This is a genomic window from Vibrio sp. 1731 (assembly GCF_033339955.1).
GTDB classification, from domain to species: domain Bacteria; phylum Pseudomonadota; class Gammaproteobacteria; order Enterobacterales; family Vibrionaceae; genus Vibrio; species Vibrio alginolyticus.
Genome location: NZ_JAWOVO010000004.1, coordinates 55,099 through 170,441, shown reverse-complemented (window position 1 = coordinate 170,441; position 115,343 = coordinate 55,099). Strand labels below are relative to the sequence as shown.

The 115,343-nt window shown below is 44.8% G+C and carries 89 protein-coding genes and 1 tRNA gene (2 of these 90 only partly in view); 39 read left to right on the top strand and 51 right to left on the bottom strand.

The genetic code is table 11. The features are described from left to right. On the top strand, positions 1-492 hold the final stretch of the coding sequence (gene degS, locus R7035_RS06800; protein ID WP_017633606.1) for an outer membrane-stress sensor serine endopeptidase DegS. The gene continues 573 nt to the left of window position 1, outside the view; the window shows 492 of its 1,065 coding nt (coding positions 574-1,065); the start codon falls outside the window, past its left edge; the stop codon is at positions 490-492. A 37-nt stretch (positions 493-529) separates the two neighbouring features. Here degS and parC read toward each other — a convergent pair whose 3' ends face one another. The 6 genes from parC to nudF form a co-directional block, all read right to left on the bottom strand. Beyond that, positions 530-2,815, bottom strand: coding sequence for a DNA topoisomerase IV subunit A (parC, locus tag R7035_RS06795; RefSeq protein WP_017633605.1), 2,286 nt, complete (start codon positions 2,813-2,815; stop codon positions 530-532). Positions 2,816-2,818: 3 nt separating this feature from the next. Then, positions 2,819-4,699, bottom strand: a complete 1,881-nt coding sequence (parE, locus tag R7035_RS06790; RefSeq protein ID WP_005387417.1) for a DNA topoisomerase IV subunit B — start codon at positions 4,697-4,699, stop codon at positions 2,819-2,821. Between the two features lie 249 nt (positions 4,700-4,948). After that, entirely contained in the window at positions 4,949-5,533 is a 585-nt protein-coding gene (gene yqiA, locus R7035_RS06785; protein WP_213917032.1) for an esterase YqiA, read from the bottom strand. A gap of 47 nt (positions 5,534-5,580) precedes the next feature. After that, positions 5,581-6,387, bottom strand: coding sequence for a 3',5'-cyclic-AMP phosphodiesterase (gene cpdA, locus R7035_RS06780; protein WP_005387419.1), 807 nt, complete (start codon positions 6,385-6,387; stop codon positions 5,581-5,583). 61 nt (positions 6,388-6,448) lie between these two features. Next, positions 6,449-6,892: a DUF1249 family protein gene (locus tag R7035_RS06775; RefSeq protein WP_017633603.1), complete on the bottom strand. Its 444-nt coding sequence runs from the start codon at positions 6,890-6,892 to the stop codon at positions 6,449-6,451. Continuing rightward, positions 6,892-7,542: an ADP-ribose diphosphatase gene (gene nudF, locus R7035_RS06770; RefSeq protein WP_213971584.1), complete on the bottom strand. Its 651-nt coding sequence runs from the start codon at positions 7,540-7,542 to the stop codon at positions 6,892-6,894. The genes R7035_RS06775 and nudF overlap by 1 nt, the downstream gene beginning before the upstream one ends. 229 nt (positions 7,543-7,771) lie before the next feature. Between nudF and tolC the strand changes: the two genes are divergently transcribed. Continuing rightward, entirely contained in the window at positions 7,772-9,100 is a 1,329-nt protein-coding gene (gene tolC / locus R7035_RS06765; protein WP_005379884.1) for an outer membrane channel protein TolC, read from the top strand. 178 nt (positions 9,101-9,278) lie between these two features. Here the strand turns inward: tolC and hldE are convergent, their stop codons facing one another. From hldE to R7035_RS06750, 3 genes are all read right to left on the bottom strand, one after another. Further along, positions 9,279-10,709, bottom strand: a complete 1,431-nt coding sequence (hldE, locus tag R7035_RS06760) for a bifunctional D-glycero-beta-D-manno-heptose-7-phosphate kinase/D-glycero-beta-D-manno-heptose 1-phosphate adenylyltransferase HldE (RefSeq protein WP_017633601.1) — start codon at positions 10,707-10,709, stop codon at positions 9,279-9,281. 67 nt (positions 10,710-10,776) lie between these two features. After that, positions 10,777-13,620, bottom strand: coding sequence for a bifunctional [glutamate--ammonia ligase]-adenylyl-L-tyrosine phosphorylase/[glutamate--ammonia-ligase] adenylyltransferase (gene glnE, locus R7035_RS06755; protein WP_213971583.1), 2,844 nt, complete (start codon positions 13,618-13,620; stop codon positions 10,777-10,779). A 113-nt stretch (positions 13,621-13,733) separates the two neighbouring features. Beyond that, positions 13,734-14,990 carry a methyl-accepting chemotaxis protein gene (locus tag R7035_RS06750; protein ID WP_318100775.1) on the bottom strand — a complete coding sequence of 419 codons (1,257 nt, stop codon included), beginning with the start codon at positions 14,988-14,990 and terminating at the stop codon, positions 13,734-13,736. 105 nt (positions 14,991-15,095) lie between these two features. Here R7035_RS06750 and R7035_RS06745 point away from each other — a divergent pair, with 105 nt between their 5' ends. Beyond that, positions 15,096-15,869, top strand: a complete 774-nt coding sequence (locus tag R7035_RS06745; protein ID WP_025768395.1) for a potassium channel family protein — start codon at positions 15,096-15,098, stop codon at positions 15,867-15,869. A gap of 41 nt (positions 15,870-15,910) precedes the next feature. Here R7035_RS06745 and R7035_RS06740 read toward each other — a convergent pair whose 3' ends face one another. After that, positions 15,911-17,443 (bottom strand): inorganic triphosphatase, encoded by a 1,533-nt coding sequence (locus R7035_RS06740; RefSeq protein ID WP_005379894.1) that lies wholly within the window; start codon positions 17,441-17,443, stop codon positions 15,911-15,913. 212 nt (positions 17,444-17,655) lie between these two features. Between R7035_RS06740 and R7035_RS06735 the strand changes: the two genes are divergently transcribed. From R7035_RS06735 to R7035_RS06725, 3 genes are all read left to right on the top strand, one after another. Further along, positions 17,656-18,336 carry a TIGR00153 family protein gene (locus R7035_RS06735; RefSeq protein WP_005379896.1) on the top strand — a complete coding sequence of 227 codons (681 nt, stop codon included), beginning with the start codon at positions 17,656-17,658 and terminating at the stop codon, positions 18,334-18,336. 131 nt (positions 18,337-18,467) lie between these two features. Then, positions 18,468-19,727 carry an inorganic phosphate transporter gene (locus tag R7035_RS06730; protein WP_017820251.1) on the top strand — a complete coding sequence of 420 codons (1,260 nt, stop codon included), beginning with the start codon at positions 18,468-18,470 and terminating at the stop codon, positions 19,725-19,727. A gap of 178 nt (positions 19,728-19,905) precedes the next feature. Then, positions 19,906-20,517: a TIGR04211 family SH3 domain-containing protein gene (locus tag R7035_RS06725; protein WP_005379900.1), complete on the top strand. Its 612-nt coding sequence runs from the start codon at positions 19,906-19,908 to the stop codon at positions 20,515-20,517. Between the two features lie 88 nt (positions 20,518-20,605). On the opposite strand, the gene ggt is transcribed toward R7035_RS06725, so the two are convergent. The 3 genes from ggt to R7035_RS06710 all read right to left on the bottom strand — a co-directional run bounded on the left by ggt (position 20,606) and on the right by R7035_RS06710 (position 24,912). Then, a complete protein-coding gene (gene ggt, locus R7035_RS06720) occupies positions 20,606-22,336 on the bottom strand; it encodes a gamma-glutamyltransferase (RefSeq protein ID WP_318100778.1) in 1,731 nt (576 codons plus the stop codon). A gap of 273 nt (positions 22,337-22,609) precedes the next feature. Next, positions 22,610-23,296 (bottom strand): general secretion pathway protein GspB, encoded by a 687-nt coding sequence (locus tag R7035_RS06715; protein ID WP_318100782.1) that lies wholly within the window; start codon positions 23,294-23,296, stop codon positions 22,610-22,612. After that, the gene (locus R7035_RS06710) at positions 23,296-24,912 is read right to left on the bottom strand and encodes an ExeA family protein (protein WP_193837544.1); all 1,617 of its coding nucleotides are present in this window, start codon (positions 24,910-24,912) and stop codon (positions 23,296-23,298) included. The genes R7035_RS06715 and R7035_RS06710 overlap by 1 nt, the downstream gene beginning before the upstream one ends. Positions 24,913-25,049: 137 nt before the next feature. Here R7035_RS06710 and R7035_RS06705 point away from each other — a divergent pair, with 137 nt between their 5' ends. Beyond that, positions 25,050-26,270 (top strand): multifunctional CCA addition/repair protein, encoded by a 1,221-nt coding sequence (locus R7035_RS06705; protein ID WP_318100786.1) that lies wholly within the window; start codon positions 25,050-25,052, stop codon positions 26,268-26,270. Between the two features lie 52 nt (positions 26,271-26,322). On the opposite strand, the gene R7035_RS06700 is transcribed toward R7035_RS06705, so the two are convergent. From R7035_RS06700 to folB, 3 genes are read right to left on the bottom strand one after another with little or no spacing between them, the layout of a single operon-like run. Further along, entirely contained in the window at positions 26,323-27,126 is an 804-nt protein-coding gene (locus tag R7035_RS06700; RefSeq protein ID WP_017820255.1) for an undecaprenyl-diphosphate phosphatase, read from the bottom strand. A 14-nt stretch (positions 27,127-27,140) separates the two neighbouring features. After that, a complete protein-coding gene (gene folK, locus R7035_RS06695; protein ID WP_005387457.1) occupies positions 27,141-27,623 on the bottom strand; it encodes a 2-amino-4-hydroxy-6-hydroxymethyldihydropteridine diphosphokinase in 483 nt (160 codons plus the stop codon). Continuing rightward, the gene (gene folB, locus R7035_RS06690) at positions 27,620-27,979 is read right to left on the bottom strand and encodes a bifunctional dihydroneopterin aldolase/7,8-dihydroneopterin epimerase (RefSeq protein ID WP_005379859.1); all 360 of its coding nucleotides are present in this window, start codon (positions 27,977-27,979) and stop codon (positions 27,620-27,622) included. Before folB ends, folK begins: the two co-directional genes overlap by 4 nt. 250 nt (positions 27,980-28,229) lie before the next feature. Between folB and plsY the strand changes: the two genes are divergently transcribed. Further along, positions 28,230-28,841, top strand: a complete 612-nt coding sequence (gene plsY / locus R7035_RS06685; RefSeq protein ID WP_005379857.1) for a glycerol-3-phosphate 1-O-acyltransferase PlsY — start codon at positions 28,230-28,232, stop codon at positions 28,839-28,841. A 34-nt stretch (positions 28,842-28,875) separates the two neighbouring features. On the opposite strand, the gene R7035_RS06680 is transcribed toward plsY, so the two are convergent. Next, positions 28,876-29,691 (bottom strand): alpha/beta fold hydrolase, encoded by an 816-nt coding sequence (locus tag R7035_RS06680; RefSeq protein ID WP_005379855.1) that lies wholly within the window; start codon positions 29,689-29,691, stop codon positions 28,876-28,878. A gap of 176 nt (positions 29,692-29,867) precedes the next feature. Then, on the bottom strand, positions 29,868-30,884 hold the full coding sequence (gene tsaD, locus R7035_RS06675; RefSeq protein ID WP_206971394.1) for a tRNA (adenosine(37)-N6)-threonylcarbamoyltransferase complex transferase subunit TsaD: 1,017 nt from the start codon (positions 30,882-30,884) through the stop codon (positions 29,868-29,870). Between the two features lie 230 nt (positions 30,885-31,114). Between tsaD and rpsU the strand changes: the two genes are divergently transcribed. From rpsU to R7035_RS06645, 6 genes are all read left to right on the top strand, one after another. Continuing rightward, positions 31,115-31,330, top strand: a complete 216-nt coding sequence (gene rpsU / locus R7035_RS06670; protein WP_001145625.1) for a 30S ribosomal protein S21 — start codon at positions 31,115-31,117, stop codon at positions 31,328-31,330. 27 nt (positions 31,331-31,357) lie between these two features. Beyond that, positions 31,358-31,801: a GatB/YqeY domain-containing protein gene (locus tag R7035_RS06665; protein WP_005379720.1), complete on the top strand. Its 444-nt coding sequence runs from the start codon at positions 31,358-31,360 to the stop codon at positions 31,799-31,801. Between the two features lie 149 nt (positions 31,802-31,950). Then, positions 31,951-33,717, top strand: coding sequence for a DNA primase (gene dnaG, locus R7035_RS06660; RefSeq protein WP_005379719.1), 1,767 nt, complete (start codon positions 31,951-31,953; stop codon positions 33,715-33,717). Between the two features lie 99 nt (positions 33,718-33,816). Continuing rightward, positions 33,817-35,679, top strand: coding sequence for an RNA polymerase sigma factor RpoD (gene rpoD / locus R7035_RS06655; protein WP_005395986.1), 1,863 nt, complete (start codon positions 33,817-33,819; stop codon positions 35,677-35,679). Between the two features lie 155 nt (positions 35,680-35,834). Further along, a tRNA-Ile gene (locus tag R7035_RS06650) sits at positions 35,835-35,910 on the top strand. 261 nt (positions 35,911-36,171) lie between these two features. Next, positions 36,172-36,975 carry a MetQ/NlpA family ABC transporter substrate-binding protein gene (locus tag R7035_RS06645; RefSeq protein WP_017633488.1) on the top strand — a complete coding sequence of 268 codons (804 nt, stop codon included), beginning with the start codon at positions 36,172-36,174 and terminating at the stop codon, positions 36,973-36,975. A 95-nt stretch (positions 36,976-37,070) separates the two neighbouring features. On the opposite strand, the gene R7035_RS06640 is transcribed toward R7035_RS06645, so the two are convergent. Further along, the gene (locus tag R7035_RS06640; RefSeq protein ID WP_005379716.1) at positions 37,071-37,346 is read right to left on the bottom strand and encodes a hypothetical protein; all 276 of its coding nucleotides are present in this window, start codon (positions 37,344-37,346) and stop codon (positions 37,071-37,073) included. 223 nt (positions 37,347-37,569) lie between these two features. Next, positions 37,570-38,289: an SIMPL domain-containing protein gene (locus R7035_RS06635; protein WP_005379714.1), complete on the bottom strand. Its 720-nt coding sequence runs from the start codon at positions 38,287-38,289 to the stop codon at positions 37,570-37,572. 233 nt (positions 38,290-38,522) lie between these two features. Here R7035_RS06635 and R7035_RS06630 point away from each other — a divergent pair, with 233 nt between their 5' ends. The 5 genes from R7035_RS06630 (at position 38,523) to dhaR (ending at position 46,782) form a co-directional block, all read left to right on the top strand. Beyond that, complete coding sequence (locus R7035_RS06630; protein ID WP_318100793.1) at positions 38,523-40,286, top strand: lysophospholipid acyltransferase family protein; 1,764 nt, start codon at positions 38,523-38,525, stop codon at positions 40,284-40,286. A gap of 595 nt (positions 40,287-40,881) precedes the next feature. Next, complete coding sequence (locus R7035_RS06625) at positions 40,882-42,834, top strand: PTS mannitol transporter subunit IICBA (RefSeq protein WP_318100796.1); 1,953 nt, start codon at positions 40,882-40,884, stop codon at positions 42,832-42,834. A 111-nt stretch (positions 42,835-42,945) separates the two neighbouring features. Continuing rightward, positions 42,946-44,094, top strand: a complete 1,149-nt coding sequence (locus tag R7035_RS06620; RefSeq protein WP_318100800.1) for a mannitol-1-phosphate 5-dehydrogenase — start codon at positions 42,946-42,948, stop codon at positions 44,092-44,094. Between the two features lie 86 nt (positions 44,095-44,180). Beyond that, complete coding sequence (locus R7035_RS06615) at positions 44,181-44,711, top strand: MltR family transcriptional regulator (RefSeq protein ID WP_005379708.1); 531 nt, start codon at positions 44,181-44,183, stop codon at positions 44,709-44,711. Positions 44,712-44,856: 145 nt separating this feature from the next. Further along, positions 44,857-46,782 (top strand): dihydroxyacetone kinase operon transcriptional regulator DhaR, encoded by a 1,926-nt coding sequence (dhaR, locus tag R7035_RS06610; RefSeq protein ID WP_318100802.1) that lies wholly within the window; start codon positions 44,857-44,859, stop codon positions 46,780-46,782. An 80-nt stretch (positions 46,783-46,862) separates the two neighbouring features. On the opposite strand, the gene ptsP is transcribed toward dhaR, so the two are convergent. Genes ptsP through dhaK form a run of 3 tightly spaced genes read right to left on the bottom strand, consistent with a single transcriptional unit; the run spans position 46,863 to position 50,973 of the window. Next, positions 46,863-49,262 carry a phosphoenolpyruvate--protein phosphotransferase gene (gene ptsP, locus R7035_RS06605; RefSeq protein WP_318100805.1) on the bottom strand — a complete coding sequence of 800 codons (2,400 nt, stop codon included), beginning with the start codon at positions 49,260-49,262 and terminating at the stop codon, positions 46,863-46,865. Between the two features lies 1 nt (position 49,263). Then, positions 49,264-49,899 carry a dihydroxyacetone kinase subunit DhaL gene (gene dhaL / locus R7035_RS06600; RefSeq protein WP_053304323.1) on the bottom strand — a complete coding sequence of 212 codons (636 nt, stop codon included), beginning with the start codon at positions 49,897-49,899 and terminating at the stop codon, positions 49,264-49,266. Positions 49,900-49,914: 15 nt separating this feature from the next. Continuing rightward, positions 49,915-50,973, bottom strand: a complete 1,059-nt coding sequence (gene dhaK, locus R7035_RS06595; RefSeq protein WP_005379704.1) for a dihydroxyacetone kinase subunit DhaK — start codon at positions 50,971-50,973, stop codon at positions 49,915-49,917. Positions 50,974-51,326: 353 nt separating this feature from the next. On the opposite strand from dhaK, the gene R7035_RS06590 reads away from it, so the two are divergent. Then, the gene (locus tag R7035_RS06590; protein WP_005379703.1) at positions 51,327-52,409 is read left to right on the top strand and encodes a glycerol dehydrogenase; all 1,083 of its coding nucleotides are present in this window, start codon (positions 51,327-51,329) and stop codon (positions 52,407-52,409) included. Between the two features lie 499 nt (positions 52,410-52,908). Here the strand turns inward: R7035_RS06590 and R7035_RS06585 are convergent, their stop codons facing one another. The 10 genes from R7035_RS06585 to R7035_RS06540 all read right to left on the bottom strand — a co-directional run bounded on the left by R7035_RS06585 (position 52,909) and on the right by R7035_RS06540 (position 72,907). Further along, complete coding sequence (locus tag R7035_RS06585) at positions 52,909-54,330, bottom strand: hypothetical protein (protein ID WP_318146035.1); 1,422 nt, start codon at positions 54,328-54,330, stop codon at positions 52,909-52,911. Further along, entirely contained in the window at positions 54,327-59,255 is a 4,929-nt protein-coding gene (locus R7035_RS06580; RefSeq protein WP_318146034.1) for an AAA domain-containing protein, read from the bottom strand. Before R7035_RS06580 ends, R7035_RS06585 begins: the two co-directional genes overlap by 4 nt. Before the next feature lie 180 nt (positions 59,256-59,435). Then, on the bottom strand, positions 59,436-62,150 hold the full coding sequence (locus R7035_RS06575) for a TrlF family AAA-like ATPase (RefSeq protein ID WP_318146033.1): 2,715 nt from the start codon (positions 62,148-62,150) through the stop codon (positions 59,436-59,438). Between the two features lie 195 nt (positions 62,151-62,345). Further along, positions 62,346-63,704 (bottom strand): Tn7-like element transposition protein TnsE, encoded by a 1,359-nt coding sequence (locus R7035_RS06570; RefSeq protein ID WP_318146032.1) that lies wholly within the window; start codon positions 63,702-63,704, stop codon positions 62,346-62,348. A 279-nt stretch (positions 63,705-63,983) separates the two neighbouring features. Further along, positions 63,984-65,501, bottom strand: a complete 1,518-nt coding sequence (locus tag R7035_RS06565) for a TnsD family Tn7-like transposition protein (protein ID WP_318146031.1) — start codon at positions 65,499-65,501, stop codon at positions 63,984-63,986. A 2-nt stretch (positions 65,502-65,503) separates the two neighbouring features. Continuing rightward, positions 65,504-67,162, bottom strand: coding sequence for an AAA family ATPase (locus R7035_RS06560; protein WP_318146030.1), 1,659 nt, complete (start codon positions 67,160-67,162; stop codon positions 65,504-65,506). Beyond that, positions 67,162-69,246, bottom strand: coding sequence for a transposase (locus R7035_RS06555; protein WP_318146029.1), 2,085 nt, complete (start codon positions 69,244-69,246; stop codon positions 67,162-67,164). The genes R7035_RS06560 and R7035_RS06555 overlap by 1 nt, the downstream gene beginning before the upstream one ends. Continuing rightward, complete coding sequence (locus R7035_RS06550) at positions 69,233-70,063, bottom strand: TnsA endonuclease N-terminal domain-containing protein (RefSeq protein WP_318146028.1); 831 nt, start codon at positions 70,061-70,063, stop codon at positions 69,233-69,235. Before R7035_RS06550 ends, R7035_RS06555 begins: the two co-directional genes overlap by 14 nt. Positions 70,064-70,202: 139 nt before the next feature. After that, the gene (glmS, locus tag R7035_RS06545; RefSeq protein ID WP_033906046.1) at positions 70,203-72,035 is read right to left on the bottom strand and encodes a glutamine--fructose-6-phosphate transaminase (isomerizing); all 1,833 of its coding nucleotides are present in this window, start codon (positions 72,033-72,035) and stop codon (positions 70,203-70,205) included. A 110-nt stretch (positions 72,036-72,145) separates the two neighbouring features. Beyond that, the gene (locus R7035_RS06540) at positions 72,146-72,907 is read right to left on the bottom strand and encodes a DeoR/GlpR family DNA-binding transcription regulator (RefSeq protein WP_005379701.1); all 762 of its coding nucleotides are present in this window, start codon (positions 72,905-72,907) and stop codon (positions 72,146-72,148) included. A 433-nt stretch (positions 72,908-73,340) separates the two neighbouring features. Between R7035_RS06540 and pykF the strand changes: the two genes are divergently transcribed. Together pykF and R7035_RS06530 are read left to right on the top strand one after the other, a co-directional pair. Then, positions 73,341-74,753, top strand: coding sequence for a pyruvate kinase PykF (pykF, locus tag R7035_RS06535; protein WP_005379700.1), 1,413 nt, complete (start codon positions 73,341-73,343; stop codon positions 74,751-74,753). 157 nt (positions 74,754-74,910) lie between these two features. After that, entirely contained in the window at positions 74,911-75,597 is a 687-nt protein-coding gene (locus tag R7035_RS06530) for a GntR family transcriptional regulator (RefSeq protein ID WP_081886409.1), read from the top strand. Between the two features lie 54 nt (positions 75,598-75,651). On the opposite strand, the gene R7035_RS06525 is transcribed toward R7035_RS06530, so the two are convergent. From R7035_RS06525 to R7035_RS06490, 8 genes are all read right to left on the bottom strand, one after another. Continuing rightward, complete coding sequence (locus R7035_RS06525; RefSeq protein ID WP_005379698.1) at positions 75,652-77,532, bottom strand: GGDEF domain-containing protein; 1,881 nt, start codon at positions 77,530-77,532, stop codon at positions 75,652-75,654. A gap of 110 nt (positions 77,533-77,642) precedes the next feature. After that, positions 77,643-78,137 carry an acetolactate synthase small subunit gene (gene ilvN, locus R7035_RS06520; RefSeq protein ID WP_005379697.1) on the bottom strand — a complete coding sequence of 165 codons (495 nt, stop codon included), beginning with the start codon at positions 78,135-78,137 and terminating at the stop codon, positions 77,643-77,645. A 1-nt stretch (position 78,138) separates the two neighbouring features. Then, on the bottom strand, positions 78,139-79,863 hold the full coding sequence (locus R7035_RS06515) for an acetolactate synthase 3 large subunit (protein ID WP_033906043.1): 1,725 nt from the start codon (positions 79,861-79,863) through the stop codon (positions 78,139-78,141). 449 nt (positions 79,864-80,312) lie between these two features. Continuing rightward, positions 80,313-82,121: a long-chain fatty acid--CoA ligase gene (locus R7035_RS06510; RefSeq protein ID WP_318146027.1), complete on the bottom strand. Its 1,809-nt coding sequence runs from the start codon at positions 82,119-82,121 to the stop codon at positions 80,313-80,315. Between the two features lie 293 nt (positions 82,122-82,414). Further along, positions 82,415-83,374 (bottom strand): LysR family transcriptional regulator CalR, encoded by a 960-nt coding sequence (calR, locus tag R7035_RS06505; RefSeq protein WP_005379693.1) that lies wholly within the window; start codon positions 83,372-83,374, stop codon positions 82,415-82,417. A 553-nt stretch (positions 83,375-83,927) separates the two neighbouring features. Further along, complete coding sequence (locus tag R7035_RS06500) at positions 83,928-84,974, bottom strand: MJ1255/VC2487 family glycosyltransferase (protein WP_005379691.1); 1,047 nt, start codon at positions 84,972-84,974, stop codon at positions 83,928-83,930. A gap of 3 nt (positions 84,975-84,977) precedes the next feature. After that, entirely contained in the window at positions 84,978-85,526 is a 549-nt protein-coding gene (locus R7035_RS06495) for a phosphatase PAP2 family protein (protein ID WP_005379690.1), read from the bottom strand. Positions 85,527-85,678: 152 nt separating this feature from the next. After that, entirely contained in the window at positions 85,679-86,476 is a 798-nt protein-coding gene (locus R7035_RS06490) for an SH3 domain-containing protein (protein WP_238970177.1), read from the bottom strand. Between the two features lie 519 nt (positions 86,477-86,995). Between R7035_RS06490 and leuA the strand changes: the two genes are divergently transcribed. The 5 genes from leuA (at position 86,996) to R7035_RS06465 (ending at position 93,044) form a co-directional block, all read left to right on the top strand. Further along, on the top strand, positions 86,996-88,543 hold the full coding sequence (gene leuA / locus R7035_RS06485) for a 2-isopropylmalate synthase (RefSeq protein WP_005379685.1): 1,548 nt from the start codon (positions 86,996-86,998) through the stop codon (positions 88,541-88,543). Between the two features lie 82 nt (positions 88,544-88,625). Continuing rightward, the gene (leuB, locus tag R7035_RS06480; RefSeq protein WP_318146026.1) at positions 88,626-89,717 is read left to right on the top strand and encodes a 3-isopropylmalate dehydrogenase; all 1,092 of its coding nucleotides are present in this window, start codon (positions 88,626-88,628) and stop codon (positions 89,715-89,717) included. Positions 89,718-89,911: 194 nt separating this feature from the next. Beyond that, positions 89,912-91,312, top strand: coding sequence for a 3-isopropylmalate dehydratase large subunit (gene leuC, locus R7035_RS06475; RefSeq protein WP_318146025.1), 1,401 nt, complete (start codon positions 89,912-89,914; stop codon positions 91,310-91,312). 11 nt (positions 91,313-91,323) lie between these two features. Further along, positions 91,324-91,926 carry a 3-isopropylmalate dehydratase small subunit gene (leuD, locus tag R7035_RS06470; RefSeq protein WP_005383071.1) on the top strand — a complete coding sequence of 201 codons (603 nt, stop codon included), beginning with the start codon at positions 91,324-91,326 and terminating at the stop codon, positions 91,924-91,926. 335 nt (positions 91,927-92,261) lie between these two features. Beyond that, positions 92,262-93,044, top strand: a complete 783-nt coding sequence (locus R7035_RS06465; protein ID WP_017820269.1) for a DUF547 domain-containing protein — start codon at positions 92,262-92,264, stop codon at positions 93,042-93,044. Positions 93,045-93,186: 142 nt separating this feature from the next. Here R7035_RS06465 and djlA read toward each other — a convergent pair whose 3' ends face one another. Next, a complete protein-coding gene (gene djlA, locus R7035_RS06460) occupies positions 93,187-94,041 on the bottom strand; it encodes a co-chaperone DjlA (RefSeq protein WP_017820270.1) in 855 nt (284 codons plus the stop codon). A gap of 266 nt (positions 94,042-94,307) precedes the next feature. Between djlA and lptD the strand changes: the two genes are divergently transcribed. The 6 genes from lptD to apaH all read left to right on the top strand — a co-directional run bounded on the left by lptD (position 94,308) and on the right by apaH (position 101,068). After that, entirely contained in the window at positions 94,308-96,653 is a 2,346-nt protein-coding gene (gene lptD, locus R7035_RS06455) for an LPS assembly protein LptD (protein ID WP_318146024.1), read from the top strand. 59 nt (positions 96,654-96,712) lie between these two features. Next, entirely contained in the window at positions 96,713-97,996 is a 1,284-nt protein-coding gene (gene surA / locus R7035_RS06450) for a peptidylprolyl isomerase SurA (RefSeq protein WP_005379672.1), read from the top strand. Next, complete coding sequence (gene pdxA, locus R7035_RS06445; RefSeq protein ID WP_005383085.1) at positions 97,986-98,984, top strand: 4-hydroxythreonine-4-phosphate dehydrogenase PdxA; 999 nt, start codon at positions 97,986-97,988, stop codon at positions 98,982-98,984. The genes surA and pdxA overlap by 11 nt, the downstream gene beginning before the upstream one ends. Then, positions 98,981-99,790 (top strand): 16S rRNA (adenine(1518)-N(6)/adenine(1519)-N(6))-dimethyltransferase RsmA, encoded by an 810-nt coding sequence (gene rsmA / locus R7035_RS06440; RefSeq protein WP_005379669.1) that lies wholly within the window; start codon positions 98,981-98,983, stop codon positions 99,788-99,790. The genes pdxA and rsmA overlap by 4 nt, the downstream gene beginning before the upstream one ends. A 75-nt stretch (positions 99,791-99,865) precedes the next feature. Continuing rightward, positions 99,866-100,246 carry a Co2+/Mg2+ efflux protein ApaG gene (gene apaG / locus R7035_RS06435; protein ID WP_005379668.1) on the top strand — a complete coding sequence of 127 codons (381 nt, stop codon included), beginning with the start codon at positions 99,866-99,868 and terminating at the stop codon, positions 100,244-100,246. A gap of 15 nt (positions 100,247-100,261) precedes the next feature. Beyond that, a complete protein-coding gene (apaH, locus tag R7035_RS06430) occupies positions 100,262-101,068 on the top strand; it encodes a bis(5'-nucleosyl)-tetraphosphatase (symmetrical) ApaH (RefSeq protein ID WP_047101938.1) in 807 nt (268 codons plus the stop codon). Positions 101,069-101,337: 269 nt separating this feature from the next. Here apaH and folA read toward each other — a convergent pair whose 3' ends face one another. From folA to rplU, 6 genes are all read right to left on the bottom strand, one after another. Then, positions 101,338-101,817 carry a type 3 dihydrofolate reductase gene (gene folA / locus R7035_RS06425; RefSeq protein ID WP_005379666.1) on the bottom strand — a complete coding sequence of 160 codons (480 nt, stop codon included), beginning with the start codon at positions 101,815-101,817 and terminating at the stop codon, positions 101,338-101,340. 9 nt (positions 101,818-101,826) lie between these two features. Next, the gene (locus tag R7035_RS06420; RefSeq protein ID WP_005379665.1) at positions 101,827-102,300 is read right to left on the bottom strand and encodes a threonine/serine exporter family protein; all 474 of its coding nucleotides are present in this window, start codon (positions 102,298-102,300) and stop codon (positions 101,827-101,829) included. Further along, on the bottom strand, positions 102,300-103,100 hold the full coding sequence (locus tag R7035_RS06415) for a threonine/serine exporter family protein (RefSeq protein ID WP_318146023.1): 801 nt from the start codon (positions 103,098-103,100) through the stop codon (positions 102,300-102,302). The genes R7035_RS06420 and R7035_RS06415 overlap by 1 nt, the downstream gene beginning before the upstream one ends. 196 nt (positions 103,101-103,296) lie before the next feature. Continuing rightward, entirely contained in the window at positions 103,297-104,472 is a 1,176-nt protein-coding gene (gene cgtA / locus R7035_RS06410; RefSeq protein ID WP_005383091.1) for an Obg family GTPase CgtA, read from the bottom strand. A 212-nt stretch (positions 104,473-104,684) separates the two neighbouring features. Next, complete coding sequence (rpmA, locus tag R7035_RS06405) at positions 104,685-104,942, bottom strand: 50S ribosomal protein L27 (RefSeq protein ID WP_005383095.1); 258 nt, start codon at positions 104,940-104,942, stop codon at positions 104,685-104,687. A 20-nt stretch (positions 104,943-104,962) separates the two neighbouring features. Beyond that, a complete protein-coding gene (rplU, locus tag R7035_RS06400) occupies positions 104,963-105,274 on the bottom strand; it encodes a 50S ribosomal protein L21 (protein ID WP_005383096.1) in 312 nt (103 codons plus the stop codon). Between the two features lie 256 nt (positions 105,275-105,530). Between rplU and ispB the strand changes: the two genes are divergently transcribed. Then, positions 105,531-106,502: an octaprenyl diphosphate synthase gene (gene ispB, locus R7035_RS06395; RefSeq protein WP_064353590.1), complete on the top strand. Its 972-nt coding sequence runs from the start codon at positions 105,531-105,533 to the stop codon at positions 106,500-106,502. Between the two features lie 93 nt (positions 106,503-106,595). On the opposite strand, the gene R7035_RS06390 is transcribed toward ispB, so the two are convergent. Beyond that, on the bottom strand, positions 106,596-106,787 hold the full coding sequence (locus tag R7035_RS06390; RefSeq protein WP_005379661.1) for a hypothetical protein: 192 nt from the start codon (positions 106,785-106,787) through the stop codon (positions 106,596-106,598). A 113-nt stretch (positions 106,788-106,900) separates the two neighbouring features. Continuing rightward, positions 106,901-107,836, bottom strand: a complete 936-nt coding sequence (mdh, locus tag R7035_RS06385) for a malate dehydrogenase (protein WP_005379660.1) — start codon at positions 107,834-107,836, stop codon at positions 106,901-106,903. A 359-nt stretch (positions 107,837-108,195) separates the two neighbouring features. Here mdh and argR point away from each other — a divergent pair, with 359 nt between their 5' ends. The 4 genes from argR (at position 108,196) to R7035_RS06365 (ending at position 113,394) form a co-directional block, all read left to right on the top strand. Further along, positions 108,196-108,666 (top strand): transcriptional regulator ArgR, encoded by a 471-nt coding sequence (argR, locus tag R7035_RS06380; protein WP_005379659.1) that lies wholly within the window; start codon positions 108,196-108,198, stop codon positions 108,664-108,666. 405 nt (positions 108,667-109,071) lie between these two features. Continuing rightward, complete coding sequence (locus R7035_RS06375) at positions 109,072-110,040, top strand: TAXI family TRAP transporter solute-binding subunit (RefSeq protein ID WP_005379657.1); 969 nt, start codon at positions 109,072-109,074, stop codon at positions 110,038-110,040. Positions 110,041-110,331: 291 nt separating this feature from the next. Then, positions 110,332-112,911: a TRAP transporter permease gene (locus R7035_RS06370; protein WP_171345715.1), complete on the top strand. Its 2,580-nt coding sequence runs from the start codon at positions 110,332-110,334 to the stop codon at positions 112,909-112,911. Positions 112,912-112,956: 45 nt separating this feature from the next. Then, complete coding sequence (locus R7035_RS06365; RefSeq protein ID WP_005379654.1) at positions 112,957-113,394, top strand: universal stress protein; 438 nt, start codon at positions 112,957-112,959, stop codon at positions 113,392-113,394. A 63-nt stretch (positions 113,395-113,457) separates the two neighbouring features. On the opposite strand, the gene R7035_RS06360 is transcribed toward R7035_RS06365, so the two are convergent. Further along, positions 113,458-114,534, bottom strand: a complete 1,077-nt coding sequence (locus R7035_RS06360) for an alkene reductase (RefSeq protein WP_005379652.1) — start codon at positions 114,532-114,534, stop codon at positions 113,458-113,460. A gap of 92 nt (positions 114,535-114,626) precedes the next feature. On the opposite strand from R7035_RS06360, the gene R7035_RS06355 reads away from it, so the two are divergent. After that, positions 114,627-115,343 carry the 5' portion of a LysR family transcriptional regulator gene (locus tag R7035_RS06355; protein ID WP_005379650.1) on the top strand. 231 nt of this gene lie beyond the right edge of the window, so the window shows 717 of its 948 coding nt (coding positions 1-717); its start codon is at positions 114,627-114,629; the stop codon falls past the right edge of the window.

Sequence of the window (115,343 nt, the reverse complement as noted above, 5' to 3'; positions counted from 1 at the left end):
ACCGATGCCGCCATCAATGAAGGTAACTCTGGTGGAGCCCTAGTGAACACACAAGGCGAGCTCGTCGGCATTAACACCGCCTCTTTTCAGCAAGCGACAGACTTAGAAACTTACGGTATTTCTTTTGCGATCCCTGCGCCGCTAGCGAGTAAGATCATGCAGAAAATCATCGCTGATGGCCGCGTGATTCGTGGTTATATTGGAATCGACGGCCAAGACATTAATGCGGTCACTGCTCGCCTACTTGGAAATGAACACATAGGTGGTATTGTCGTACTTGGTATTGATCCAAATGGTCCAGCCAATGCGGCAGGCTTCCAAAAGCAGGACATCATTATCAGTATTGATGGCAATAAAGTGCAAGGGCGTCAGAGTGTTATGGATATCGTCACCGATTTACGTCCTGGCACCACCGTGGACGTCGGTATCATTCGCAAAGGAAAAGAGATGACCTTGAAAGTCACCATTGCCGAAGACAAGCAAGAAGCATAAAAAATCCCAGCCATTGGCTGGGATTTTTATTTGTGCGTTACTCGCTATCGCTCGGTGTTTCCGTCGTATCGGAATCATCTAGCTCAACTTCAATGCGAGTGACTCGCTGCAAACCTCTCGGTAGTAGCCCGCCTCGGCGACCACGTTCGCCACGGAAGTTATCAAGGTCAGACGGTTTAAGACCCAACTTTCGCTTACCCGCGTACAGCGTTAACGATGCACCTTTTGGTAAAGACATTAAGTGAGATAGTACTTCTTCTCGCTCTTTTGCTTTAGCAGCAGGAATGTTGATGATCTTATTCCCTTTACCTTTCGCCAGTTGTGGCAAGTCTTTGATTGGGAACAGCAGCATGCGACCTTGGTTAGTGATTGCTAAGATTTCATCAGAGTCTAAATCTTCAATCTCTTTTGGCGTCATGATCTCAGAGTTGGCAGGTAAAGTGACGAGCGCTTTACCACTGCGGTTTTTAGACAGCAAGTCCGCGCCTTTACATACAAAGCCGTAACCTGCATCTGAGCCCACCAGCCACAGCTGATCTTCTTCACTCATGATGACTTGGCGAATACTGCTACCAGCCGTAATATTCAAGCGACCGGTAATCGGCTCACCTTGACTACGAGCAGAAGGCAGTGAGTGCGATTCCAGAGAGTAACTTCGACCGTCACTACCTAGGAATACCGCAGGCTGATTACTCTTACCTCGAGCATGCGCTAAATACTTATCACCCGACTTATAGTTTAAGCCTTCGGCATCCACGTCATGGCCTTTCGCGTGACGAATCCAACCTTTCTCAGAAAGCACAACCGTGATTGGCTCACTTGGTACGAGGTCACGTTCAGTCAGCGCTTTTGCTTCTGCACGCTCAACCATTGGAGAGCGACGGTCATCACCGTATTTCTCTGCGTCTGCTTTGATTTCTTTTTTCAGTAGCGTGTTCAGACGACGCTCAGAACCGAGTAGCTGTTCTAGCTTCTCACGCTCTTTCTCTAGCTCGTCTTGCTCACCACGGATCTTCATCTCTTCTAGTTTTGCTAGATGACGAAGTTTGGTATCTAAAATTGCATCCGCTTGGATATCGGTAATACCAAAGCGTTCCATCAGCACCGCTTTTGGATCGTCTTCAGTACGGATGATCTCAATCACTTCATCTAGGTTGAGGTAAGCAACCAACAAACCTTCCAAGATGTGTAGACGAGCCATTACTTTGTCTAGGCGGTGTTGTAGACGACGACGCACAGTCGTACGACGAAACTCGATCCACTCAGACAGAATTTGCACCAGACCTTTAACTTGAGGACGGTTATCCAAACCAATCATGTTCAAGTTAACACGGTAACTGCGCTCAAGATCCGTTGATGCGAACAAGTGGTTCATCAACAAATCACAATCGACGCGGTTTGACTTAGGCACCACAACGATACGCGTTGGGTTCTCGTGATCCGATTCGTCACGAAGATCGTCAACCATTGGCAGCTTCTTCGCACGCATCTGGTTAGCGATTTGCTCAAGCAGTTTGGCACCCGATACTTGGTGTGGCAAAGAAGTGATAACAATGTCAGAACCTTCTTTGTGCCAAACCGCACGCATTTTGATGCTGCCACGACCGTTGCGGTAAATCTTCTCGATATCCGCTTGCGGCGAGATGATTTCTGCTTCTGTTGGGTAATCCGGACCTTTGACATACTGCATCACGTCCGGCAGTTCTGCTTTCGGGTTGTCGATCAAATGAATAGTCGCATCTGCGATTTCACGAACGTTGTGCGGTGGGATGTCTGTTGCCATACCAACGGCAATGCCGGTTACACCGTTAAGCAGGATGTGAGGCAGACGTGCTGGCAACATTTGTGGCTCTTTCATTGTGCCATCAAAGTTAGGTTGCCATTCAACCGTGCCCTGGCCAAGTTCGCCAAGCAATACTTCAGCAAACTTAGACAGTTTTGCTTCGGTATAACGCATTGCCGCAAATGATTTCGGATCATCTGGCGCACCCCAGTTACCTTGACCATCCACTAATGGATAGCGGTAAGAGAATGGCTGAGCCATCAATACCATCGCTTCGTAGCACGCTGAATCACCGTGCGGATGGTATTTACCTAGCACGTCACCAACGGTACGTGCAGATTTTTTGTATTTTGCTGATGCAGAGAGACCAAGCTCTGACATCGCATAAATGATGCGTCGTTGAACCGGCTTTAAGCCATCACCAATGTATGGCAAGGCGCGGTCCATGATTACGTACATCGAGTAGTTCAGATAAGCGTCTTCAGTGAACTTGCGCATTGGCAATTGTTCGACGCCATCGTAGGTAATTTCTGTAGACATCCGTTACACCTCTGCCAAGTCGCCGTTGTTTTGTAGCCAAGAACGACGGTCATCTGCACGCTTTTTACCTAGCAGCATGTCCATCATTTCCATGGTCGCCGTAGAGTCGTCAATGGTTAACTGCACTAAGCGACGCGTGTTCGGATCCATGGTGGTTTCACGCAACTGAAGTGGGTTCATCTCACCCAGACCTTTGAATCGTTGCACATTGATTTTGGCTTTCTTCTTCGACAAGCGCTCTAAAATGCCATCTTTTTCATCATCATCGAGGGCGTAGAACACTTCTTTCCCGCAGTCGATTCGATACAGAGGCGGCATCGCCACATAGATATGACCCGCTTCCACTAGTGCGCGGAAGTGACGAGTAAATAGAGCACAAAGCAGCGTTGCGATGTGAAGACCATCCGAGTCCGCATCGGCAAGGATACAGATCTTACCGTAACGAAGACTCTCGAGGTTGTCGCTATCTGGGTCAATACCCAAAGCAACGGAGATATCGTGTACTTCTTGAGACGCAAGAACTTGATCGGCAGAGACTTCCCACGTGTTCAAGATCTTACCACGTAGTGGCATCACGGCTTGGAATTCACGGTCACGTGCCTGTTTTGCCGAGCCACCCGCAGAGTCACCCTCCACAAAGAAGATTTCAGTGCGACTTAAGTCCTGTGCTGAACAGTCGGTCAACTTACCTGGCAGTGCTGGGCCGGACGCCACTTTCTTACGTACGACTTTTTTCGCTGCACGCATACGACGGTGTGCGTTAGCGATACAGACTTCTGCCAATTGCTCTGCAAGCTGAGGCTTTTCGTTCAACCAAAGACTGAACGCATCTTTTACAACGCCAGAGACAAATGCCGCGGTTTGACGAGAAGACAGACGTTCTTTGGTCTGGCCTGCAAATTGCGGGTCTTGAATCTTAACCGACAGCACGTAAGAACAGCGGTCGAAAACGTCATCACCCGTTAGCTTCACACCACGAGGTAATAGATTACGGAACTCACAGAATTCGCGCATCGCTTCCAACAAGCCTTGGCGTAAACCATTAACGTGCGTACCACCTTGAGCGGTTGGGATTAGGTTAACGTAGCTTTCGGTGATCATCTCACCGCCTTCTGGCTGCCAAATTACCGCCCAGTTTGCCGCTTCAGTATCCGCCAAGAACTCACCAGTAAATGGTTCTTCAGGAATAACTGGATAGCCTTTTACACCTTCCGCAAGATAGTCTTTCAAACCATCTTCGTAGTACCACTTATAGTCTTTGCCATTAACTTTGTCGGTTAATGTGATTTCTAAACCCGGACACAAAACCGCTTTTGCGCGCAGGTTGTTGACTAGGCGCGTCACAGAGAAGTTAGCCGAATCGAAGTACTTCGCATCAGGCCAGAAATGTACGCTGGTACCGCGATTGCGACGACCACATGTGCCAGTTACGGTCAGATCAGACACTTTCTCGCCGTGTTCAAATGCAATTTCATACACTTGACCATCACGACGAACTGTTACTTCAACGCGTTTTGACAACGCGTTTACTACAGATATACCTACCCCGTGCAAACCACCAGAGAATTGGTAGTTTTTGTTAGAGAACTTACCACCCGCATGTAGCTTACATAGAATTAGCTCTACGCCTGATACTTTCTCTTCTGGGTGGATATCAACAGGCATGCCTCGACCATCATCGATCACTTCGAGTGATTGGTCAGCATGTAGGATGACTTGTACTTTTGAGGCATGTCCGGCTAGCGCTTCATCGACACTGTTGTCGATAACTTCTTGGCCCAAATGGTTTGGGCGCGCTGTATCCGTATACATCCCTGGTCGGCGACGTACTGGCTCTAAGCCATTCAGTACTTCAATGGCACCAGCATTATATTGTTCAGTCATAATACGGAATTATTCTCAAAGTTTACTTGTTGCCTGAGTATCACCAATGGGCGTACCCATACTCAGGAAACGAAAAAGCCACCCTGTTCACATCACTAAGAGTTTGTAAACATGATGCATAACAAAGTAGCCAGGGTCCTCGACCCTTAAGATCTTTTGGCAAAACATAGTCGGAAAGCATACCGCCCATGTCAAGAAACGGTTGGATATATCAATAAAAACTATGAGCCTTTTCCAATCGCTTTCGAATTACAGTTCTAGAAATTCGATAATCTGTGCAGGATAACGCTCAAAGCCTACAAAACTGTGATCACCGCCTTGTTCTACTGTTTGCTTAGCGTCTGCAAACTTATCTACCGCTTGTCGATAGTCTAAAACCTCATCTTCTGTTTGTTGCAATAACCAAAAAGAATGTGGCGACGCGATGCTTTGTACATCAAGAGCTTTTAACTCGTCAATATGACAAGCTTCAAGTGTATAGGTTTCATGCGTATATGGGTTAGTTTGCTTACCCAAATAATCTACTAGCAACTCATAAGGCTTGACTGCGGGGTTGACCACTACCGCTTTAAACCCAAACTTGTCATTTAGCCACGTTGACATAAAACCGCCTAATGAACTGCCCACTAGACCAATTTTATAGTCGTCTTTATATTGCTCGATAATATACAACAACATTTTCGCCGCTTGCTGAGGATAACAAGGTAACTGGGGAACAATCACCTTAATATCAGGCCTATGTTGCTCGCAGTAGGCTCTCATCACATTCGCTTTCATGGAGAGTGGAGAGCTATTAAAGCCATGGATATAGAGAAGAAGTGAAGGTTTACTCATATATATCTCGCACAAAAAAGCGAGCCCGAACAGAGAGCTCGGGCGCGTTAGTAGCCGTTAGAAGAGAAGTCTGGTTGGAACTGGCCATCAGGAAGCCGACCTACTTGGGTCGTAATATCGCCACAAGCGTGTAGTTGCAGCTCCCGCCAACCAGGCGAAGTGGTATCAAGGGCAAAATCATCCGAGTTAGGCTTAAACTGAACACAAGTTGAGGGTGTTGCCATCACTCGAATACCCTTGTGAAGCACATTCATATCTTGATGAACATGGCCACAGAGAATGCCTTTCACGTTATCAAAACGCTCGACAACCTGCCAAAACGCTTCGGCATCTTTTAAAGTATGTTGATCAAGCCACGCGCTTCCCACCAGTAACGGGTGATGATGCAACAAAACAAGTGTGTGTCTTTCTGGGTGTTCGGCTAGCTTTTCTTCGAGTAGCGTTAATTGCTGATCACTCAAGCGCCCATGAGGAACGCCAACCACTTGCGAGTCTAAAAGAATTAACTGCCAATGCTCGCCAAGCAATACATGCTCTGCGGCTTTGATTTGTGGCGAAGGCAAAACACTGCCCATATTAGGCTTGTAATCATGATTACCAGGTAGCCAAAAACAGTCTTTCTCTAGCGGTTCAATGCCGTTGGCAAAGCGCTGATAAGATTCTGCACTATGGTCTTGGGAAATATCCCCCGTCGCCAAGATGTAATCAAACGCCACGTTGCGGCGTAAAACATCAGCAACAACAGCATTGAAGCTATCGACTGTTTTTACGCTTAGCAAACTTCCCTCATCGGCAGCAAACAGATGAGTATCCGTAATTTGTAAAAGTTTGATGCTGTCACTAGATGATTGCAAAATGAAAACCTGATTCGTCCACTATATCGTTATTTGTTATTTTCCTTTAGTGACGTGACGATCAATTGAAGGCAAGTGGTGTTCTACTGATACCACTTCGTAAACAAAACGTCAGCCATTCACCGAGGAATGTGTTTAATTGATGCTTTTCATCTTTCTGCATCAGTTGGTCATTGGGATAATCATACTTAGCTTTTATGCGAGAGAACTCTCCGCTTGAGCATACTTCGGCTACTCTCGCATCATGATAAAGCCTGACAGACATCGTCGGTAAAGGAAACACTGGCGTTTCATCACTCTGACATATCTCAACAACTGTGGTGTATTTTGTGATTTCATTCACGGTCAATTGGTAAACCATGTTCGCCGCTTGGTAGCAACGTACATCCCCAACTTCAGCAGAAGCAGGCAATAAGGCATTCAATTTAGCGTAGTTGGTCTCATAGGTTCTCATAAGACCAGCTAAATCAACATGATATTGTTGTTTTTCAGCCAATTGTGCCATTACTCACTCTCCACCGTTTGGGATTGTCCCCATTCTGACTTTAACTCTTGATGGTGTAATTGCAGCCATTGCAACGCAATAATCGACGCACCATTTTCAAATTTCCCGTCCTTCACCCATTGATACGCCGTTTCACGACTCATGACATGAACCCGGATATCTTCATTCTCATAGTCTAAACCATGAATGCCGTGCGCTTTAGACGCATCCACTTCACCAACAAAGACGTCTAGCTTTTCCGAGCAACCACCAGCCGAAGGATAATAGGACGTAACAGGTACAACGCGCCCCACCTGAATCCCCGCTTCTTCGACAGCCTCTCGACGAATTACGGCTTCAGCAGATTCATCGCGGTCAATCATACCGGCGACAATTTCTAGCTGCCAAGGGTGTTCATGTTCCAACGCGCCAATACGAATCTGTTCAATGATTACGACCTGGTCCGCCTTTGGATCATAAGGAAGCATCGCTGCTGCGTGACCACGCTCGAACATTTCTCGTTCGACAACTCCACTCCAACCACCAGCAAATAGCCTATGCTGAAAGCGGTATTTCACCATTTTGAAAAAACCTTCAAATAAGGTTTCTTTCGAGATGACTTTTACATCTCGCGAAGTAAAATCTTGTTGTTGTTTGTCACGCTGTTGCATTCAACACCTCTCTGAGTGAATCCTGTAGTTTACTCATTGTTATTCGCTTGCTCAAAGGACTTGGCTCAACTTTTTGTATAATAGTTACAAATTAATTTAAGTCTTTGCTAAAAATTTATTGCACAAGTGGATAATTACGTGTAAAAAAGTGCAAACTTTAGAGTAAATATCGTGCAAATTGAGTTAAACTACTGAGAATTAACCAATCTATGGACCGCGGGAATAGAAAATGAAAAAATTGCTTCCACTATTTATCAGTGCAGCGCTAGGTAGCATGAGTACGTCTGCGTTCGCAGACTCTTTGGCTGAAATCTACGACTTGGCAAAACAAAATGATCCACAATTGCTCAGTGTAGCAGCACAACGTGACCAAGCTTTCGAAGCAATCACCTCAAGCCGTAGTGCTCTATTACCACAGATCAACCTTACTGCGGGTTACAATTTAACTCGTGGTGATACTGAATACGATTCAAATCTAATTAGTGACGTATCAAACGATGGCAACGCGCTAACCGCTGGCGTTAGCTTTTCACAAGCACTTTACAACCGCGCATCTTGGATCTCTCTAGATACTGCTGAGAAAAGTGCTCGCCAAGCAGACGCAACTTACGCAGCGACGCAACAGGCACTGATTCTTCGCGTGTCACAAGCGTATTTTGAAGTTCTACGCGCACAAGATAATCTTGTTTTCGTACGTGCAGAAAAAGCCGCGGTTGGCCGTCAACTTGAGCAAACTAAACAGCGTTTTGAAGTAGGTTTGTCTGCAATCACTGACGTGCATGACGCACAAGCTCAGTACGACCAAGTGCTAGCGGACGAAGTGTTGGCAGAAAACGCGCTAACTAATAGCTACGAGTCACTGCGTGAAATTACAGGCCAAGAGCACAAAGATCTCAACATTTTGGACACTGGCCGCTTCACTGCTAGCCCATCGACCGTACCAGCTGAATCGCTCATTGATGAAGCAAAAACCAAAAACCTGACCTTGCTATCATCACGTATTCTTCAAGACATTGCGCGTGACAATATTTCACTAGCAAGCTCTGGCCACCTACCAACGCTCTCTCTAGACGGTGGTTACAACTACGGTGATACTTCTCATAGCTCTCGTGACAACACGACAGACAACTTCAATATTGGTGTGAACCTTGCTGTACCGCTATACACAGGTGGTAACGTAACCTCTCAAACCAAACAAGCTGAATACGCGTACGTGGCAGCAAGCGAAGATCTTGAAGCACAGTACCGTAGCGTAGTAAAAGATGTTCGCGCACAAAACAACAACATTAACGCCTCTATCGGCGCATTACGTGCGTATGAGCAAGCGGTTATTTCTGCACGCTCTGCACTAGAAGCAACAGAAGCTGGCTTTGATGTAGGTACTCGTACTATCGTTGATGTACTGGACGCGACTCGTCGTCTATACGATGCGAACAAAAACCTATCGAACGCTCGTTACGACTACATTTTAAGTGTTCTTCAGCTACGCCAAGCAGTTGGTACGCTAAGCGAACAAGACATCTTAGACGTTGATGCAGGTTTGAAAGCGGCAAAATAACCGCGAATTGAATACTTCAGGTCTTAATAAATAAAAAACGCCAGTTGAGTTATCAGCTGGCGTTTTTTATTACTTGTAGTTCAGAGCCTAAAAGTGCCTCTGAACTAAAAGTATCAAAAAGGCCTCACTTAGCGACCTTTATGAGCAAATAGCATTTCAATTCTAACAAACAGCAGGCTTAGCCCTTACCGCCTTTGATTGCATTAATGATTTCACTGGTCGAGCAGCCATCTTCAAAGTTCAATACACGAACTTCACCACCCGCCGCAATGACTTCTTTACCACCAGCAATCTCTTCTGGTTTGTAGTCACCGCCTTTTACTAGCAAGCTTGGTAGAACTTCTGAGATCAAACGCTGCGGCGTATCTTCACTAAATGGTACAACCCAATCCACAGCGCCCAAACCTGCCAACACCGCCATGCGGCGATCGGTTGGGTTTACCGGACGACCAGGGCCTTTAAGGCGTTTTACTGACTCATCGGTATTTACCGCAACGATTAGGCGATCGCCCAGTTCAGCAGCATGGTTTAAGTAAGACACATGCCCAGCGTGCAGAATATCAAAGCAGCCATTTGTCATAACGACTTTCTCGCCACGAGCACGTGCTTTTTTCACCGCTTCGATCAATGCTTTTTCTGAAATCACACCGTAATCCGTGTCTTGGCTGCCATGTACCGCTTCTGCTAATTCAATCTCAGAAAGCGTTGACGTGCCTAGTTTACCAACCACAACACCTGCCGCTGCGTTCGCTAAAGCGCACGCTTCTTCAAATGATTTGCCTGCGGCAACAGACGCTGCCAATACAGAGATAACCGTGTCGCCCGCACCTGTCACGTCGTACACTTCTTTCGCTTGAGTTGGAAGGTGGAACGGTTCCTGGCCACGACGAATCAAGGTCATTCCGTTTTCGCTGCGTGTCACCAAAAGCGCTTCAAATTCAAACTCTTCAACCAAAGCCAGTGCTTTCTCTACTAGCTCTTGGTCAGATTTCACTTTACCTACAACGTCTTCGAACTCTTTCATGTTTGGCGTAAGAAGTGTTGCGCCACGGTAGCGTTCAAAATCCGCACCTTTCGGGTCAATGAAAACCGGAATATTTGCTGCGCGCGCTTTTTGGATGTATGCCTGAACATGCTCTAACGAGCCTTTTGCGTAGTCAGACATAATCACGGCTTTAACGTTTGGTAGTGCGGCATCCATTCGAGATAACACTGGCGCAGAATCTGTGTTTTCAAACTTGTCTTCGAAGTCGAGACGAATAAGCTGTTGTCCACGGCTCATTACGCGAAGCTTCGTAATCGTTGGGTAATCAGGCAGTGCAACGAAATCGCACTTCACATTGAGTGAGCTCAGCGTCTCCGTCAGCACTTTTGCAGGCTCATCTTCCCCAGTTAGACCAACAATGTGAGCATGGCCACCTAGTGATGCGATGTTCATCGCAACGTTCGCAGCACCACCAGGACGCTCTTCATTGTTTTCTACTTTTACAACAGGAACCGGCGCTTCAGGAGAAATGCGTCCGGTTGGGCCATACCAGTAACGATCTAGCATGACATCACCGATGATGAGCACACCAGCGCTGTTGTAATCAGGTAGAATTGGTTTCATTGTTGGTCTCCAAAAATTAAATCGAAGTGAGTTTATCACAGCCCTTATCGAGGCTAAATATATGGTCTTAACTGAACCACTGATTCCAAGCCTGTTTTACCCACTCCCTTTCGGCAACAAACTTATCTTCCACCACATCAGCGTCTAAATTAAGTAGATTTCGGCGGTGTATTTCGTTTCGCATTGTCGTGTAAGCACGTATCAACTGCATTGCTTGGTCTTCGTCCATAACATCTTGCGCAATGAGCGTTTCAAAGATGCGCACATTATCACACCAACGCGTCAATTTCGGCTTATCGTGACTATAGTTGAGCACTAGGTACTGAGCGAGAAATTCGATATCGGTAATCCCACCTACATCTTGCTTGAGCATAAAGCGGCCTGGCTTTTTCCCCCCAAGATGACCGCGCATTTTTTCTCTCATTTCGACAACGTCTTTTTTCAGTTCAGCTTGATCGCGTGCTTTGCACAACACATCATGCCGCGTATTGTGAAATGCAATTGCCAGTGGTTCATCACCATAAATCATGCGCGCGCGGACAAGTGCTTGATGTTCCCATGTCCACGCGTCTTGATGTTGGTAGTCGTCGAACGCGTCTGTTGGGCTAACCAACAAACCCGATGCACCGGACGGACGCAATCGGGTATCGACCTCGTATAAAATACCGGAAGCGGTGCGAGTGGAGAAAATATGAATGATACGCTGTGCTAAACGAAGGTAGAACTGACGACCATCAATCTCTTTCTTGCCGTCAGTGTAGACATTGACGGGGCAGTCATGCATGAAGACAATATCCAAATCGGAGTTATAGCCGAGCTCCCACCCTCCGACTTTACCATAACCAATTACAGCAAAGCCTTTACCTTCACGATCTTTCACATGCGTTGGCTCGCCGTACTTTTCAGACACTTGCAACCAAGCCTGACTGATCACCGCATCAACGATAGCTTCCGCTAAATAAGTTAAATGGTCACTCACTTTCATCACTGGCAATGCGCCAGCAATATCTGCCGCTGCAATACGCAAAATACAAATTTGCTTAAACTGACGCAACGCTTCCATTTGCTGTTCCATATCATCTTCAGGAATACGCGCCAAATAATCACGCAGCTCTGTACGGTAACTGTCTAATGGAATGGGATTGTATAGCTGCGCAGGGTCGATCAACTCATCAAGCAAGATAGGATAACGAGACAGCTGCTCTGAAATCATTGGGCTTGCGGTACACAAACGTACGAGCTGCACCAGAGCCGCTGGATGCTCATCCAATAATTCCAAGTAAGTTGTGCGAGTGCAGATGTTGTGTAGCAAGTGAAGTACACGAGATAAACCAAACTGTGCATCAGGATGGGCAAAGACCGCATCAAACACTTTCGGCATCAAACGATTGAGCACTTCGCGTCCACGTGGGCCTAACGTTTTTTTGGCCAGATCGGTTTTAAAGTTGATGATGGTTTTCGCGCATGAAGCAAAGTCTTCAATCTGAATATCCTGCTGCAAGATATGCTCAAGAACGTCTTGTTTGTCGGCCATATCCCATAGCTCATGAAAATGACGAGCAACGGTAGTCCCCTCGTCTTCTTCATCATCACCAATTAGTGATTCAAAAACTTGGTGAACATTTGCCATATGCTGCTGGGTTTGCTCAATTAATTGCTCCCAACAGCTCATTTTCATCGCAGTGGCGAGCTTTAAGCGTTCGGTTTCGCAATCAGGCATTGTCTGGGTTTGCTTATCCGCCATTGCTTGCAACAAGTTTTCTAATTGACGCAAGTACTTGTATGCAGCTTCTAGATCGCTGACTTCTTTTGGAGTAAGCAATGCCAGTTCTTCAATGCCTTGCAGCGTTTCCAACAGCCCTCGATTACGCAAAGAAGGCTCTCGACCACCTCGAATCAATTGAAAAACTTGAGCGATAAATTCAATTTCTCGGATGCCACCCGCACCTAGCTTAATGTTGTTATTCAACCCTCGGCGGCGAACCTCGCTACTGATCATCGACTTCATTCGACGCAAAGATTGAATCGCACTGAAATCAATATAACGACGAAAAACAAAAGGGCGCAGCATTTGGCGTAGCTCTTGATACTGCGGGTACATCTCACATCCCATCACCCGAGCTTTGATCATCGCGTAACGTTCCCAATCTCGTCCCTGTTCTTGGTAATAATCTTCAAGTGCGGCATAGCTCATAACCAAGGGGCCACTTTCTCCAAATGGGCGAAGCCGCATGTCGACGCGGTAGCAAAAACCATCGAAGGTTTGTTGGTCGAGCGCTTTGATGATGCGTTGACCAAGACGAGTAAAGAACTGGGCATTGGCAATGCTTCGGCGTGCGCCTTGGGTTTCACCATTCTCTGGGTACGTGAAAATTAGATCAATATCGGAAGAAAAGTTTAGCTCGCCACCACCCAGTTTCCCCATGCCGATAATTAACATCGGCTGCACTTCACCGTCCTCACTTGTTGGCGTGCCCCACTCCTGACAACACACTTGATATTGCCATTGATAGGTTTCAAAAATCATCGCTTCTGCCAACTCAGATAAGTGGCTTAAAGACGTCTCTAGAGACCATGCATGCGTGAAATCCTTCCACGCAATGTACACCATTTCTCGGTTGCGAAACTGACGCAACACGCGATGACCAGACATCTCATCAGGACATTGTTCCAACAGTTCAGCAAGACGTGAGCGGTAAGACTCCTGACGACTTGGCTGCGCTAACATACTTGGCAACTCACGGCCTAGGACTTCATCGCGATGAATGGCTTCGGTTATAAATTGGCTTAAGCCCGCCACATAACGAAATTGCTGCGCAACCTCATCGGGCCAAAGGGGAAAATAACCTGCGTCTTGGGCGTTTTGTACGGCAGATTCAGCGATAGAAATCAGTGGCGAAGGCAGCTGCATTTTTCTTCCTTGTTTGAAAAGCACGGTAACTCATTCTTTATACCAGACTGAAAGCAAATAAAAACGCCCACAAAAGGTTTGTGGGCGTTTTATCAAAAGTTCGGGATCGAATATTAAACTTGGAAAGATTTGATCTTCTTGTCTAGCTCACCTGCATTATTTTGCATCATTTCAGAGGTTTCTAGCAGCTCGGTAACGACAACAACTGAGGCTTCCACCAACTCACGTACATTGGTGAGGTTTTGGCTCATCTCTTCTGCAACACTGCTTTGCTGACCAGACGCCGTCGCGATCTGGAAGTTCATGTCATTGATTTGCGTCACTTGCCCAACAATACCATCGAGCTCAGATCCAGCATTAGAAACCAGCTCGTTTCCATCTGCCGCTTCTACAACGCTTTTTTCCATGAGTTCTACCGCAGATTCAGCACTGGTTTGCAGCTGTGCGATCATCTCTTGAATTTCTACCGTCGCTTGTTGTGTACGTTGGGCAAGGTTACGAACTTCATCTGCAACCACAGCAAAACCCCGCCCAGCCTCGCCAGCTCGCGCCGCTTCAATCGCCGCATTCAGTGCAAGCAGGTTGGTTTGTTCAGAAATGCCTTGAATCGTCCCCACAACGCTACCAATAGCTTCAACACGTTCTTCAACTTGGTTAACCGCTTGTGCCGATAAAGCGATATCCGACGAAAGTTCACTCATTTTCGCCATTGTACTTTGCAAGAACTGCTGACCAGAAATTGCTTGCGCGGAAGCTTGCTCTGTTAGAGAAGATGCCGTCTGGGCATGTTCCGCAACCGTTTGGACCGTCGACGACATTTCACTCATCGCCGTAGCAAGTTGATCAATTTCGTTAAACTCTTCTTGCGCCGATTCCTTCGTTTCCGACATGCTCAGTGTCATGACTTCGGTGAGCGTTGATAATTCATCAGACGCATTAATTTGCATTTGAATCACATCGTGCAATTGTCGACGTGTCTTTTCTAATTCACGTGCCACGTCTCCGTATTCATCTTTACAATCCATACCAAATGGAACAGAGAGGTTCTTGCTCGCCATCAGTTTGATCGCGTCGCTCAAATACTGTGTTTGACGCAACATCACTCTAGCCGCCGCTAATAAGAGCACGACAAAAACCACTATCAATAAGGCGGTTTGCCAAGCAACTTGCGTTAAGTATGCTTCATAATGCTGTTGGGCAACTTGCGCGTTTTGTGTCGCCGCTAAAAGTGAGTCGTAAAAAGTGTTTGCGTCCCACAGTTGTTTTGCCACGATCAGGACAGTACTGAAGACCATCAACATGACCATTTTAGGCACCAGTCGAATGTCGGATATGACCCTTTCCCATGGCTTAAATGCCAGCTTTTCCATTGTCAGTTCTCCACCGAGTCTTATATAGTCTTTATCTATAATCTTTATATTACTTATAGTTATGTTCGCGCTTTGCGTGGTTACGCGATTTATTTTGAGCTTCGTATGAAAAACAATGATATCAAAGACAGCACACGACCGATGGGCCTGTTGTCACTAATATTGTCTTTTATGGCACTATTTGTGATCTCTGGCTTGTTGTTTTTCCCGATCGATCACGAAACCCGTCAAGTTCTTATCGGTCTGGATTTCATAATCTGTAGTATTTTTCTACTACAGCTCACCATTGATTTGATCCGGTCCACAGATCGCTGGTTATTCCTTAAACGTCATTGGATAGATTTCGTGGCGAGCATCCCATTGATAGAGCCCCTGCGCTTTGCTCGTATTTTTCATATTATGCGAGTGGTATTAGTACTGCGTTCGTCAAAGTTCATTTTGCATCAGCTCAAAGAAAACCGCCGCGAAACCACGGTCGCCTCTATACTGCTATTGATGGTTATCCTCATAACACTCGGTTCTAGTGCAATGCTGTTTATCGAAGCGAAAAACCCAGAAGCGAATATTCGTACTGGCGCCGATGCTTTGTGGTGGGTATTTGTAACAATCTCAACGGTTGGTTACGGCGATCATTATCCAGTGACCTCCATAGGAAAGTTTTTGGCTGTCATCATCATTGTTTGCGGGGTGGGTATCTTTGGTATGATCTCGGGTCTTATCACCTCTATCCTTACTGCCCCAACGAAACAACAGACGCACAGTTCAATCAATAAAGAACGTATGCTCGAGCAGCTCCTAACCCAACAAGCTCAAATACTAGAACGACTCGATTTCATGGAAAAAGAGCTACAACAACGTAAAACAGAGACAAAAAAATAGGACCATGCGGTCCTATTTTTTTGTTCTTATCACCAGAACGATCATTCACGCCAATAAGGCTGAACTTCCACACTGATCGCTCGGGTTTGATCCATTGCATGCAAAATTGAGCGCTCTTGACGGTGCAACCAGCGTTCTAACTGCTCTTTTTCTGCGTCTTCCAGCATATCAACCAACGGGAGCAAGTGGTTCAGCATTAGCAGATCATCGATACCATGCACTAGATCCGCCCATGGTAAACGGAAGCTGTTACGCTCATCCGAGTTATACAAACTCGCGAAACCAATACCAGTATAGAGGTTACGCAATAAGCGATAACGCTGATCAACGTACTCTTGCGCCGTCAAATCGCGCTCTGCTGGGAAAGCTTCCATTAGCTCAGCCCAAGTGCGATCGAGCTGAGTAACTGAAAACGGCATGATGTTACTTGCCATTTTTTCACGTGCTTTTTCATCAAGAAATGGCTGCCAACCGCGCGCTAAGATCCAGCGGCTTAGATCCAGCAGTAACCCTGTGTAACGCGCGGAATTGAGCAACCCTAGCACTTCTTCACGGCTTGGCAACTCTTGTAACTGCTGAGTCAACTCAGATACTAAGAACTTACGTGCATCCAACTTGCGCAGCACATTGCCTTTGTCATCTAAAAGCTCTTCAAGGTGTGCATGCTCATCCAACCAACTCAGTTCTTCTTCCAACCATTTAAGCTCTTGGCGCAGAATCGCGCTCGCGCGACGAGGGACAATCCCGCCAAAAATAGTCAATGTTTGACGAATGAAACGAATGGCATTACTGATTTCACGCAGTGCTTCCACGCTGTCACGCTCAGCATAAATTTGCTCGTGATAATGCCAATGAGACAAAGCGTGCTCTAAAGAGTTGATCAAGCAAAATTCAACGGTATCCGTCGGACTACTGTCCACAAGTGCCAATGATTTTACTTCATCACCCGCATAACCGCTTGCAAGTCGATAACCTTTCGCCGCTTTGCTCAAGTTACCCAAACGCATACCGCCTTGCTCGCAAAAGCTGCGTGCCAGCGTGAATAAAGCTTCGGTTTGGCCTGACTTAAGTTCCAGTTCAACTTCGCAAATCGGCTCTTGCTTCTCTTCTTCGTCTTCACCTTTGGCTACAACTAAGCCTTGGTCAAAGGCAACTTCAATCTGACTGCCATCGGGCATGCCAATCAGCCATTGTTCACGTGTGAAGTTGGTCGAGAATAATGGCATAAGCTCGGATTGCAGCGTTTCTGCATCTTTACCTGGAGGCCAAATATCTAGAGGATGAAGCGACAGATTAGGCTCGTCGCTAGTGTGCTCAGCATTGTATTCTGGTCTTTGATGTAAGCCTGCGACGACGCGTCCTGCTGTCTTTACGGTTTGGACGAATACATCATCAAAACGGCGAATTCTTAAACCAATGTCGTGCTTTCGAAGCCATTTATCGGCAGTATCAAAATAGGTGTTACCCAAGTCACGACAACTATGCTGAAGTACTTTTGTCTCAGAAATTTTTTCTTTTAAAGTTTCTGAAAATTCAGGAGAAACAAAAAACTTCAGTTCTATTTCGGTTTCCATAGCTATACCTTTCAAAGCAGATAGAAACAGGATATTGCGTAATTTCTCACACGGCAAGAGAGAAATATCGCCGGATTGATGATCTAAAACAGTTTTAATGAGCGATTTAATGCGTTACCATGCGCGCCTTTATAGCCATCGTTCAACATTTCGCCAAGCACTCAGAAATGGTGTATGTTTTTTTAAGGTTATAGTTATTAGGTTGAATGACCATGCCAGTAAATACAATTATGGGGTTATTTGCAAAGTCCCCAATTAAGCCTTTGCAACGCCACGTTGTGTGTGTCAACGAATGTTGTTCACACTTGGTGAAATTCTTTGAAGTATCTTCAAAGGGTGATTGGGAAAAAGCAGCAGAAATCCGTGCACAAATTTCTCACCTAGAGAAAGAAGCGGATGTGCTGAAACGTGAAATCCGTCTAAAACTGCCTCGCGGTTTGTTCATGCCAGTCGACCGTACTGACATGCTTGAGCTTTTGACTCAACAGGACAAACTTGCAAACCTGGCAAAAGACATTGCTGGCCGTGTATATGGTCGTCAACTTGTCATCCCTGAGGCTCTCCAACCAAACTTCCTCGCTTACGTTCAACGTTGTCTTGATGCTGCCGATCAGGCGCAAAAGGTAATCAATGAACTTGATGAATTGCTAGAAACCGGCTTCAAAGGCCGTGAAGTGACGCTCGTCGCTGAAATGATTCATCAATTAGACGTTATCGAAGATGATACCGATGCCATGCAGATTGAACTTCGCCAACAGTTGATGGTGATTGAAGCTGACATGAACCCTATCGATGTCATGTTCCTGTACAAGATTCTTGAATGGGTAGGTGGTATTGCCGACCAAGCGCAGCGCGTAGGTGCTCGTTTGGAAGTCATGCTATCTCGATCTTAAAACATAAAGTTAACGACATAACGAAGAGCATAATTAACACGTGTCATAGGGACGATGACTATTTTCATCGTCTTATGGTTTGGCGCGCGTAAAATTTTGTTCCGCTTGTTATAAAACAACTAGGTATTACGATGGATATCCTTGCGAACTACGGCACTGTCCTGATTATTGTTGCAGCGATTTTTGGTTTCATGATGGCGATTGGTATTGGCGCGAACGACGTTGCTAATGCGATGGGTACATCTGTAGGTTCAAAAGCGCTAACTGTAAAACAAGCTATCATCATTGCGATGATCTTCGAATTTGCAGGTGCTTACCTTGCAGGCGGTGAAGTAACCGACACTATCCGTAAAGGTGTAATCGAAACTTCTTTATTTGCTAGTCAACCAGATGTTCTTGTCTACGGCATGATGTCTGCGCTTTTAGCAGCAGGTACATGGCTGCTTCTTGCTTCTTACATGGGCTGGCCAGTATCAACGACTCACTCAATCATCGGTGCAATCATTGGTTTTGCATGCGTATCAGTAGGTACTGAAGCGGTTGACTGGGGCAGCGTTCAAGGCATTGTTGGTAGCTGGATTATTACGCCAGTGATTTCAGGTTTCTTTGCTTACGTTATCTTTGTCAGCGCACAGCGCCTGATTTTTGATACTGAGAACCCTCTGTTTAACGCGAAACGTTTTGTACCTGTTTACATGTTCATCACAACAATGGTGATTGCACTTGTAACCATCAAAAAAGGTCTAAAACACGTTGGTCTTCACCTGACCAATGGTGAAGCCTGGATGTGGGCAGCAGCAGTTTCAGCACTTGTGATGATTGGCGGCTACGTATACATCCAGAAAAAATTCGCTAATCGCGAAGAGGACCGCAGCTTTTCTGGCGTGGAAGGTATCTTCAGCGTTCTGATGGTTATCACCGCTTGTGCGATGGCATTTGCACACGGTTCAAACGACGTTGCAAACGCCATTGGTCCACTGTCTGCTGTCGTATCGACTGTTGAACACATGGGCGAAATCAGCACGAAAAGCGCCATCGCTTGGTGGATTCTACCTCTTGGTGGTATTGGTATCGTGGTCGGTCTTGCAACACTGGGTCACAAAGTAATGGCAACCGTTGGTACAGGCATCACTGAGCTAACGCCTAGCCGCGGTTTTGCAGCACAGCTAGCAACAGCATGTACGGTAGTTCTAGCGTCTGGTACAGGCCTGCCAATTTCAACCACTCAAACATTGGTTGGTGCGGTTCTCGGTGTTGGCTTTGCTCGTGGTATCGCAGCACTGAACCTAGGCGTAGTTCGTAACATCGTGGCATCATGGATCGTTACACTACCAGCGGGTGCGTTATTGGCCGTAGTATTCTTCTACGGACTTCAAGCGATGTTCGCTTAAGACACTCGTCAATAGAATGTAAGCGCTTTGTCATTATTGACTCAAACGCACAGAAAGGGAGGCTTTGCCTCCCTTCTTTGTTGCACCGAGGTTTGAAACTGCATACTATTCGTCTATTTCCGGCTCCAATCATTCGGTGCCAACGCTGTCTCCAAGAAAAATCGTTAAGGGATTTACTGTGAAAAAACTAATCATCACGGTTTTGTTTACTTTGCTAGCAGCGCCAGCGGCCCTAGCAGCAGACCGTTATATTTCTGATGACCTCTTCACTTTTATGCACTCAGGTCCAAATAACACCTACCGTATTATCGGTAGTGTTAACGCCGGTTCTAAAGTACAACTGATTAAAACCAACCGAGATACTGGCTATACGCAAGTTCGTGATGACCGTGGTCGCACTGGTTGGGTACAAAGCAAGTTTGTGACAAACCAAGAGAGCATGGCAATTCGCCTTCCTCGCATTGAGAAAGAGCTAGCCGAAGTAAAAGAGCAGCTTGCTAATGCTCGTCAAACTTCTGATGCAGAGAAAGCCGGTCTTGTTACCTCTCTCGAAACACGTAACCAACAAATTTCAGATCTAGAAAATAAATACTCTGAGATCAGTGATCAGCTTACTTCTGTTGAAACAGAAAACCGCGAGCTACGCGCAAAACTGGATACACAAAAAGATGACATGCTGCTTAAGTACTTCACTTATGGCGGCGGTGTCGCAGGTTTAGGTTTACTATTTGGTTTGATTCTTCCGCATGTCATGCCTCGTAGAAAGCGCTCTCCTGCGGGTTGGGCATAAACCCTTACGCTTTTATCTTTAAAAAGAACGCAAAAGCCAGTCGATATTGACTGGCTTTTTAGTTTGCTTCGTTTGATAGAAGTGAGTACTACTCCCCCATTGAACTAGAGGCTCGACGACGATCCGTTGCGCCATAAAGCTTGCCATCTTTTAGCTCAATTGCATTCAAACCGCTTACCACTGGAATAACGTGCACTGGGTAGCCAAGCTCCATAAACTCAGGCACCAACATTTCTGCGAACGTTTTCTTTTCCACCAGCAAACCAGTCGGGTCATAAGACTTGGTGCGGTCTATCTTAGTGCCATACTGGATGTTTGGTAAGTCAATAGCCTCTTGCGCTGATAAGTTCCAATCCAGCACCCCAACCACGGTTTTGAGTACATACCCCGGGATTTGTGAACTACCTGGTGACCCAACCACCAAACGCAAATTATCATCACTGTCCATCACCATTAATGGCGTAATAGCCGAACGTGGACGCTTGCCCGCTTCAATTGAGTTTTGCGTAGGTTTGCCGTTAACCGTTGGCAGAGGTGAGAAGTTAGCCATCTGCGCGTTCAAGATAACGCCATCGACCATGACACCCGAGCCCATACCCGTTCCTACCGTACTAGTCATCGCTATTGCATTTCCGTCTCTATCGACGATAGAAATATGCCCTGTATCTTTGCTCTCGAAGCCTTGATATTGCGCATACTGAGTTTGCGTCATCTGTCCTGCTTTTGGATCCTCTTTTGAAGTGCCATTGTCAGGGATTAAATCACGTCTCTGATCTAGATAGGCTTTAGACAACAACTGTTCAACTGGCGCTTCCACATAATCCGGATCTCCGGCATACGCAATACGATCGGCTTTTGCAATTCGCATCGCTTCAGTCATGAGACGCCAAGGTTCCACATCCGTTTTCGCCATATGGGCAATGTCATAGGGTGCAAGCAGTTCAAGACTCTGAGCGACCATCACACCGCCCGAAGCTGGGTAACCAAAAGAGACGATTTTATTCCCACGGTAGTCGCTCTCAATGATGTCACGCTGCTTCACTTGGTAATGTTTAAAATCTTCTAAAGACAACTTCTCGTGTTGGTCGTCAATACGACTATTAACCGTCTCTACGATGTGCTGACCAAGCTCACCACCATAAAGGTAACGATCGCCTTGTTGCGCGATCTTCCTCAGCGTCTCAGCCATCTTAGGGTTCTTCATCAAGGTTCCCGTCGGCTTAATATCGTCCCCTTGCCAATACAAGGCTTTCACTTCCGGATCTTGCTCAAGTCGGCTTTGCTCTCTTACTACGATGTCGTAGGTGTAGCTGTTCATCGCGTACCCATTGCTCGCCAATGTAATTGCCGGCTTAATCAGCTCTGCCCATGGCAACTTGCCGTATTGTTCATGAGTGGTGTAAAGCAACCGCAACGTGCCCGGAACCGCAACAGAACGAGGGCCTAATATTTCGTTGCGACTGAGTACTTCCCCATTCTCAACAAACATTTCAGGGTTCGCGCTAGAGGGCGCTTCATCTCGACCATCAAGGGCCAGAAATTTTTTCTCGTCATGTTGATAAAACAGCGCGAAAGTCCCGCCGCCAATTCCGGTCATATCTGGCTCAACGACAGACATCACCATCTGCATCGCGACCATAGCATCAACAGCGTTACCGCCTTCTTTCAATATTGAGTAACCGGTACTGCTCACGTAAGGATTCGTCGCACTGACCATGAAATCTTGCCCGCGACTATCTGGTGTAACTGGGAATGGGTCTGGCTTTGCTGCATAGCTTGTCGATGCAACAATGCTTAAAGAAAAAATCAGAATACGCATGTGTCTCTGTTTAGACTCCTATTATGTGATGGGGTCTAACGTGGACCAAGTCATTACTCCGAAGTTCGTGAAGATGGTGTCTTTTTACACAACGCTGACTGGAATCGCGCTATCAATAGATGAATGATATTGGTGCTATTTAAACGACTGAGAAAAGCTATATTTTGCTTGTTTGAGTATCTAAAAATCATCACCAGAATAGATGCAAAAGATGCTCTGAAAAATAAAAAGCCAGCGATATGATTTCGCTGGCTTGATGTGTTTCTACAAGAGTTACCCTTTCCACTCATACAACGCTGGTATACGAATTTGCTCACCTTGGAACTCAACAATCACAGCTTGCGGTTGTATTTCTCTTAGAGTGACCTGATCATCAACGACATCCCCTTGATGATACTCAACATTGTTAATTTTCACCCAACGGCGTTTTTCATCACTAGCGTACATATGGGTTTGCAAATTAAGCGCAGGTAGACGCCCTTGCCACTGGTGAGCGTTGCGCTCTAAATCGTTCACGCGTGCCGTTTGTGATGAAGAGTTGTCATCATCTCGGGATAAGGCATTTTCGACCTTCCTAGCTAAATCAGGAGATAATGAGGATAAATCCAGATCATCCAAAGACAACCCGAGGTCCTCTTCAGCAGCAGAAGTCGCTTGGGTTGATGCTGAGTTGCGTGTTTCATCTCTGCTTGGTGTATGGCTCGTGTATTCATCGGGGGTGGTAAATGTACCAAAATCACGCGATAGCTCTGCACTTGGCCACTCTCTTGGCAATTGGGCCAACTGGGTGTTCTCTGGATAGTCTAATACTTTGAAAGGTGATACCACTTCGACCTTTTCTATCGGGGACGTTGTATCTACTTCAGCACTCGGTGCAAAGAGATCTAAGTACCAAGCGACTCCGATAGCAGAAGCAGTGATTGGCAGCAAGAACAGACCTATATGTTTCACAGCTGACATTATGCGTCCTCCTTCTCGATTCTCGCCAGTTGAGGCGCATCTGGCTGAACATTTTGCTGAAGTCGGTCTAGCGTTCGCTTACCTGCAATACCATCGACACCAATTCCTTGCCAACGTTGAAATAACTCGACTCGCTCTTTCATCGCACCATCAAAAATAGACGTTTCAAGCAGTGGCTCACTCACCGCTTCTGCTAATAATCGGTCTAATACTTCAATCGCAGGGCCTTCCATGTCTAAACGTAATGTTTCATTCAGCGGAGCATGCCACAGTTCGATAATATTGCCCTGCCACAACGGCTTTAGCCACGAAACTGGCAGACGGAGACGCTGCTTACCATTGAGCACTTCAGCTTGATCATTACCGACGGCATATAGAATGACATACCCAACATCACCTTGATAATTCAACTCCAAGATCACAGGGCGATTTTGTTGCATCAACAGCGGCCAAGTCGCCATTTTACGCTCACAACGCATAGTCGACTGCGGTTCTGACAAACAAAGATTATCGCGAACCGATGCTTGATACCCCCACAAACGATACAAATCATTTACAGCGAGGTTCGACTGTTTTTGTGTTAACAATAAATCACGCTGCTCATCCGTTAACTGTTGGCTGACGACGGTTGGTGTTGGCTCTACTCTTGGCTCCGTCACTTGTGTCAACACTGACGTCGCTTGAGCTGGCATATAATTCACGACCGCCCACCCCGTACTTAATGCAGCAATAAGGCCTACCGTGACAGAGCCCCAAGCAGGCCAACGGAAAGTCCGGCGCTCTTTTTTATCTTGCTGATAAATATCTGCCTGAAACTGCATCACCTCTTCACAGGCCTGCTGAACGGTTTGCTTATCCACAACCACATTACCCTGGTGATAACTAATGTTGAGGGATTTGTCACAGATAAGGTTGATGAGCCGCGGTATACCGTGACTGTATTTGGCTATAAGTTTACAAGAAGCACGATTAAACAGTTGCTGGTTGCCACCTGCTGTATGTAGTCGAAATGCGATGTAATCTTCTGTCTCTTTTTCATCCAACGGCAACAGGTGATAACGCCCAGTAATACGCTGGGCAAGTTGGCGTAGTTGTGTTGTTTGTAATAACCGCTGCAATTCAGGCTGCCCGACCAACAACACTTTGAGCAGTTTTCTGGTATCGGTTTCCAAGTTGGTCAACAAGCGCAACTGCTCTAGAACGTCGGCAGCAAGGTGTTGAGCCTCATCAATGACCAGCAATGTCTGCCAGCCTGAACGATAATTACGCAGCAAATATTGATGGATAACCTGGTTTAGCTGTTTGAGGTTTGCGTCTGGCGGATAGGTGATTTTGAACTCATCACAAATGGCTTCGAGCAAATCTCTACTCGAAAACGTGGGATTGAGGATAAGACCCGCTTTGGTGTTATCACCCAAATTCGCCAGCATCGCTTTTGCGACAGTCGTTTTGCCTGTACCTACTTCGCCAGTAAGCATAGCAAAGCCACCGCCATCGCCTAGCCCAGCTTGGAGATGTGTGATTGCCTCTTTGTGACGTTGGCTCAAATACAAATAACGTGAGTTTGGAACAATCGAAAATGGTTGTTCGACAAACCCAAAAAAGTCCTTATACATTAGGCTCTCCAGCTAAAAAACCACCTGGGAATAGTCAGACATGGTATAAACGCTCTTCTTCTATTCTTAGGAGTAAAGAAAAGTACCATTGCTTGCTACAATGTCCAACGGCATATCCATAAATTAAGAGGTAATTCGTGCAAGTTTATTTAGTAGGTGGCGCAGTTCGAGATAAATTGCTCGGAATTGATAGTTATGACAACGACTGGGTGGTCGTAGGCGCGACGCCCGAGATGATGCTGTCCCAAGGATACACCGCCGTTGGTAAAGACTTTCCTGTATTTCTGCATCCCAAAAGTAAAGAAGAATATGCCCTTGCACGAACAGAGAGAAAGTCAGGTTCTGGTTACACTGGTTTTGAATGTTTCTTCGATCAAAACGTCACCTTAGAAGAAGATTTGATACGTCGTGATTTAACCATTAACGCGATGGCAATGGAGAGTGATGGCACGATCCATGACCCATATGGTGGCCAGCAAGATCTCAACGATAAACTGCTACGCCATGTATCAGACGCCTTTATTGAAGACCCTCTACGCGTTTTACGTGTCGCTCGCTTCGCAGCGAAGCTTGCTGATCTAAACTTTACGGTTGCCGACGAAACCATGCGGTTAATGCGTCACATGGCAGAGTCCGGAGAGCTGAGCACACTGACTCCCGAGCGTGTTTGGCAAGAATGGCATAAATCTCTCTCTACTCCTCGCCCTGATATTTTCTTATCGGTTCTACGAGACTGTGGTGCATTAACCGTGGTGTTACCTGAAATTGATGCACTATTTGGCGTACCTCAACCTGAGAAGTGGCATCCAGAAATCGATACTGGCATCCATACTTTGATGGTGGCAGAGCAAGCCGCAAAATTGAGTAAATCACTCCCCGTCAGGTTTGCCGCCCAAGTGCATGACTTGGGTAAGGGCGTGACGCCAGAGAGCGAATGGCCAAGCCACAAAATGCATTGCCATACAGGATTAAAACTGATCAAAAAGCTGTGCGAACGTGTCCGGGTACCAAATGAGTTTCGTGATTTAGCCTTGATGGTGTGCGAACAGCACTCCAATATTCATCGCGCGGCTGAACTTAAACCACAAACCATAATTAAAATACTCAATAAACTTGATGTGTGGCGTAAGTCCGAACGTCTGCAAGATATCTTGCTTTGCTGCCAAGCGGATCACGCTGGTCGTAAAGGACTGGAAACGCAACCATATCCACAGGCGGATATTTTTAGGCAAGCCTACCAAGCAGCAGCGGCAGTTGACGTTCAAGCCATTATCAAAGAGGGCTTTAAAGGCCCTGCGATTCGTGACGAGCAAGAAAAACGACGTATTGAAGCAGTGAAAGCAGCACTTAAGAAGTAACGAACAAACAAAAACGCCCGCGGATTTCGCGGGCGTTTTTCGTTAACATCAATTATGCACTTAATAGAAAAGCGAACAAACCGACGCCCAAAATGAGACGGTAAATCACAAACGGTGTCATGCCCATTCGTGAAATCATCTTCAAGAAGAAGTGGATACAGATGTACGCACTGATAAACGATGTGATAATGCCAGTCATTAAGAAACCAACATGGACAGGTTCACCACTGGTCACTAACTTCATGCCTAAGTAGCTACCAGCTAATGTAATGATTGGGATCGACATTAAAAACGAAAATCGGGCAGCCGCTTCTCGAGTAAAGCCAAGGTAAAGCGCTGCTGTGATGGTCGCCCCTGAACGTGAAGTTCCAGGAATCATCGCTAAGGCTTGAGCAATACCGATAAATACAGCTTTCTTCCAACCCGTTTGGTATTCATCGGCAACGAGTTTAGCGTTTTTGTCTACCCACCATAGCAACAGGCCAAATACGATCGTAGTAGTCGCGATGACGTAAGCGCTACGTAGATACACTTCAATGATGTCTTTCATCAATAAGCCGAACACACAAGCTGGAATCGTCGCAATCACGATCATCCAAGCCAATTTAGCTTCTTTACTGCGATCTCCTTTAAAGATCGAAGCAAATAACGCTTGAAACAAAGTGATTACTTCATGACGAAAATAGATCACGACAGCCATTAATGTACCGACGTGAACAGCAACATCAAAGGCTAGACCTTGGTCTTCCCATCCTAAAATAGCGGAAGGCAGGATCAAATGGGCAGAGCTTGAAATAGGCAAAAACTCTGTCAGCCCCTGAATCAGAGCCAAAATAAAGGCTTCAAAATAACTCATGTAAACAACTCAAATTAAAAATGAAAGGAAACGGGTTTGAGCGAATCGACTGGCTGCATAGCATGCCAAATGTCTGCGACTGTGCGTCCATCGCCTGGGATCACTAATTGCGGTTCGAGATCATACAGCGGCTTTGTGACAAAAGGATATTTGTAGATATCACTGCGAGGTAGCTCAGGTTTTTTCTTGGAGACGCGCTCACCGAACAACACTATATCGAGATCCAGTGTTCGATCCTGATACTTTTGCGCGTTTTCTTCGCGTCCCCACTTAAATTCAATCTCGCGTAGTTGATGGCTCAACTCTTCTAATGACAACTCGGTACGCATTGCAACGACAAAGTTGTAGAAATTCTTGCTGCTAAAACCAATAGGTTCGCATTCATATATCGGTGATACGAGGAGATTTTCTCCAAGCCGTTGCAGCTCCTGATACGCAGCAAGCACATGTTGCTCTCTTTCTACGTTCGTCCCAACACCGATATAGGTGGTGATCATGCTCGGCCTCGCTCAATCACCACACCAACAGCACGTGCTTGCGGCACGGCGCCAGGCTTCGCTAGGCGGATTTTCACCCAAGGCACTGAGAAACGCAGCATGATAAGCTCTGCTACTTCTTCAGCCACGCGCTCGACCAGTAAGAAACGACCATTTTCAATGTGGTTAAGTACCGCCTCACTCACCTGCGAATAATCCAGTGCATCTTGCACATCATCACTTTTGCCCGCAGGTTTATTATCGTGTGCCATTTCAATATCTAGAACCAACTTTTGTTTGATTTGTTGCTCCCAGTCGTACACGCCAATTGTGGTGATTACTTCTAACTGTTCAATAAAAACTTTATCCAGAGCCATCTTATGTCCTTCTATTACAGAGGTCGGATACCCGTGAGGGGTAATTTGATCGTAGTATTCTATACCTAAGTAACATTTACTTTGGTCATCACAATGTTACTTAGGTATAAACTGCGAAAGCATCTTTATATACAAGAAATCACATAATGCAAGCTCTATCACAGTGAGGATTTCTGCATTATGTAAATTCGGGGTATGATAGCAACTACGCGGGAACCGAGCATTAAATTCCAATCCATCAAGGACTTCTATGGACGCACTGGCACTGATAATGACAATGGCCGCCTATTTATTAGGTTCGGTTTCCAGTGCGGTTTTGATCTGTCGACTCTTAAAACTGCCAGACCCACGCAGTGTGGGATCTAACAATCCTGGAGCAACGAACGTATTGCGTATTGGCGGACGAGGAGCCGCTGTTTCAGTCTTGTTGTGCGATATGCTCAAAGGCACTATCCCCGTGTGGGGCGGATACTTTCTTGGTATCGACCCTATCATTCTTGGCGTCATCGCCATTGCTGCCTGTCTTGGCCACATGTACCCCATCTTTTTCCACTTTAAAGGCGGAAAAGGTGTCGCAACCGCGCTTGGCGCTATCGCTCCGATTGGTTTGGACTTAACAGGATTGGTGATGTTAACTTGGCTGTCAGTAGCCGCGCTATTCCGCTATTCATCCTTAGCGGCTCTCGTCACGGTTTTGGTCACTCCGTTTTATACTTGGATGTTTAAACCGCAATACACGTTACCTGTTGCTATGCTGTGTTGCTTAATCGTATTTAAGCATCATCAAAATATTCGTCGGCTTTTGTCTGGCGACGAGCCAAAAATCGGCGAGAAGAAACTGACACAAAAAAACTCGGCTTAATGCCGAGTTTTTCGTTTAAAGAGGGATGCATTGGTTACGCATGAACTCGATTCAGGAAGTTCAACAACATTTGGTTGACGAACTCCGGCTGTTCTAAACAACTGATGTGTCCCGCTTGCGGAATTTCTACCAACTCACTGCCCGTGATACAGTCTTTCATTAAATACGATTCGAAAACCGGGCGAGGCTTATCTTCACAGCCCACCGCAATTAACGTCGGCAGAGCGAATTTTTCCGAATCTTCAATCACATCACGGCGACCAAACACCATGCGCCCCATGCGAGCTACTTCCACCGCACGCTCACCGTTCAGCTCTTCTAAACTGCGTTTGAATGAAGCGACAAGTTTAGGGTTATCCTGATTGACGTTGTTGGCAAAGAACAGCGGCACAACGGCTTCAATAATTGGCGCAGGCACTGCTTGGACTTGGCTGATGGTATCAAGCATTGCAAAATACTTTTTATACGTAACTTCTGGCTCCCAGCCAATGAAGGTATCCATCAATACCAGTGACTTAACACGTTGCGGCGCTTGAGCCGTTAGCTCAGCTCCCCACATGCCGCCAACAGATAAGCCCACTATCGAGAATTCTTCGATATCTAAATGATCCATCAATGCCAACATATGTTGTGCATAGTCGGCCAATGACTGTGTCGATGCAGGTGCAGCGTCCGATTCACCATGTGCCCAAAGATCTGGCACAATACAACGGAATGACTGGCTTAAAACCTCAACTTGCGGCGCCCACATTTGGCTATCCCAAAGGTAACTATGACCAAATAGAAGCACAGGGCCCTCACCTTTATCTAGATAAGCAAGTTGCTGACCTTCAATTTCAAACTTATTCATTGTTATATCCATTTCTTATTCTTCCACGTCATCCTAGCACTGAAACAATAGCGAACTGCTCGCATCAGTCAGAATGTAAAACGAGGCGGTTCATTGAATAATTAAAAATAAAGGCCTCTGAGGAGCAGAGACCTTTATTACACAGAACCGGTTTCAAACCTACCGCATAAATTTGACTAAGCGACAGGTGTTAGTTGATCAATTGGCCAACGTGGACGAGCCTCTACTGACATATCAGCCACTTCGCCATTCTTCAAGCGCTGCATGCCTGCGTAAGCGATCATCGCACCGTTATCTGTACAGAACTCAGTACGTGGGTAGTAAACTTCGCCGCCAACTTTCTTCGCTAACTTCTCTAACTCAGCTCGCAAACGACGGTTAGCACTCACACCACCAGCAATAACAATGCGTTTCATGCCTGTTTGCTCAAGCGCGCGCTTACATTTAATAGCCAACGTAGCACACACAGCCTCTTCAAATGCCAATGCGATGTCCGCGCGAGTTTGCTCGTCATCACCGTTTGCAGCAATCGTGTTAGCCGTAAAGGTTTTTAGACCAGAGAAACTCATGTCCAAACCTGGCACATTCGTCATTGGGCGCGGGAACTTAAAGCGGCCCGGTGTACCTTTTTCCGCCAGTTTAGATAATAGTGGACCGCCTGGGTAATCCAAACCCATTAGCTTCGCTGTTTTATCAAACGCTTCGCCCGCCGCATCATCAATCGACTCACCTAGAATTTTGTACTCACCGATGCCTCTCACCTCCACCATCATAGAGTGACCGCCCGATACTAATACCGCCACAAACGGGAACGGTGGAGGGTTATCTTCCAACATTGGGGCCAATAGGTGACCTTCCATATGATGAACAGGTACCGCTGGCACTCCCCAAGCATAAGCAATACTGCGACCGATAGTCGCACCCACTAATAGCGCCCCAACAAGACCAGGCCCCGCGGTATACGCGACACCATCGATGTCTTTTGAAGTTAAGTTCGCTTCTCTTAGTGCCTCTTTAATAAGAGGAATGGTTTTCTTTACGTGGTCACGTGAAGCCAACTCAGGCACCACACCGCCGTAATCTGCGTGCAGTTTTACTTGGCTGTATAGCTTGTGTGACAAGAGACCGTTTTCATCGTCATAAATTGCGATGCCAGTCTCGTCACAAGAGGTTTCAATACCAATAATGCGCATGGTTTTCTCAGTATGCTTTCTGTATAGAGGAAATTTGGGCGTCATATTACCTCGCCTTGGTGCTGCAAACAAATTTTGTACAGACAATAATCGACAAAAGGCTTTACAAAGTAGTTGTGATCGGATTAAAATTCCGCACCATTTTTGATCAAGCTGGTAAGAGACCTAACAATTGTGATTTGGTCTGTTGAATACCAGCGTTAACGAATAACCCCTGAGGTGAAAGGCATATGCCAGTAGTTAAAGTACGTGAAAACGAACCGTTCGACGTTGCTCTACGTCGTTTTAAGCGCTCTTGCGAAAAAGCAGGTATCCTTTCTGAAGTGCGTCGTCGTGAGCACTACGAAAAACCAACTACAGTTCGCAAACGCGCTAAAGCAGCAGCTCAAAAGCGTCACGCTAAGAAGCTAGCTCGCGAAAACGCTCGTCGCGTTCGCCTGTACTAATAACTGAGCTCCAAAAGGAATTTAGTTATGGCTCTGATTGATCAACTCAAAGAAGAGCAAAAATTAGCGATGAAAGCCAAGGACAAATTGCGCCTTGGTACTATTCGTTTAGCCCTATCAGCAATCAAGCAACGTGAAGTTGACGAACAGATTACTCTGAACGATGACGACATTCTTGCAGTATTGACCAAGATGGTTAAACAACGTCGCGACTCTGTAGCGCAGTTTGAAGCAGCGGGTCGTCAAGATCTTGCTGATGCGGAACAAGCAGAAATTACCGTTCTTGAGGACTTTATGCCTCAACCACTGACAGACGAAGAAGTAGCGGCTCTCATCGAGAACGCGATTGCTGAATCTGGCGCAGCTGGCATGCAAGACATGGGCAAAGTAATGGGCGTTCTGAAACCGCAAATTCAAGGGCGTGCAGATATGGGTAAAGTAAGCGGTTTAGTTCGCGCTAAATTGGCTTAAGGTACCCCACCCAATTGCAGCAAGCCGTGCTATCCTTTGGAGCGCACGGCTTGTTTGTATCTGGATGGATGGAATGAAATCAATGGGCAATACGCTCATTCTTTTAAGGCATTCACTCCACTCATCATCTTCTTTTTTTGTTAGGTTTTATGGCTGGACACATCCCTCGCAGTTTTATCGATGACCTTCTAGCTCGACTTGATATTGTCGATATCATCGACGCACGTGTGAAACTTAAGAAAAAAGGCAAAAACTACGGCGCATGCTGCCCGTTCCACAACGAAAAGACACCCTCATTCAGTGTCAGTCAAGAAAAGCAGTTCTACCATTGTTTTGGTTGTGGCGCGCATGGAAATGCCATCGATTTTTTGATGGAATTCGACCGACTAGAATTCGTCGAAGCCATTGAAGAACTCGCTTCATACTTGGGTTTAGATGTTCCTCGCGAACAACGTAGCGGCGGTAATGGTTCGTTTCAGTCAGGCCCACAAGCAAGCAGCAGTGAAAAACGTAACCTATACGACTTAATGGGCAGCATTGCTCAATTTTATCGTAACCAACTCAAACAGCCAGCAAGTAAGGTGGCGATTGAGTATCTAAAAGATCGCGGCCTGTCTGGTGAAATCGTCCAGAAGTTTGGCATCGGCTATGTGGCTGATGAATGGGATTTAGTTCGTAAGAACTTTGGCCAGAATAAAGAAAACCAAGACATGCTCGTCACTGGCGGCATGTTGATTGAAAACGATAAAGGCAACCGCTACGACCGATTCCGTGGTCGAGTGATGTTTCCTATTCGAGACAGACGCGGTCGAGTAATAGGCTTTGGTGGTCGAGTATTAGGTGATGGGACACCAAAATATCTCAACTCACCCGAAACCCCGATATTTCATAAAGGTAAAGAGTTGTATGGCCTTTATGAAGTACTACAAGCGTACCGTGAGCCACCACAAATTTTAGTGGTTGAAGGCTATATGGATGTTGTCGCGCTTGCTCAATATGGCGTAGATTATTCCGTTGCCTCATTGGGAACCTCGACAACGGGCGATCACTTGCAAGTGTTATTCAGGCAAACAAGCACCGTCGTGTGTTGTTATGACGGTGACCGCGCAGGCCGTGAAGCCGCGTGGCGTGCCATGGAAAATGCATTGCCTTACCTAACGGATGGTCGCCAGTTAAAATTCATGTTTTTGCCGGATGGAGAAGATCCCGACTCTTATATCCGACAAAACGGAAAACAAGCATTTGAGCAGCAAGTGTCTAATGCGATGCCCTTGTCTGAATTCATGTTCAGCTCATTGACTCAGCAGGTCGATATGAGCACGAAAGAAGGCATGGCAAAACTGAGTACTCTTGCGGTTCCTCTCATTGATAAAGTCCCTGGCGGCACTTTAAGACTATACTTGAGAGAATTGCTTGGCCGCCGTTTGGGTTTGGTTGATGAACGCCAACTACAGCAGCTAATTTCAAAACAAGGTAAAGAGGATAAAAGGCCTCAACCTCATAAAGAAATCAAGCGAACGCCGATGCGAGAAGTGATCGCGTTACTGATTCAAAACCCACAATACGTAAGTATGGTGCCAGATCTAACTAGCGTTAGAGATTTGCCCATTCCTGGTCTAAGTTTATTTGTTGATGTACTTGATAAATGCCAAGCGCATCCCCATATCAACACAGGCCAATTATTAGAGCATTGGCGAAACAGCCAAAATGAGACCCTTCTGTCTCGTCTCGCGAGTTGGGACATTCCACTCGATGAGGACAACCAAGAAGAAATCTTTTTAGACTCACTGGATAAAATTATTGCCCAGTGCGTAGAAAAACAAATTGAAAACCTGCAGGCCAAAGCAAGAAGTGTCGGTTTATCAGCCGAAGAGAAAAGGGAGCTGCTAGCACTTATGCTAGATTTAAAAGCGTAACCCTGTTTAATTAGTCAGCAACGATTTAATTTGTTATAGTAAGTGGTTTGCATTTCGCATACTGATTCCTTCACCAGATTACGAAGTTGGATACCGTCTATGGATCACAATCCGCAGTCACAGCTAAAGTCACTTGTTATTAAAGGCAAGGAACAAGGCTATCTGACCTACGCCGAAGTAAATGACCACCTACCTGCTGAAATCGTAGATTCAGAACAGGTAGAAGACATCATTCAGATGATCAACGACATGGGCATTAAGGTAGTAGAAACTGCTCCTGATGCTGATGATTTAGCACTGAACGATGACACAAATATTACCGATGAAGATGCAGCCGAAGCTGCAGCCGCTGCACTTTCTAGCGTAGAGAGTGAGATTGGTCGTACAACAGACCCAGTACGTATGTACATGCGTGAGATGGGTACTGTCGAACTTCTAACTCGCGAAGGCGAAATCGACATCGCAAAACGTATTGAAGAAGGTATTAACCAAGTTCAATCGTCTGTTGCTGAATACCCAGGCACAATTCCGTACATTCTTGAGCAATTTGACAAAGTTCAAGCTGAAGAACTACGTCTTACAGACCTAATTTCAGGTTTTGTAGATCCAGATGCTGACGACACCGCTGCACCAACGGCAACACACATCGGTTCTGAACTGACTGAATCTCAGTTAGAAGAAGAAGACGATGAAGACGTTGATGACGACGAAGATAGCGATGACGATTCAGATGATTCTGAAGAAGATGTAGGTATCGATCCTGAATTAGCGCTAGAGAAATTCAACCAACTACGCAGCACCTATCAAAATCTTCAATTAGCAATCAACGAGTACGGCTATAACAGCCCGAAAGCAACCGTTGCTAATGAAATGATGCTAGACGTATTCCGCGAGTTTCGTCTAACGCCTAAACAGTTTGATCACCTAGTGAATGAACTGCGTACTGCTATGGATCGCGTTCGTACTCAAGAGCGTCTGATCATGAAGTCTGTGGTTGAATACGGCAAAATGCCGAAGAAATCATTCATCGCGCTGTTCACTGGTAATGAATCAAGTGAAGCTTGGCTGGATGAAGTTCTTGCTTCAGACAAGCCATACGCTGAAAAGATCAAACGTAACGAAGAAGAAATCCGTCGTTCAATCGCTAAACTAAAAATGATTGAAGAAGAGACTTCTCTAAACGTACAGAACATTAAAGACATCAGCCGTCGTATGTCTATCGGTGAAGCAAAAGCTCGCCGTGCGAAGAAAGAGATGGTTGAAGCGAACTTGCGTCTTGTAATTTCTATCGCGAAGAAATACACCAACCGTGGCCTACAGTTCTTGGATCTGATCCAAGAAGGTAACATCGGTCTGATGAAAGCGGTAGATAAGTTCGAATATCGTCGTGGTTACAAGTTCTCGACTTACGCAACGTGGTGGATCCGTCAGGCAATCACTCGTTCAATCGCGGACCAAGCACGTACGATTCGTATCCCGGTACACATGATCGAAACGATCAACAAGCTAAACCGTATTTCTCGTCAAATGTTGCAAGAGATGGGTCGCGAGCCACTACCGGAAGAACTGGCAGAGCGCATGCAAATGCCAGAAGACAAGATTCGTAAAGTTCTAAAAATCGCTAAAGAGCCTATCTCAATGGAGACACCAATCGGTGACGACGAAGATTCGCATCTAGGTGATTTTATCGAAGATACAACGCTAGAACTTCCGCTAGATTCTGCAACTGCAACTAGCCTTAAGGTGGCAACAAAAGACGTGCTTGCAGGTCTAACGCCACGTGAAGCGAAAGTACTTCGTATGCGTTTTGGTATTGACATGAACACTGACCATACTCTAGAAGAAGTTGGTAAGCAGTTCGACGTTACTCGTGAGCGTATCCGTCAGATCGAAGCAAAAGCACTACGTAAACTTCGCCACCCAAGCCGCTCAGAGACTCTGCGCAGCTTCCTAGACGAATAATCGCAGCGCATACAAGCTTTTAGAAATCAAAAAAGGTGACTTTAGGTCACCTTTTTTATTATCTACTGTTCTAAGTGGATAAAAACTAAGCGCAATTGCCCTAGTTGGTATCTAGACACCTTGCAACGCTTCCCCTATAATCGTTGTCCTATTAAGGCCCCTTAGCTCAGTGGTTAGAGCAGTCGACTCATAATCGATTGGTCCGCAGTTCAAGTCTGCGAGGGGCCACCATATTTCGAAAGGCGTAGCAGGTTAATACCTACTACGCCTTTTTTGTATCTTATATCTTTGGGTACAGTTTCGGTTGCGGTAACTCGTCACTAACCTCGTAATAGCTTTTCTTCTTCCCCTCTTCTTTAACTATTATCTGGCTTTCTATACGAGCAATAGAAACAAAATGTCTGCTCGTGATTTAAACCATTGACCCTCAGACAACTTCTGATAGTATGGACATATAAACGTATGGACGTCTAAAGCAAAAATGGAGCTACAATGAAAAGTATTGGTCACTTAAAGAAACTAGCTTTGATTCTCACGGCAGTAGTCGGCTTAAGCGCTTGTGGAGAAAAAGATGACTCTGTCATTAAAGTGGGCGCGACAGTTGGACCACATGCACAAGTAGTCGAGGCGGTAGCGAAGGAGGCAGCGAAGCAAGGTTTGAATGTCGAAGTCATTGAGTTTTCTGACTACGTGACACCTAATGCCGCTCTTAGCGATGGTAGCATCGATATTAATAGCTATCAGCACCAGCCATTTTTAGACAACTTCAACAGTAGCCATAACGCCCAATTAGTATCAATTGGTCAGTCCATTCTTATGCGTATGGGGCTTTATTCCAATAAGTATCGCTCACTGCAAGAGCTTCCAAACAATGCACGTATAGCGCTTCCAAATGACCCTACCAACGGTGGTCGTGGTCTGTTGCTACTCGCCGATGCAGGTTTAATTGAGCTGAAACAGGGTGTTGGCCATAAAGCCGCCCTAACTGATATCACAAAAAACGCAAAATCATTTGAATTTGTCGAGGTAGATGCCGCTCAGCTACCAAGAACATTAGATGATGTGGACGCGGCTGCGATTACAATGAACTACGTAATGTCTTCTGGTTTAGATCCGAAGAAACAAAGTATCTATCTTGAAGCAAAAGACGCCCCATTAGCAGTCATGGTCATCGCCACTCGTGACGCAGACAAAAATAATGAAGCGTATAAAAAGTTCGTTTCTATTTATCAATCTCAAGCGATTCGTGATTATCTCGATCGCACTTTCAAAGGCACAATCGAAGCAGCTTTTTAATCAATAAAGCAGCGACTACTTTGCCCCACGAATCAGATAGAAAAGAGGCTAATGTTTTCTCATAGCCTCTTCTTTTCATTACTCACTAAATCGACTCATTGTCGACTTTCAGCCTCTAACTTCATTGCCAAATAAGCTTGATCAGCAGAAACCAATTCAGGGCGGTTAATCAACTTCCAGAGGAAGTATGGTGGGATTAAAAATACGATGAAGTAGAGAGATTCATGGAAAAAAACATCGGCTATCGTTTGCTGATGCTCCCAAAGTGCCGTCAGTGCGAAGAGCTCTAACATCACGCCTAATACGCCAAAGACGACAGAGACAACAATCGCTAAACCCAGTAGTTCTCTAACAAAGTGCTTGTATGCCATGATACTAATTCCTTCTAGCAATAAGTCATACTAACTTACGCTCATAAGAAACAAGTGAGCTTGATTATTATCAAACTCACCTCATCACTGTTAAGAACTTAGTTTTATAAAAAAGTACTTGTATATAGCGTCAGCGAAGACTGATTTCCCTATCACAGAGCATAGATACCTCTACAAATAGAAGGTGATGGAACGACCAACTATTGACTATATGAGCGCAACTTTAATCAGATAAGTAATATTGAACCGTCGATACCACTCGTACTTTCTTAATGTAAGGCGTGTTGCTGTCTCGGTCATAAATCGAGAACTGCCCTTGAGTTGCACGTTTGATCTTACCCAGTGAACTCTGTGAGTCTTTCGCAAATTTCTCAGCCACTTCACGCGCATTCTTAGTCGCTTCTTCGATCATGTCTGGCTTCACATCATTCAGCTTAGTAAAGCTGTACTCAACACGATTTGCATAAGGATCTTGGTTAAGCAAAACGCCTTGCTTTCCTAGCTCACCTATTTCATTGATTGCCGCTCGAACAACATCAACACTCTGGCTATAAACCGTAACGGTTCGCGAGGCCAAATAACGATACTCAATGTCTTGCTCGCTCCCATATTGCTGTGCTTTTCTGTCAATGACCGCTGGGGAAGAAAGGGAAACGCTGGTTTCAGGAAGCCCTTTGGCACTTAGAAAGTCCAAAATCAAACGGGTTTGCTGGTCAATTTCATCAAACATGGCTCCCATATCATTACTCGCTAGAGTAAATTGAATCGGCCAAATCACCGTATCAGCAGGATACTCACGCTCCGACAAACCTTTTACTGTCACGACTCTTTCATAGGCTCGGTATTTCACCGCCGTCTGCTGCATAAAATAGCCAAGGATGCCAAGACCAAGTATCAAACTTAGTCCAATCCAAAGTGCTGCTTTATTGGAAACTCGTTCCATTATTTCCCCCTGATAAATATCAACTTAGCTTAATCTTTGTTCTAGATAAGATAGCCTATCTATTGTTTTAAGAGGGAGACATAACGCGAGTTTTGATTCATAGCACAGTGATATACCGTTTTCTTTAGTCAATAAAGCTTCATTGGTTTGTCACCAAAGGCTCATGCTTTTGCCTCTTAACTGTCATCTGTAATTTCTACTATCCAATCAGCAACTTGTACGCTGAGGTAAATATGGATAGTTCAACCCCTTTTCGTCTCCCTCGTAAAACGCCGTTTGGCATTGGTGAAAACGTTGCTGAATGGGCAACCGGTTTAAACCAACTTGATAAGTTCTACGCCCAACGCCCCGTTAATGCCGATACCAAAACTTTTCTCCGCTTCACGCTGGATATCTTAGGTATCGATTATCGCATTGCTCATGGTTCACTCGACTCAGTACCTAAGCAAGGTGCTACCGTCATTGTGGCGAACCATCCGCTTGGTTGTGTGGAAGGCGTCATCTTGGCCGAACTCTTGTTGATGGTACGAGACGATATCCAAATTCTAGCCAATCAATACCTGAAAACCGTACCAGAGTTAGATCAGCTCTTCATTGGTGTCGATGTGTTTGAAGGCAAAGACGCCGTCAAATCGAATATGAAGGCCCTGAGAGCGGCCAATAAACACCTAGCAAGTGGCGGCTTATTGCTTGTCTTTCCTGCCGGTGAGGTTTCCCAGTTAGTCGATGCCAAACAGCAACGCTTGGAAGATAAAGCGTGGAGTCGAAGCGTAAGTAGCCTAATCCGCAAAAACAAAGCAACGACAGTTCCAGTATTCATCAGTGGTCAGAACTCGAAACGCTTCTATATGGCAGGGAAAATCCATCCACTTTTGCGCACCCTACTGCTTGGGCGAGAACTGCTGAACAAACAGGCGCAAACCATCAACTTATCCTTTGGCCAAGCGATAAAATTTAAAGAGCTGAACACACTTAGCGATGATCAAGTGGTGAACTATTTGCGGCTCAACACTTACTTACTCAATCGTGAAATCCAATCGGTGAAGCCCTCTTCCTCATCAGAACGGCTCTCACCAATAGCGGCAGGGTTACCCGTAGGCGAATTGCTTGAAGAACTGAACAACTTACCAAAAGAGTCCAAGCTGCTAACAAGTGGTGAGTTCGATGTCTACTGCACGGAGTCGCAGAATATCCCTTCCCTACTGCATGAAATTGGTCGCCTACGTGAGCTCAATTTCCGACAAGTTGGCGAAGGGACGGGACTAGCAATAGACATTGACCATTTCGATCATGATTACCTGCATCTGTTTGTGTGGGACAGAGAGAACCAATGCTTGGTGGGCGCGTATCGTTTAGGTCTGGTTGATCAACTGATTGAAAAGCGCGGCGTAGCAGGTCTGTATTCACGAACGTTGTTTAACTATGACCAACGCTTTATCGACCAAATGGGTAAATCCATTGAGATGGGGCGCTCTGTGATTGCACAGCAATATCAAAAGAGCATGAGCGCGCTACTGCTGCTGTGGAAAGGCATCGCAACGTTCGTTCATCAAAACCCAGATTACACTCACCTATTTGGTCCGGTAAGCATTAGCAACGATTATAGCGATACTGCACGTCAATTACTGGCTCAATCAATGACACTGCACCACTACGACAACAACTGTGCAGAATACGTCACGCCTTCTAACCCACTTCCTGAGCACCACCGTGACTGGAATACCAGCATGCTCACCGCTCTGGGTGATTTACAGCTATTGTCACGTGTCATTGCCAGAATCGATGAAGGGAAAGGAGTGCCCGTTTTGCTGCGTCAGTACTTAAGCCTCAATGGCAAGCTGGTATGCTTCAACATCGACCCTGCATTCAATAACGCTCTAGATGGATTGATTATGGTGGATTTGCGCGATGTTCAAGAAAAGACGTTGGCAAGGTATATGGGACGCGAGCAAGCTCATGACTACCTCGTCTATCATACTAATAGCAACGATGATTAAGAACAGTGATTAAGTAGAGAGTTGGGAATCACAAGAAGAACCGTGTGGCGACTCTCTTTATTTACCCTTTCATCAACTAATTAGGCGTGCTCCGTGAAGTGCGCCGAAAAGACTCTCATAGATACAATCTATCGAAAGATCTAGATAGCATTTATCTCACCAATTCCGTCACAAACTTTCACAAAAAACAAAAACAAATCCAGGTCACACTTTAAATCCACCACAACTCAACACAAAACGTGACATTGATCATTACAAGTATTTAATTCGAATTTCAAAAAAAATCAAAAGTGATCAAAGTCACAAAGTATTTTAATTTTAAATTTGTCAGAAGATCGGATTGATCACTAAGATTTTTATTGACAGATTTGAAAGTGGCTTTTTGTTATTAAGTTACAAGTTAATAAGTTGAACTTGGTCACTTAAAAACCGTTTCTCAGCCTAAGAAATGCGGGCGTAGATCACGAAAAACCCGTTGTCAGTTCCAATTGGAAAATGTGTGGTAAATTGATTGGGTACTAAGCAATCAAACAAACGGTTTTGGCGAACCGTTTACTACAACAAGATTCATCAGAACATCGAACGGGGAATTGTTATGATATCACCAGATGCCAAGATCAAGATACAAAATTTTGGTCGTTTTCTGTCAAACATGGTAATGCCAAACATCGGCGCGTTTATCGCGTGGGGCTTTATCACTGCTCTATTTATCCCAACTGGATGGCTACCAAACGAAACGTTAGCCTCTATGGTTGGCCCAATGATTACCTACTTGCTGCCACTACTTATCGGTTACACCGGTGGTAAATTAGTTGGCGGCGATCGTGGTGCGGTAGTCGGTGCAATCACAACAATGGGTGTGATTGTCGGCACAGACATCCCAATGTTTATGGGGGCAATGATGGTCGGCCCAATGGGCGGCTGGGCTATCAAGAAATTCGATAACTACATCGATGGTAAAGTAAAAAGTGGCTTCGAGATGTTGGTTAACAACTTCTCTGCGGGCATCATCGGCATGCTATGTGCGATCCTTGCCTTCATCTTTATCGGTCCATTCGTAAAAATTCTTTCTGGTGGCTTGGCGGCTGGCGTTAACTTCCTAGTTTCTGCTCACCTACTACCACTGACTTCAATCTTCGTTGAACCTGCGAAGATCCTGTTCCTAAATAACGCGATCAACCACGGTATCTTCTCTCCACTGGGTATCCAACAAGCGTCTGAGACAGGTCAATCGATCTTCTTCCTAATCGAAGCAAACCCTGGTCCTGGTCTAGGTATCCTGCTAGCTTACATGGTGTTTGGTAAAGGTACGGCTCGTCAAACTGCAGGTGGTGCATCAATCATCCACTTCTTCGGCGGTATCCACGAGATTTACTTCCCATACATCCTAATGAACCCTCGCCTAATCCTTGCGGCTATCGCAGGTGGTATGACTGGCGTATTCGTTCTAACTATCTTTAACGCAGGTATCGTTTCTCCAGCATCACCAGGTTCAATCTTTGCAATCTTGTTGATGACTCAGAAAGGCTCAATCGTTGGTGTTCTAGCGTCTATCGCAGCAGCAACAGGCGTGTCATTCGCCGTAGCAGCACTGCTAATGAAGACACAAACGTCAACAGAAGAAGACGGTGATGAAGCAGCCTTAGAAAAAGCGACATCACAAATGAAAGACATGAAATCTGCATCTAAAAACGATGCGGTGGTAAACAGCCAAAGCAAAGGTGACGTAGACCTAGCGACAGTACAAAGCATCATTGTCGCTTGTGATGCGGGCATGGGATCGAGTGCAATGGGCGCGAGCATGCTACGAAAAAAGGTTCAAGACGCAGGTCTGAACATCCACGTAACCAACCTTGCCATTAACAGCTTACCAGAGAGTGCAGATATCGTGATTACTCATAAAGACTTAACGGATCGTGCACGTAAGCATGCTCCAAACGCACACCACATTTCATTGACTAACTTCCTAGATAGCGAGATGTACAACCAGCTAGTCACCAAACTACTAGCAGCGCAAAACCAATCCGCAGCCAATGACGACCAAATGGTAAAAGTGTCAGTCATGGCAGCAAACGACGACAACTTCGAGCCACAGCAAACGTCGGTGTTCCAAATCCAGCGTGAAAACATTCACCTAGGTTTGAAAGCTGCCAACAAAGAAGAAGCGATTCGCTTCGCGGGCAACAAGTTGGTCGAACTTGGCTACGCAGAACCAGAATACGTAGACGCGATGTTTGAGCGTGAAGCATTGGTTCCAACTTACCTAGGCGAATCTATCGCAGTGCCTCACGGCACGGTAGAAGCGAAAGACCGCGTGAAGAAAACCGGCATTGTAATCTGCCAATACCCATCGGGTATCCAATTTACTGAAGACGACGATGATGTAGCGAAACTGGTTATCGGCATTGCCGCTAAGAACGATGAGCACATCCAGGTGATTACCACCATTACGAACGCGCTCGATGAGCCGGAGGCAATTGAGAAGCTAACCAGCACCAACGATGTGGAAGAGATTCTAAACATCCTTGGCGGTCAACAAGCGGCTTAATTACCCCTTTAATTTGCTCCTGAGGCAAATGAGGTCAGCTGTCACCCCCTATGCGGTTGGCCTCCCCCTAGTTTCGTAAGTCAACATTTTAGACATTGGTAGGTAAGAATTATGAAAAACGCAGTTCATTTTGGCGCAGGTAACATTGGTCGTGGCTTCATCGGTAAACTATTAGCAGACGCAGAAGTCGAGGTGACATTCGCAGACGTTGACGCTCCACTCGTCGACCAACTGAGTCACAAGCAAGAATACAAAGTAAAAGTGGTCGGTACTGAGTGCCAAATCGATACAGTAACTCACGTCACCGCGGTTAACTCAGCCAGTGAAGATGTCATCGACCGCATTGTAAAAACCGACTTGGTAACAACAGCGGTTGGCCCTAACGTACTGGACATCATTGCAAAAACCATCGCTACCGGCATTGCTAAACGCTTTGCAGCAGGTAACGATAAACCATTGAACATCATCGCGTGTGAAAACATGGTTCGTGGTACCACACACCTAAAAGGTGAAGTGTACAAACATTTGGATGAATCATTACACGCGAAAGCAGACGAGCTAGTTGGCTTCGTCGACTCCGCAGTGGACCGCATCGTACCACCAGCAGAAGCAGCGAACGATGACCCACTAGAAGTGACGGTAGAAAGCTTTAGCGAATGGATTGTGGATGAGCAGCAATTCAAGGGCGAAATCCCTGACATCGCAGGCATGGAAAGAACCAACAACCTAATGGCATTTGTAGAACGCAAGCTGTTCACTCTCAATACAGGCCATTGCATTACCGCTTACCTAGGTTGCTTGAAAGGCCATCGTACCATTCGTGAAGCAATTGAAGACCCAAGCATTCACGCTGAAGTAAAACAGGCGATGCAAGAGAGTGGTGAAGTGCTGATCAAACGTTACGGCTTCGACCGTGACATGCACAACGCCTACATCGAGAAGATTTTAGGACGCTTTGCCAACCCATACTTAGTGGATGAGGTGGATCGCGTAGGTCGTCAACCAATTCGAAAATTGGGTGCAAACGATAGATTAGTGAAGCCTTTACTCGGTACAATTGAGTATGGCACTGAAAATCAAACACTTTTGAAAGGCATTGCCGCTGCGTTGAAGTACACTAACGACACCGACCCACAAGCAGTAGAACTGCAAACCTCATTAAAAGAAGTGGGTGTGAAGAAGACGCTAGCGACATACACAGGTCTTGCAGAAGACAGTGATGAAGTGGCTCAAATCGAGACACTTTACAACCAACTTTGATTTACCTAGGGGAGCTTGGCTCCCCTTCTATGTCCCTCTCTGCTTGAAGAGTTGGGATAGCTAATAATTAGAAATGTATTCAGTATATGGCAGATAACATCAACGAAACCGAGATCATTGAGCGATTAAACAGCGCACCATCGGTACGAGGCTTTTTCATTGCAGCAGTCGACGTTTTTAACGATTCGATCGACGGGTTGGTGCAAAGAATCTTTCGTAAAGATAACTTCGCTGTTCAATCGGTTGTCGGTCCGCTGCTACAAGACTCTGGACCGCTGGGCGATCTATCTGTTCGTTTGAAGTTATTGTTTGGCTTGGGAGTGCTCCCCGATGACATTTACCACGACATCGAAGACATCATCAAACTCAAAAACCAACTCAATAGTGACGCTTCAGATTACGAATTCACTGACCCGAATATTCTAGAACCAATTAAGAAACTGCACTTGGTGAAGAAAATGGGCATGGTGCAACTGGAAGTCAGCGAACCAGATGACGACATCGACCTTGAGTTTTATCAGCTACAGCTGCAACGTCAACAACAAATCATTAAGTCAGGGCTCTCACTTGCCATTGTCGAGATTTGCAATGAGCTCGGCAAAGACAGCCCTTTTTAATCGAAAAACTGGCAAGGAAGCCTCCTCAACTCGCCCCTCTTTTTGCACATTCTTCTATACAACGTGCGTGAAAGCCATCACAGTCCATATTCCGATGTCTCTGTAACATCAGACCAATCTATCGCTAGTATTGAAACGGGATCGCATGCTTTCAATCGAAGACACTAAAACTAAGTGGGAGTTTTTCCAGAAACACCACTGGGTATCTCCAGAATTTTCCCGCACTCCCGTCCTCGAGTCGTGGGAGCGTTGCATAAAGCAATGCAGCCCTTACACCTGGTCAAAACCACATATTGCCTCTGGATTTACCTTCTCATCTCTAATGAAGCGCAACGAACATCTCATCGAATGCGCCACGACCGTACTTGAAGATACATACGATATGCTTGGTGACGAAGACCTGGTATTGATGGTAACCGATGGCAACGGCTGTATTCTCTCTACCGTCGGGCACGACTCTATGCGACAAGAGATGCAAGCGCTCGGCATAAAACAAGGCTGTTTTCTCTCCGAAGGAAAGATAGGCACAAATGCAGTCAATCTCTGTATCAACACTCATATCCCGTGTGACGTTTTTGCTGCCGAACATTTCAATCGCCACTTGCACTCTTATGCCTCTGTAGCGGCGCCTGTTTTCGACCAATTTGGCAAATTACGCGGTACAACATGCCTTTTCAGAAAAGCGGAAAGCTATAAGAAAGAAGACTTAGTCATCATCGCGTCGAGCGCGAAAGAAGTCAGCTTGCAAATCCATATTCAGTCGGAACAAGAAAATATGAACCGCCTCACTTGTGCGCACAACGCAACGTTAGAGTGCATGGATGACGGCCTTCTGGCCTGGGATGAAGAAAGCCGTATAACCATGGTAAATCACCAGTCCGAGCGCTTGTTAAACATTGAAGCCAGTCAGGTCTTGGATAAAGAAGTCTTTTCTGTTTTGCGCTTCCCACCGAATGTCCTTACTAGCATTGAGTCAGGTGCGAGCATAAACCGTAAACTCACAACGGTAGAGGTTCGTGGCGAGTTTGTTGAAGCGATCATCACCTTGCGTCCACTCAACGACGGCACACACTTATTGTTCTTGCACCCTATCGATAAAATTCGCGAACTTGCTCAACAACAAATAGGTGGCAGTGCGCGCTATACGTTCAGCACTTTGCCCGTCATTTCACGAAAAATGAAGCATGTCATAACCGTGGCAAAACGGGCCATAAAGTCCAAATCACCGATTCTAATTACGGGTGAAGAAGGTGTAGGAAAAGCCACTCTCGCCATGGCGATTCATAACGAAAGCACCTACAAAGAAGGGCCGTTCATTACGCTCAACTGCCGCTCCATCAATACAGAGCAACTGGTCAAAGAAACCCTGGGGTATGACGAAGGGCAAGGCATGCCTTCAAAGTTTGAGCTCGCCCATGGCGGTACGCTCTTTTTAGAAAAGGTGGAATATCTGTCGCCCGATTTACAAGCCGTGCTACTTAAGTTGTTAAAAACTGGGCTCGTCAGCCGCAGCGACAGTTTGCGATTGATCCCCGTAGATTTTCAACTTATTACCAGCACCGCTTCAGAGATCAGCGAGTATGTCACTCAGCGCTCATTTGGTCGGCAACTTTATTATGAAATCTCCTCGAACGAGCTGCATATTCCACCACTACGAAAGCGTAAAGAAGACATTGAATTTCTCGTCCAGCAGCTTATCAGCCATTACGAACGCCGCCACAATGTGACGATCTCGATAGAGCCAGTCGCACTGGAAGCGTTGATGAATTTTCGTTGGTCAGGCAATAACTCCGAATTAAGAAATCGAACTGAGCGAATTTTGCTTAACCGCAGTTCCAACTTAATCAAGCTGAACGATATTCCTGAAGACATTAAACTGAATTCTCGCCATACCGCAGAAAATACGCCAGTAATCACGTTAGAAGAAGCCGAGAGAAGAGCGATTGTTCAGGCTTGGAATCAGTGTGATGGCAAAATGCATGATATGGCGAAAGCATTGCAAATTGGCCGCACGACCTTATGGAGAAAAATTAATAAGTTTGGGCTGCTGGAGCAAATGAAGCTGTATTAAGTCGTGAATTGGCGTTCCTATAACAAAAGTAAAACCGGCGTAAGCACGCCGGTACAGGTGTACTAACGATAAGGTATCGATTAAACATCGACAGACAACTGACGAATCTGCGCTTTTAGTCCCGGTAGCATGCTCGAACTGGCGCTGAATTTTCGCAACCCCACGCGAAGCAATGTTTCTGTGGCATTTGGATCGCCAGCCATCTCACCACACATACTAACCGGTATGCCCGCGCGATCGCCTGCTGCACACGTGAGCTCAATGGCTTTTAGTACCGATGGTTCAAAGTAGTTCACCAATTCAGCAACGGCGGCGTTACCTCGATCGGCGGCCATAACATATTGAGTCAAATCATTGGTGCCGATAGAGAAAAAGTCGACTTCTTGGGCTAACGCATCAGCACTTAATACCGCGGCTGGCACCTCAATCATAATACCAACGGGCAAATGAGTCGCATCCAAGCCGAGTTGGTTTGCTTGATGCGCCAACAGCGCTTTTACTTTTCTCACTTCTTCAACCTGAGCCACCATCGGTATCATCAATTGAATATTCGGTTGCTCGTGAAAGGCTCTCAGAATGGCTCGAAGTTGAGCGGTAAACAATGACTCATGTTGAAGGCACAACCGCACCCCTCTCAAACCTAAAAATGGATTATCTTCTGCTGGCATAGGATAAGCGGCTAAAGGCTTGTCACCGCCAACATCTAGACTACGAATCGTAAGTGGCTTATCACCAAGTGCGGCAGCAATATCACGATACACTTGGTATTGCACTTCCTCAGTCGGCAACTCATCACTGTTTTGAAATAGAAACTCAGTCCGGAATAGACCAACGCCCTCAGCTCCTGATGTTAGTGCATCATCAATATCTTTCGGTCCACCAATATTGGCGAATACTGGAATATGGACACCATCACAGGTGACTGCGGCTTGCTGAGCACTCGCTAGTGCACTTTGTCGGGTGCTTTGCCACTCAATTTGTTGCGCTTCTAATTCCTGCTGTACGGCATCTGAAGGAGAGAACCATAAATACCCTCGGAAGCCATCAATAGTCACCACTTGACCAGCACGCACAGCATCAAGGCAGCCCTGAGCTTTAACGATGGCAGGAATACCCATCGCACGGGCAAGAATCGCACTGTGAGAGGTTTTTCCTCCTTCACTCAAACAGATACCAAGCACTTTCGATTTATCAAGCCCGGCCACATCAGAAGGCATCAGGTCGCGGGCCAACAAAATACTCGGTTCCTGAATGTCGATGGCATTAGGCGTTACGCCTGTCATTTCAACCATAACTTGGCGTGCGATATCATGCACATCAGCTTCGCGTTCCCGCATGTACTGACTTTCTGCCTGGCGAAACTCTTCGGCCAACCTTTGCAGTGATTCTACCCAAGCTTGCTCGGCTATCATGCCCGTTTGAATTCGCGACTCGACCGATGCCCATAATTCTGGGTCACTGAGCATCATGCTATGAGCAGCAAATATTTCCCCTTTCGGCTGCTTCGCTTGCTCCTGCAAATGTTGAACAACCACGCCTATCGCACGCTTAACCCGTTCAATTTCATCTTGTTCACTTTGGAAATCACGTTCAGGCACAGCTGGCATTTCATGAGTAAAAAGGACAGCAGGAGCAGTAGCGATACCGTCATTAACTCGAATACCAACAACAGCACCTTCAATCTGACTTGAGGCCATGCCATCGAGCAGAGTATCCGAGCTTTCTTCAGGTTCGACAATGCCTTGCTCAACCGCCTCTTTTTCTCCGAAGTGCTCACTAGCTAAGGCTTCAAATGCCTTGATTGCTTCACTGGATTGAGGTCCAAGTGCGCATAAGGTGATCGTCTCTTGACTACGAACGCCAAGTTTCGCAATGCTGTTTAAGCTTTTCGCGTTCACACGGCGCTCGCCTTTTTTCAACCATAATTGGCAGTCGAAAGGCGCGAGTGCACCAACAATGGCCGCAGTGGGGCGAGCATGTAATCCATGCGGATTTTGCACTACCCAATCAAATGTCCGTTCTTGCTCAAAGTTCTCTGATACTAGCGCTATCTCAGCGGATGTTAGTGGCTGATCACCAAGATGCTCTTGTTTTACGCTTAACGCATTCTGTGCCTCTTCGACTACCGTCGATAAAGGTAGTCCGGCAGCAGCAGCCACCGACGCCGCCATGGTTCCTTCAACAATAGGTGCCGAGATAAGGGTGACATTTTCCCTCACATGATCATCAATCAGGTCCAGAGCCATTTCCGTGCTAAGCAACGCGCTGCCAAGATCCATCAACACAACAACCCCTTGTTGATCTTGTACCTGCTCAATCGCTTCCATCACGGCAATGGCATCGGTTCCGATCGGGTTCTCTGGATCATCAATCCCAGCAGCAATCGCAAGCTTGGCTTTGCCTTGCGTCATTTGGGTGGCAAGTTCTGCCACCCCTTCGGCAAGTCGACGACTATGAGATACAACTACAATTCCCACCATCTTAATTACCTGCTATTGCCTGCTGTAGTGCTTTAATCATTAACAAAGAAGAGGTTGCACCGGGATCTTGGTGACCAATACTGCGTTCACCTAAATAGCTTGCTCGCCCTTTTTTCGCCAACATTTCAATCGTGGCAACCGCGCTCGTTTCTGCTAGCTCAACCATTTCATTCAGTAAGTGATCGGCGCTCATGCCATTTTCTAACGACGCCTTCACGCTAACTAAAACGGGTAACCAAACATCACACATGGTTTTATCACCCAGCTCTGCTTTACCACGAGACACCACGCCATCCACACCGCTTTTTAGTGCATCCACTAACTCTTCAAACGTTAATTGCTCTCGAGTTCCGACAGCGGCAGCCGTACGAATAAACAGCGTGCCATACAGCGGGCCACTTGCCCCACCGACACTAGAAAGCAAGGTCATACCCGTATTCTTGAGAATGCTGCCGATATTTTGGTCCGCAAATTGCGGCAGTTTTTCAGCAACTTTTTTAAAGCCACGGTTCATATTGAGACCGTGGTCGGCGTCACCAATATCACGATCAAGGTCGGTCAGAAAATCTTGATTCTCTTGATACGTTTTTGCACATAACTCTAGCCAGTGAACGATATGTTGTTTTTCAATTTGCATGTTTGCTCTCCCCTGTTACCACTTGATCGCGGCCGTATCGACAGGAGCATCAAACAGCTCCAACATCTCTTTGTCTGCCTTTAGCAACGTAATCGAAACGCCTTCCATATCGAGTGACGTACAGAAGTTACCAACCATATTACGCACGATACGGAACCCTGCTTGCTCGCAGTTATGAGCCAGACGACGGTACACTCCGTAAAGCTCTGAAGTTGGCGTACCACCCATACCATTCACCATCACGATGTAGTCGTGTTCAGCGGCGAAAGGCTCAATGCTGGATTCCACTTCATCCCATTCACCTTCGTCACGATTCCAAATACGCAATGTGCGCTGATAAGGTGTGTTTTCAGCAACTTCAGCAAACATTTCATCCACTAACGTATCGACATCGGTGTATTTCACTCGCTTGATACCTGGTTCACCATGGATACCAACACCAAACTCCACTTCATCATCTTCCAGAACAAAAGATGGTTTACCTGCTGCGGGTACAACACAAGCATTAAGCGCCACGCCAAATGAACGACAGTGATTATTAACGCGACGAGCCAGTGCTTCACATTGCTCCAACGAATAACCTTTGCTCGCGGCAGCCCCAACTAACTTTTCAACCAATACCGTTCCAGCTACGCCACGGCGACCAGCGGTATACAGGCTGTCTTTGACTGCAACATCGTCATCCACCAACACCGACCCAACTTTGATGCCATCGGTATGAAGCAGCTCCACAGCCGTTTCAAAGTTCAACACGTCTCCGGTGTAGTTTTTAATGATAAATAGCACGCCTTCACCAGTATTCACTTGGTTGCCACATTCGTACATTTGATCAGGCGTAGGTGAAGTAAATACCTCTCCAGGGCAGGCGCCTGTCAGCATGCCTTTACCAATAAAACCTGCGTGCAAAGGTTCATGACCACAGCCACCACCAGAAACCAGTGCCACTTGCCCCGGTGTTTCCTCGTGCCACATGTAACGAGGCTCGTAGTTCGCTTTTAGCTCAGGGCGGGACAATGCCAGGCCTTCCATTTGCTGCAATACAACATCATCGACTTGGTTAATTAACTTTTTCATCGTTCTATCTCATTCCATTTATATTTTTATGTAGGGTATGAATTCATCTTAAACAGAGAAAAAGCGTGCTCAAAAAAAATCAATCTGTTTCATATTGAAACATAAACTTCGGCATTATTGTTTCAATATGAAACGAAAAACGACAAATTTTCCTGAATAGTGATCGTCGCCATAAAGCATGCTGATGCTTATTACTTCTGACAGTCGGTTTGACACAGAGGTCATAAAAGCATGGAACAAAACCAGAGATATCCTTCACCACTTACCACACCAAACCTAATATAAACCTTATCCCTACAATGGATATTCATTGCAGTCCAAAGCACACATAAAAAAGGTTAAAGGTTTGAATTATGGACAAAATTATTATCAGCCCAAGCAAATACGTCCAAGGTGAACAAGTACTTACATCTATCGCTCACTATGTGAAAACATTGGGTGAACGTCCGTTAGTAATTGCCGATGAGTTCGTGACTAACCTGGTTGGTGATGACGTCAAACAAAGTTTTGCTGACGAAAAGCTTCCACTCACTATGAACATTTTTGGTGGCGAATGTTCACGCGTTGAGATTGAACGCATCACGGACATTTGTGCCACTCAGAAACACGATGTCATTGTCGGTATTGGTGGTGGTAAAACGTTAGATACAGCAAAGGCTGTTGCGTTTTACACAAAAATTCCTGTCGTGGTGGTTCCTACGATTGCCTCGACTGATGCGCCAACCTCAGCGCTTGCGGTGATATACACACCTGAAGGTGAATTTGCAGAATATTTGATGATCCCTAAAAACCCAGACATGGTCATCATGGATACGTCAGTCATCGCCAAAGCCCCTGTTCGCTTACTTGTATCGGGGATGGGCGACGCGCTTTCCACCTACTTTGAAGCTCGTGCCAACATGACTTCTGGTAAGGCAACAATGGCTGGTGGGTTAGCGACGCGTTCAGCACAAGCGCTTGCGAAACTTTGCTATGAAACCTTGCTTGAAGATGGTGTAAAAGCAAAAGCTGCGGTAGAAAATGGTGTGAGCACCAAAGCGGTAGAAAACATTATTGAAGCCAATACATACCTAAGCGGTATCGGTTTTGAAAGCAGTGGTCTAGCGGGTGCTCACGCTATTCATAACGGCCTAACTAAGCTTGAAGAGTGTCATCATCTCTATCATGGTGAGAAAGTCGCGTTCGGCACACTTGTTCAGCTGGTACTAGAAAACGCAGCGATGGAAGAGATTAATACGGTTCTTGCATTCTGCCGCTCTGTAGGTCTACCAACCAACTTATTTGATATGGGCGTTAAAGAGCTTAACCACGCTAAGTTGCGCGAGGTCGCCGAAGCCTCAACGGCCGAGGGAGAAACCATCCACAATATGCCATTCCCAGTGACGGCAGAAAATGTCTACTCTGCAATTCTAACCGCTCACCAGTTGGGTCAATAACTCCCCCCCTTAAAGTGGGCTTAAATAAAAAAGCGGCACATACTCTCGCATGTGCCGCTTGGTGTCGTCGGACATTAAAGATTAAAACTTTTCTTTTGTGCAAACCTTATTAATATGTAGCGAAACAGGGATTGAGGTGACAATAAAGATTGAAACTAAGTCAATCTCACTACTTTCAAAAGCTAAAATTATGACAATAAAGTTTGAAACTTTTAGAAAGCCCACCTCTACCTAATGCGCATAAGAACGCTGCCCCTGCACAGGGCATCTTCAGCGTTCATGGTGAACACGTAGGCCATTAGTTAACGGCTCATAGACAACTCGTTAGCAAATGATGCCGTCACCGCACTTCTATCACGAGCTATTTGGTCGATAACCTCTTAAATAACGGAGCATCACATGACGAACTAAACTTCATCCCAACACGTTGCCGTTTCCCAGTTCAATTCAGAGAAAAGGTTAATCGCCGATTGCTCTACTAAAACGTCTTCCGCGTATGTCATAGTTTGTCTAACAACCCTAAATTATGCTTCTTATTGAATGAAGAAGAACTCTCAAGATAATCTTGCGCGATATCAGAAATCCTATTTATCAATTTTAGGTCTGTTGTTATAAATCCCACAGGAATACTAACTGGATGCGTTTCTGGCCTTGAAATGTGATAGCACACAACGGCGAAAGTTCCGTCAAGCACAATGACTTCTACACTGCCTCCAAGAAAGCCTTCTATTAAACCGTATAGGTTGTTAGAACCGTTCTTGAAGTCATTTTTCCAGCCCCCGATCGCTCGCCTATCAGCTATATCTGATAACGGCAGATAAATTGAAGGGGTGTATATACGTTGAGGGTTCTTATCTTTCGTAAGCTGGGCTTGTTCAATTTCATTGAAACAGAACACAAGCTTTTTACTTTTTCCCCAAAAACCATCAGAAGGAGCAATCCATGTTAGTTGCTTTACTGCTTTACCCTTGGATTTTTTGTATGTTTCAGGAAGAGCCTTCAAAAGCTTCTTAATGTGCTCCCAGTTATTGTCAGCATAAATTGGGCCGACAAATGGAATCTCCTTTTTGCTATCAGTCAAGGCTTCCGCATAACGATGTCCTAACGCTGCAATATCAATTGAGTTGCTATTGAATATATCCTTTGTCCAAGTATCACCAAAGGACTTCATAGCCAAACCAATCTCTTGAATATTTTGACCTTTTTGGGATTGATTCAACGAAGTAGTTATCGCTTCATGCACTTTAGATGAATCATCTAATTGTTCAAAGTCTGCTCGCTCAATTGCCTTCCCTTCTTGATCAATGGCAAAGTAACTCGTTAAGCGCATAGGGTCTTGCGTTAATTTACTAACGGAATCAATTGTATAAATACTAGGCCGTTCACTTCCTTCTGTACGAACACCTTTTAAATAGTCATTATCCAATAATTGATAGAAGTTCTTTTGAAAGTTTGATTTTGCTAACCCTTCCGTTTCAGACAACTTTTTATTATCAACGGATAGCTTGATGCCAGCATTCCACCCGCCCGAACTGCGTTTATTTCCAATGCAGTTAAAGCCACAAAGTTCAAATGAAAGTGCTGCACCAGTTTCCTGGATTGAATTGGTTTTAGGTGGCTTGCCAATACCCTCGAAGTACCCCGCAGACTGAGGGGTCAATTGAACAAGACCTAACTCATTAAAAGTAAGGTCACCCTTATCCATTAAATCGCCAATAGCTTCATTAACCTCAAGCTTATTTAGACCCAAGTAAATTGCAATCTGGGATGGTTTCATGGGTGCTAGTTGCACCAATCTCAGGACAAACTCTCGTATGAATGAAAGCCCCTGCTTGGTCACGTATGAAAAACGGAAGTTAAAGCGTTGAGCAGGTACTATGAAATCAACCTCATGGTAATTTAATCTAATTTCTTCAGTCATTTTTTAACCCCATTAAGGTCGCTATTGATTTTATGGATACGGTAATCAGTCGAACTTTTAATTTGACCAGAGATATAACTTAGCACTCTCCCTAACGGTAGTTTACTGTTATTTCCTTGCCACATATGGGTTGAACCCACAATCATCAACCGATCCATTGCTCGAGAAATTGCAACATTAATGCGATTCGGAGTTCTTAAGAATTTTGGTTTCTTATCGCGACTAGAACGAGTTACAGAAAGAATAATAACTCTGTTTTCCTTACCTTGATAACTATCTACAGTATCTATTTTAATAAGATCTTTGAAGTCATCATCCCACTCTATCTCTTTGAATTTTTGACGAATTAGTCTTTTTTGTTCGCCGTACATACAAATAACACCAACAGCCGCTTCACCTTTTTTTACCACTCCCTTAAGTTTCGCTACAAACTCAGGTTTGCTAGCAATATCTTTTAATAAGTTGATAATGATATCTGCTTCTGTTCGGTTATATATACTGACGCCACGATCCGAACGATGATGTGACTTGTCACCTAGATGCGATGTATCAACCCAAGACACCACACTTTGTAGCATTTCTGGTGCAGCACCATAAATATCAGGTACTTTGCGCTCACCATTTTCTAATTCACCTTTATAGAATGTATCCGAAACAATGTTACCAATAGGAGGAGCCATACGGTACTGAGTTAACAAAGATGCACCTGCTAGCCTACCGTATGGTGATTCAAACGCTCTCGCAAAGTCACTTTGTAAAACAGCGTCAAGATCAATATCTTTGTCGGCTAAACCGAGTTTAAGTGCTAACGCTTTTTTATGGGCGTCGGAATACAAAGGGGGTAATTGTTTATGGTCACCGACAAGAAGAACTCTTTTGCCCGATTGCATTGCAATAGCAAGCTCACTTGCTATTGAGCGAGCCGCCTCGTCGATAATAACCCAATCATATTGATTATCAGCAATGCCTAGGTGACGTTGCCCTATACCAACACAAGTCCCAGTTACTAATTGTCTTGATCGAGCAAAAAACTCATCATAATTAACACGTTCAGTTTCAAGTACGTCTAGCATGTCACCTGAAATATTAGCTAATGCGATAGCTTTCCCTGCTTCATCTGGCCTAACAGAGTACCGCGAACATAAGTATTGAATTACTTTGGTTTTCGCATTTCGAACATCCAAACTTTCATCGTAGCTAATGCCATATTTACTACTTAATGCCTCGCGAATAGTCGAATCTAGATCAACCACACTTTTCTTAATAATGTGTATTTCATCTTTTTCTAGGACCCCATAATTCATCGACTCCAATGAATTATGCAAAGTATCAATCTGTTTAAACAGAGTTAGCTCTGCTTCCACTAAATCAGACAAAAATTCAGCCTGTAATCCAAGGGCTTGAGATAAAGATGCGACCCGATACTTTGCTTCAGCTCTAAATAACTCTCTTTTTTCTGCAACTATCGCATTTGAGTAAACATCTTTAAGGCCAGTTGAAACTGCACCTTCTCGGTTACTAAACCTTACAACATCCAATTCCGTATCAAGACGAGAACAGTGCTTACGAATTCTATCTGCTGCCGTATTGACAGCTTCGTGCGATTGGCTAACTAGAAGAATATTCTTTACATTCTGCTTTTCAATTAAATGATGTACAAAGGCAGCAATAAACTCAGTCTTACCTGTTCCAGGCGGACCTTGTAACATTGAAAGAGGGCCGTTACTTAAAAGTTGCTGGAATGCTTTTCTCTGTTGCTGGTTTAGGCTAATTTTATTGTTATGCTCATCGGTACGATCGTAGCGAGCAAAGTCATCAGATGTCACTGGTTTATCATAATGTACCGTCGGAGAGCTGCAATCAGGGTCAAAATACTGAGCCAAGTTACTGACAACACTTTCATGTTCCAATATACGCTCTAATGCAGCCTTACGTTTGACATAGGAAGCTTTATCTTGCTTTGTTCGGAAGAAAACTTGGTCTCCATCCTCTAAGTTTCTAGCTTTGAAATTGACTCGGTGCAACCTAATTTCATTGAGCGCACTTTGTTTAAGCTTAACTTCGCCAAGACGAGTTTCCTCATCTCCGACTATTTTTAAAGCTTCAATAACATCATTTTTGTTAAAGTGTCCAAGTACATCAACGTCAGAAGCGTATGGAAGAATAAGTTGATCGTCAGAATCTTTTACTTCATTTGCTCCCCCAAGAACTTCAATGTAAGGGTAAGCTTGGGTTTCTGTCTCTATAACCGCCTTCCATAGCTTATGAGTAGATATTGTAAGGTGATCAGTTGAAGTATTTTTTGCTTCGATGCTTTTAAATACTTCATCCAGTTGACTAGTAAGGCCATCAACTTTTTGCTCTTCTTCAACTGGTTTAAGTACTGTTTCTACCGTTCGGTTAAATGACTCATTGCCCATTAGCTTTTTAGTCAATTGGCTTAGTTCCATGACAGAGCCAGACTTAATCGTAATTGGAAAGTCTAAGACTAATTGACATCTTTCAATATCTTTCGGATGAATAGAGTCTCGAGCACGAGGAGGAAAAGCAACAATAAACCCTTTTTCATTCGAGGTATAAATGACACGGGCGTTCCCGCCAAGCCCATAAAATGTAACCATTACATCAGTGCTGTTTTGATTGCTTTTTTCAACAAAAACATACAACTTTCCGTTATCTGGATAAATTGTAATAGTTTCAAAATCTTTATTACTGCTAATGATAACCGGACTAACAGCCACAGCTTTTTTTGGTTTTAAAGCTGCTTTGAATCGAAAAAGATCTTTGAAGCCTGCACTAGGGTCATTCACCTCAACCTTTATGGCATCACTAAGCTCAGGATAGTCACTTGAATCGGCTCCCCATTCCTCCCCCAATAGCTCCAACGACAATCTCATTACTGCAAAATTATCTCGCTCGAAAGGAGTGCAATTATCTATATTTTCTGGGCTATACAGATGATTTTTCGGTTCATCACCATCAGCACAGAAATCGGGTACATCGATTAGCGTTAGGTCAAACCCATCAATTGTCTTAGTTAGTATAATGTTTTCAGGGTGTAAGTCGCCATGATAAAGGCCTAGCCCGTGTAAATGCTCTACAGACTCGACTAACTTATCAATCACCGCCAAGCATTGTTCGTTGCCAATTAACGATTTATTCCAAGTAAACCCTTCAACCCTATCTGTAACCATAAATAAGCTAGAAGACTTCGTGGCAATACCAAACTCTCTAACACATGGTAAATATGGTGGGTTTATCGATCTGATCTTCTCGAGGCGTTGTAAAAAGTGCAGTGCTTTATAACTCAGTGCCGGATCGTCAATCGATGGGTTGACATTGAGCCATGCTTTTACCATCAACCCATCTGATACATAAACTTCCTTTTCATCAGTCTCCACAATAAGATCATCATCTTCACGATATTGGCGGGAATGACTAATGTTCCTTCTATAAGGCTCAAGTTCACTATCGTCAAACTCAAATGTTCGTGCATCGCTCGGTTCAGCTTCTTTTAACGCATCAAACAGCTCTTCAGCATCATGATAATGCCCTTCATAGATCGCGTTATTTAGGACAACACTGTACCACTCAGAGCAAGAAACTAGCTTCTCATCTAATTTTTCTAGACTTACCTGTGAAATCCGTTCGTCGTTTAAAATATGCCAACACAAAATGCCGAGTGTTTTTACATCATTTTGAAAAGGTGAAAGCCCATCATCTGAATTTTTACCAGATACAGATAATTGTGAGCGGTAATCTCCAACCGTACCAATAGGTTGATGATAGGCAGAGACGAAATTAGATAAAGCAATCTCTTTACCAGGAGAAATCCACAAACTATGGTCACCTAAGTCTCGGTGAGCGACTTTCATCTTATGCAAATCTGCAAATTTTGCGACGAGCAACTTAACTAAGTTTGAACGATCAATATCAGAGAAATTTTTACCAAACTTCCCAATAAACTCGTTAAATCGACTGTGATTTGGTGGTAACTCAAATACTTCATTAAATTCAGTTGTAACATCATCAGACTGCACATTGGTTAATGAACGCAAACAATGTTTATATAGGTCTAAATTCTGGTGCTTGATATAGCTGAGTATCTCACGCTCACGAGAAACGATGCTATAACGACCTTCAGGTGTGCCTCCTTTTACCCCATCAAAGTTTTTAAAATTCCATACACGTAATAACGCTTCATCCTGTTTGGATGACTCTGATTTGGCTAAAAATTCTCTATACAACTTAGTTGGGTGTTCATCAAATATCAGCGATTCCGCTTTATAGCCATTCACACTGATTTGTTTAGGGCCAGTTGAGCTTCCTAAGAACAGTTCATCGAAAATGGCAAAATCTTGGTTTAGTACTTGAGAATTTGGGTGGGGGCGAAACTTATTATTGAATGTTTTTTTGTCGGCATAAGTTAAAAATTCGTCCAGGCTAATCGTGTGATGCAATTCTGTATCGGGGAGTTTGCTAAAATCAGCATTGCCTGACATCACAATAAAGAAATGAACAAACGGTGTGAAACCTTTATTGCTAAAGCGATGTTTCTCTCGTTTAAGCTTATTGTCCAATAAGAACTTTTTGTTTCGCGTGACACTCACTGGAGAGCGTCCCATCAGTTGGTTATTTTTGTACCATTTATCCTGGTTACAGGTAATCTCACCGTGGTTCCAATCTTTCAGCTCAATAATGAAAACATTACAATGAGTCACAATAACAAGGTCAAACTCACCTTCATAGCCCCGGTCGGAGTCCACAAACCTGAATCCGGCATACCCTTTCCATGGGAACATTGATGAACCACTACGCGCTTGCTTTTTGTTTGCTAGCTTAGGTTTAGAAAAAGCGGCCTTAATTTTATCAATGGCACTAATTTCTTGGGCTTGCAGCCCTCCTTCCCACAGTTCTATTTCCAAGGTTTACCTCGTTCTTAAATGATTTTCACCAACGTAAAAACGTCAATGTAACACTAGCCAATTTGCGTGTTCTTGTAGTCTAAATATTACTCAAAAAATACTTAATGATATGAAACAACGTACTAATAGATTTTACTCAAAAATGACCTAGGTTCCATCTGTACATTCCTTACAAACTCCCTATATCATTCTTAACCTATTGTAACGCTTATCAAAAGCAGTTGCTCCGCCTTCCATGATATTACAAACATGGTCCCTCACGGTTTGTTCACATAAACCGCCTGACTCCAACACCTGAACTTGTCCAGCATGGAAATGAAGTACATTTACAAACTCAGCATCACCATTGACAACGATATTAGGGTTATGCGTTACCATAATGATTTGTCTACGCTTCTTATTCTCATGTATCTGAGACACAATCAGCTGGTAAATAAGGGCGTTATCTAAGTCATCTTCAGGCTGATCAACGATAATTGGATTATCACCATGACTAAGCAAAAAGGCTAGAATAGCTGCCGCTTTCTGACCAGCTGAACCTTTTTCAATGTTCTCAAACTTGCCTTTTTCTATGTCCTTAGCATATTCAACAACAAGTTGATCATCAGGCCACCAAGTTATCAATCGATCAAACGTTTCAGGTTGTTGTGAAAGCTTTTGCACGAGTGAAGTTTTCAAACGATTATCTATTCGATATGGTGGTACATCGTCGCCAGAGGCTAAGGATAAAGTAGCGTCTTTTAACTTGCTGACCTCTCTTGCAACGCCCTTCAGGTTTAATTCCTTAGAAAGTAACTCATATAACAAGCTATTTGTTTGGTCATCCTGATAGATTGATGTAGCAAAACTTGCCTCCACTCCGATGTGCTCTCTAAACTTTTTCTCTATCGTAGTTTTGTTCGAAAACGGCAAAAGCTTCATTTTCACATAACGATTTCCACCAATTACTTTCCTGATAAATTTTTGACGCTTTATCTGAAGCCTTCTTCTCAACACGTACAGTTTTCTAAGTGACTTATCGCACTGGTCTTTTTTGATGTCTAGATTCGTTTGTACTGTTTCTAGCTCTTCCAACTGAGTGTTGATCTCATTGCGTTGAGTAAGCCAAGACTCATACTGCTCTGGGTTCAGTTCTTCCCCTTTGTCAGCATACTCTTGAACAACTTGTTCATAATGCTGTGTAGCTTCTACACCTTTTAAGTACCAACTTGATTTGCTGATTGCATCTGCTCGATCTTGTTCAGCTTTTGTAATTAGCTCTTTTAGCTTTTCCAGTTCTGCTTGAACAGAAACTAAATTCCCTTTGAATGCCGCCTGTATTTCTTCTAACTCTGTGACGTAATCAGGCTTGTCTTCGCCTTCTTCTATGAGGCTAAGCTCCGCAAACTCCTCAGACAGCATGCCGTCTATAGAATCAACTAAACCAGAGACACCGGCTGCCTTTTCAACTTTCTGTTTTTCAAGTGTAAAAGTTTGGTAGGCATTAAAGATGTCTTTATGGCCACCTTTCTCGAAGCTTTCGATATCACTATTTAAGTCGTCTTTTTGTGATTCTAAGGTGCCTTTATTATCAAGCCGCTCCTGTAGCTGACGTACTTCCCGACAAAGCCCTAAAAACTTGTTGCTCTCAGCATCAAACTGATACTTCCATGCAGAAAGATTAACCTCGTTTGAGCGATCAATAATTTCTAATAAGCTGTTCGTATTGCTTGCCAGTGCATTGATTTGTTTTTGGCTGTACAAACTTACATGAAAACGCTCTTCGGGCTTTCCGTTATCAGGAGACCACTGGTCTTCTTGTAGCTTATTGATGAAGGGCGCTGTATTGTGTTTCCAAATCGACTGGTATGCTTCATCTCTTCGTCGAAGTTCAACGCAAATTTCAGTATCAGCTTTTGTAACACCTTCTCTAAAAGAGTGAACTTCTTCCTGGATCTGCTCAAGTTCTGCTACTTCACTTTCACGCCCTAATGCCAATCGAACAGACTCAATAAATGTCGATTTACCAGAGCCTCGGCCACCGATAACAGCATTAAATAGAGGGTGTAATTCAAATATCGCTGGCTGACCAGGAATGCGACCGCAATGACGCATTTGCGAAATATTCAATTTCTTTAAGAATAAATCTGGGGTCGCGTTAGGGTTATCAACACTATTATCGACACAAAAGCCATGATCGTGTAGAGCTAGTTTTAATCCATCAATAGAGGGCTGGCTCATTTTTATCCACGAATACCTCTTACCCAATCGACAACATTCATGGGCATCTGAACCTTGAAGTTTTGCTAAGTGCCCAGCCGCCTTTGAAAGCTCTGGGTTAACCGTATCGAGGAAGGCTAAATTGACAAACTCAGCGGCTTCAATCTCATTCAGCCACGATTCAATCTCCTGATTGGTGTTTGTTATTCCGTTTAACAGTCCTTTAGGCCCATCAATATGCGCAGGTATCGCCGCTCCACCTGCTTTCTTTACAATAGAGATAACCTTATCAACAGACTCCGTTGCACAGGTCTCTTCAGCGTCACCATGCGCCTCCGTAATACCGCACTGACCTAGAATAGCTGCAATCTTTGCAGAGTTACAAGAAGGGTCAAAAATAGCCAAAACATGTACACGGGATTGACCTGTACTTACGGTTATTTCACAACCAGGAAACAAGTGAAGCGGACGATACCATTCAGCATTCTTATCAAATTCAGAGTATGTTGCTTTTAGTCGATCTATCCAACCACCCGATACATGGTCGGTGATAGCCACGCAGTCGACTTCTTCAGCCATTAAGGCTTTTAGCCAATCGGTTTCAGTCTCTGCTGGTTTCTTGTAATCTGACGATGCTGGCGTATGAGTATGAAAATCAAACTTATACCAGCGGCTTCCTAAATATTCATTACTCATAGTTACATTGCCCCTAAGATAAATTTTGACAATATTATATCATGTTGTTTTTTTCGGTTTTTTTTCGGTTGTTCAGGTACAGAGTAGTATCAAAACACGATGAGGTTGCCTTAAAAAAGAGTCCGTTAGACCCTTAGGTAGCATAGGAGCCCGTATTCCTTCAAATTTGATTGCTTCTAGGAACTTTATTCTAAATTAGAGCTTCTCAGCAACTCTTCCTGCCCAATCTAAGATTGATTCGGTTGGAATACCAGTCGGGTGGCCATCTACAGACTTAGGGTGAGAAATGCCAATATGCTTTTTGAAGCCAAACATGGCGTCCATTTCTTGTGTTGGCCATCCAAGAGATTTTGTCACCACGCCTTTTTTGATTTGAGAAAACTGTTCTTTCCAGTTACGAGTATCGTTCTGCCGCACGCACTTGGTAGAGATCCATTTATCCAAACCTGTTACATCTATTTCAAGCAAGTAATTAACATGACCGTTCCGTTCAACGACAACGCATCGAATCGTTCTCTTGGCACCAGAGTCAATCAAGTGGCATTTACTACGCCCAATCTGATCCAGTTCATGAGTGTAAGAGTCAATAATTGTACAGGCATATTTTTCCTCTAACATATGCACCATCATGTTAAAGGCCGTAAAGCGAGAGGCATACTCCTCTGATCTATCAGTACAATCTTGCATACCTCCGCCCATGTCTGCCGAAGGTATCTCACCATTACTGCCAGGCTCATTGGTACTGACCTTATCACCAGCTTTCTTAGCTGCATTTTTGCTTCTATCTGGCCGATGACTCCTTTTGGACGTTGTTGCTTTCGACGTTGAAAAACGATTTTTAAACCTTACTGAGCAAGTATTTTCACCTAGTAAGAATGCATGATTAGCATCGGAAGCCTCACGATCATCATCGATAATATGATCTTCTGGGCGCTCGTATGGTTCAGGGCATTCTCCACCAGTGGTTGGCTCTTGGCCTTCATCTGGATGCGTAAAAGAAGGGCTATGGAAATAGACCCTAGACGGCATTTGAGCATTAATTTCAATATCCGTGATCTTTTCAACCAGAAAGTAGCGGCCACTTGCATCAAGCCGGCCTTCATATGAGAAAGACCACCCAGACATTTGAGGAGGGTCGAAGTGAAATAGCCAGCGCTTATACCCCGCAGATACATCTCGGTCCTTCTCGACGTTAAAATATCTAAAAATCGATTCAAATGAACGCTTTGCATTGCTATCAATAAGCAACCAGCTCAACATTGCTCTTGTTGCAGAATCATTGAATGCCGAAGGAGGAAAGTTTGATGTTTGCAACACTTCGATATTGGCATAGTCCTCCTCGGTGTTAACTTCGACCTTGAAGTCTGTAAGCAAACGAGAAGACATTAATGACGCTCGCGATAAGTAAGAGCTGGCATAAAATAGGACCCTTGCCAACTCTAGCTGAGGAATAATCAGTTTAGGGGCAGAAACTCGGTCTAATACAAATGCATGTTGCTCTGACTCTTTCTTTCTTAAAGACTCTGCTGACTCTGAGTCGGGGAACTCACTCAAGCTACTGTGTCGAAGGAACTCATTACTTCTAAATTTATGACGCCCTCGTTTAGCGTAACTTTCTGATAACCCTCTTTGATTAATTATTTTTCCTCGATACAAAGCAGGAACGTTAGAAAATGCAGTCGCATGAAAATTATTTTTCTGCTGTGGGGGATAGCACCAAACTTCAATTGAAGGCCGGTAAGATGAATCACTTGTTCGTACTAATATTTTACCTGTATGGACTATACGTACATCATCGTCACACTTGTAAAACCTGGCTCCCATATCATTCCCTTATTTGTAATCTGATCCTTTAGTTACCCAGCCAAGTAAATCTGCGATAACTGGCATTATTCTTTCATTGGGGAGGCTTGCTGAACGCATCAATTGCCAGCGACTCATTCCTGAACCTGTTTTTGATTTTGCGATTACAGCTATGACTAGCCGACGAGCTTGAAACTCAAAGACGCTTTCTTGATACCGATTCAAAGCAAAAGATAGCAAGGGTAATAAGTTCAGTTTTTTGCTCACCGAACCGTAATCATCTAGCTGCTTAAGTAAGAAATTTTTGCTTCTTCGAGGACCATCAACAACAGTATCTAATCGTTCTACAATCCTAATAAGCTGCTTAGTTAGTGATCGGTCTCTTGCTCTCCAATCTACTTTTTTCTGCCTTACATGAGGTTGGGATTGATGGACTCGATTGAAAGCTAATAGCCAATCTCTATCATTTCGGTACAGCCAAGCATACAGTGCACCACCACCAGGAAGTTTGCGTGCTCTCTTAACCGGGGCGTTACCTATTAAGTGACGCCACAGCTCACGTTTTTCTTCACTTGGATTTGGCACAAGCTGAGCATTGTCCTTCGGGATCGATACCGTCACTTTATCTTTTGATTTTACTTCTTTTATGATCTCACTAGCCGACATTTCAGGAATAAAAGCACACCAAACCGTTAAGTGCTGTAGATAGCTAAAAGCTTTACGATGACGGCGAAATAACGTGCGAAGCCAGTTAGTATCTCTATCAGAATTGATGGTTAGCTCAGGGGTAACGATCTTGCTTACAACTAAGTCCGCAATCTTATCGTGAGCAACCTGTTTAGGGCCTTTTCCACACCCAAAGTCGTGTGCTAGATGATTGTAGAAAAGGCTCCATTGATGCTGAGTCGGGGAGACTTGGGCTGGTAAACACATTACCTCTTTAGCTTTGCTCGCTAAGTAAGCAAACTGCTGCGCTGTTATATTCTGGTGGTTACATAAAAAGGGCTGACATTGTATTCGGCCACATGCATGGTACGTGTGCCGACTATCATGGTAAGAGGTTGTCGATTTATTCAGAAGGCCGTGCTCAGGGCAATAAGGTAAGGATGGTAAAAACCACAACCTAGACCAATAACTTTCCCCAAATTTTTGTTTTTGCTCCGCGACACAAGCTGGGCAAACACAAAAATCATCTGATGTTTTTACAATAGAAGCTGGGGCTCCTAGCATTAGATGAACAGAGCCCTTAGCGCAATGTTCCATTCGCTCCATCGCTCTAACCCTAATGCTTTCGTCAACAAAAGGAGCGTAAATCGGGAACATTGTATGTTCATAAATAAGCTGTTGGACGTCAAATCGTCCCGTGTTAACTAGCTGCTCTGATATTGAAGATAAATGACTAGGCAGGTCAATTGTCGCAATCACTTTTCTGTCACCATACACTTCATCTAGTAGCTGTTTAGAGCTTGTTATCGCACTGCGAATTCCAGCTCTAGCTACTAAGCTATAGGTTAATTCATCTGGGTAAGGGACAGGGAAGCAACGCAATATTAAACCGCCTTTTCTAGTAATGACTGAATGTCTAGAATCAGACCCGAATTTGACATTGCGGTGTACACTTCGCGATCAGAATCAGATTGAGAGTGAACAAACCTCAAATCCTCACTATCAAGGGTATGCCATTGCGCCTGTTTAATTGAGGAGGCCCTCTTGCCTTTACTTGGCTTAGGCTCTTTTTTAGATAGTAACTGTTCAGGGTTAGTGAGTTGCTCATGTACCAGTGGCAGTAAGCTGACCCATGTCAAATCTGGATTCAGGTCAAACAGCTGTCGTATTACAGGAGCTAAAAGTGTTGAGTCAAACTCGTCTTTTAGGGCCATATATACACGTCGCTCTTCATCGGTTCTGAGCTGTTGATATGCAAACTCCTCTGGTGTCTGCTTAACAGTTGTTGCTACCTGTTTTTGTAACTCAAGTAACCTTTTATCAGTATTGCTTAGTTTAAGATCTGAAAACTTAATCATTTCTTCAACATCACCTGAGCGAAGCGCTGCTAGCATTGGATGAACAGGTTTTAATTCATCCTCATAAACTTGTTGCATTAATTTAGGTGTGATCCTTTCTACTTTTGTCGCTATTGCTCTCAACTGACACAGGACATATAGCTTAACCACAATATCTAGAACACCTTGGCTCAGGTCATACCATAGAGAACGAATGTCATCCGACAGCACCTCATCACGTTTTTGTAGCCATTGAAGAGTCCATAACTTATCCGTGAGCGCTTTCCATTCTCTTCCTTCTTCCATTGGATCCCAAAAAATCGCTCCAAGACCAGAGCCTCGCCTTGCAGATCTCATATCAGCCTCAAATATCTCACGAGCTCGTGGTGTCCCGACCAAAATCACAGGAAGACCAATGGTATTTACTAACGTCACAAAGAAATTGAGCATTTTCTCAGAGCCACCAGAGCGAGAACGACTAAGGTGCTGTATTTCATCAATAATAAGAACACCTACTGCGTGAGCATTTGCAACCTGAGCCATTGCTGCTAAAAGTGTTTCAATACTCGGCCTTTTGCTCATCGAGTATTGTCTTTCGTAATTTGATGTTCCTAACGCTCTATCCATCGCACGAAAAAAGTTCAAGCACAGCTCTTTAAGTGATCCATCATGGGAGCAGTCAATTTTTAGATAGACGACTTGCTCAAGGTTTCTGTCAGGGTGGTAAATAACTTGAGGGTATAACGACAAAAGCTGCTTGATCGCTGTTGTTTTGCCATTACCGCTACATCCAATCAATGTCATACTTTGGGCTGTAGAACTAACTTCCGTGAACTTTATCGCCTTTAAATCACCAGTTAATACACGTTCGTAACCATTTTGTATATGTCTTGCCCAATCACCTGTTTCGGGGTTTCTTCCAACATAACCACGCCGTATCATCAGTGACAGTCGTTCGTGCAACTGTATGTGCTGACTGAGGGGTTGAAAAAAATCATCAATAACACGACAGATACTATGCGCTCTTTCAATACCATTTCGATGGATATCTTCTGCGGTACACCTCAACGAGCCCTTTAGAGCACTCGAGTCGTCCAAGAAACTATTTATTGGAGGTAGTGCCTCTATCAGCGGGTTACCTCGATAAGCTGAGAGTGTTGCACCTTGATAGACTGCAACTACACGATGATCTTGATTTCTCTTCATCAGCTATCACCCTCATCATCAAAGAGCTCCGGTATGAAGTCAGGCAGTTGATAACTTTCCTCCTCTCCATGTATAGGTATAACCGGTGCAACTTCTTCTTGTTTTGCCCTCGCGGGCTGTATTGCTAGTTCCTTTCTCTCTTGCTCTCGCGCATTCCGTTTATTGCCTTTGATGTCATTTATCTTTTGCGCGTTGCTCAATGTACTGGTTTTACGATTTTTTGTAGCTTTCTTCAGTTTCTTTTCAAGAAGATCATCAAAATCTCGTTCTACGGGTGCAAATTGATACTTAGCTTCAGCTAAAATCTGCTTTTGATCTGCTTGACGCTCCCATACTTGATACCAAGTTAGATCACGGAACTCTCTACTTCGACTAGAAAGATCACAAACCCAAAATGTATTTTTTCCTTCTTCAGGAAACAGATATATGTGATTAGCAGAACCAAGCTCATAGGCTGCAAATAGTTTTTTAGGTCTAGACACTTCCGAAGAACGGTGCATCCAACCTGTCTGAATAATTTCTTTTCCTGTGTAGGTTAATCCCCATAACTTTATGCCCAATTCAGATACAGTGACTTTTTGACGAGGTAACAGCAGTATTTTTGCAATATCCGTATCAATAGCTCGTAAACGCCCAGTACGATTCTGTAGGCCCCACCTCCAAAGCTCAATAGGGATCGATGGAAGGCTTTCTGGCATATCAGGAGCACGATCGTACTTATCCAATGGCTTGTTTAAGTTGTGAGCAAGTATTGAATAGAGCAGTATTTCAATAAAGTCTGATCTCGCCACAGCAGCTTCAACTCTATAGTCTCTTTCACCATGCTTCTTAACCTTGTTACCAGTTACGACACCTGGCATATAGGGCTTGAACTTAGCCTGCAATGTACCAAATGATCTCTCGACAATGCCTTTAGCATCGCCTCTTCGAGGTAGAGCACTTTCAAGGCGAACACCAATAGCATCAACCAAATAATTTGCTTGATGGCTCATCAATTCGCCACGATCAGCCAGCAACACATCGGGAATGCCTATGCATGGCCACTGTTCTTCTAAAATATCGATACCATATTTTGCGCAAGTTTCTATTTTGCTGCTAAAGCTGCATATCAGTGCTTTCATTGCAACGGGGAAAGATGGGTTATCGAAACCAATATAAAACCCTGCAACCATACGGCTAAAAACATCAATGACCATATAAATCGTCGGCCGACCGATAACCTTGTCTGCATCGTCATCATCGACCAAGTAAATATCTGCAATGGTGGCATCAATCTCATATCGACTCCCTGGGCCTAAAGCTTGCTCGGTTGCAGTTCCATGTAGTGGCCTAACATCTTTATTGTAATTGCCTTGAGGTGTTTGAACGGTAAGCTTTGTGACATTGCTATACTCGGTTTTGTAGAAGTATCTAAATTGGCGGAGTGTTGGAATTTCATGCTCTTCAACACCTGGGTTCTTTAACTTATATGCTTTTGAAAACTTTCTATGTGCATAAGCAACGGAGTTCCCTTTATCATTCATCAAATATTTATCACAAATAATTCGGAACTGTTTTCTGATTTCTTCAGTGACTTGTTTGCCATCACCGACACCGTAAACCCTAGACTTACCAGCTTTATTTGTTGTGAAGTTTCTTCTCTTTCCGGCAGCGCCTGAGTTTTTGTAGTCTGGTATTAGGGCATTTTTTATTTGTCCACGCTGCCAATATCTCCGAACTAAACGATAGATGGTCGATTTGGTTTTATTTGAATTGGCAACCGCATGACTAACCCTTTTTGCTCGAACCCTTTTGTCAAATGCTCCTTCACCATCTACGATAGGCTTAATCAAATCAAAGTCGTTCTGCCTTTTCTGATATGCATTTGACTCTTTGGTCCAAGACTCTCCTTGAAGGTATGAATAAGGGTCCGGAATTTTTTCTATACGCCCTTCATCAACCCAGTTCCGGCATTCATCAAAATAGACTCTTTCCGGTAAACCTTTATCCTCATCAATAGCAATCCAATAGAAGTAATTTGTCTCGGTAAAAAGCACGCGGTAAGCCTTACCGTCAAACGCTAGAGTTTCGTTAACTGGCCACATTACGATGCCCCCCGAACAAAGAAACGCTTCTAAACGCAATTTCTTTCGCTTTCAAACGATGAAATGGTAAACGAATATCGAACGTTATAAGCCTTGCTGCACACATTAAACGAATATCATAAAGCGACTGACCAAGATCTTGCTGGTATGCCATGTCATACTCTTTACACAGATCAACGACTTTTCTTTCTGGGTGTTGAACAAAATAAGCACTGATATGCCCAAAAGTAAGCGATAGCTCATCCGTTATTACTTCATCAAAGTACCCCTTAACCCCGTATAACCACTCAATATTCGATACGACTGTTTTGTCTATCTCTTTATCTGTTACGAGGAACCAGGGGATTCTTTTTAGCTGCCAATAACGGCGTTCTATTTCTAGCTTCTCAATAGTTCTCGGATCTTTTAAGTCTTTGGAATGTTTTGCTTGAATAGCGAACTTGGGCTGAGTTTTAGAAGCGGTGCTAACCAAAAAGTCAGAGGACATGACAAGATTTACCCCTCCTTGCGAAGGGTGCCAAAGTTGACCGTCCTTGGAAATATTGAGAGTGTCATCTCTGTTGAGTGGAAACTGCTCACGAATGTCTGTTACGGCAGGGTTATGGTCTAGAAGGAGAAAGACTGCGAACTCAAGATCCGATAGTACATGATGAATCCGCCCCGTTAGGTGAGAGTAAACTCTCTGAGATCGACCTTCTGAAGGAACCTCATTGACATACAGCCACGGCTTATAGCCAGAAAGCCTTCCTGCACCTCGGCCTTCACTTATCCGCTTGATGATCTGCTTTTCAGTTAAAACGTACTTTGATTTTGCCATAACAAAAACCCGGTCAACTTTTAATCAGTTTAACCGGGTTTAAAAAGTTTTCAACTTTAGTGGTACAGTTTCAAACTTTAATGTCACAGTTCCAAACTTTAATGTCTACCGACACTTGGATTTTTGCTGTTAAGCGTAATTACTCAACCGTTACCGCTTTCGCCAGGTTACGTGGTTGGTCTACGTCCGTACCTTTGATCAGTGCTACGTAGTAAGACAGCAATTGCATTGGGATGGTGTAGTAGATCGCCGCCGTGATTTCACTAACGTGAGGCATCGTGATGATCTTCATTGTTTCATCGCCTTCGAAGCCTGCGTCTGCATCTGCGAATACATACAGAAGACCGCCACGCGCACGTACTTCCTCAACGTTTGATTTTAGCTTTTCAAGTAGGTCGTTGCTTGGTGCAACCACAACAACAGGCATGTCAGCATCAATCAGCGCAAGAGGACCGTGTTTTAGTTCACCCGCCGCGTACGCTTCTGCGTGGATGTAAGAGATCTCTTTCAGTTTTAGAGACGCTTCCATCGCGATTGGGTAGAACTCGCCACGGCCTAGGAACAATGTGTGGTGCTTGTCTGCAAAATCCGTTGCTAGTGCTTCAATTTCTTTCTCGAAAGAAAGTGCCGCGTTGATTTGCTTAGGAAGTGCATGCAGCGCTTCAACAATCTCTTTTTCTTTCTCTTTGCTGATGCGGCCTTGCTCTTTACCTAGTGCCGTTACCAACATAAGTAGTGCAGAAAGTTGAGTCGTGAACGCTTTGGTTGAAGCCACACCGATTTCAACACCAGCGCGAGTCATGAACGCAAAATCTGATTCACGAACCAGAGAAGAGCCTGCTACGTTACAAATGGTCATCGCCGCCATATAACCTTTCTCTTTTGCTAGGCGAAGTGCTGCTAGCGTATCAGCGGTTTCACCAGACTGAGACAACGTAATCAATAGGCTGTTTGGACGAGTAACAAACTTGCGGTAACGGAATTCAGACGCAATTTCTACATCACAGCTAACGCCTGCAATGTCTTCAAACCAGTAACGTGCCGTCATACCTGCGTTGTAAGACGTACCACACGCCACGATTTGTACGTGTTCTACTTTGCTTAGAATGTCTGCCGCGTGCACACCGATCGCGTCTGTCACAACAGAGTCTGCCGTGATACGACCTTCCATTGTGTTGATCAACGCTTTAGGTTGCTCATAGATTTCTTTTTGCATGAAGTGACGGTATTGGCCTTTATCACCTGCATCATGCTCTGCGTTAGATTCAACAATTTCACGCTCAACTGGCTCACCCGTTGCATCAAACACAGTGACTTCACGGCGAGTAATTTCTGCTACGTCACCTTCTTCTAGGTACATGAAACGGCGCGTAACGTTAAGTAATGCAAGTTGGTCAGACGCTAGGAAGTTTTCACCTACACCAAAACCGATCACGATCGGGCTGCCTGAACGCGCTACTACGATGCGTGAAGGATCTTTGCGATCCAACGCTACCGTGCCGTATGCGCCTTCAAGTTGTTTTGCTGTTTTTTGTACCGCTTCTAATAGCGTTTCTGAAGTACGAAGTTCCCACTCAACCATATGTGCGATAACTTCTGTATCCGTTTGCGATTCAAACACGTAGCCACGAGATTGAAGCAGCTCACGCAGCTCTTCATGGTTTTCGATGATGCCGTTATGTACCACTGCGATATCACCAGACATGTGTGGGTGAGCATTGATTTCAGAAGGTTCACCGTGCGTCGCCCAACGAGTGTGCGCAATACCAGTTCCGCCGATCACTTTTGCTTCTTCTACTGCATCAGCCAATTCTTGTACTTTACCCAAGCGACGAACGCGCGTTAGGTTTGATTCGCCATCAACAACCGCAACGCCAGCAGAGTCGTAACCGCGGTACTCTAAGCGGCGTAGACCTTCAACCAAAATTTCTGCAACATCTCGTTGTGCTACTGCACCTACGATTCCACACATGTGTTTATCTCCGTTTGTAGTTTTGTTCTTCCCTAGCCATGATTTCAAATAGAGGCAGCAAGCAAAGGCCTTTATCCAGAGGGAAGTGAAATATGAAACTGATTACATTATTAGGCGCAAATGACTTTCACGCCATGTTGTTCAATCTGTACTTTATGTTCTGCTTGGATATCTGCATCGGTCACCAACACATCAACTTGATGCCAAGCGAGCTCTAAGTTTGGGATCTTACGGCCGATTTTTTCGGACTCGATCATTACGATCACTTCACGTGACGCTTCTGCCATTACCTTACTTAAGCCAACCAACTCATTAAATGTCGTGGTTCCACGCTCGAGATCGATGCCATCCGCACCGATGAATAGTTGGTCAAAGTCGTAAGCTCGTAATACAGATTCGGCCACTTTGCCTTGAAAGGACTCTGAGTGCGTATCCCAAGTACCGCCAGTCATCAGCAGTGTCGGTTCGCTCTCTAATTCATTAAGAGCGTTAGCAACATGCAACGAGTTGGTCATGACCACTAAGCCACGTTTGTCATTCAACTGTTGAATCAGCGCGGCAGTCGTGCTGCCACTGTCGATCACGATGCGATTATGATCGCGAATCAATGATGCAGCTGCTTTTGCTAAGCTTAACTTTCGAGTCGAAACATTAGCGCCCAATTCTTCGTGAATGACTTCCTTTGGGATAGCAATCGCACCGCCATAGCGGCGTAGAAGTTGGCCGTTTTTCTCTAAAGAAGCTAAATCCTTTCTAATCGTGACCTCTGAGGTTTCGAATTTCTGAGCAAGTTCATCAACGCTGACTTCTCCTAGTTCAGAAACCAAGTTAGAAATGGCGTGTCTTCTTAATTGAGTATTTCGTTTCGACATTTAAGTTTTGACTTTAAGTTTCGATGTGAAACTTATTATAGTCAAACCGAAACTTTCAAGTCCATTTATTTCGATCCAAAAAATTAATATTTCTCGATAAAACCTTGTCCTAAGACAATTCTTAAACAGTGATATTGGATTCATTCAGTGGTAGAATTCGCCACCGAAAAGAAAAAAAATTACAGAATTGAAGGCTATTTTTTTGCAACTTTCTGCATATAAAGTGGGATTAGTCACAAAAAGGTAACCAAAATCGCCGATCTTTTAGTCATAAAATGACTAAACTTGGTGAAAGACTTTCAGAATCTGAAGTTCTAATAATGAGACGAAAAATCGGTGGATGACAGGTACTAAATGTCATCAAAAACGTCCTGACTTCAGAGTAAATAACCGACTTTCAAATTGTAACTATACTTACCGGAGAGTATCTTCCATGAAAAAGACCAAAATCGTATGTACGATTGGCCCTAAAACAGAATCTGTAGAGAAGCTAACTGAACTAGTTAACGCAGGCATGAACGTAATGCGCCTTAACTTCTCTCACGGTGACTACGAAGAACACGGCACTCGTATCGCGAACTTCCGTAAAGTAATGGAAGCTACTGGCAAACCACTAGCAATTCTTCTAGATACTAAAGGTCCAGAAATCCGCACTATCAAGCTAGAAGGCGGTAACGATGTTGATCTAGTAGCAGGTCAAGAATTCACTTTCACAACTGACACTTCAGTTGTAGGTAACAAAGATAAAGTTGCAGTAACTTACGCTGGTTTCGCAGCCGACCTAAACGTAGGTAACACTATCCTAGTAGACGACGGTCTAATCGAGATGGAAGTTATCTCTAAGACTGAAACTGAAGTTAAATGTAAAGTTCTTAACAACGGTGCACTAGGCGAAAACAAAGGTGTTAACCTTCCTGGCGTTTCTGTAAACCTACCTGCACTATCTGAAAAAGATAAGAACGACCTTAAGTTTGGTTGTGAGCAAGGCGTTGACTTCGTAGCAGCTTCTTTCATCCGTAAAGCGTCTGACGTTCAAGAAATCCGTGAAGTACTTGCTGCAAACGGCGGCGAGAACATCCACATCATCTCTAAGATCGAAAACCAAGAAGGTGTTGATAACTTCGACGAGATCCTAGATCTTTCTGACGGCATCATGGTTGCACGTGGTGACCTAGGTGTTGAAATCCCAGCTGAAGAAGTAATCTTCGCTCAGAAAATGATGATCGAGAAGTGTAACCGTGCACGTAAGATGGTTATCACAGCAACTCAAATGCTTGATTCTATGATCAACAACCCACGTCCTACTCGTGCGGAAGCAGGCGACGTTGCTAACGCGGTAATGGACGGTACTGACGCAGTAATGCTTTCTGGTGAAACGGCGAAAGGTAAATACCCTGTTGAAGCGGTAACTATCATGGCTCAAATCGCGAACCGTACTGACTCAGCGCTAAAAGCTGAACTAGGTTCTCGTCTAGACAGCCCACGCCTACGCATCACTGAAGCAGTATGTAAAGGTGCAGTAGACACAGCTGAGAAACTAGCTGCTCCACTTATCGTTGTTGCAACTGAAGGCGGTAAGTCTGCACGTTCAGTACGTAAGTACTTCCCAACTGCAAACATTCTAGCGCTAACAACTAACAAGAAAACTGCTGCACAGCTAGTTCTAACTAAAGGTGTTACTCCTGTAGTTGTTGATTCAATCGAAAGCACTGACGCATTCTACGTAGCGGGTAAAGAACTTGCTCTAGAATCAGGTCTAGGTAACAAAGGCGATATCGTTGTTATGGTTTCTGGCGCTCTAGTTGCTTCAGGTACTACGAACACAGCTTCTGTACACGTGCTATAAGACTGAACTTTTAACACTTCAGTTTCTTGAGAAGGAGGGCTTATGCCCTCCTTTTTTATATGGCTTTCTTGCTCTCATAATAGGCTAATTGTATTATTTACCTCTATCAGAATTTCGTACTGTTTAATTTTATCGTCACGATTAAAGTTTCTATGAGGTGTATGTGTCTAGTCCCACTCTTACCGACAAAGTATTAAGAATGATCCGTCAGGATATTCTCGATGGCGAGCTTAAACCAGGTCAAAAACTCGTGGTTGCCGAACTCAAAGAGAAGTACAACGTAGGAGCGTCACCCATTCGAGAAGCATTGGTGCAATTATCTTGGAGCAAATACGTCAAACTCGAGCCGCAAAAAGGCTGCTGGGTTGCACCTATATGTAAAGATGAGTTACATGACTTGTACGAAAGCCTGCAAATGGTCTCCGCATGCTTACTCAGTAAGGCAATTACGATTGGCGATGAAAAATGGGAACTGGATGTACTAACTGCTTATCACAAGTTATCCCGAGTAAAACCTGGCGAAAGCTTTTGCTGGAGGGAATGGGAAGAGCGCCAAAATCAGTTTCTTACTGCGCTGTTTGAAGGTGCTGGCTCTGTCAATATGTTTGGGTTTTTCCGCGATCTACTCACGCAAATTAAACGCTACCAATACTTCGCGATGCAGATTTTAGGCACAGGGAACCCTGGGCACTGTAATCTCGATGAGCAAGAAATACTGATGAAGGCATCGCTAGACAAAAAGAGTCAGGATGCTTTAGGTTATCTAGAGCGTTATTTGAGACAGTCAATACAGTGTATCGAAGCCGCCATCGACAACCAATGTCGCATACTGGCTAGCGAATAACGCTGAGACTAAAAAGCGGGGGTCTATCCCCGTTTTTTCGTTTTTGTAAAAGCACTAAGCAATATCATCATAACTATGACATAGCGATACGCAGTTACGCCCTGCACTTTTTGACTCATACAAAGCAATATCAGCACATTTATACGTTCTTGTACGATCAGAGGTTAAATCACTATACCCAGCACTGACAGTAATGCCTCTATCACTACGCATTTGAACCGCGACACGTAGCCTGTTCAATACAATTTCAGCCTCTTCTAGTGTTGTATGCGGCATAATCACTGCAAATTCCTCACCACCGACACGAGATACAAAGTCTGTGCTGCGGACTTCTTCTAGGAGGGTTTCTGCGACACTACAAATCACCTTGTCTCCTTCGTCGTGGCCAAGCTCGTCATTAATACGTTTAAAGTGGTCAATATCAAACAACGCCAAACAAGCAGGAGGGCTATCAGGATAGCGTTCAATAATCCCCGCATATTGCGCCAATTGCTCTTCAAATTTTCGGCGGTTCCACAACCCCGTCAAGCCATCTTTTTCGCTTAGGTTTCGTAATTTTTCTTCTAACTCTTTTTGCCCAGAGATATCCACCAGCGACGTAATGTAATAACTCACTTTACCTGATTTGGTTAAATTCGCCTGAATACGCATTATTGCAGTAAAGACTTGATTAAACTTAGTTCGACAACGAATCTCCCCTTCCCATACGTGTTCACTCTTCAGTGTTTTCCAGATACTCAGGTTTGCTTCGAGATCTTCAGGTAAGAGAATTAAATGATGTGCACTCCAACCTTGGGCATGCTTGGTTGAGTAACCCATCATGTTTTCAAACTCTTGATTAACCATGATGATTCTATGTGAAGCATCCGAGATCATCACCGCAGTCATACCATCAAGAGCAGCTCGAGCCAACTTCGATTCCATACTATGACGCCGATAATGCAGAGCAAGGGCTGCCGTCGGCAAAGTGAAGCCGAGCACCAAACTTAGAACAAAAAACGCTTCTTGGATTAAGTCATCAATATCCCTCTGAGCTCGGGATAATAACTGCTCATTGGTAAGATCAATAACCAGATGAAGAGGTTCGCTAGAAACAAACTGGATGGTGCGATACGCGACCAAATTCGAACCATTGTAAGCATAGCCCGAATCTTTTGAATTTAAACTACGCCAAATGTTTGGGTACATCCGGCCAAAATTAAATTGAGAGCGAGCGGGAATTATATGGCCATACAAACGAGCTGATTTAGGGCTATCAATGTAAAATCCGTCACTCTTAATCAGCTCAATATGGAAATCAAGCACTGACGAATAGTTGAGTCGAGAGGATAAATAGTCAATATCAACATTAAGCACAAGATACCCTTCGCGCTTTCCGTTAAGCGAAATAGGCATCAAAATACGCAGTGACGGGCTATAGGGATAGACTAACTCGCCATACTCTCGTTCTAAACCTATCCCCCACGAAGCGATTTCGCCATCGTCTAAGTTCTTAGCGAATTGAAAGTAATCTCGCTCTGACTTATTTTGCAATTTGATCGCGGGCAACGCAGCGCCTGTTTCAATCTCATAATTAATCCTCACTTTTTCTCGACCAGAAACATCAAGAAAGCGAATTTGCTTATACAACTTTTGATTGATTGCGACCGAGATCCACATGTCTTCTAAGATGGAACGGTTCACCCGGTTAGGTTGGCGCAGATATTCATACAGACTTTGGCTGTGACCAAGTAGGTCACTGATCGTTTCGATTTGATCCTGAATATTGCTGTATTCACGGCCAGTATAGGCCAATTGATGTAACGCTTCTTGAGCGGTGTTCTCAACATTGTTTTCTAACAACGTCAGATATTTCTGATAGTAGTAAGCGGCAGTGAGTGCACTAAAAAATAGTGCTGTCGCCAATAAGGTGCCGACTCGCTTAGGTACTTTCACACGTCTAATGCCTATCATGCTTACTAAAACGACAATTATATCATTAATTGTTATTTTCTAAACAAAAAAGCCACTTAGATTAAGTGGCTTTTCTATATGCAATCAGAGAGTTAAGGTTTGAGGGCTCGCTCTCCTCGCGCAATGCCAACGACACCACTACGAGCAACTTCGACAACTTCGGTCACTTCGGATATCGCTTGAATGAAGGCATCTAGCTTTTCACTCGTACCCGCAAGTTGTACGGTGTATTGGGAAGCCGTGACATCCACGATCTGGCCACGGAAGATGTCTGCCGTCCGCTTCACTTCTGCTCGCGCAAAACCACTGGCTTTCACTTTCACCATCATCAGTTCACGCTCAATGTGCTCATACTCGGTGACTTCTTGTACTTTCAGCACATCGATCAGTTTGTGTAACTGCTTCTGAATTTGTTCCAACTGCATCTCATCAGATGTCGTGGTAATGTTCATTCGCGACAGGGTTTCATCATCAGTCGGTGATACCGTCAAAGATTCAATGTTGTAACCACGTTGAGAGAACAAACCAACAACACGAGACAACGCACCCGGTTGGTTTTCCAATAGCAATGAAATAATGTGTCTCATATTAAGTTCTCTCCGTTTTGCTTAGCCACATTTTATCCATACCCTCACCTTTGATTTGCATCGGGTATACGTGTTCGGTTTCGTCTACGTTGATGTCCACAAACACCAGACGATCTTTCATATCCAACGCTTTTTGTAGCCCTTCTTCGAGCTGATCAGGCGTTTCGATACGAATACCGACGTGACCATAAGCTTTTGCAATCGCTGCAAAGTCAGGAACAGAACTCATGTAAGAATTAGAGTGACGACCTTGATAAATAATGTCTTGCCACTGTTTTACCATGCCTAAGAATCGGTTGTTCAGGTTGATGATCTTCACTGGAATGTCGTATTGCATGGCTGTAGACAATTCTTGAATGTTCATCTGAATACTGCCGTCACCAGTCACAACCACGACCTCTTCTTGTGGCATGGCAAACTTCACGCCCATACCAGCCGGAAGACCAAATCCCATGGTGCCAAGACCACCAGAGTTTATCCAACGGCGCGGCTTATTGAATGGGTAGTACAGCGCCGCAAACATCTGATGCTGGCCCACATCAGACGCCACATATGCGTCGCCATTAGTTAGCTTGTGCAGCGTTTCAATTACTTGCTGTGGCTTGATTCGTTCTGGAGACGTTTCATAAGACAAGCAGTTGCGGTCACGCCATACTTGAATGTCATCCCACCATGCAGTGATAGCATCTTGATCATTTCCACTACCTTGCTCTGCAAGCAGCCCGAGCATGGTTGTCAGCACTTTTTCCGCAGAGCCTACGATCGGCAAATCCACTTTCACGTTTTTCGAGATCGATGACGGATCGATATCAATATGCATCACTTTTGCGTTTGGGCAGTACTTTTCAAGGTTGTTGGTTGTACGGTCATCAAAACGCACACCGATACCAAAAATAAGATCCGCTTCATGCATTGCCATATTAGCTTCGTAAGTGCCGTGCATACCCAACATGCCCAGTGAGTTTTTATGTGTACCCGGGAATGCCCCCAAGCCCATCAAAGTACTCACAACGGGTAGGTTCAGTTTGTCGGAAAGCTCTAAAATATGTTCATGAGCGCCAGAAATCACCGCACCACCACCGATATAAAGCACTGGTTTTTTCGCTTCTAATAGCGATTTAAGCGCTTTTTTAATCTGGCCTTTATGGCCCGAAGTTGTCGGCTTGTAAGAACGCATTGAAAGCGTTTCTGGATATTGATAAGGCAGTTTGATTTGCGGGTTCATCACATCTTTTGGCAAATCAATCACAACTGGACCAGGTCGACCCGTAGTCGCGATATAAAACGCTTTTTTGATTGTTTCAGGAATATCTTCCGCTTTTTTTACTAAAAAGCTGTGTTTGACCACTGGGCGGGACACACCGACGATGTCACACTCTTGGAAAGCATCATTACCAATTAGGCTATTCGGTACGTTACCCGAGATAACGATCATTGGGATAGAGTCCATATATGCTGTTGCAATACCCGTAATGGTATTGGTCGCGCCCGGCCCCGAGCACACAAGTACGACACCCGGTTTACCGGTAGCTCGAGCGTAACCATCTGCCATATGAGTGGCGGCTTGCTCATGCCTTACAAGTACGTGTTTGATTTGATCGGTTTTGGCATGCAGTGCATCGTAGATATCCAAAACAGAGCCACCTGGGTAGCCAAAGATCTGCTCTACGTGCTCTTCTATCAGAGATTGAACCACCATCTCTGCGCCTGACAACATTGCTGTCATAATTGCTCTCCTTAGCCAGTTTCCTCACCGTAAGGTCAACGGATTGGTCTGGTTTTACATAGTCTAGGTCTTATTCGTAGCCTAATCGAAATACTTCCACGTTTTCGGCTATGTCTTGCGTTCGTCATAACATCCCGCAAGGTTACCCAACAAATGTAACGTTTTATTATCAAAGGGTCTAATGAGAGATTGGTCTACTTTTTAAACAAGATACTAGTAATTAGAATGTTAGTAGGAATAGCAGCCACACATCTCCTATTTCACAGTACAACCTAGAAACTTAACGCTCAAAAAAAGAACATTATTTCATAAGCTTTTAGCTACAGAGGGCGAAATAGCGTTATTTGACGAGCAGAACAGAAAAAATCAATACAAACAAAAATCCCCAGCAATGCGCGATCACATCACTGGGGATTTTTTCATCAATATAAAATCTAAGTCAGCTTAAGTTACTTTTTATCCGCCTTTTCCTTATACATTTCTTCAATTTCATCTTGGTATTTGTCATTGATGACTTTACGACGAAGTTTTTGAGTTGGCGTTAACTCACCATCATCCATAGAGAAAGCTCTTGGTAACAGTTTAAACTTCTTTACTTGTTCAAACTTTGCCAACTCTTTTTGAAGATCGTTCACACGCTTCTCAAGCATTTCGACCACCTGGTGGTGCTTAATCAACTCAACGCGATCGTGATATTTGATATTCAGCTCTTTCGCGTACTCTTCTAGCGAGTCATAACAAGGCACGATAAGCGCAGAAACAAACTTACGAGTATCCGCAATGACTGCGATTTGCTCGATGAAGTGGTCTTTACCAATCGCACCTTCAATCATTTGTGGAGCGATGTATTTACCACCTGAAGTTTTCATCAACTCTTTGATACGGTCGGTGATGAACAAGTTGCCATTTTCATCAATGTAACCAGCGTCGCCCGTTTTTAGGAAACCGTGCTCATCAAAGGTCTTTTCCGTCTCTTCTGGCATTTTGTAATAGCCACGCATCACCATTGGACCACGAACCAGAATCTCGTTGTTTTCGCCAATCTTAACCTGTGCGCCAGGCATCGACATACCAATAGAGTCGGGGTTAAAACATTTATCATCCCAACACGATACTGTCGCCGTGGTTTCAGTCATGCCGTAGCCCAACTTAACGTTGATACCAATCGCATGGAAGAATCGACCGATGGTTTCATCCAACTTTGCACCGCCACAAGGCATAAAGTTGATTTGCCCGCCAAGTAGCGCACGCAGTTTGCTCAGAACCAACTTATCCGCCAAAGCGTATGACTTACGCAGCAAGAGCGATGGCTGACGTTTTTCTTGATGACAAGCGGCCATTTTTGCGCCCATGTTGACTGCCCAAGTAAACATGATCTTACGATGAATCGGCGCGCGAGACACTTTCTCATGAATCGCAGAGAAGATCTTCTCATAGAAACGCGGTACGGCACACATCACGGTAGGTCGCACCTGGCTCAGTGCATCACGTACTTGCATGGTGTCTTGCAAATAGCAGTTGGTCGCCCCTTTGTACAATACATAAAAGGTCCAAGCGCGCTCAAATACGTGTGATAACGGAAGGAAACATAATGACACGTCACTTTGAGAAAGGCTCAAGCGCTGATCGTGCCCTTCCAATTGCGCCGCAATGTTTGCGTAGTCCAACATAACGCCTTTTGGCTGGCCTGTTGTACCCGAGGTGTAGATCAGCGTGAGTAGATCATCTTCTTTTGCCTGATCTAAACGCGCGTCCAATTCAACTTGATATGTAGCGTCGCCTTTGGCAACAAATGCTTGCCAAGAGATAACGAAATCATGATCGCCAAGTTCTATATCATCAGACATCGCAACAATGAGCTCTAACTGTTCGCACTGGTCGAAAATGCTCACTGCTGCATCAAATTGAGGCTGTTCACCAACAAACAGAACTTTGACGTCTGCATTGTTAATGATGTACGCCGACTGGGCGGCAGTATTGGTTGGGTAAATAGGTACTGTCACGCTGCGTAATTGCAGTGCTGCGATATCAGCGATCGTCCATTGCGGCATGTTGTTCGAGAAAATGCCGATCTTATCTTGGACTCCTAATCCCTGAGCCAAAAGTGCAAGTGATAAAGCATCAACTTGCTGACCAAATTGCGTCCACGTAATACCTTGCCACTCCTCACCCACTTTATGCTTGAGTGCAACGCGTGTACCACCGTTCGCAATTTGTTCACGAATACGTTTAACGATATGAAAATCTAACTTGGCCATTCTTTTACTTACCTTTTGGCTTACAGGCGTAAGCTAATTGAGCGAACAAGTGTACTCACGGCTTGCTAAAACGCAACTGACCAGTATCAAACTTATCACTAATAAGAGACAACTATCACTTATACGTCGCGAACGTACCTCAAATTGCTGAATGATTACTCTATTTAACTTACTGTTTAGATTGTTTATTACGAAAACAAAAAGCCCCGAGAGACAAAAATCGCTCGGGGACCAATGAATTGTAACAATTGACGATTACCAATATGGTCTAATCGAGAAGACCAAACGTCATCTTATTTTGCGGCAACGACTTCACCACAAGTGATCATCAGTTGATCGCGTAGCCAAATGTGGCCTTTATCTTTTTCACTTGATTCATGCCAGCTTAAGAATCCGCTGATTTCTTTGTTCGCAAATGGGAAATCAAGAATTTGCAGTTGATCGCTGTTTACCGCATTTTCCGCCATCCAACGTGGTGCAATAGTCACAAGCTCAGATTGACCCACCACGTATAGTAGGTTGCTTAAACTAGAACCTTCATACGCCGCTTGGCAATCCAGTTCACGGTACGCTTGCTCTGAGAAACTACGTTGGCCATGCACTTTCGATAACTTCGCATGCTTTTCGTTAAGCAGTTGCTCAGCCGTCACACCACCTTGAATGCGTGGGTGTGTTTTTGATGCGATAACCACTAATTCATCTTTGAAGATTTCAGTACTTGAGAAACCTTGCTCATCAAAACGAGCGTAGTCGATCACGAAATCAATTTCTTGGTAGCGCATACGCTCAGACAACAAACGGTCAAATTCTGCATCTAGGTGAAGCTGAACGTTTGGTGCTTGTTGATTCACTTTTGCCATGATCTTCGGAGCAAAACGCATGTCGCAAGGGCTGCAAATCGCAAGCTTGAATAAGCGAGTCGAAGATTCTGGCTGGAATACGGAGCTAGGAAGTTCATTGCGAATCAGCTGCAGTGCTTGGCGAATAGGACCAAACAGTTGACGTGCTCGTTGCGTAGGCTGAATACCACGGCCTTGGCGCATGAATAGCTCGTCGTTAAACATCACTTTTAAGCGTGCCACGGCGTTACTTACCGCCGGTTGAGACATGCCTAGGTTATGTGCTGCACGAGTAATATTTTGCTCTTGCATTACAGCATCAAATACAGTCAGTAGGTTTAAATCTACACCACGCAAAGTGCTTTCCATACGGTAGCTAGCAATTGCGCTCATCGCGTCTTTCTTCTCTAACATTGAGTGCGCCTCTTTTGTAATCGTCAACTTTGTTCATTAAATTCATAACGAATAGAATCCCATCTCGCACAAAAGACGGCGGCTGGATTCGAATCATTTTACGAATAGATAACCTAACTTTTTATTATATTTATCGTCCGGATACTTCCGACTCGAACTGTACTATCAACTAATCGATTGTGGTTTCGCAACTAGATTGATATTTAATCAGTAAATTTTAGCCAATTAGGTATTTATTTATTAAATAACAAAGACTTGATAAAAACATAAAAAACTATAAAACACGTAAAAATGCATTCTTTGAGGACGTATTTAGCAAATTGATAGGACAGGCGGTCAACACAAGCATGCATTTAGCTCAGTTATTAGTTGGAATAAGAACAACAGATGACAGCTATATCTCTGATTGAATTTTGCACTTATCAGTCAAATTATCAGCAAATACACACTGAATAGAAATGAGAGAGGAAGAATAAAAATGCAGCCTTCTAAACAGAAAGGCTGCAACAAAATCGTGTCAAAAATGGAAGGAACAGTGTACTGAACAACGTACTTAAATGTTCGACACGTAACTTGGAAAATCAACCTGCTCCCACAGTTGTCTGGATAACTCTGCTTTTGAATCCCATGCACCTTGCAGTACCCAATGAACAATAGCCTGAGCAACATCTGGGTATTTCACACTTTCGGCTTGTTGCTCCTTTAGCCACTGGCGTACTGCGGAAATGTCTAAGCTCTCCATCGACATCGCAAGCCCTAAATCTTCTAAGGTCGCAACATTGCTCTGCTGCTCGAATTGACCCGCGAGTGGCTTTAGTAACAATTTTTTCCCCAAAGACAAGGCTTCTGAAGGAAGCTCAAACCCACCATTAGCAATGACACCACTACAGCGATGCAAATGATGCTGGAAGTTGCTGTGGCATAAAGGGCGCAGTTCTATGTTTTCTACCTGCTCACATTCGATCACATCCGGGTGATAACAGATAAACGCTTGTTGATTAAAGTGGAACAATAAGTCTGAGATATCTTCAATCGATTCGAACGGTAAATACACCAACACGAAGTCGTCGTTTTCTGCTTGGCTATCGACGGTATGCACTATCGGTGGTAACAAAGGTTGATCAAAATGATGCCAATGCAAACCAAGGTGATGTTGAGAAGGCGCAAAGTATTCAATGACGGATTTATCTAACCAACTTGCTCCCTTTAGTGGCACCGGATAACGGAAAGCATTTTGGTGGCTGATACCAATAGAAGGCTTATTTTGTTGTCTCGCTGCCCACGCAGTCACAGGTTCGAAATCATTAATGATAAGATCGTAGGACGACAGATCGAGTTGCTTAACTTCTTTGAAAAACTGCACCAAATTGTTATTCAATGCTGTTTTCGCGTAGTTTACAGAGCCTTTTTCGGTAATAAAGGTGAAGCCTCGGCGAGTCTGGTAATCGCCAAATGCTTCCATTGAAAAGTATTTTTCCGGCGCTCGCCCAGAAAACAAAAAGTCGACCTCAACATCGTGCTCTTTAAACGCATGACTCATCGCCCTTGCGCGTGCAATATGTCCGTTTCCTGTCCCTTGAACACCGTACAAGATTTTCATCAATTAGCCTCCTAACATCGCAATCGCTAATCCACCACAAAGACTGCCAAGCAGTGCACCAATGATGACATCGGTAAAAAAGTGCACACCCAATAAGATTCGCGCGGTTCCGATTAAACTTGCCCAAAAGAATGCAGCAACGCCTAGGCTCGGATAGAAATGGTCAATCAGCGTCGCCATGACAAACGCAGCGGCAGTGTGTCCTGAAGGAAGACTGTAGCGATCAGAGGGGGTAATAAAAGCAGGAAGGAGTGCACTAAGCTCTTCAGGGCGACGACGCTTAAAACTATTTTTCAGCGTCCAATAAATTGGTAGCTCGATAGCAAAAGCAAGTAAACCCGCCAGTAAAAACCAGACTCCTTGCTCCTTATCTAAATACCAAGCTAATAACCCCAACACCAAGTAAAGATGCCCGTCACCACTGTGGGAAACTCCTTTACTGATATTGGCGACTTGTTGATTAAAACGGTGCTTAAGACAAACACTAGAGAGCGCTAAATCAAACTTAGCAATGGTTGCAATTGGCTGTGTAATTGTCTCTATGGTTCGCATGTGACCTTTCCTTACTTTGACAACGCCTTTGTGTGAAAAGTAGGAGGTTTAGGTGACAACAGCATGACGGGAGTTTGGACAATTAATGACAAAGGCCAAATTAAGGTGTGCCCAACGATTTATCTATTGGGCATAACCATAAAAATAGAACATTAAGAAGGGTTTGATGGTTGCGGTTGAGGGGTGTCTATATACCAGACTTTTCTCTTCTTGCGGCAGGCGCGCAAAGAGCCCGTCGTCATGTCGCCATCTTTTGTAAGCTCATAGCTCAGTGAGCGGCAAGTATAGTTTCCCGACAGTTCATGCTCTATACTCGTTTGCTCCGTTTTACTCGAGTTAGGCTCTAGTAGAGGGTTAGGCTGAGTAGATAAAATGTCACGATTTATCACATTGCTGCGCGCATAATCCTTATGGACATAACCTTTTATCACTCCTTTCTGTTCAACGAGAAACCAAGGTTGATCAACCACTTTTGCTAGCACATTAAAGACTTCCCCTTTCGATAATACGCCAAGCTTTGCCCCTTCAAGACTCGGTTTGGAGCGTAGGTTTAATGTGGTCTTAGAGCGGTAAGAGACATCCATAAACTCTACTGGGTTTGAGGTATCGACACCTTCAGTGGTTGGTCGGAAAACTTCCGCTTGCTGTTTCTCACTAGGCTGGACACGGATCTTCCACCAAGAATACGTTTCCGGATCTTTACCTTTAAACTTATTTCGGCTGTCAGACTCAAGGGCAACAAGCATCTGATTCAAGAACGATTCGCGTCCTTCATAACTCAAAAATCGATCCATTTGATCATTGATGACCATGACGCTCTGTGAGTGATTATTCATAACAACGGGGGAAGCCACTTCCACATAGGTCTGCGATTGAAACAGCTGACAACCCGACAAGCTGACCAGAGTAAATACTATGGCTGAACGTCCAAATTGTTTTGTTAACCTCATTCTTTCCCTAACCCTTATATTTCTTTTACCTAGTGCAACTGCACTACTATAAATGGTCATTCAAAACTTTTGCCAAACAATTCGGACCTTTGTGTGACAAGTCGCAATCCCGATGCTTGTTTTGGTAATGAAACGTCGCAAACTTGATGAGAACTTACTTCTTCTAGCACGTTTCTATCGCATCATGCCGTTTCACTTAGTGCATCATTTTTCTCAAGCAAACGAAAAGACTCATCCGATATGAATAAAAAATCGACTTTAGGGTTGACGCGCTTCATGGAGTGCGGTACTAATTTGTTAACTTAATTATGTGGAAAGCTTAACAACTATGTCAGCTCATTTTTCTATCCTGCTTAGCCTCCTCCTGATCGTGACCAGTTCGCGCGGGTAGGCTGTGGAAGAAAAATAACCACACCAATTTCTAAGAACCCGCATGAGAATGCGGGTTTTTTTATATCTAAATACTGGAAGTAAACGATTCACTTGCGCGAAAGTGCAGAAATCAGGAAGGAAGCAAACATGAACGATCAGGTCATTATATTCGACACCACATTGCGTGATGGCGAGCAAGCGTTGTCAGCAAGCTTGACGGTTAAAGAAAAACTGCAGATTGCCTATGCGCTGGAAAGACTCGGCGTTGATGTTATCGAAGCTGGCTTCCCAATCTCTTCACCAGGTGATTTCGAGTCTGTACAAACCATCGCAAAAAACATAAAAAACAGTCGAGTTTGTGCCCTTTCGCGTGCCGTTGCGAAAGACATTGATGCTGCCGCTGAAGCCTTAAAAGTGGCTGACCAATTCCGTATCCACACGTTTTTAGCCACTTCCACCATTCACGTAGAAGACAAACTACGCCGCAGCTACGACGATGTACTAGAAATGGCAGTCAACGCCGTTAAACATGCACGTAACTACACTGATGATGTCGAGTTTTCTTGTGAAGATGCTGGTCGTACTCCAATCGACAACCTATGTCGCATGGTAGAAGCCGCCATCAATGCAGGTGCGAGTACAATCAACATTCCAGATACCGTTGGCTACACCGTACCAAGTGAGTTTGGTGGGATTATTGAAACCCTATTTAACCGCGTTCCGAACATTGATAAAGCGATCATCTCCGTTCACTGTCACGACGATTTGGGGATGTCAGTTGCCAACTCTATTGCCGCCGTTCAAGCTGGCGCACGTCAGATAGAAGGCACGATCAATGGCATTGGAGAGCGAGCGGGTAACTGTTCACTTGAAGAGATCGCAATGATCATCAAGACTCGTCAAGAGTTTTTGGGCGTTCACACTGGCATTAAGCATGATGAAATTCACCGCACCAGTAAGTTGGTTAGCCAGCTATGCAATATGCCTATTCAAAGCAACAAAGCAATTGTGGGTGCAAATGCGTTTAGCCACTCTTCAGGCATCCACCAAGATGGCATGTTGAAGAATAAGAATACCTACGAAATCATGACCCCTGAGTCTATTGGCCTAAAAAACCAAGCTCTGAACCTAACCAGCCGCAGCGGTCGCGCTGCCGTGAAGAGCCATATGGATACCATGGGTTACAACGAAGACGAGTACAACCTAGACGCGCTGTATGCGGATTTCTTGAAACTTGCTGATCGCAAAGGCCAAGTGTTCGATTACGACCTAGAAGCCCTAATGCACTTCTCGAACTTGCGTGAAGAAGATGACTTCTACAAATTGAGCTACCTAAGCGTGCAGTCTGGCAGCGTAATGGCTACCACCAGCATCAAAATGCAATGCGGTGATGAAGAAATGTGTGAAGCAGCGGTCGGTAATGGCCCAGTTGATGCGCTATACCAATGTATCTACCGCGTGACAGGCTACGACATCGTTCTGGATAAATTCGACCTAACCGCGAAAGGTGAAGGTGAAGATGGTTTGGGTCAAGCAGACATCATTGCCAACTACAAAGGTCGCAAATACCACGGTACGGGTGTTTCCACCGACATCGTTGAGGCTTCCGGCCAAGCATTATTGCACGTTATTAACAGCATTCATCGTGCAGATAAAATCGAAGAAATGAAGCAGAAAAAGATTGCGACTGTGTAATAACAACCGGGCTACACGGCTCAGGAAAGAACACGCTCGTTGAATTAATTAAGCTCAAAATTAGAAAACTTAAAGGATTAACATGACAGACAAATCGTACAAAATTGCCGTCCTACCCGGTGACGGCATTGGCCCGGAAGTAATGGCGCAGGCACATAAAGTATTGGATGCAATCGAAAAGAAACATGGTATTGCGTTTGAGCGTGACGAGCATGATGTCGGTGGTATCGCGATCGACAACCACGGTTGCCCACTTCCAGAGAGCACAATGAAAGCATGTGAAGAGTCTGATGCAGTCCTATTCGGCTCGGTTGGCGGCCCTAAGTGGGAGCACTTACCACCAAACGACCAACCTGAACGTGGTGCCCTACTTCCACTACGCAAACACTTCCAACTGTTCTGTAACTTACGTCCAGCGCAAATTCACTCAGGTCTTGAAGCTTTCTCACCGCTACGTGCAGACATCTCGGGTCGCGGCTTTGACATCGTGGTAGTCCGTGAACTGACGGGTGGTATCTACTTCGGCCAACCGAAAGGTCGTGAAGGTGAAGGCGCAACAGAAAAAGCATTTGATACTGAGGTGTACCACCGCTTTGAGATCGAACGTATTGCAAAAATCGCTTTTGACTCTGCTCGTCTACGTCGCAAGAAAGTGTGCTCTATCGACAAAGCGAACGTTCTACAAAGCTCTATCTTATGGCGTGAAGTAGTCGAAGAAATCGCAAAAGACTACCCAGATGTCGAGTTGTCACACATGTACATTGATAACGCGACTATGCAGCTTATCAAAGACCCTGCTCAGTTCGACGTAATGCTGTGTTCAAACATCTTCGGCGACATCATTTCTGATGAATGTGCGATGATCACAGGCTCTATGGGTATGTTGCCATCAGCAAGTCTAAACGAAAGCAAATTCGGTCTGTACGAGCCAGCAGGTGGCAGTGCACCAGATATCGCAGGTAAGAACATCGCTAACCCTGTGGCACAAATCCTGTCTGCGGCACTGATGCTACGTTATAGCCTAGGTGAGGAAACGGCGGCACAAGACATCGAAACGGCAGTTTCAAAAGCGCTATCAGCGGGAGAACTAACGGGTGACCTTGCTGGTGACAACCCAGCACTTTCGACGTCTGAGATGGGCGATAAGATCGCTGAGTACGTCTTAAACTCTTAATACAAAACAGATTCATAATAAATACTAAATCCTCGGTCAACCAATGGCTTTCCTCTAAGTCATTGGTGCAATAGCAAGGCAGCAAGCCCATTTATATTAAGGCGTTTAGTTCGCTAAATAAGCTAAATAACTGGATAAACGGGTGTCGCTAACGCAGTTATTGCGGCAACGGCGATGAGGAAAGGAAGCAAACAATGGGCAAAACATTATACGAAAAAGTCTACGACGCACACGTTGCCGTCGCAGCAGAAGGGGAAAACCCAATCTTGTACATCGACCGTCACTTGGTACACGAAGTGACGTCTCCGCAAGCATTTGACGGCTTGCGTGAAAAAGGTCGTAAAGTGCGTCAGGTCAGCAAAACTTTTGCCACCATGGACCACAACGTTTCGACAACCACCAAAGACATCAACGCATCGGGTGAGATGGCTCGTATCCAGATGGAAACGCTATCGAAAAACTGTGAAGAGTTTGGCGTTACGCTTTACGACATCAACCATAAATACCAAGGTATTGTGCATGTTATGGGCCCAGAGCTTGGTATTACCCTACCGGGCATGACCATTGTTTGTGGTGACTCGCACACGGCTACACACGGTGCATTCGGCTCTCTCGCTTTTGGTATTGGTACATCAGAAGTTGAGCACGTATTAGCAACTCAAACGCTAAAACAAGCGCGCGCCAAAACGATGAAGATCGAAGTAAAAGGCAAAGTGGCTCCGGGTATCACGGCGAAAGATATCGTGCTAGCAATCATCGGTGAAACGACAGCAGCAGGCGGTACAGGCTACGTAGTTGAATTCTGTGGTGAAGCGATCACTGACCTTTCAATGGAAGGCCGCATGACCGTATGTAACATGGCGATAGAGCTAGGTGCGAAAGCCGGTTTGATTGCGCCAGATGAAACCACGTTCGAATACATCAAAGGCCGTAAATTCTCACCTCAAGGTGCCGACTTTGATGCAGCAGTAGAATACTGGAAGACATTAAAAACGGACGATGATGCTCAATTTGATGCGGTTGTGACGCTAAACGCTGCAGACATTAAACCACAAGTCACTTGGGGTACTAACCCAGGCCAAGTTATCGCAGTAGACCAGCCGATCCCAGCACCAGAAAGCTTTGCCGACCCAGTAGAAAAGGCATCGGCAGAAAAAGCATTGGCTTACATGGGCCTAGAGGCAGGCAAGTCATTGTCTGATTACAACGTTGATAAAGTCTTCGTTGGTTCTTGTACTAACTCACGTATCGAAGACATGCGCGCAGCCGCTGAAGTAGCGAAAGGTCGCAAAGTCGCGCCTCACGTTCAAGCGCTAATCGTTCCTGGCTCTGAGCAAGTAAAAGCGCAAGTAGAAGCGGAAGGCTTGGACGTTATCTTTAAAGAAGCGGGCTTTGAGTGGCGCCTACCAGGTTGCTCGATGTGTCTAGCAATGAACAATGACCGTTTGGGCCCACATGAACGTTGTGCGTCTACTTCAAACCGTAACTTTGAAGGCCGCCAAGGTCGTGATGGCCGTACCCACCTAGTGAGCCCTGCGATGGCAGCGGCAGCAGCAATTGCTGGTCACTTTGTAGATATTCGTGAACTAGACTAAGGAGCAAACCAATGTCAGGCTTTAAACAACACACAGGCTTAGTTGTTCCTCTAGATGCAGCGAACGTTGATACTGATGCCATCATTCCAAAGCAGTTCCTACAAAAGGTCTCCCGCCTAGGGTTTGGTAAGCACCTATTCCATGACTGGCGCTTCCTAGACGATGCTGGCGAACAGCCAAATCCAGAGTTCGTGATGAACGCACCTCGCTACCAAGGCGCGTCTATCTTGCTGGCTCGTGAAAACTTCGGCTGTGGCTCATCTCGTGAGCACGCACCGTGGGCACTAGCGGATTACGGCATCAAAGCGATGATCGCACCAAGCTTTGCCGATATTTTTTACGGCAACTCGATCAACAACCAAATGGTGCCAGTTCGTTTGACTGAACAAGAAGTGGATGAAATCTTCCAGTTTGTTGAGGCAAATGAAGGTGCAGAAGTCGAGGTCGACCTAGAAGCGAATGTCGTTCGTGCCAACGGCAAAGAATATGGTTTTGAAATCGATTCGTTCCGTCGTCATTGCTTGCTAAACGGTTTGGACAACATTGGCCTAACCCTTCAACACGAAGATAAGATTGCTGAGTACGAAGCGAATATTCCAAGCTTCTTGCGTTAAGACGCGTTAGTAAATACACAAATCAAGGGCTGGCAATTGTCGGCCCTTGATTTGTTTTGGGTGACTGATCTCATATCGCTTTGCTTACGGAATGCCGAACGCCTCTGTTGAAATTCGTCATCCTGAACAGCGACGAAGGAGCGTGATTCAGGATCGACTACCAGAGCGCACTGTACAGATTCATACTGTCTTTACTCAAGAGTTTGTGGATATTAGATTCCTGATATCGCTTATGCTCCTCGGAATGACAGCGAATAAAGGCCACTGATTACTGAAAGAAAACAAGCACTAAACTGGTCTACACTATCAACAATATCTCATTCAAAGGTATCTCTATGAAGCGTCTGTTATTGCTGTTGTGTGCTCTGGTTTCTTTCTCGACATTGTCCGCGCCTAAATCCGACTTATGGCCATATTGGAAACAATCGAATCAAGCCAACCAAACCCAAATTTCTCATCAAGAATGGCAACAACTGCTCGATACTTATTTAGTTGAACAAGGCGAGAATACCTTGTTTCGTTATAGCCAAGTCTCCTCTGTCGATAAAACTAAGCTGAAACAATACATCCAGCGTTTGGCAAAACTAGACCCTCTACAATACAACCAAGCAGAGCAATATGCCTATTGGGTAAACCTTTACAACGCCATCACGGTAGATCTTATTTTGGATAACTATCCAGTCGAATCAATCACCAAGCTAGGTGGTTTATTTAGCTTTGGTCCTTGGGGAGACGATGTGGTCGTGGTCAATGGGAAGGATCTAACTTTAAACGATATTGAACATCGAATTTTGCGTCCAATTTGGAATGACCCAAGAACGCATTACGCGGTTAACTGTGCCAGCCTAGGATGCCCTAATCTGCAATCTCAAGCATTCACTGCTGGCAACACGCAAGCTCTACTGGATAGTGCCGCCAAAACATTTATCAACAGCAGCAAAGGCGTATCTATCCAAGGTAACACGGCACAGCTGTCTTCTATTTATGATTGGTTTGCAACGGACTTTGGTGGAGAAAAACAAATCTTCAAACACATCGCAAAGTACGCACCGCAATACAAAAACTTCTCTGGCAAAGTGAAATACGAATACGATTGGGACTTGAATCAAGCCAACTAAACTGGGGGATGTGAGGTCAATTAGCATTAGGGACATAATAGGCCAAAAGCTAAAGACACCGGCAACTCAAAGACTAAGACATGAAAAAAAAGGGCACTGAGTGCCCTTTTTTACATCCAAATGTTTGATAGAAAACGTCCGACTACTTAAAGCCTTTAACCTTCTTAATAAGATCGTAAGCGTTTTGAATCTCTTGAGATTTCTCTTTCGCGACGTTCATCATCTCTGGTGGTAAACCTTTAGCCATCAATTTGTCCGGGTGATGCTCGTTCATCAGTTTACGATAAGTACGCTTAACGGTTTTACTGTCTGCATCTGAAGACACATCCAGAATTTTGTACGCGTCGGCCAACTGATCCGCTTGTGAAGCTTGTTGCCAGCTACCACCTGAAGATTGGCCTTGATGCTGACCATGAAAACCGCCCTGGCTTTGGAAACGAAATGCGGCTTCTTGCATTTGCAAACGACGCTCTAATTGCTCAGAAGAGAAACCCAAACCACGTGCAATCTTGTGTAGTACATTTCGTTCACTCGGGTGGATCGAGCCATCTGCAAAGGCCGCCGAGATTTGCAGCTCTAAGAAAAATTGCAACAAGTCAAAGCGACCAGCTGTCGAAATTTTCACACGAACAAGAACATCTTCTAACGGAAAGTCGCTGTCTTTACCTTCACGAAACGCGTCTTGCGCTGCGCGACGCTGTTCGCCATGCAAATTCATGCGGTCCATCATGGCTGAAGCCAGTTGGATTTCCTCTTTGGTGACTTGGCCTTTCGCTTTTGCCACATGTCCCATTACCGCAAACGCCGCTTTAAAAAACTCTTCTTGGCGCTGAGCTTGACTTGGCCCTTTTCCAAAGCCGCCAGTAGAGAACCCGGCTTGACTCAAGCGACGTGCTTTATCGAATTGATGGCCAATAAATAAGCCAAAGAGTAAACCTAGCGGCCCGCCAAGTAACAAGCCAAAAAAGGCACCCAGAATTTTGCCAAAAATATGCATTATGTGTTCTCTATCAATGAATTTTTATCGACGACGGCGGTCTTATAGTGCCGGATGCAACGATTTCCTTTATGATAATGGAATTAGTTTTATTTCGGCTAGGCCATTTCGCCTGCTTATCTTTGCAGCTATTTTGTCGTCATTATGCCACAGTGAATCAATACGCTGGGATAAATGCGACTATAGTTGATTCATTTGGCTATTACGCTAGGGTACAACAAGCCCTATAGCCATCGAGTAGTAGTGACACAGGAAAGTTCAATTCAATGCAACATTTCTCCCGCACATTTTTAGCGGCCTCTATCAGCACCGCCTTGTTTGTACCCACCACTCAAGCTGAAGCGAATATCCATGATAGTGTGCAGGAAATGCCCGCCACAGATCAATGTTTGGTCGATACAAGTGGCGAGGAGGACGCTCTTAATACCCCAGTAGTGGTAGAAGCTGACACCCTGCAAGCCATCAATGGTGACAAAGCTCAGTACTCAGGTAATGTACAAGTCACCCAAGGCCAGAAGAAAATTACCGCAGATAGCGTAACGCTGCACCAACAAGACAACGTCGTGGTTGCCGAAGGCAACGTGACTTTCAATGACGGCCAAGTCAAAGCTCGATCTGATCGTGTTACTAACGACATTAATCAAGATACGTTTTCACTTGAGAACACCGATTATCAGTTCCTTTGCCAACAAGGCCGAGGCACTGCAGCCTATATCGCTCGCACAGGTCAGTCGGTTTATGAACTCGAAGATGGCTCTATCACATCGTGCCCTCAAGGCGATAATTCATGGCGATTGGTTGCGTCAGGCATCGATGTTGACCAAGATGAAGAGACAGCGACGCTGCACCATCCTCGATTTGAAGTGTTAGATGTGCCTGTTTTCTATGTGCCGTATCTAACCATGCCAATTGGAGATACGCGTAAAACGGGTTTCCTCTTCCCTTCTTTATCGTACGGTTCTAGTGATGGTATGGAAGTCGAGGTGCCATTCTATTGGAACATCGCGCCTCAATATGACATGACACTCACCACGCTCTATATGCAGCAACGTGGTACAAAACTCGATACTGACTTCCGCTACCTAACAGATGGTTGGGGAAATGGAGAAATCAAAGGCGAATACCTCAATAGTGATCGCAAATATCAGGACGAGTCTCGTTGGGGCTACCAAGTTAAACACGACGGTATCATCAATAAACAGTGGATAGTCAAAGTCGATTACTCAAAAGTGAGTGATATTGATTACTTCCTCGATCTCGACTCCGACATTGGTAACCGTGAAGATGGTCAACTGGTTCAAGAAGGACAAGTACAATATCGTTCTGACTTCTGGGATGCCTCGTTAACCGTTCGTGACTTCCAAATCTTATTGAAAGAAGAGAACCGCCCTTATCGCCTGCTTCCTCAGTTAGACTTGAACTACTACACGCCATTGTGGGGAGACTACCTTAACTTTGACGTGAAGAGCCAAATCAGCCGCTTCGATACCAGCGATGCTGCGCGACCAAATGCGACCCGTCTTCACATTGAACCAGGGCTTACATTGCCACTCTCAAACTCATGGGCAACGTGGACAACAGAAGCGCGTGTGCTCTCTACGTATTACTCTCAAGACTTAACGGGTTTGACTGATGTAAACTTGCAAAACCAGTTGGATGATGAAGTTTCTCGTGTTATTCCTGAGTTCCGTACGCATGCGCAACTTTACTTAGAGCGAGATACAAGCTGGATCAAGGGCTACACACAAACACTGGAGCCTCAGCTGCAGTACTTGTACGTACCTGAAGAAGATCAAACCAACATCTACAACTACGATACCACCTTGCTACAAACCGACTACTACGGGCTATTCCGCAGTCGTAAGTACAGTGGCATTGATAAAATCGCCTCGGCGAACCAGTTAAGCTACGGTGCGAGTACTCGCTTCTTTGATGATGACTATAAAGAGCGTCTTAACGTTTCATTTGGTCAGATTTACTACTTCGATAAAAAGACCAAACTGAGCAACAGCCCAAATCTTCCGGATGAGACAACCAATTACTCATCATGGGCGATTGAAGCTGATTTCAACTACAACGATTACTTGTTCTATCACGGTGGAATTCAATACGATATTGATTTGAGCTCCATGCAGTTGGCAAACAGTACCTTGGAATACCAATTCAACGGCGGCTTTATTCAGGGTAACTATCGCTACGTTACGCGTGAATACATCGAAGATACGATCATTCTCGAAAACCTAGACACAATTACTCGTAAAGGTATTTCTCAAGCAGGTATTGTAGCGGCCTACGAGTTCAACCCGAACTGGTCTGCGAGTGGTCAATACTACTACGACCTCAATGAAAATGCGGACCTAGAATGGTTAGCGAGCCTACGTTACCAATCTGACTGTTGGTACATTGGCGTCACTTACTCAAACCAATTGCTTGGTTGGGAAGACCAAGCTATCGGCAGCACCGGGGCATCACCTGAATACGAAAATAACTTCAGCGTTAACTTCGGTATTCAAGGCTTTGCGACTAACCAGCGTGAAGACACTGCTGTCAAAGAACTGGATGGTTCTGACAACGCGATTAAGTACGGCCGCCCATTCTATCTGAACAATTAATCAAAATAGGCGTCTTAAATGAATAAGACGCCTATTCAAAAATACTGACGGAATTTTAAATGAAAATTTGGAAATCAATCTTATTCACGACCCTACTCTCTTGCGGAGCGGTTGCAGCACCAGTAGAGATCGATAAGGTTGCGGTCATCGTGAATGACGGTGTAGTTCTACAAAGCGACATCGAAACAGCGATGAAAACGCTGCAAGCCAACGCTCGTCAAAGTGGAAAGAGCTTACCTTCTACCAGCGTGTTAAAAGAACAAGTCGTTGAAAAACTTATCATTGATACGTTGCAAGGCCAAGAAGCAGACCGTATTGGTGTGCGTATTGACGACAACCGTTTAAACCAAGCGATTGCAGAGATCGCACGTAATAATGAGCAATCGGTAGAACAACTCGCTGCTTCTGTAGAAAGTGAAGGTTTAAGTTACCCAGAATTCCGCGAACAAATTCGTAAGGAAATCGCCGCATCAGAAGCTCGCAATGCACTGGTTCGTCGCCGTATTAATATCCTTCCAGCAGAGGTCGATAGCCTTGCTGAGCAACTATCACAAGAAACCAATGCGACTGTTCAATACAAAATTGGACACATTCAACTGCGCTTCTCTGACGATAAAGAAAAGTCAGCTGTAGAAGCAGAAGCTAAAGCGCTCGCGAAAAAGCTAAACGAAGGTGCAGACTTTACGGAGATGGCCTACACCTACTCAAAAGGTCCTAAAGCTTTACAGGGTGGTGATTGGGGATGGATGCGTAAAGAAGAGATGCCAACCATCTTTGCTGATCAGATCAAGATGCAAAACAAAGGCAGCATTATTGGTCCATTCCGTAGTGGCGTTGGTTTCCACATCCTAAAAATAGAGGATGTAAAAGGCCTAGAAACGGTTGCGGTAACGGAAGTAAATGCGCGTCATATTTTGATTAAACCAACAGTGATTCTGAGCGACGAAGGGGCGAAGAAGCAACTGAATGAATTTGTACGCCGCATCAAAGCCGGTGAAGCAACGTTCGCTCAATTGGCAACACAATACAGTCAAGATCCTGGCTCGGCAGCACAAGACGGTGAACTAGGTTATCAAACACCAGATCTTTACGTGCCAGAATTCAAGCACCAAGTAGAAACTCTGCCAGTTGGCTCAATCAGCGAACCGTTCAAAACCGTTCACGGCTGGCATATCGTTGAAGTGTTGGATCGTCGCCAAGTGGACCGTACTGACTCAGCGATGAAGAACAAAGCTTACCGTATTCTATTTAACCGTAAATTTAATGAAGAAGCGGGCGCATGGATGCAAGAGCTACGCGCAAGTGCGTTTGTTGAAATCGTGGATGACAACAATGACAACTAATACAATTCGTAGAATTGTCGTAACCGCAGGGGAACCTGCGGGTATCGGCCCAGACTTAGTGCTTGCCCTATCGAAAGAAGATTGGGCGCACCAAATTGTCGTCTGTGCCGATAAGAATATGCTGACGGAGCGAGCCAAGCAGCTTGGCATCGAAGTCCAACTGTCTGATTACAATCCAGAAGAAGCACCTAAAGCACAAAAAGCGGGCACGCTTATCGTTGACCATATCCAAATATCGGAACCTGCGGTCGCAGGCGAGCTCAATGAAGCGAATGGCCACTATGTACTAAAAACGCTAGAAAGAGCAGCTTTAGGCTGTATGAATGATGAATTTGATGCTATTGTCACCGGCCCTGTTCATAAGGGGGTGATTAATCGCGCAGGTGTTGCATTCAGTGGTCATACTGAATTTTTCGCCGAGAAGTCACAAACGCCGCTAGTCGTAATGATGCTAGCAACGGAAGGACTACGCGTGGCGCTGGTTACAACACATATTCCTTTAGCTTATGTGTCCAAAGCTGTCACCGAAGAGCGATTAGAAAAAATCATCGATATTCTTCATAAAGACCTTGTAGAAAAGTTTGCTATCGCACAACCAAACATCTACGTTTGCGGGCTTAACCCTCATGCTGGCGAAGATGGCTGCTTAGGTCGTGAAGAGATCGAGACCATCACTCCGACACTGGAAAAAATTCGACAAGAAAAAGGTATCAACCTGATCGGCCCTCTGCCGGCTGATACCATTTTCAATGAAAAATATTTAAATGATGCTGATGCTGTTTTAGGCATGTACCATGATCAAGTATTGCCAGTATTAAAATACAAAGGCTTTGGTCGTTCAGTAAATATTACTCTTGGTCTACCTTTTATTAGAACATCGGTGGACCACGGTACTGCATTAGATCTGGCAGGGACAGGTCAAGCGGATACAGGGAGTTTCCGAACAGCGCTCACGCATGCGATAGATTTGGTAGAGAAGAAACAATGAGAAATGATGTCCATTTAGGGCACAAAGCGCGTAAACGTTTTGGTCAAAACTTCCTGAACGATCCATACATTATTGATGGAATCGTATCAGCGATTAACCCAAAACCAGGTCAAAACCTGGTTGAAATCGGTCCTGGTCTTGGTGCAATCACTGAGCCAGTAGGTCGTGAAGTGGATAAGTTCACAGTTATCGAATTAGACCGCGATCTGGCGGAACGCCTACGTACTCACCCTGAACTGGCAGATAAGTTGACCATCCATGAGGGTGACGCTATGCGTTTTGACTTCACTCAACTAGTGAAGCCAAACAACAAGCTGCGCATTTTTGGTAACTTACCATACAACATCTCTACACCATTGATGTTCCACCTTTTTGAGTTCCATAAAGACATTCAAGACATGCACTTTATGCTGCAAAAAGAAGTGGTAAACCGCTTAGCCGCCGGCCCTGGCAGCAAAGCTTACGGCCGTTTAACGGTAATGGCTCAGTACTACTGTAAAGTGGTACCGGTACTGGAAGTACCGCCAACGGCATTCGTTCCACCACCGAAAGTGGATTCTGCCGTTGTTCGTTTAGTGCCTTACGAAGAGCTGCCATGCCCGGCGAAAGATCTGCGTTTGCTCGATCGCGTTTGTCGTGAAGGCTTTAACCAACGTCGTAAAACAGTTCGTAACTGCTACAAATCGTTGTTAAGCACAGAAGTACTAGAAGAGCTAGGTGTTAATCCAAGCATGCGTCCAGAGAACCTGACGCTAGAACAATTCGTCGCAATGGCGAACTGGCTTGCGGATAACCCGCAGCACTAAGAACTCAAACAATAAGCCAAACCCTTGTAGGTTTGGCTTATTATTATTGGGATATTACGTTTCTGAGGAGTGCACATGGACGTCATTCAACCTTGCATCAAAATTCAAGTTCACACCAAATACATCGAAGAACAGTCCAACCCAGAGCTACAACGCTACGTTTTCGCTTATATCATCACCATCAAAAACCTTAGCCAACAAACCGTACAGTTAGTGAGCCGCCGCTGGCTAATCACAGACTCGAACGGCAAGCAAATGACGGTTGAAGGTGACGGAGTGGTAGGCCAGCAGCCCTTTATTCCAAGCAATGATGAATACACGTACAGTAGCGGAACCGCGTTAGAAACCCCTGTCGGCGTTATGCAAGGACACTACAAAATGCTGGATGAGAAAGGGCAAGAGTTCATCACCGAAATTGAACCATTTCGCTTGGCTGTTCCAAATGTTTTAAATTAGTAAATTGGAGATTCAGTGGCTACCTATATTGTTGGTGACATCCAAGGCTGTTTTGATGAATTGCAGCGACTACTAGAAAAAGTATCTTTCTCTGCGAAAAAAGACCAACTTTGGCTTGCTGGTGATTTGGTCGCCAGAGGGCCTAAATCACTAGAAACGTTACGCTTTGTGAAGTCACTTGGCGCAAGCGCAATCGTGGTGCTTGGTAATCACGACCTCCATCTTCTCGCTGTGGCTCACGGGATAAAAAAGGTCAAAGACAAAGATAAAACCGCACCTATTTTCACGGCCCCCGACAAAGAGGAATTACTGACATGGCTAGCTCAGCAACCTCTATTGGCCGAGCATGACGAGTTCGTGATGTGTCACGCTGGCATATCACCGCAGTGGAATCTAAAAACAGCGAGAAAGTGTGCCCGTGAAGTTGAGCGCATCATCCAAAGTGAAGAGCTGCCTTGGCTATTAAAAAACATGTACAGCAATCAACCGGATTCCTGGGATGACTCTCTACAGGGTTTGGACCGATACCGCTATATTATCAATGCTTTTACGCGGATGCGCTTTTGTTTCCCTGATGGTCGTTTGGATATGGATTGTAAATTGCCACCGCAACAAGTTTCCGGTAACGAACTTATTCCATGGTTTGATGTGCCTAAACGTATTCACTTAAATAAAGCGGTGCTCTTTGGGCACTGGGCTGCACTACAAGGCTATATGAACAACGAAGTCATCGGGCTAGATACTGGCTGCGTTTGGGGCGGAAGCCTAACCATGATCCGTTGGGAAGATAAGAAAATTTTTACTCAGGATGCGTTAAGTTAAACACTGAATAACAGTCGATAATCCATAGTAGGAAGAATACTTGTCACTTAACACCTCCTGTAGGGTCATTCCAACGAGCCTTAACGAGACTAGGAATCTAATATCCTCGCGCTGCGAATAGATAGAAATACCTTTGACAACAAGGTACTCGTATAGAGGCTCCTGAATCTCGCTCTTTCGTCGCTTTTCAGGATGACAGTAGGTTGGGATGGCCGCTCGCTGTTACACGAACGGCATTACCGTATTAACTACGCGGTGTTAATCTCGAATTACTTTTCTAACACAGTAAAGCGCATGTTGTAGGCGTTCTTCTCATCGGCTTGATACATTTCTGAGTAAGTTTCCTTAAACTCGTCTCCCCAATCTGGGAACTGAGTATCACCATCAATGGCCGCTTCAATGTGTGTTACATACAGTTTATTGGCCATAGGCAGACAAGTGGTGTAAATCGCACCACCACCAATGATCATCACTTCTTCCACATCACCTGCGACTTCCAGAGCCTGCTCAATCGATGTTACGGTAGTAACGCCTTCGATCTTTAGTGTCTCATCACGGCTAATAACAATATTCAAGCGACCTGGTAAAGGGCGACCAATAGACTCATAGGTTTTGCGTCCCATCACAACCGGTTTTCCCATGGTACAACGCTTAAACCAAGCGAAATCGGCGGGAAGATGCCAAGGCATTTGATTGTCTTTGCCAATGATGCGATTGTCGGCCATAGCGGCAATCATACTAATGATCATGTTAGGTCCTTATACAATTGGTCTGCGGCGATAGAATAACAGCCCTGGAACCGCAAGACCAACAGCTAAACCTGCAATAATAAACATGGCCTTAAGAAAGTTTTCCATACAGGTTGCGACAAGCTCGGGTGAGTAGCCAACATGATTGATTTCTACCATAGCGATCATTGCTTTGTACGCAAACACACCCGGCACCATCGGGATCAAAGCAGCCACAGTAAACACTTTTGGATGCGCGAGAAAACGGTGAGACCAGTACACACCAATCATCCCAACTAACGTCGCAGCAAAAAAGGTTGCCCACTCAATAGGAATGCCAAACTGCATCATCAAGTAGCGGCTACCATGACCAATCGCGCCACCAACAGCGCAATACACTAAAGCTCTTTGTGGTACGTTAAAAACCAATGCAAATCCTACAGCGGGAATCGCCGCAAAAAACATGTCATTCAAAAGGCCAAACATCAAATCAAATAAACTCATTAGATAGCCCACCCCCAAATTCCAGTTACACTCATCGCAGCAACGATCCCCAAACATGTCGCCAACGTTAGTAAACTAGCCATCACAAATCGAGCAATCCCCATATTAATGTGGCCTTTCAACATATCTGCGACAGAGTTAATGAGTGGGAAACCAGGTACAAGCATTAATACTGACGATGCCATTGCTACGGTAGGTAGATTACCGATTTGGTAAATTTCCGCCTGTGCTGAAATTAAGGTGGTCACAAAAGCGGTCGCAGCAAAGTTCAATAGAGGGTTGAAATGACGATGACCAATTTCTTGGCGAACGATCATGCCACCAGCTGAAGCTAAAAAGGTCATAATGAATACTCCCCAATCACCACCAGCTAGATGACTGAATGCCGCACAAGACAAGCCAATCATAAACACCACCAACCAGCGGTTATAACGCTCTGGACTGATAGCGTTCAGCTTTTTCTGCGCCATGGTTGAATCGAGCAAACCACGTTCCATCATGATACAGATTCGTTGAATTTGCGTAATAACGCGCATATTGATGCCACGATCAGCGCAGCTTCGGGTGGTGGTGATGCAATGCCCATCCATTACCGTCGTCACAACCAATGCATTAGCTGATAGTGCTACCGCAACTTCATTCACCCCACAAGCAAGGCCAATACGACGCATAATCTCGCTCACAAGAGTACTTTCAGCACCATGAGCAAGTAGCATTTGTCCGGCTTGGGCGACAAGACGAGAAATCGATCGTTGAGTAGATACCGCCAACTCTCTAGGCGGTATGGTTTCTAGAGTCATAAATAAGTCTAATTCCTTTTAGGGTGTTACTCATTCATACGCGCGAGGGCCAAACTAACCCTCAAAAAAACACGACGTATCAGTTATTGTGCCGTAAATCACATCACCTAAATATGATTTAGATACAAAAAAAGCCGCAATAAATAATTGCGGCTTAATGAATTATAGGCAAACAGGCATTGTTTGACCGTTCTGATTAGTCACGAACGTAGACAACGTGACCGTCATCTTCTTCATCGTCCCAGTCATCCCAATCGTCGTCGTCATCTTCAGTGATAACGTCTTTACCCGCCATCGCATCTTTATGGTAATCATCCCACATGAAGTTAACTTTATCTTCTTCAGCCACTTCTTCCTCTTCGCGAGGTAGGTTATCCATAAAGTCAGCCAGTTTGTAACAAAGCTCTTTAGTACCGTTACGATTGATCGCCGAGATCTTAAAGTACTCGTCTTCCCAACCTAGTGCGTCTAAGATTTCTTGGATCTTCTCATTCGCTTCTTCTTCAGGCATTAGATCAACTTTGTTGAACACTAACCAGCGCGGCTTACTTGCCAGTTTTTCGCTGTATTGTTCTAGTTCATCAATGATCGTCAATGCATTTTGCACCGGATCGGACTGATCAATTGGCATAATATCGATCATGTGCAGCAACACTCGACAACGCTCTAAGTGCTTCAAGAATCGAATACCAAGGCCAGCGCCATCTGCTGCACCCTCGATCAAACCAGGGATGTCTGCAACAACAAAACTTTTCTCTGGTACGACACTTACGACACCCAAGCTTGGGATCAAAGTCGTGAATGGGTAATCAGCGACTTTCGGTTTTGCTGCTGATACTGCGCGGATAAAGGTTGATTTACCAGCATTAGGTAGACCAAGCATACCCACATCAGCAAGAAGCAATAGCTCAAGGCGAATTTCGCGTACTTCACCCTTTGTACCCAATGTTCTCTGACGAGGCGCGCGGTTTACTGAAGATTTGAAACGCGTGTTACCTAGACCGTGCCAACCGCCTTTTGCGATCATCACTTTCTTACCGTGTTCAGCAACTTCCGCCACGATTTCATTTGTGTGGATATCCACAGCGCGCGTACCCACAGGTACACGAAGAACAATGTCTTTACCACGCTTACCTGTACAGTTACCACCGCGACCGTTTTCACCACGCTCAGCTTCGTAGAAGCGCTGGAAACGGTAATCAATCAGGGTATTTAGGTTTTCATCAGCTTGGATATAAACATCACCACCGTCACCGCCATCACCGCCATCAGGGCCACCTTTAGTGATGAATTTTTCACGCCAGAAACTGACAACGCCACTACCGCCATCACCAGCCTGAACTTTTACTACCGCTTCATCTACGAACTTCATCTTTTACTCCGACTACTTCGTGCGTGGATTAAATCTTACTATGTCATCCGACAATTTTAGCAGATGACAGATCTAAGCTCCCAGATTCAAATCGCTTAGGATCTTAGCGAGAAACTTCGATATGTCGACTGCCACAAATAAAAAACCCCGCCGATTCGGCAGGGCTTTTGAATTCAGCTTAAAGCTATTAAGTAATTTGGTTAAAAACCTAATTACTCAGCTTCGATGCTTACAAACTTACGGTTCTTAGGACCTTTCACTTCGAACTTCACTTTACCTTCAGTAAGAGCGAATAGAGTGTGGTCTTTACCGATACCTACGTTGTTACCAGCGTGGAACTTAGTACCACGTTGACGAACGATGATGTTACCTGCAAGTACAGATTCACCACCGAAACGCTTAACACCTAGACGTTTGCTTTCTGAATCGCGGCCGTTACGAGTAGAACCACCAGCTTTTTTGTGTGCCATTGTTAAACTCTCCTAATAGATTAAGCGTTGATACCAGTGATCTTCACTTCAGTGAACCACTGACGGTGACCCTGTTGCTTACGAGAGTGCTTACGACGACGGAACTTAACGATTTTAACTTTATCGCCACGACCGTGTTGTACAACTTCAGCAACAATTTTGCCGCCCTCTACAAGAGGAGCACCAACTTTGATGTCTTCGCCGTTAGCAACAAGAAGAACTTTATCAAATTCTACAGTTGCACCAGTTTCAACGTCTAATTTCTCTAAACGAAGAGTTTGACCTTCGCTTACACGGTGTTGTTTACCACCAGATTGGAAAACAGCGTACATATTTTACTCCGCTTTTTCCGCACAGCCTTTCTTGAGGGTGTGCGCTAAACTAATCATCAATAGGGCGCAGATTCTACAGAATAGATGCTCCTATGACAAGCCATATTTTGAAAAAATTGGCGAAAAGCTAATCGCCAAAGAAAAGTGCGGCAATCATGCCCTTTAGTAATGTATTAATCAACGTTTTTTAGTGTATTATTCGACAATTATATAAATCGAATAAGCCTTGCAGGGTCTAACTTCAGCCGGATATACGATGGATTTTAAAACTATCCAAGCGCTTACTGCCGATGACATGGCAAAAGTGAATGAAACAATTCAAGCCCAACTTAATTCTGATGTCTCTTTAATCAACCAGCTCGGTTTTTATATCGTGAGTGGTGGAGGCAAACGTCTAAGACCGCTTTTAGCGATACTGTCAGCCCGCGCACTTGGTTACCAAGGCAATGGTCATACAATGGCAGCTGCGTTTATTGAGTTCATCCATACAGCGACTTTGCTGCATGATGACGTGGTAGATGAATCAGACATGCGCCGTGGTAAAGCCACTGCGAATGCAGCATTTGGCAATGCGGCTAGCGTATTAGTTGGGGACTTTATCTATACACGCTCATTTCAGATGATGACAGAACTAGGATCCATGAAGATCCTTAAACTAATGAGCAATGCCGTAAACGTGATCGCCGAAGGTGAAGTACAGCAGTTGATGAACTGTAACGACCCTGACACGACAGAAGAAAGCTACATGCAAGTCATCTACTCTAAGACTGCGCGCTTATTTGAATCCGCAACTCAAATCGGTGCAATCTTAAATGATGCTCCTGAGCATGTTGAAATCGCAATGCAAAATTACGGTAAGTATCTAGGCACTGCGTTTCAGCTCATTGATGACGTCATGGATTACACTTCTGATGGCGAAGACATGGGTAAAAATGTGGGTGATGACTTGGCCGAAGGCAAGCCAACTTTACCTCTACTCCATGCTATGCGTAATACCACACCAGAAAACGCCATCATGATTCGTGAAGCGATTGAGAAAGCGAATGGAATGGAGCGCTTAGAAGAAATTCTTGCGGTCATGAAAGAAGCAGGCTCTCTGGAATACACAACGCAAAAAGCTCTAGAAGAAGCAGACAAAGCAATCGCAGAACTATCAGTGTTGCCAGAGTCTGAATACAAACAAGCGCTTGTTACTCTGGCTCATGTCGCAGTACAACGCACGAAGTAATCAATAGCTACCCGTAACGCAAGGCTTATAGCGAAAAGGAAGAGCACGCTCTTCCTTTTTTACGTTTGATACCTAATGACGACGCCCGGGGCGCTAGTAATATCTGTCACTACCGCCATGCAGTTGTGGATCATCTTCTATTTCATCAAAGCTAACGGCGAGTTGCTGTTCAGTCCCTTGTTTGGACAACAATACCGTCTCTGCTTCATGGTCGACCACTAATATCGTACCGACGCCTTGTTGGCACTCAACAACCATGCCTTTACGGATTCGACTCGCTTCCATCATCTTCTCCTTCACTACGTGGTTTTGTTCGACCATTTTTACGAAGTTGAGAAATCAAGGATCAAAAAAGCCGATCAAAATGATCGGCTTTCTTCTTATATAGGCTTTCTAGGTTACTTTGCGAATTCAACACCAATGTTGATGTCGCCATTTAGTGTTTCTAGCATACCGTCTAATGCAGACTTTTCGTAATCGCTGAGTTTGCCGTAGCTTAGTACTTCTTCAACGCCTTCTTTACCCAGTTTTACAGGTTGCGCGAAGTAAGTCGCGTGTTCGCCGTCGCCTTCAACGTAAGCGCACTCAACTACGCCTTCTTCACCTTGAAGAGCACGAACCAGAGACAGACCAAAGCGACATGCAGCTTGGCCCATTGATAATGTTGCACTACCACCACCCGCTTTCGCTTCTACAACTTCAGTACCTGCATTTTGAATACGTTTCGTTAATGCTTCTACTTCTTCAGCTGTAAACTCAACACCTTCTACTTGAGACAGTAGAGGTAAGATCGTTACGCCAGAGTGACCACCAATTACTGGCACGCGAACGTCACCTGGATCTTTGTCTTTTAGCTCAGCAACAAACGTTTCTGAACGGATAACATCCAACGTTGTTACACCAAATAGACGACGCTTATCATAAACACCCGCTTTTTTAAGAACTTCAGCAGCAATTGGCACTGTTGTATTTACAGGGTTTGTGATGATACCAACACAAGCTTTCGGACAAACAACCGCAATCTTCTCCGCTAGCGATTTAACGATACCAGCGTTTACATTAAATAGATCCGCACGATCCATACCTGGCTTACGCGCAACACCAGCAGAAATTAGCACAACATCCGCGCCTTCTAGTGCTGGAGTAGGATCTTCACCAGCGTAACCTTTGATAGAAACTGGCGTAGGGATGTGGCTAAGATCAGCGGCCACACCAGGAGTTACTGGAGCAATATCATATAGGGCTAAATCAGAACCAGCAGGAAGACGGTTCTTAAGTAGAAGGGCCAGGGCTTGACCGATGCCACCAGCGGCACCAATAACGGCTACTTTCATGTAGTTCTCCTTGAGAGTATTTCTCTTATAAACGTATTCGTAGGGTAGTTTGTAACCAACTTAAATAAAGCTATCGGAATCACAACTTGATTACAATCAATTAACGCTAGCTTTGCGACCTCGCGCAACTCGCTGTTACCGTGCTACAAATGGGGCTTGGATTATTCTTTTATTCTGTTGAAATGACAAGGAATTCAAGAAAACAGATACAGCCCTACTTCAGCGCGCTAAAGAATTCTATGTGGTATATAGTTTACAGTGACGCATCTAACATAATCCTGGGACTCTTTGGCACCGCCTGAATATATATGCGAGAATATGCAAAATTGCTTACCCGTAATAAGAGATTTGTAATGACTATGCGCAATTCAGAAAAACAAGACAACTTAGTTCGCGCCTTTAAAGCCCTGTTAAAAGAAGAAAGCTTTGGCTCACAGGGCGAGATTGTTGACGCACTCAAACAGCAAGGGTTTGAGAGTATCAACCAATCTAAAGTCTCACGTATGCTGACTAAATTTGGCGCCGTCCGTACGCGCAATGCAAAAATGGAAATGGTTTACTGTCTTCCTGCTGAGCTAGGTGTCCCAACAGTCAGCAGCTCTCTGCGTGAACTGGTACTAGACATCGATCGTAACGCAGCGTTAGTAGTAATTCACACCGGCCCAGGTGCAGCGCAGTTGATTGCTCGCTTGCTTGATTCACTCGGTAAATCCGAAGGTATTCTTGGTGTTGTCGCGGGTGACGATACCATTTTCATTACGCCAACCATGGCAATTACGACTGAGCAACTCTTCAAATCAGTGTGCGAGCTGTTCGAATATACTGGTTAAGTTCTATAAAGCTTCAATCAGCTAACTCATTGTGGGTTATAAAAGAAGTCTCATTTTGTAGCCCATAATTTATGTAAATTTTTTGCTTACTCCGCTCATTCTTTAACCATCCGTTTTGTGATTAACATCACGCAATTGATCTTTTTCATTTCAGTCACTAAACGTTAATTAAGTAATTGTTATAAAAAGAATTAAATCACAAATTGAATCCTATACCCTGATACAAAATTCAGACTTATCAACTATAACATTTAACAATTGGATAATTTTCTGCCAATTTTTTGTTATGATTCGCTCGCTTTTTCAAACGATTGGATTGAAAAAGGTGCCGTTTCCAAATAGGAAACTCCAGAAGTGATTTATGGTTATTTCCGGGTAAATAATGAATATAAGGAAGGGAAATTCATGGCATTTAACAAACTTCTCAAAGTAGGCGCTATCGCTGCAGCCGTAATGGGCGCAGGCGCAGTTAACGCTCAAGAGTTTATTACCATCGGTACTGGCTCTGTGACTGGTGTTTACTACCCAACTGGTGGTGCTATCTGTAAGTTGGTAAATAAAGGTCGTAAAGACCACAACATCCGTTGTTCAGTAGAATCGACTGGTGGCTCAATTTACAACGTTAACACTATCCGTGCAGGCGAATTAGATTTTGGTATCGTGCAATCGGATTGGCAGTACCACGGCTACAACGGTACGAGCAAGTTTGAAGAACAAGGCCCGTACAAGAAGCTACGCGCAATGTTCTCTCTTCATACAGAACCTTTCAACATCATTGCGCGTGCAGATTCAGGTATTGAAAACGTTGAAGACCTGAAAGGTAAGCGCGTAAACATCGGTAATCCAGGCTCTGGTGACCGTGCAACGATGGGCGTTGTCATGGAAGCGATGGGTTGGACAAACGACAGCTTCAAATTGGCGTCTGAGCTAAAAGGCTCTGAACGCTCTCAGGCACTTTGTGATAACAAAATTGACGCCTTCATTTACATGGTCGGCCACCCGAACGGTTCAATCAAAGAAGCAACCACATCATGTGATGCGAAGCTAGTTTCAGCAACAGGCCCTAAAATCGATAAAATTGTTGCCGACAACCCATACTACGCCTTTAGCTCAGTACCGGCTGGTATGTACCGCGGTACAGACAAAGACGTAAACAGCTTTGGTGTTGCAGCAACAATGGTAACGACCTCTGATGTTTCAGACGATGTCGCTTACAACGTGGCAAAAGCTGTGTTTGAAAACTTTGATACCTTCAAACGTCTACACCCTGCATTCGCAAACTTGAAGAAAGAAGACATGGTGAAAGCTGGTCTTTCTATTCCTCTTCACCCAGGTGCAGAAAAATACTACAAAGAAATGGGTCTAATTAAGTAATTTCCTCAGACTCTACATACAGGCAGGAAAGAATATTTTCTGCCTGTTTGAGCATACAGGTTGTAGCACGTTCTAACTGTATGCTTCATTCGCCAGTTTTCTTCTGATAACTGCGAGCTCATACCCAAGAAAACTTAAACGCCGCCTAACAGAGTATCCAACAATCAACACTTTGAGTTCAGGCAGCAAAATACTCGAAAGCAAACTTCGCTCCATTCACTACACTGATAGAGGCGAAGTGTGGTTCTCGATAAAAATCAGACAGGACCATCAATAATAAGGAAAAAGTACATGGCGACGAATCAAGCTCCGTCACAAGATGTGCAAGAAATGGTGGCTCAGGCAGACACAGGTGCACGTAGCCCTTCGGGAATGCAAGGACGAATCCTTTGGTTTGTTCCTCTGTGTTGGTCACTATTTCAATTATGGTACGCATCCCCGTTACCATTTATTTTCAATTTTGGCGTACTGAACGACACGGAAGCGCGATCTATCCACCTTACTTTCGCGATCTTTTTGGCTTTCACTGCTTATCCAGCGATGAAGAATTCTCCTCGCGATCATATCCCTCTTGTTGATTGGATACTCGCGTTGGCTGGCAGCTTTTCAGCAGCCTATATATACCTTTTTTATACCGAGCTAGCAGGACGCTCAGGCGCACCGACAACGGTTGATATCGTTGTTGCTGTTATCGGTATGCTCCTCCTTTTAGAAGCAACACGCCGAGCACTTGGTCCACCATTAATGGTCGTGGCTGCTGTTTTCCTTACTTACACCTTTGCAGGCCCTTACATGCCTGACGTTATCGCGCACAAAGGGGCAAGCTTGAACAAGGCCATGTCTCACTTGTGGCTAACAACAGAAGGCGTATTTGGGGTTGCGCTAGGTGTTTCTACCTCTTTTGTCTTCTTGTTTGTATTGTTTGGAGCAATGCTGGAACGCGCTGGTGCTGGTGCTTACTTCATTAAAGTTGCCTTCTCGTTACTTGGCCATATGAAAGGTGGTCCAGCTAAAGCGGCCGTTGTTGCATCAGGTTTATCTGGTCTGGTTTCTGGTTCTTCAATCGCAAACGTAGTAACAACTGGCACCTTTACGATTCCACTGATGAAGCGTGTTGGCTTTCCCGGCACAAAAGCGGGTGCGGTAGAGGTAGCGGCTTCAACCAATGGTCAGTTAACACCGCCAATCATGGGTGCAGCCGCATTTTTGATGGTGGAATACGTCGGTATCTCCTACGTTGAGGTGATTAAAGCCGCCCTACTTCCAGCGCTAATCTCTTATATTGCTTTAATTTACATTGTTCACCTTGAAGCGTGTAAAGCAGGCATGACAGGGCTTCCTCGTCGCCACAACCCAACACTAGTACAAAGTCTGCTGTCCTTTACTGGCACAATCTTAGGATTGTGTGTGATCAGCGCATTGGTTTACTACGGAGTGGGCTGGACAAAGGACGTCTTTGGTGATGCCGCGACACCAATTGTTACCGTCGCACTATTAATCGCGTACGTTGGGTTGGTGAAAGTCTCAGCAAATCACGTGCAAGATGGCGCAATTGAGATTGATGCAGAATTAACAGAAGTACCTGATCCTGGCCCAACCGTTAAGTCAGGCTTGCACTACCTACTCCCTATCGTCGTATTGGTTTGGTGTTTGACTGTCGAACGTTTCTCACCTGGCCTTTCGGCATTCTGGGCAACGGTGTTCATGATTTTCATTTTGCTTACTCAACGTCCGTTGATTGCACTGCTGTCAAAGCAAGGTGACATGCTTCAGCAAACCAAAGATGGCTTTGTCGATCTTGCCGAGAGCTTAGTTTCTGGTGCGCGTAATATGATTGGTATCGGCGTTGCAACCGCGGCAGCGGGCACCGTTGTTGGTGTTGTTACACTAACGGGTATCGGCCTAGTGATGACCGACTTCGTCGAGTTTATCTCTGGTGGCAGTATCATTCTTATGCTGCTGTTTACCGCCATCATTAGCTTGGTTCTGGGGATGGGTCTGCCAACAACGGCGAACTACATCGTGGTCTCTACGCTAATGGCGCCGGTTATTGTTACGCTCGGCGCGGCGCATGGCTTGATTATTCCGTTGATAGCGGTGCACTTGTTCGTTTTCTACTTTGGTATTTTGGCCGACGATACCCCACCTGTAGGTCTTGCAGCTTTTGCAGCAGCCGCAATTGCGAAATCAGATCCAATTCGTACCGGTATCCAAGGTTTTACTTACGATATTCGAACCGCTATTTTGCCGTTCATGTTTGTGTTCAATACCCAGTTATTGTTAATGGGGATCGACTCTTGGTGGCATTTGGCACTCACGGTCATCTCATCGATCATTGCAATGCTGATATTCTCTGCGGCAACTCAAGGGTGGTGGTTCACGCGTAACAAGTGGTGGGAAACAGTCCTATTATTAGTACTGACGTTTTCGTTTTTCCGTCCAGGTTTTTGGTGGGACATGCTGTACCCAGCGAAAGTTCTTTCTCCTGGCGTTGAGGTAGCTCAAATCACGGAAACACTAAATGTAGGAGAATCATTGGAGTTACGTGTTGCCGGTGAAAACCTTGAGGGCGACTACATTGAGAAAACGGTTCGTCTTCCATTCGAAGACAGTGCGACAACAGCAGACGCACGTATTTCATCTATGGGTCTGATGCTGACCGAAAGTGACAAAAAAATGATTGTCGATATGGTTGAATTTGGTAGTCCAGCAGAGTCCGCAGGTATCGACTTTGATTGGGAAATCAAGTGGGTTATCCAGGATGCAGACCGTCCGATGAAAGAGTGGGTGTTTGTACCATGCTTAATGATTTTGCTGGTGCTTGCCATGAACCAAAAACGTCGTGCTCGTAAGGAACAATTGAGCGCATAACCGATTTGGCCCCGAGGATAAAGGGGCCTTAATGAGAGACATTGAATGTACAAACAAATTCTTGTTCCGGTTGATCTAAATGACCAAGGCTTTTCAGACCGAGCGGTTGAACTAGCGGTTTGGCAGGCAAAGCAAGCAAATGCTCAAATCCATCTTCTGACGGTACTACCTGGTATTCACATGTCGATGGTTGCCACATACTTTCCGAAAGATGCTGCGGCCAAAATGAAGCAAGACGTGAAGCAGCAACTAAAAACTTTCGCTAATGAGCATATTGCTGAAGATGTGGTTTACCAAGTGCATGTTGCTGAAGGCAAGGCCTACGCGACCATTCTTGATTATGCAGAACGTTTAGGCGCTGATCTCATCATTATGCCAAGTCACAAGCGCTCTAAAATCAATAAAGTAATGCTTGGCTCTGTCGCGAGTAAGGTTGTGGAATATTCTCCAATCAATGTGATGGTCGTAAAACCGCAAGGCTAAGTAAATACAGAAACGAAAAAGGACGCTAACATTAGCGTCCTTTTTATATTAAACAAGTAAGGGTTATGCCATCATTGGGTAATCGGTATAACCTTCTGCTCCACCCAAATAAAAGTGTTCTGGTTTCGCCTCATTAAGAGGTGCATTTTTCTTAAATCGCTCAACTAAATCTGGGTTTGCGATAAAGGGAACGCCAAATGCGACCACATCAACTTTGTTTTCTGCAATTGCTGTTGCCGCTTCTTGTGCACTGTAGCCCACGTTCGCCATTAAGTGACCTTTATAGTTTTCGCGTGCTGGCTTGAGAACATCTGCTTTTTGTACGCCTTTCAGATCCGCACGCATCACGTGCCAATAAGCAAGATCGAAAGAATTAAGTTGCTCTGCTAAGTAACGCACCAAGCCAACTGGATCACTGTCTTTCATGTCATTAAATCCATTTAGCGGAGATGTACGCAGACCGACTCTTCCAGGTCCCCACACCTCAACGACTTCTTTCACTATCTCAAGTAAAAATCGAGCACGATTTTCAACCGAGCCACCGTATTCATCGGTACGTAAATTTGAACCGTCACGAAGGAAGTTATCAATAAGATAACCATTGGCGCCATGTATCTCGACCCCATCAAAGCCGGCTTTCTTGGCGTTTTCTGCACCTTGTTTAAACGCCGCAACAATGGAAGCTATCTCATCCACTTCGAGTGCTCGTGGTACCGTATATGCTTGCTTACCCGAAGGGGTATGGACTAATTCATCACGAATGGCCAATGCGCTCGCCGCTACAGGTGTTTTTCCTTCATTCAGATCAGGATGACAAGCTCGTCCCGCATGCCAAATTTGCAGTACAATCTTACCGCCTCTCTCATGAACCGCATCCGTTACCTTTTTCCAAGCTGCGATTTGCTCTTCGCTGTAAATGCCCGGCTCTGCCATGAAAGCAGACGTACCTTCCATCACCATGGTGCATTCAGCAATGATAAGTCCGGCACTCGCACGTTGAGCGTAGTATTCAACCATAAGGTCATTAGGAATATGGTCCGCACCAGCACGAGCTCGCGTTAAAGGCGCCATAATGGCACGGTTATCTAATGCTAATTGACCGAGTTCGATAGGAGAAAATAAGTCTACAGAGTTGGACATGTTGTTTACCTCAAATGACAATAACTTGATGGCTAAGGATGAGGTGCCAGACTATAATCAGATTAATATTGAAACAATATGGATAATTGAAAGTGATTGTTCGCAATTTAGAAACAATTGACTTTAGAACGCTTTCTATCTTTGTCACAAGCTGTCGACTACTGAGCTTAACCAAGTGCGCACTGGAGTTAAACCTACCAAAATCTACTGTTAGCAAAGCCATAACCAAACTCGAACAACACTTTGAAGCCAAACTGCTAGAGCGCACAACCCGAAAGTTAGTGATCACCGAAGCTGGCCAAATGGTTTTAGAGCGTGCTGCAAGCTTAGTTGAGGAATTCCACTCAATTGGCCATGACGTTCAGGAGATGGAACAACAGATCCAAGGCCGGCTGCGTATTTCCGCGCCACCAGCGTTGGATGCGTATATGGCGGAGCACATCTTTTTGCCATTTTTAAAACAATGGCCAAAAGTACAAATTGCGTTAGAAGCATCGAACGATTTTGTTGATCTGTTTTCACACGGCTTTGATATGGCAATTAGAGTCGGTCAGATAGTTGATGATCGATTAATCGCGAAAAAATTAGGCTATACCACTCGAGTCCTGGCTGCTAGCCCTGAGTATTTAGCTGAGTTCGGCGTACCTGAAACACCAGAAGACCTGACAAAACATAACTGTTTGAGGTATCAATATGTTTCAGAAATAGGACCTTGGACGCTGATCTCACACGATAATACCGTCAATGTTTCAATAACCAGTAACTTCTCAAGTACAACTGTAGAAGCAATATTGAAAGGCGCACTTAAA

Bases quoted from the DNA above. Each gene is read 5' to 3' on its own strand.
- parC (WP_017633605.1), bottom strand. From the start codon at position 2,815: ATGTCTACAGAAATTACCTACGATGGCGTCGAACAATTGCCAATGCGC.
- parE (WP_005387417.1), bottom strand. From the start codon at position 4,699: ATGACTGAACAATATAATGCTGGTGCCATTGAAGTACTGAATGGCTTA.
- yqiA (WP_213917032.1), bottom strand. From the start codon at position 5,533: ATGAGTAAACCTTCACTTCTTCTCTATATCCATGGCTTTAATAGCTCT.
- R7035_RS06775 (WP_017633603.1), bottom strand. From the start codon at position 6,892: ATGGCACAATTGGCTGAAAAACAACAATATCATGTTGATTTAGCTGGT.
- nudF (WP_213971584.1), bottom strand. From the start codon at position 7,542: ATGCAACAGCGTGACAAACAACAACAAGATTTTACTTCGCGAGATGTA.
- tolC (WP_005379884.1), top strand. From the start codon at position 7,772: ATGAAAAAATTGCTTCCACTATTTATCAGTGCAGCGCTAGGTAGCATG.
- hldE (WP_017633601.1), bottom strand. From the start codon at position 10,709: ATGAAACCAATTCTACCTGATTACAACAGCGCTGGTGTGCTCATCATC.
- glnE (WP_213971583.1), bottom strand. From the start codon at position 13,620: ATGCAGCTGCCTTCGCCACTGATTTCTATCGCTGAATCTGCCGTACAA.
- R7035_RS06750 (WP_318100775.1), bottom strand. From the start codon at position 14,990: ATGGAAAAGCTGGCATTTAAGCCATGGGAAAGGGTCATATCCGACATT.
- R7035_RS06745 (WP_025768395.1), top strand. From the start codon at position 15,096: ATGAAAAACAATGATATCAAAGACAGCACACGACCGATGGGCCTGTTG.
- R7035_RS06740 (WP_005379894.1), bottom strand. From the start codon at position 17,443: ATGGAAACCGAAATAGAACTGAAGTTTTTTGTTTCTCCTGAATTTTCA.
- R7035_RS06735 (WP_005379896.1), top strand. From the start codon at position 17,656: ATGCCAGTAAATACAATTATGGGGTTATTTGCAAAGTCCCCAATTAAG.
- R7035_RS06730 (WP_017820251.1), top strand. From the start codon at position 18,468: ATGGATATCCTTGCGAACTACGGCACTGTCCTGATTATTGTTGCAGCG.
- ggt (WP_318100778.1), bottom strand. From the start codon at position 22,336: ATGCGTATTCTGATTTTTTCTTTAAGCATTGTTGCATCGACAAGCTAT.
- R7035_RS06715 (WP_318100782.1), bottom strand. From the start codon at position 23,296: ATGTCAGCTGTGAAACATATAGGTCTGTTCTTGCTGCCAATCACTGCT.
- R7035_RS06710 (WP_193837544.1), bottom strand. From the start codon at position 24,912: ATGTATAAGGACTTTTTTGGGTTTGTCGAACAACCATTTTCGATTGTT.
- R7035_RS06700 (WP_017820255.1), bottom strand. From the start codon at position 27,126: ATGAGTTATTTTGAAGCCTTTATTTTGGCTCTGATTCAGGGGCTGACA.
- folK (WP_005387457.1), bottom strand. From the start codon at position 27,623: ATGATCACCACCTATATCGGTGTTGGGACGAACGTAGAAAGAGAGCAA.
- folB (WP_005379859.1), bottom strand. From the start codon at position 27,979: ATGGCTCTGGATAAAGTTTTTATTGAACAGTTAGAAGTAATCACCACA.
- plsY (WP_005379857.1), top strand. From the start codon at position 28,230: ATGGACGCACTGGCACTGATAATGACAATGGCCGCCTATTTATTAGGT.
- R7035_RS06680 (WP_005379855.1), bottom strand. From the start codon at position 29,691: ATGAATAAGTTTGAAATTGAAGGTCAGCAACTTGCTTATCTAGATAAA.
- tsaD (WP_206971394.1), bottom strand. From the start codon at position 30,884: ATGCGCATTATTGGTATTGAAACCTCTTGTGACGAGACTGGCATCGCA.
- rpsU (WP_001145625.1), top strand. From the start codon at position 31,115: ATGCCAGTAGTTAAAGTACGTGAAAACGAACCGTTCGACGTTGCTCTA.
- R7035_RS06665 (WP_005379720.1), top strand. From the start codon at position 31,358: ATGGCTCTGATTGATCAACTCAAAGAAGAGCAAAAATTAGCGATGAAA.
- dnaG (WP_005379719.1), top strand. From the start codon at position 31,951: ATGGCTGGACACATCCCTCGCAGTTTTATCGATGACCTTCTAGCTCGA.
- rpoD (WP_005395986.1), top strand. From the start codon at position 33,817: ATGGATCACAATCCGCAGTCACAGCTAAAGTCACTTGTTATTAAAGGC.
- R7035_RS06645 (WP_017633488.1), top strand. From the start codon at position 36,172: ATGAAAAGTATTGGTCACTTAAAGAAACTAGCTTTGATTCTCACGGCA.
- R7035_RS06640 (WP_005379716.1), bottom strand. From the start codon at position 37,346: ATGGCATACAAGCACTTTGTTAGAGAACTACTGGGTTTAGCGATTGTT.
- R7035_RS06635 (WP_005379714.1), bottom strand. From the start codon at position 38,289: ATGGAACGAGTTTCCAATAAAGCAGCACTTTGGATTGGACTAAGTTTG.
- R7035_RS06630 (WP_318100793.1), top strand. From the start codon at position 38,523: ATGGATAGTTCAACCCCTTTTCGTCTCCCTCGTAAAACGCCGTTTGGC.
- R7035_RS06625 (WP_318100796.1), top strand. From the start codon at position 40,882: ATGATATCACCAGATGCCAAGATCAAGATACAAAATTTTGGTCGTTTT.
- R7035_RS06620 (WP_318100800.1), top strand. From the start codon at position 42,946: ATGAAAAACGCAGTTCATTTTGGCGCAGGTAACATTGGTCGTGGCTTC.
- R7035_RS06615 (WP_005379708.1), top strand. From the start codon at position 44,181: ATGGCAGATAACATCAACGAAACCGAGATCATTGAGCGATTAAACAGC.
- dhaR (WP_318100802.1), top strand. From the start codon at position 44,857: ATGCTTTCAATCGAAGACACTAAAACTAAGTGGGAGTTTTTCCAGAAA.
- ptsP (WP_318100805.1), bottom strand. From the start codon at position 49,262: ATGGTGGGAATTGTAGTTGTATCTCATAGTCGTCGACTTGCCGAAGGG.
- dhaL (WP_053304323.1), bottom strand. From the start codon at position 49,899: ATGCAAATTGAAAAACAACATATCGTTCACTGGCTAGAGTTATGTGCA.
- dhaK (WP_005379704.1), bottom strand. From the start codon at position 50,973: ATGAAAAAGTTAATTAACCAAGTCGATGATGTTGTATTGCAGCAAATG.
- R7035_RS06590 (WP_005379703.1), top strand. From the start codon at position 51,327: ATGGACAAAATTATTATCAGCCCAAGCAAATACGTCCAAGGTGAACAA.
- R7035_RS06585 (WP_318146035.1), bottom strand. From the start codon at position 54,330: ATGACTGAAGAAATTAGATTAAATTACCATGAGGTTGATTTCATAGTA.
- R7035_RS06575 (WP_318146033.1), bottom strand. From the start codon at position 62,150: ATGAGTAATGAATATTTAGGAAGCCGCTGGTATAAGTTTGATTTTCAT.
- R7035_RS06560 (WP_318146030.1), bottom strand. From the start codon at position 67,162: ATGAAGAGAAATCAAGATCATCGTGTAGTTGCAGTCTATCAAGGTGCA.
- R7035_RS06555 (WP_318146029.1), bottom strand. From the start codon at position 69,246: ATGTGGCCAGTTAACGAAACTCTAGCGTTTGACGGTAAGGCTTACCGC.
- R7035_RS06550 (WP_318146028.1), bottom strand. From the start codon at position 70,063: ATGGCAAAATCAAAGTACGTTTTAACTGAAAAGCAGATCATCAAGCGG.
- glmS (WP_033906046.1), bottom strand. From the start codon at position 72,035: ATGTGTGGAATCGTAGGTGCAGTAGCACAACGAGATGTTGCAGAAATT.
- R7035_RS06540 (WP_005379701.1), bottom strand. From the start codon at position 72,907: ATGTCGAAACGAAATACTCAATTAAGAAGACACGCCATTTCTAACTTG.
- pykF (WP_005379700.1), top strand. From the start codon at position 73,341: ATGAAAAAGACCAAAATCGTATGTACGATTGGCCCTAAAACAGAATCT.
- ilvN (WP_005379697.1), bottom strand. From the start codon at position 78,137: ATGAGACACATTATTTCATTGCTATTGGAAAACCAACCGGGTGCGTTG.
- R7035_RS06515 (WP_033906043.1), bottom strand. From the start codon at position 79,863: ATGACAGCAATGTTGTCAGGCGCAGAGATGGTGGTTCAATCTCTGATA.
- R7035_RS06510 (WP_318146027.1), bottom strand. From the start codon at position 82,121: ATGGCCAAGTTAGATTTTCATATCGTTAAACGTATTCGTGAACAAATT.
- calR (WP_005379693.1), bottom strand. From the start codon at position 83,374: ATGTTAGAGAAGAAAGACGCGATGAGCGCAATTGCTAGCTACCGTATG.
- R7035_RS06500 (WP_005379691.1), bottom strand. From the start codon at position 84,974: ATGAAAATCTTGTACGGTGTTCAAGGGACAGGAAACGGACATATTGCA.
- R7035_RS06495 (WP_005379690.1), bottom strand. From the start codon at position 85,526: ATGCGAACCATAGAGACAATTACACAGCCAATTGCAACCATTGCTAAG.
- R7035_RS06490 (WP_238970177.1), bottom strand. From the start codon at position 86,476: ATGAGGTTAACAAAACAATTTGGACGTTCAGCCATAGTATTTACTCTG.
- leuA (WP_005379685.1), top strand. From the start codon at position 86,996: ATGAACGATCAGGTCATTATATTCGACACCACATTGCGTGATGGCGAG.
- leuB (WP_318146026.1), top strand. From the start codon at position 88,626: ATGACAGACAAATCGTACAAAATTGCCGTCCTACCCGGTGACGGCATT.
- leuC (WP_318146025.1), top strand. From the start codon at position 89,912: ATGGGCAAAACATTATACGAAAAAGTCTACGACGCACACGTTGCCGTC.
- leuD (WP_005383071.1), top strand. From the start codon at position 91,324: ATGTCAGGCTTTAAACAACACACAGGCTTAGTTGTTCCTCTAGATGCA.
- R7035_RS06465 (WP_017820269.1), top strand. From the start codon at position 92,262: ATGAAGCGTCTGTTATTGCTGTTGTGTGCTCTGGTTTCTTTCTCGACA.
- djlA (WP_017820270.1), bottom strand. From the start codon at position 94,041: ATGCATATTTTTGGCAAAATTCTGGGTGCCTTTTTTGGCTTGTTACTT.
- lptD (WP_318146024.1), top strand. From the start codon at position 94,308: ATGCAACATTTCTCCCGCACATTTTTAGCGGCCTCTATCAGCACCGCC.
- surA (WP_005379672.1), top strand. From the start codon at position 96,713: ATGAAAATTTGGAAATCAATCTTATTCACGACCCTACTCTCTTGCGGA.
- pdxA (WP_005383085.1), top strand. From the start codon at position 97,986: ATGACAACTAATACAATTCGTAGAATTGTCGTAACCGCAGGGGAACCT.
- rsmA (WP_005379669.1), top strand. From the start codon at position 98,981: ATGAGAAATGATGTCCATTTAGGGCACAAAGCGCGTAAACGTTTTGGT.
- apaG (WP_005379668.1), top strand. From the start codon at position 99,866: ATGGACGTCATTCAACCTTGCATCAAAATTCAAGTTCACACCAAATAC.
- folA (WP_005379666.1), bottom strand. From the start codon at position 101,817: ATGATCATTAGTATGATTGCCGCTATGGCCGACAATCGCATCATTGGC.
- R7035_RS06420 (WP_005379665.1), bottom strand. From the start codon at position 102,300: ATGAGTTTATTTGATTTGATGTTTGGCCTTTTGAATGACATGTTTTTT.
- R7035_RS06415 (WP_318146023.1), bottom strand. From the start codon at position 103,100: ATGACTCTAGAAACCATACCGCCTAGAGAGTTGGCGGTATCTACTCAA.
- cgtA (WP_005383091.1), bottom strand. From the start codon at position 104,472: ATGAAGTTCGTAGATGAAGCGGTAGTAAAAGTTCAGGCTGGTGATGGC.
- rpmA (WP_005383095.1), bottom strand. From the start codon at position 104,942: ATGGCACACAAAAAAGCTGGTGGTTCTACTCGTAACGGCCGCGATTCA.
- rplU (WP_005383096.1), bottom strand. From the start codon at position 105,274: ATGTACGCTGTTTTCCAATCTGGTGGTAAACAACACCGTGTAAGCGAA.
- ispB (WP_064353590.1), top strand. From the start codon at position 105,531: ATGGATTTTAAAACTATCCAAGCGCTTACTGCCGATGACATGGCAAAA.
- R7035_RS06390 (WP_005379661.1), bottom strand. From the start codon at position 106,787: ATGGAAGCGAGTCGAATCCGTAAAGGCATGGTTGTTGAGTGCCAACAA.
- mdh (WP_005379660.1), bottom strand. From the start codon at position 107,836: ATGAAAGTAGCCGTTATTGGTGCCGCTGGTGGCATCGGTCAAGCCCTG.
- argR (WP_005379659.1), top strand. From the start codon at position 108,196: ATGCGCAATTCAGAAAAACAAGACAACTTAGTTCGCGCCTTTAAAGCC.
- R7035_RS06375 (WP_005379657.1), top strand. From the start codon at position 109,072: ATGGCATTTAACAAACTTCTCAAAGTAGGCGCTATCGCTGCAGCCGTA.
- R7035_RS06370 (WP_171345715.1), top strand. From the start codon at position 110,332: ATGGCGACGAATCAAGCTCCGTCACAAGATGTGCAAGAAATGGTGGCT.
- R7035_RS06365 (WP_005379654.1), top strand. From the start codon at position 112,957: ATGTACAAACAAATTCTTGTTCCGGTTGATCTAAATGACCAAGGCTTT.
- R7035_RS06360 (WP_005379652.1), bottom strand. From the start codon at position 114,534: ATGTCCAACTCTGTAGACTTATTTTCTCCTATCGAACTCGGTCAATTA.